The sequence below is a fragment of the Photobacterium sanctipauli genome (genome assembly GCF_003026495.1).
In the GTDB taxonomy this organism is placed as follows: domain Bacteria; phylum Pseudomonadota; class Gammaproteobacteria; order Enterobacterales; family Vibrionaceae; genus Photobacterium; species Photobacterium sanctipauli.
Genome location: NZ_PYMA01000013.1, coordinates 57,304 through 163,927 on the forward strand (window position 1 = coordinate 57,304; position 106,624 = coordinate 163,927).

86 protein-coding genes (1 of these 86 cut by a window edge) are annotated in these 106,624 nt (G+C 49.1%); 35 read left to right on the top strand and 51 right to left on the bottom strand.

Annotation, left to right across the window (positions count from 1 at the left end; genetic code table 11):
* On the bottom strand, positions 1-914 hold the 5' portion of the coding sequence (locus tag C9I98_RS18270) for an MFS transporter (protein ID WP_036821561.1). It extends 379 nt beyond the left edge of the window; 914 of the gene's 1,293 nt are visible here — the first part of the coding sequence; its start codon is at positions 912-914; its stop codon lies off the left edge, out of view.
* A 353-nt stretch (positions 915-1,267) separates the two neighbouring features.
* On the opposite strand from C9I98_RS18270, the gene C9I98_RS18275 reads away from it, so the two are divergent.
* Entirely contained in the window at positions 1,268-2,815 is a 1,548-nt protein-coding gene (locus C9I98_RS18275; protein WP_036821563.1) for a sodium:solute symporter family transporter, read from the top strand.
* A gap of 11 nt (positions 2,816-2,826) precedes the next feature.
* The gene (locus C9I98_RS18280) at positions 2,827-4,197 is read left to right on the top strand and encodes an L-serine ammonia-lyase (RefSeq protein WP_036821565.1); all 1,371 of its coding nucleotides are present in this window, start codon (positions 2,827-2,829) and stop codon (positions 4,195-4,197) included.
* Between the two features lie 361 nt (positions 4,198-4,558).
* Here C9I98_RS18280 and C9I98_RS18285 read toward each other — a convergent pair whose 3' ends face one another.
* From C9I98_RS18285 to C9I98_RS18310, 6 genes are all read right to left on the bottom strand, one after another.
* Positions 4,559-5,641, bottom strand: coding sequence for a porin (locus C9I98_RS18285; protein ID WP_036827086.1), 1,083 nt, complete (start codon positions 5,639-5,641; stop codon positions 4,559-4,561).
* Positions 5,642-5,966: 325 nt separating this feature from the next.
* Positions 5,967-7,937, bottom strand: a complete 1,971-nt coding sequence (locus C9I98_RS18290) for a chitinase (protein ID WP_036824044.1) — start codon at positions 7,935-7,937, stop codon at positions 5,967-5,969.
* 429 nt (positions 7,938-8,366) lie between these two features.
* A complete protein-coding gene (gene putP, locus C9I98_RS18295; RefSeq protein WP_036824046.1) occupies positions 8,367-9,863 on the bottom strand; it encodes a sodium/proline symporter PutP in 1,497 nt (498 codons plus the stop codon).
* Positions 9,864-9,986: 123 nt separating this feature from the next.
* The gene (locus C9I98_RS18300) at positions 9,987-10,679 is read right to left on the bottom strand and encodes an aldehyde dehydrogenase family protein (protein ID WP_245907184.1); all 693 of its coding nucleotides are present in this window, start codon (positions 10,677-10,679) and stop codon (positions 9,987-9,989) included.
* A gap of 28 nt (positions 10,680-10,707) precedes the next feature.
* Positions 10,708-13,845 carry a bifunctional proline dehydrogenase/L-glutamate gamma-semialdehyde dehydrogenase PutA gene (gene putA, locus C9I98_RS18305; protein WP_036821352.1) on the bottom strand — a complete coding sequence of 1,046 codons (3,138 nt, stop codon included), beginning with the start codon at positions 13,843-13,845 and terminating at the stop codon, positions 10,708-10,710.
* A gap of 415 nt (positions 13,846-14,260) precedes the next feature.
* A complete protein-coding gene (locus C9I98_RS18310; protein WP_036821355.1) occupies positions 14,261-15,046 on the bottom strand; it encodes an AraC family transcriptional regulator in 786 nt (261 codons plus the stop codon).
* A gap of 79 nt (positions 15,047-15,125) precedes the next feature.
* Between C9I98_RS18310 and C9I98_RS26570 the strand changes: the two genes are divergently transcribed.
* The 4 genes from C9I98_RS26570 (at position 15,126) to C9I98_RS18325 (ending at position 18,540) form a co-directional block, all read left to right on the top strand.
* On the top strand, positions 15,126-15,272 hold the full coding sequence (locus C9I98_RS26570; protein ID WP_158262697.1) for a hypothetical protein: 147 nt from the start codon (positions 15,126-15,128) through the stop codon (positions 15,270-15,272).
* Positions 15,273-15,697: 425 nt separating this feature from the next.
* Complete coding sequence (locus C9I98_RS18315) at positions 15,698-16,663, top strand: AEC family transporter (RefSeq protein WP_107272312.1); 966 nt, start codon at positions 15,698-15,700, stop codon at positions 16,661-16,663.
* Positions 16,664-17,509: 846 nt separating this feature from the next.
* Positions 17,510-18,220 carry a helix-turn-helix transcriptional regulator gene (locus tag C9I98_RS18320; RefSeq protein WP_036823318.1) on the top strand — a complete coding sequence of 237 codons (711 nt, stop codon included), beginning with the start codon at positions 17,510-17,512 and terminating at the stop codon, positions 18,218-18,220.
* A 149-nt stretch (positions 18,221-18,369) separates the two neighbouring features.
* Positions 18,370-18,540, top strand: a complete 171-nt coding sequence (locus C9I98_RS18325; RefSeq protein WP_036823321.1) for a hypothetical protein — start codon at positions 18,370-18,372, stop codon at positions 18,538-18,540.
* A gap of 70 nt (positions 18,541-18,610) precedes the next feature.
* On the opposite strand, the gene pdxH is transcribed toward C9I98_RS18325, so the two are convergent.
* Positions 18,611-19,252: a pyridoxamine 5'-phosphate oxidase gene (pdxH, locus tag C9I98_RS18330; protein WP_036823324.1), complete on the bottom strand. Its 642-nt coding sequence runs from the start codon at positions 19,250-19,252 to the stop codon at positions 18,611-18,613.
* 219 nt (positions 19,253-19,471) lie between these two features.
* On the opposite strand from pdxH, the gene C9I98_RS18335 reads away from it, so the two are divergent.
* The 3 genes from C9I98_RS18335 to C9I98_RS18345 all read left to right on the top strand — a co-directional run bounded on the left by C9I98_RS18335 (position 19,472) and on the right by C9I98_RS18345 (position 24,791).
* Positions 19,472-21,298, top strand: a complete 1,827-nt coding sequence (locus C9I98_RS18335) for a sensor histidine kinase (RefSeq protein WP_036823327.1) — start codon at positions 19,472-19,474, stop codon at positions 21,296-21,298.
* The gene (locus tag C9I98_RS18340) at positions 21,295-22,626 is read left to right on the top strand and encodes a sigma-54-dependent transcriptional regulator (protein ID WP_107272313.1); all 1,332 of its coding nucleotides are present in this window, start codon (positions 21,295-21,297) and stop codon (positions 22,624-22,626) included. The genes C9I98_RS18335 and C9I98_RS18340 overlap by 4 nt, the downstream gene beginning before the upstream one ends.
* A 224-nt stretch (positions 22,627-22,850) precedes the next feature.
* Entirely contained in the window at positions 22,851-24,791 is a 1,941-nt protein-coding gene (locus C9I98_RS18345) for an EAL domain-containing protein (RefSeq protein WP_245907185.1), read from the top strand.
* Positions 24,792-24,872: 81 nt separating this feature from the next.
* Here C9I98_RS18345 and C9I98_RS18350 read toward each other — a convergent pair whose 3' ends face one another.
* The 6 genes from C9I98_RS18350 to C9I98_RS18375 all read right to left on the bottom strand — a co-directional run bounded on the left by C9I98_RS18350 (position 24,873) and on the right by C9I98_RS18375 (position 32,768).
* Complete coding sequence (locus tag C9I98_RS18350; RefSeq protein WP_036821368.1) at positions 24,873-26,528, bottom strand: flagellar assembly protein A; 1,656 nt, start codon at positions 26,526-26,528, stop codon at positions 24,873-24,875.
* A 272-nt stretch (positions 26,529-26,800) separates the two neighbouring features.
* Positions 26,801-27,202, bottom strand: coding sequence for a hypothetical protein (locus C9I98_RS18355; protein ID WP_036821365.1), 402 nt, complete (start codon positions 27,200-27,202; stop codon positions 26,801-26,803).
* 395 nt (positions 27,203-27,597) lie between these two features.
* Positions 27,598-28,335: a phosphatase gene (locus tag C9I98_RS18360; RefSeq protein WP_036821362.1), complete on the bottom strand. Its 738-nt coding sequence runs from the start codon at positions 28,333-28,335 to the stop codon at positions 27,598-27,600.
* A gap of 16 nt (positions 28,336-28,351) precedes the next feature.
* On the bottom strand, positions 28,352-30,466 hold the full coding sequence (locus C9I98_RS18365; protein WP_107272314.1) for a tRNA(Met) cytidine acetyltransferase TmcA: 2,115 nt from the start codon (positions 30,464-30,466) through the stop codon (positions 28,352-28,354).
* 104 nt (positions 30,467-30,570) lie between these two features.
* Positions 30,571-31,545, bottom strand: a complete 975-nt coding sequence (locus C9I98_RS18370; protein ID WP_036817538.1) for a ParB/RepB/Spo0J family partition protein — start codon at positions 31,543-31,545, stop codon at positions 30,571-30,573.
* 8 nt (positions 31,546-31,553) lie between these two features.
* The gene (locus C9I98_RS18375) at positions 31,554-32,768 is read right to left on the bottom strand and encodes an AAA family ATPase (RefSeq protein ID WP_036817544.1); all 1,215 of its coding nucleotides are present in this window, start codon (positions 32,766-32,768) and stop codon (positions 31,554-31,556) included.
* Between the two features lie 249 nt (positions 32,769-33,017).
* On the opposite strand from C9I98_RS18375, the gene C9I98_RS18380 reads away from it, so the two are divergent.
* From C9I98_RS18380 to C9I98_RS18415, 7 genes are all read left to right on the top strand, one after another.
* Complete coding sequence (locus C9I98_RS18380; RefSeq protein WP_036817546.1) at positions 33,018-33,806, top strand: PA domain-containing protein; 789 nt, start codon at positions 33,018-33,020, stop codon at positions 33,804-33,806.
* A 6-nt stretch (positions 33,807-33,812) separates the two neighbouring features.
* On the top strand, positions 33,813-34,493 hold the full coding sequence (locus C9I98_RS18385) for a M28 family metallopeptidase (RefSeq protein ID WP_036817547.1): 681 nt from the start codon (positions 33,813-33,815) through the stop codon (positions 34,491-34,493).
* 1,305 nt (positions 34,494-35,798) lie between these two features.
* On the top strand, positions 35,799-37,784 hold the full coding sequence (locus C9I98_RS18395) for a replication initiator protein RctB domain-containing protein (RefSeq protein WP_107272331.1): 1,986 nt from the start codon (positions 35,799-35,801) through the stop codon (positions 37,782-37,784).
* A 170-nt stretch (positions 37,785-37,954) separates the two neighbouring features.
* Positions 37,955-40,246 carry a patatin-like phospholipase family protein gene (locus tag C9I98_RS18400; protein WP_036818462.1) on the top strand — a complete coding sequence of 764 codons (2,292 nt, stop codon included), beginning with the start codon at positions 37,955-37,957 and terminating at the stop codon, positions 40,244-40,246.
* Between the two features lie 404 nt (positions 40,247-40,650).
* Positions 40,651-41,718 carry an efflux RND transporter periplasmic adaptor subunit gene (locus tag C9I98_RS18405; RefSeq protein ID WP_245907186.1) on the top strand — a complete coding sequence of 356 codons (1,068 nt, stop codon included), beginning with the start codon at positions 40,651-40,653 and terminating at the stop codon, positions 41,716-41,718.
* A complete protein-coding gene (locus tag C9I98_RS18410) occupies positions 41,718-44,825 on the top strand; it encodes an efflux RND transporter permease subunit (RefSeq protein ID WP_107272315.1) in 3,108 nt (1,035 codons plus the stop codon). Before C9I98_RS18405 ends, C9I98_RS18410 begins: the two co-directional genes overlap by 1 nt.
* Before the next feature lie 147 nt (positions 44,826-44,972).
* Positions 44,973-45,317: a hypothetical protein gene (locus tag C9I98_RS18415; RefSeq protein ID WP_036832394.1), complete on the top strand. Its 345-nt coding sequence runs from the start codon at positions 44,973-44,975 to the stop codon at positions 45,315-45,317.
* Positions 45,318-45,490: 173 nt separating this feature from the next.
* Here the strand turns inward: C9I98_RS18415 and C9I98_RS18420 are convergent, their stop codons facing one another.
* From C9I98_RS18420 to C9I98_RS18430, 3 genes are read right to left on the bottom strand one after another with little or no spacing between them, the layout of a single operon-like run.
* Positions 45,491-46,051 carry a cytochrome c3 family protein gene (locus tag C9I98_RS18420; protein ID WP_036832390.1) on the bottom strand — a complete coding sequence of 187 codons (561 nt, stop codon included), beginning with the start codon at positions 46,049-46,051 and terminating at the stop codon, positions 45,491-45,493.
* A gap of 9 nt (positions 46,052-46,060) precedes the next feature.
* Positions 46,061-46,510 (bottom strand): cytochrome c3 family protein, encoded by a 450-nt coding sequence (locus C9I98_RS18425; protein ID WP_158262698.1) that lies wholly within the window; start codon positions 46,508-46,510, stop codon positions 46,061-46,063.
* A 4-nt stretch (positions 46,511-46,514) separates the two neighbouring features.
* Positions 46,515-48,110, bottom strand: a complete 1,596-nt coding sequence (locus C9I98_RS18430) for an FAD-dependent oxidoreductase (RefSeq protein ID WP_081879157.1) — start codon at positions 48,108-48,110, stop codon at positions 46,515-46,517.
* A gap of 189 nt (positions 48,111-48,299) precedes the next feature.
* On the opposite strand from C9I98_RS18430, the gene C9I98_RS18435 reads away from it, so the two are divergent.
* Both C9I98_RS18435 and C9I98_RS18440 read left to right on the top strand, forming a co-directional pair.
* On the top strand, positions 48,300-50,075 hold the full coding sequence (locus C9I98_RS18435) for a sensor histidine kinase (RefSeq protein WP_081879156.1): 1,776 nt from the start codon (positions 48,300-48,302) through the stop codon (positions 50,073-50,075).
* A gap of 2 nt (positions 50,076-50,077) precedes the next feature.
* Positions 50,078-50,701, top strand: a complete 624-nt coding sequence (locus C9I98_RS18440) for a response regulator transcription factor (protein WP_036832385.1) — start codon at positions 50,078-50,080, stop codon at positions 50,699-50,701.
* A gap of 157 nt (positions 50,702-50,858) precedes the next feature.
* On the opposite strand, the gene C9I98_RS18445 is transcribed toward C9I98_RS18440, so the two are convergent.
* From C9I98_RS18445 to C9I98_RS18455, 3 genes are read right to left on the bottom strand one after another with little or no spacing between them, the layout of a single operon-like run.
* Complete coding sequence (locus tag C9I98_RS18445; RefSeq protein WP_173424731.1) at positions 50,859-51,854, bottom strand: PfkB family carbohydrate kinase; 996 nt, start codon at positions 51,852-51,854, stop codon at positions 50,859-50,861.
* A gap of 9 nt (positions 51,855-51,863) precedes the next feature.
* The gene (locus tag C9I98_RS18450) at positions 51,864-53,261 is read right to left on the bottom strand and encodes a purine-cytosine permease family protein (RefSeq protein WP_036832382.1); all 1,398 of its coding nucleotides are present in this window, start codon (positions 53,259-53,261) and stop codon (positions 51,864-51,866) included.
* Complete coding sequence (locus C9I98_RS18455; protein ID WP_036832380.1) at positions 53,251-54,312, bottom strand: ADP-ribosylglycohydrolase family protein; 1,062 nt, start codon at positions 54,310-54,312, stop codon at positions 53,251-53,253. The genes C9I98_RS18450 and C9I98_RS18455 overlap by 11 nt, the downstream gene beginning before the upstream one ends.
* A gap of 171 nt (positions 54,313-54,483) precedes the next feature.
* On the opposite strand from C9I98_RS18455, the gene C9I98_RS18460 reads away from it, so the two are divergent.
* On the top strand, positions 54,484-55,227 hold the full coding sequence (locus C9I98_RS18460) for a GntR family transcriptional regulator (RefSeq protein ID WP_036832377.1): 744 nt from the start codon (positions 54,484-54,486) through the stop codon (positions 55,225-55,227).
* Positions 55,228-55,334: 107 nt separating this feature from the next.
* Here the strand turns inward: C9I98_RS18460 and C9I98_RS18465 are convergent, their stop codons facing one another.
* From C9I98_RS18465 to C9I98_RS18475, 3 genes are read right to left on the bottom strand one after another with little or no spacing between them, the layout of a single operon-like run.
* Positions 55,335-56,945, bottom strand: coding sequence for a BCCT family transporter (locus tag C9I98_RS18465; protein WP_081879155.1), 1,611 nt, complete (start codon positions 56,943-56,945; stop codon positions 55,335-55,337).
* 22 nt (positions 56,946-56,967) lie between these two features.
* Positions 56,968-58,092 carry a mandelate racemase/muconate lactonizing enzyme family protein gene (locus C9I98_RS18470; RefSeq protein WP_036832375.1) on the bottom strand — a complete coding sequence of 375 codons (1,125 nt, stop codon included), beginning with the start codon at positions 58,090-58,092 and terminating at the stop codon, positions 56,968-56,970.
* 10 nt (positions 58,093-58,102) lie between these two features.
* The gene (locus C9I98_RS18475) at positions 58,103-59,458 is read right to left on the bottom strand and encodes an FAD-dependent oxidoreductase (protein WP_036832373.1); all 1,356 of its coding nucleotides are present in this window, start codon (positions 59,456-59,458) and stop codon (positions 58,103-58,105) included.
* 142 nt (positions 59,459-59,600) lie between these two features.
* Between C9I98_RS18475 and C9I98_RS18480 the strand changes: the two genes are divergently transcribed.
* Positions 59,601-60,257, top strand: coding sequence for a GntR family transcriptional regulator (locus tag C9I98_RS18480; protein WP_036832370.1), 657 nt, complete (start codon positions 59,601-59,603; stop codon positions 60,255-60,257).
* A gap of 76 nt (positions 60,258-60,333) precedes the next feature.
* On the opposite strand, the gene C9I98_RS18485 is transcribed toward C9I98_RS18480, so the two are convergent.
* The 3 genes from C9I98_RS18485 to C9I98_RS18495 form a co-directional block, all read right to left on the bottom strand.
* Complete coding sequence (locus C9I98_RS18485) at positions 60,334-62,982, bottom strand: ExeM/NucH family extracellular endonuclease (protein ID WP_036832368.1); 2,649 nt, start codon at positions 62,980-62,982, stop codon at positions 60,334-60,336.
* A 396-nt stretch (positions 62,983-63,378) separates the two neighbouring features.
* Positions 63,379-63,942, bottom strand: a complete 564-nt coding sequence (locus tag C9I98_RS18490; protein WP_107272316.1) for a PEP-CTERM sorting domain-containing protein — start codon at positions 63,940-63,942, stop codon at positions 63,379-63,381.
* Between the two features lie 146 nt (positions 63,943-64,088).
* Positions 64,089-64,973, bottom strand: a complete 885-nt coding sequence (locus C9I98_RS18495; protein WP_036823340.1) for a LysR family transcriptional regulator — start codon at positions 64,971-64,973, stop codon at positions 64,089-64,091.
* 191 nt (positions 64,974-65,164) lie between these two features.
* On the opposite strand from C9I98_RS18495, the gene C9I98_RS18500 reads away from it, so the two are divergent.
* Positions 65,165-65,755, top strand: a complete 591-nt coding sequence (locus C9I98_RS18500) for an isochorismatase family protein (RefSeq protein ID WP_036823334.1) — start codon at positions 65,165-65,167, stop codon at positions 65,753-65,755.
* Between the two features lie 140 nt (positions 65,756-65,895).
* Here the strand turns inward: C9I98_RS18500 and C9I98_RS18505 are convergent, their stop codons facing one another.
* From C9I98_RS18505 to C9I98_RS18515, 3 genes are all read right to left on the bottom strand, one after another.
* Positions 65,896-66,195, bottom strand: a complete 300-nt coding sequence (locus tag C9I98_RS18505; protein WP_107272317.1) for a BrxR family helix-turn-helix transcriptional regulator — start codon at positions 66,193-66,195, stop codon at positions 65,896-65,898.
* A 278-nt stretch (positions 66,196-66,473) separates the two neighbouring features.
* Positions 66,474-69,212, bottom strand: coding sequence for an alpha-glucosidase (gene ygjK / locus C9I98_RS18510; RefSeq protein WP_036825686.1), 2,739 nt, complete (start codon positions 69,210-69,212; stop codon positions 66,474-66,476).
* A 123-nt stretch (positions 69,213-69,335) separates the two neighbouring features.
* The gene (locus C9I98_RS18515; RefSeq protein ID WP_107272318.1) at positions 69,336-70,580 is read right to left on the bottom strand and encodes a carbohydrate porin; all 1,245 of its coding nucleotides are present in this window, start codon (positions 70,578-70,580) and stop codon (positions 69,336-69,338) included.
* A 402-nt stretch (positions 70,581-70,982) separates the two neighbouring features.
* On the opposite strand from C9I98_RS18515, the gene C9I98_RS18520 reads away from it, so the two are divergent.
* Entirely contained in the window at positions 70,983-71,351 is a 369-nt protein-coding gene (locus C9I98_RS18520; RefSeq protein WP_107272333.1) for a hypothetical protein, read from the top strand.
* Between the two features lie 3 nt (positions 71,352-71,354).
* Positions 71,355-72,863, top strand: a complete 1,509-nt coding sequence (locus C9I98_RS18525; protein WP_107272319.1) for an SNIPE associated domain-containing protein — start codon at positions 71,355-71,357, stop codon at positions 72,861-72,863.
* Between the two features lie 111 nt (positions 72,864-72,974).
* On the opposite strand, the gene C9I98_RS18530 is transcribed toward C9I98_RS18525, so the two are convergent.
* Positions 72,975-73,508: a dihydrofolate reductase family protein gene (locus C9I98_RS18530; protein ID WP_036829586.1), complete on the bottom strand. Its 534-nt coding sequence runs from the start codon at positions 73,506-73,508 to the stop codon at positions 72,975-72,977.
* Between the two features lie 88 nt (positions 73,509-73,596).
* Here C9I98_RS18530 and C9I98_RS18535 point away from each other — a divergent pair, with 88 nt between their 5' ends.
* A complete protein-coding gene (locus C9I98_RS18535) occupies positions 73,597-74,160 on the top strand; it encodes a TetR/AcrR family transcriptional regulator (protein ID WP_107272320.1) in 564 nt (187 codons plus the stop codon).
* 7 nt (positions 74,161-74,167) lie between these two features.
* Here the strand turns inward: C9I98_RS18535 and C9I98_RS18540 are convergent, their stop codons facing one another.
* Positions 74,168-75,088, bottom strand: a complete 921-nt coding sequence (locus C9I98_RS18540) for a LysR substrate-binding domain-containing protein (protein WP_036821163.1) — start codon at positions 75,086-75,088, stop codon at positions 74,168-74,170.
* A 323-nt stretch (positions 75,089-75,411) separates the two neighbouring features.
* Between C9I98_RS18540 and xapA the strand changes: the two genes are divergently transcribed.
* Positions 75,412-76,236 (top strand): xanthosine phosphorylase, encoded by an 825-nt coding sequence (gene xapA / locus C9I98_RS18545; protein ID WP_036821159.1) that lies wholly within the window; start codon positions 75,412-75,414, stop codon positions 76,234-76,236.
* A gap of 15 nt (positions 76,237-76,251) precedes the next feature.
* Positions 76,252-77,145, top strand: a complete 894-nt coding sequence (locus tag C9I98_RS18550; protein WP_338049198.1) for a NupC/NupG family nucleoside CNT transporter — start codon at positions 76,252-76,254, stop codon at positions 77,143-77,145.
* 272 nt (positions 77,146-77,417) lie between these two features.
* On the opposite strand, the gene C9I98_RS18555 is transcribed toward C9I98_RS18550, so the two are convergent.
* A complete protein-coding gene (locus C9I98_RS18555; RefSeq protein ID WP_036827344.1) occupies positions 77,418-78,515 on the bottom strand; it encodes an ElyC/SanA/YdcF family protein in 1,098 nt (365 codons plus the stop codon).
* Between the two features lie 265 nt (positions 78,516-78,780).
* Between C9I98_RS18555 and C9I98_RS18560 the strand changes: the two genes are divergently transcribed.
* Positions 78,781-79,473 (top strand): glutathione S-transferase family protein, encoded by a 693-nt coding sequence (locus tag C9I98_RS18560; RefSeq protein ID WP_036827350.1) that lies wholly within the window; start codon positions 78,781-78,783, stop codon positions 79,471-79,473.
* A gap of 260 nt (positions 79,474-79,733) precedes the next feature.
* Here C9I98_RS18560 and C9I98_RS18565 read toward each other — a convergent pair whose 3' ends face one another.
* The 4 genes from C9I98_RS18565 to C9I98_RS18580 all read right to left on the bottom strand — a co-directional run bounded on the left by C9I98_RS18565 (position 79,734) and on the right by C9I98_RS18580 (position 83,537).
* Positions 79,734-80,852, bottom strand: coding sequence for a mandelate racemase/muconate lactonizing enzyme family protein (locus tag C9I98_RS18565; RefSeq protein ID WP_107272321.1), 1,119 nt, complete (start codon positions 80,850-80,852; stop codon positions 79,734-79,736).
* A gap of 176 nt (positions 80,853-81,028) precedes the next feature.
* A complete protein-coding gene (locus tag C9I98_RS18570) occupies positions 81,029-81,970 on the bottom strand; it encodes a DMT family transporter (protein WP_051901896.1) in 942 nt (313 codons plus the stop codon).
* Positions 81,971-82,032: 62 nt separating this feature from the next.
* Positions 82,033-83,208 (bottom strand): UxaA family hydrolase, encoded by a 1,176-nt coding sequence (locus C9I98_RS18575; RefSeq protein ID WP_036817588.1) that lies wholly within the window; start codon positions 83,206-83,208, stop codon positions 82,033-82,035.
* A complete protein-coding gene (locus C9I98_RS18580) occupies positions 83,205-83,537 on the bottom strand; it encodes a UxaA family hydrolase (RefSeq protein WP_036817590.1) in 333 nt (110 codons plus the stop codon). Before C9I98_RS18580 ends, C9I98_RS18575 begins: the two co-directional genes overlap by 4 nt.
* 203 nt (positions 83,538-83,740) lie before the next feature.
* Between C9I98_RS18580 and C9I98_RS18585 the strand changes: the two genes are divergently transcribed.
* The 3 genes from C9I98_RS18585 (at position 83,741) to C9I98_RS18595 (ending at position 86,399) form a co-directional block, all read left to right on the top strand.
* Positions 83,741-84,403 carry a GntR family transcriptional regulator gene (locus C9I98_RS18585; protein WP_036817591.1) on the top strand — a complete coding sequence of 221 codons (663 nt, stop codon included), beginning with the start codon at positions 83,741-83,743 and terminating at the stop codon, positions 84,401-84,403.
* 116 nt (positions 84,404-84,519) lie between these two features.
* The gene (locus tag C9I98_RS18590) at positions 84,520-85,455 is read left to right on the top strand and encodes an alpha/beta hydrolase (RefSeq protein ID WP_036817592.1); all 936 of its coding nucleotides are present in this window, start codon (positions 84,520-84,522) and stop codon (positions 85,453-85,455) included.
* A gap of 242 nt (positions 85,456-85,697) precedes the next feature.
* The gene (locus tag C9I98_RS18595; protein WP_051901897.1) at positions 85,698-86,399 is read left to right on the top strand and encodes an NAD(P)H-dependent oxidoreductase; all 702 of its coding nucleotides are present in this window, start codon (positions 85,698-85,700) and stop codon (positions 86,397-86,399) included.
* 131 nt (positions 86,400-86,530) lie between these two features.
* On the opposite strand, the gene C9I98_RS18600 is transcribed toward C9I98_RS18595, so the two are convergent.
* On the bottom strand, positions 86,531-87,412 hold the full coding sequence (locus C9I98_RS18600) for an NAD(P)-dependent oxidoreductase (RefSeq protein WP_036817594.1): 882 nt from the start codon (positions 87,410-87,412) through the stop codon (positions 86,531-86,533).
* Between the two features lie 549 nt (positions 87,413-87,961).
* On the opposite strand from C9I98_RS18600, the gene C9I98_RS18605 reads away from it, so the two are divergent.
* The gene (locus C9I98_RS18605) at positions 87,962-88,717 is read left to right on the top strand and encodes an SDR family NAD(P)-dependent oxidoreductase (RefSeq protein WP_036817597.1); all 756 of its coding nucleotides are present in this window, start codon (positions 87,962-87,964) and stop codon (positions 88,715-88,717) included.
* Between the two features lie 207 nt (positions 88,718-88,924).
* Here the strand turns inward: C9I98_RS18605 and C9I98_RS18610 are convergent, their stop codons facing one another.
* The 4 genes from C9I98_RS18610 to C9I98_RS18625 all read right to left on the bottom strand — a co-directional run bounded on the left by C9I98_RS18610 (position 88,925) and on the right by C9I98_RS18625 (position 91,948).
* Entirely contained in the window at positions 88,925-89,341 is a 417-nt protein-coding gene (locus tag C9I98_RS18610; RefSeq protein ID WP_036817599.1) for a MarR family winged helix-turn-helix transcriptional regulator, read from the bottom strand.
* Positions 89,329-90,252 carry a CDF family Co(II)/Ni(II) efflux transporter DmeF gene (gene dmeF, locus C9I98_RS18615; protein ID WP_036817601.1) on the bottom strand — a complete coding sequence of 308 codons (924 nt, stop codon included), beginning with the start codon at positions 90,250-90,252 and terminating at the stop codon, positions 89,329-89,331. The genes C9I98_RS18610 and dmeF overlap by 13 nt, the downstream gene beginning before the upstream one ends.
* Positions 90,253-90,481: 229 nt before the next feature.
* Positions 90,482-90,997: a MerR family transcriptional regulator gene (locus C9I98_RS18620; RefSeq protein WP_036817602.1), complete on the bottom strand. Its 516-nt coding sequence runs from the start codon at positions 90,995-90,997 to the stop codon at positions 90,482-90,484.
* A 12-nt stretch (positions 90,998-91,009) separates the two neighbouring features.
* Positions 91,010-91,948, bottom strand: coding sequence for a DMT family transporter (locus tag C9I98_RS18625; protein ID WP_036817603.1), 939 nt, complete (start codon positions 91,946-91,948; stop codon positions 91,010-91,012).
* Positions 91,949-92,143: 195 nt separating this feature from the next.
* Here C9I98_RS18625 and C9I98_RS18630 point away from each other — a divergent pair, with 195 nt between their 5' ends.
* Positions 92,144-92,602, top strand: coding sequence for an ecotin family protein (locus C9I98_RS18630; RefSeq protein ID WP_036817605.1), 459 nt, complete (start codon positions 92,144-92,146; stop codon positions 92,600-92,602).
* Between the two features lie 107 nt (positions 92,603-92,709).
* On the opposite strand, the gene ptcA is transcribed toward C9I98_RS18630, so the two are convergent.
* The 3 genes from ptcA to arcC all read right to left on the bottom strand — a co-directional run bounded on the left by ptcA (position 92,710) and on the right by arcC (position 95,677).
* Positions 92,710-93,756 carry a putrescine carbamoyltransferase gene (gene ptcA, locus C9I98_RS18635; protein WP_107272322.1) on the bottom strand — a complete coding sequence of 349 codons (1,047 nt, stop codon included), beginning with the start codon at positions 93,754-93,756 and terminating at the stop codon, positions 92,710-92,712.
* A 328-nt stretch (positions 93,757-94,084) separates the two neighbouring features.
* Positions 94,085-94,708: a TetR/AcrR family transcriptional regulator gene (locus C9I98_RS18640; protein ID WP_036828342.1), complete on the bottom strand. Its 624-nt coding sequence runs from the start codon at positions 94,706-94,708 to the stop codon at positions 94,085-94,087.
* A 54-nt stretch (positions 94,709-94,762) separates the two neighbouring features.
* Complete coding sequence (gene arcC / locus C9I98_RS18645; RefSeq protein WP_107272323.1) at positions 94,763-95,677, bottom strand: carbamate kinase; 915 nt, start codon at positions 95,675-95,677, stop codon at positions 94,763-94,765.
* Between the two features lie 279 nt (positions 95,678-95,956).
* Here arcC and C9I98_RS18650 point away from each other — a divergent pair, with 279 nt between their 5' ends.
* Together C9I98_RS18650 and aguA are read left to right on the top strand one after the other, a co-directional pair.
* The gene (locus tag C9I98_RS18650) at positions 95,957-97,375 is read left to right on the top strand and encodes an APC family permease (protein WP_036824468.1); all 1,419 of its coding nucleotides are present in this window, start codon (positions 95,957-95,959) and stop codon (positions 97,373-97,375) included.
* 29 nt (positions 97,376-97,404) lie between these two features.
* Positions 97,405-98,496, top strand: a complete 1,092-nt coding sequence (gene aguA / locus C9I98_RS18655) for an agmatine deiminase (RefSeq protein WP_036824465.1) — start codon at positions 97,405-97,407, stop codon at positions 98,494-98,496.
* A gap of 146 nt (positions 98,497-98,642) precedes the next feature.
* Here the strand turns inward: aguA and def are convergent, their stop codons facing one another.
* From def to C9I98_RS18685, 6 genes are all read right to left on the bottom strand, one after another.
* A complete protein-coding gene (gene def / locus C9I98_RS18660; RefSeq protein ID WP_107272324.1) occupies positions 98,643-99,164 on the bottom strand; it encodes a peptide deformylase in 522 nt (173 codons plus the stop codon).
* 99 nt (positions 99,165-99,263) lie between these two features.
* Positions 99,264-100,040 (bottom strand): AraC family transcriptional regulator, encoded by a 777-nt coding sequence (locus C9I98_RS18665; protein ID WP_107272325.1) that lies wholly within the window; start codon positions 100,038-100,040, stop codon positions 99,264-99,266.
* Between the two features lie 108 nt (positions 100,041-100,148).
* Positions 100,149-100,841: a ferredoxin reductase domain-containing protein gene (locus C9I98_RS18670; protein WP_036824621.1), complete on the bottom strand. Its 693-nt coding sequence runs from the start codon at positions 100,839-100,841 to the stop codon at positions 100,149-100,151.
* 13 nt (positions 100,842-100,854) lie between these two features.
* Positions 100,855-101,418: a cyclase family protein gene (locus tag C9I98_RS18675; protein WP_036824624.1), complete on the bottom strand. Its 564-nt coding sequence runs from the start codon at positions 101,416-101,418 to the stop codon at positions 100,855-100,857.
* 104 nt (positions 101,419-101,522) lie between these two features.
* Entirely contained in the window at positions 101,523-103,079 is a 1,557-nt protein-coding gene (locus C9I98_RS18680) for a DHA2 family efflux MFS transporter permease subunit (protein ID WP_036824627.1), read from the bottom strand.
* 40 nt (positions 103,080-103,119) lie between these two features.
* The gene (locus C9I98_RS18685) at positions 103,120-104,106 is read right to left on the bottom strand and encodes an HlyD family secretion protein (RefSeq protein WP_245907187.1); all 987 of its coding nucleotides are present in this window, start codon (positions 104,104-104,106) and stop codon (positions 103,120-103,122) included.
* 282 nt (positions 104,107-104,388) lie between these two features.
* Between C9I98_RS18685 and C9I98_RS18690 the strand changes: the two genes are divergently transcribed.
* Positions 104,389-105,294, top strand: a complete 906-nt coding sequence (locus C9I98_RS18690; protein ID WP_036830792.1) for a LysR family transcriptional regulator — start codon at positions 104,389-104,391, stop codon at positions 105,292-105,294.
* Positions 105,295-105,994: 700 nt separating this feature from the next.
* On the opposite strand, the gene C9I98_RS18695 is transcribed toward C9I98_RS18690, so the two are convergent.
* Positions 105,995-106,624: IS3 family transposase (locus C9I98_RS18695; RefSeq protein WP_107272334.1), on the bottom strand; the 630-nt coding region annotated here is incomplete at its 5' end.

A 106,624-nucleotide genomic window follows, 5' to 3' on the forward strand; every position in this document is an offset into this window, starting at 1 on the left:
AAGCCGAATGCGTTAACCTTGCGGCCCCACTTATCGGCAATCGCGCCCCATACCCAAGCACCCAAAAGGCTACCGAATGCAGAGATAGAAAAGATGATGCCCATGGTTTGGCCGTCGAACATACGTACTTCTTTTAGGTACGTGGTCACGAAACCGTTGAAGAACTGGAAGCCGTAGAAGTTCAAACCCGATAGCAGCAAACAGGTCAGAGTAATGCGCAGGTTGCGGCCACGGAACATCTCGCCCCAAGAGCCTTTCTTCGCTTCCACTTCTTTACCGCTGTCGTCTTTCGCGGCTTCTTCGCCGAATGCAATCACTTTCTTGTCACTAGGCAGGATGAATACCATCGCAGCCGCTGCCACTAGCGGTGGGATACCACCAACTAGCATCATGTTTTCCCAAGATGCATTCACGCTTGATAGGTATGCTGCATACGCACCCATCGCCATGACAGCCACAGAGAACATACTTGATGCAAAAGCCGTCAATTTACCGCGAACAGAGTCGGTAAACAGGCCGATCATCAATGACACCGCAACCGTAAAGTAGCCACCCAATGCAATACCAACGATGAATCGCATTGCAGCCCAGCCTTCGTAGCTGGTAAAGGTCATGTTAAGAATTGTCGCTGCACCGTTGATAGCGGTAATAGTGATCAGCACGTTTTTCTTACCAAAACGGCTGGCAAACCAGGCACAACTTAGGGCACCAATCAGTGCACCCAATGACTGCCAGGTGTAGAACTGAGCAGTGTGCGCCAGCGTAATGCTGTCATAGGCATCTACGATGTAAGGTCGGACGTAATCAATAACCACGAAGTTGTAACAGTAGAACACGTAACCAACCAAAATTGCCAAGTAGGCTGCTGCGCGTTGCACCATTGGAACTTCGTTCATGTGTTTCTTTGTTGTCATGAGCGAATAATCCTCTAAATTTATTTGTATCACCCTTGTTAACACCTTGGGTGACCGAAACAGTGTAGAGGACTATTTCCCCTCTCCTGTTTCTGGTGGCAGATATTACACATCTCCAAGGGGTAAAAACCGTGACACAAATCAATTTTACATGAATGCGCACCCAAAAACAGATTTAACGCGATCCCGATCACAATTAGTTCATTAATTGACCATTGTCGCACTTCAGCCAGAAATAATTGATCATGATCACGCAAACAGCCCGTTTTTTACGCATTTTATCGCTATTTATGTACTATTCAGCTCGAAAGTCACATCGGGGCTAGCCCTAAAAACAGAAGGTCAAACCAATTATGGTTGCGCATTCAAGCATTGCGGTCATGGTGATATACATTGCTTTCACCATATTTATCAGCTATTTAGTTAACAAGAAATCGTCAAACAGTGGCGATTTTTCGACTGGGGGAAAGCAATTCGGCTGGCTTACAGTGGGGATTTCGATTCTTGCTACCTATATTAGTGCTATGACCTTTGTTGGTATGCCGGGTTGGGTATATAACGATGGCATGAAAGCCATCGCGATCCACCTCAATTATCCGATAGTGATCTTCTTTGCGGTGGTGTTCTTTATCCCGGTTTTCTACAAACTGGGCCTCACCTCTATCTATGAATACCTTGAGCATCGCTTCGGCGTTGTGACAAGAACAATAAACTCTATTGTTTTCATAGTAGTACAGTGTATTTCGTCTGGCATTATCCTGTATGCGGTGTCACTCATCCTGGTACGCGTCCTGCCGATATCCATTGAAGAAGCCATTGTCTATATCAGTATATTCACAGCGGTTTATACCTTTGCCGGTGGTATCTCAACGGTCATCTGGACGGATGTTATGCAGTCGGCCTTTCTGCTAGTGGGTTGTGTGGCCATATTCGTAACAGCCCTGATTAGAATGCCAGAATTGGGTACGCTACCAGAATTGTCTGACAAACTAACCATGGCTAATTTGTCCATGAGCTTTGGCGATGACACCACCTTAATGGCCGGGCTCATCGCTGTCAGCTTCCTGCATTTGAGCGTTTACGGTTCAAACCAGTTGATCATCCAACGCACCTTGGCAACCAAATCAGTGGAAACCGCCCAGCGCTCCATGCTGGTATGTGGCTACGGCGCGTTCTTTATCTACCTGTTCTTTAGCATCATCGGCATTTTGCTGTTCCTTTTCTATGGCGGCGCACAGTTTGAAAACAGCAATAATGTCATTCTGGATTTCGTGTTCAACCACACCCATCCGGTCATTGTCGGCTTGGTGATGGCCTCACTGTCGGCAGCGGCAATGTCGACGCTGGATTCCTCCTACAACTCAATGGCAACGGTAGTGACATTTGATATCTACAAGCGCTTTTTCAAGAAAGAAGCGCCAAATCAGCACTATGAGAAAACCGCAAGGTTGCTCAGTATTGCCTGCGCCCTATTTGTCATTGTGCCGGCCATGCTTGCGGTATCTAATGAGAGCGTACTCAAAAGTATTGCCAGCCTAACGTCTATCTTTGTCGGGATCCGCCTCGGCTCATTCTTGCTGGGCCTATTTTCGCGCACCGCCAACGAGGCAGGCATTATTGCCGGTAGCATCACCAGTATCATCGCGATCCTGATTTGCTTTAACATCGATGTGGCTTGGCCTTGGTTTGCGCCAGCTGGCACCGTTGCCTTTGTTGCAACAGGCTTGCTAGTGAGCAAATTCAAAGGCAGCATCACCCCACAGCAACACGCATTTATCCAACAACAAAAAACACTCTACAGTGCACCAACCGTCAGCCAGTATATGCTTTTAGTATTCGCTGCAATTACGGTTGCCTCTTGCTTTTATCTGCCGACGCTTCTGGCGAACGTACTGAATTAAGGAAAATTACTATGTTGTCTATTTTTGATATCTACAAAGTGGGAGTTGGCCCGTCCAGCTCGCATACCAACGGACCCATGCTGGCCGGTTATGATTTTTGTCAGAAAGTAGCGGCGCAGATGGATAATATTACCCGGGTACAAGTTGACCTCTACGGCTCACTTTCACTAACGGGTAAGGGACACCATACTGACCGTGCAACCATTCTGGGCCTGATGAACAATAAACCAGACTGCATTGATATCACCAAGGCCAATCAGGCAATGGCCGAGGGAAACAAGGCAAAAACCCTCAAGCTCGCCGACAGCAAAACCATATCATTCGATACCGAGACCGATATGCTGTTTCACACCGAGAACCTACCGCTGCATGAAAATGGCATGACCATCAGTGCCTTTGACCAAGGCGGCAACCAACTGTTTATCGAAACCTACTATTCTATCGGTGGCGGATTCATTGCAACGGCAGACGAGCTTCAGCACGGCAAAGCCACCAGCGATGTGACTGTGCCGTTTCCATTCAACTCCGCCGAGGACATTTTGAACCTGGCAGATAGCAATGGCTTGAGTATTGGCGCAATGTTCCTGAAAAACGAGCTGGCGTTCCGCTCACAAGAACAGCTGGACTTCAAAGCGGACCAAATTTGGCAGGTGATGTCAGCCTGTATGCAGCGCGGCTTCCAAACCGAAGGGGTATTGGAAGGTGGCTTGCATGTGGTACGCCGTGCCCCTGCCCTGTTGAAGAAACTGGAAGCTAACAAGGACATCGACAACGACCCAATGACCATCATGGACTGGATCAACGTCTTTGCCTTTGCGGTCAGCGAGGAAAATGCGGCCGGCGGCCAAGTAGTTACTTCCCCAACCAATGGTGCGGCAGGGGTGATTCCGGCGGTATTGATGTACTACAACAAGTTCATCTGCGAGCTCACCCTGCCCCAGGTGAAAGACTTCCTCGCGGTATCAGCCGCTATCGGTATGCTTTACAAGATGAACGCCTCGATTTCCGGTGCCGAGGTCGGCTGCCAAGGTGAAATCGGCGTGTCTTCATCCATGGCGGCAGCGGGCCTGACGGCGATCCGCGGTGGTAGCAACGAGCAAATCTGCATGGCTGCCGAAATTGCGATGGAGCACTCGCTTGGCATGACGTGCGACCCTATCGGGGGCTTGGTGCAAATCCCTTGTATCGAGCGTAATGCCATGGGTGCGATGAAGGCCATCAATGCCTCACGCATGGCACTGAAGCGCAATAGCAAATCGCTAATATCGTTAGACAAGGTTATTGAGACCATGTACCAAACCGGTAAGGACATGAACAAGAAGTACCGCGAGACCTCGCTGGGCGGCTTGGCCATGATCCACCTTGCCCCGCCTTGTGAGTAAGGCGCAAATCATTCCCAACCCGGGCTACCATTCCAATCAAGGGCTGAGTTTCAGCCCTTTTTTGCATAAAAAAACCGCCATTACCTGAGGAGTAATGACGGTGCTCAAAACAAAACTGCAAAAATCAAATTGATTGGCATCTGTGCAGTAGCAAGTGTAGGAGTTAGGTGTACTTACAACCGCACCGACGCCAGGCATGTGTTATAATAATACAAATAAAATTAAAGACAAGAAAATTTACGTGATGGGCTCAAACTATTTTGATGCTGATACCAGCCCCATTAAATATATGGCCAGATTTTCACGCATTAAAAAGGCCAGCATTGCTGCTGGCCCAATAAGCTTTTGCTTTCGCTGAATCTTAGAATACGTAAGCGAAGTTGAAGCCACCACCGTTGTCAGTACGGCTAGACGTGCCGCTGAACTCGTTCAGCTCGTTACGCTTAGCTTCGAACGACAGGATAGTCTTCGGTGTGAACGCGTAAGACAGGCCCAGTGCGTACACTTGGCGATCGCCAGTTAGATCACCCTCACCGTCGAAATCAACGTGCGAAGCGTAAACGTATGGGCGGAAACCAGAGTCCATCGCGTAGTGTGCGTACACGTCTACTGCGTCAGCATCTGCCCATTCCATACGTGGACCGCCTTGTAGGCCCGCTTTGTGGATGTTCTCACCCTTGGTGTATACCGCTGCCACTTTCAGGCCGCCAGCCACGTATTGGCCGCCTAGGGTCAACGCCGTCTGCTTGTCGCCATCTTCTAGGCCATTAACACCTGCGATATTATCTACTTTCACCTTGTTCTCAAGGTAAGCCACACCCAGGCTCACGCCTGACTCAAGATCATAGCTTGCAGATGCCGCGTAGTTATAGTCACGCTTAACTTCTGAAGTTTCGCCATTACTTGTGAAACCGTAGTGCGCAGAGACATTCAAGCCGTTGTTGCTGTAGCGGTAAGCCACTAGGTTATCGCCACGGCCCGTGGCCGCGAAGCCACCGTCAGTACCTTCAGAATAGATAGGCGTTGCATCCGGATCGATGATGAGCAGGTTATCCATGTAACGCGCCACATCGTGGTATGCCGACCACTGCTTACCAAAACGCAGGCTGCCCATCTCTTCGTTGGCAACAGTGAAGTAACCTAGACGGTTACGGAAGTTATCACGGCCTGAAGTTGGGTTGTTCAGGAACTGGTCCCACTCTAGCTTAGCGTCTAGTGACCAACCATTTTGCAGCTGGCGCTCGAAGCCGATGTTCAGGATAGTACGGCTCGCAGAGAACACCTCATCCACATCATCTTCGCCCCAGATAGGCTGGAACGCATCAAGAACGAATACACCACCAACATCTAGCTTGTTTTGCTCGTCTTCATAAAGTGTGTATGCAGAGGCTTGACCAGCAAGTAAAGCAGCAGGAATCAACAGGGCTGATAATTTTAACTTCATTGATAACTTCTTCTAATGATAAGTTTGATAATAGTGCGTGATTGCCAGAATAAGGTATCAAACTTTTCACCAAAATGTAATAGCAAACTAGTACATTGTGTTATTTTGTCTTGAACTTATTCCTTTTGGGTAATACAACAATAAAGTCATTTAAAAACATAAAGATAATAAACAATAACAATCCTGACACGCAAAAACCCCGATAGATTAATCATCCAAAAAGACAGAAAGAAACAAAATTTTACATATTTGCTGTTCGGATAATAAAAACGCTCCGTAAACCAAAGTATACAGAGCGTTGAATTATTGAGCATTTAAGCAGCTGTTATAGCTTGATCCAAGCTTGTTCCCAAGCAGCCCCTTCTCCCGGCTTGTAGACCTCGGCAACCCCACACCATGCACTGTAAGGAAACTCCTTACACTCGTAGTTGTCTCCAAGGTTGGTCACCCGATCGCCTTCGACATACGTCTTTCCAAGCTCCCAAGCTGGGTACTCGTCGGTAGAAATAGGCTCCACCAAGATTGTGTGCGCCGCTGTCACCGGATCGTTCACGCTATCCGTCACATCGAGCCATACCGTTACCATGGTGTCGCTCTCAACTTCAGGGGCAACAAATGAAGCCGATAGGTTATCCTCAGCGACATTGAGCTCAATACCGTTCGAGGCACGCCAGTTGAAAGTAAATTCGGTATCATCCGGATCTTCGACTGTCGCGGTGATTGTGGCGACTTTCGTGGCCTTCACCGATTCAGGACCAGCCAGCTCGACGGTTGGCGGGAAGTTTTCAGGAATCACCTTGGCCGTGATTGTCATGGTATCAGACGCCGCTTCACCATCATCATCCACCACAGTCAACTTAAAGCCGTACCGGGTTTCTACATCCACCTTCGGCACGGTTACCGACGCTTTTTCTTTTTCGGCATCGCTGATATCAAGCGTATTTCCCTCTACCTGCAACCACTGGTAGCTCACAACCTCACCATAAGGGTCATGCGAGCCGCTACCATCAAGCGTGACAACTGTGTTGTCTGAATACAGGCTAATGTCTCCCCCCGCATCGGCTGTTGGCGGCACACCTTCAAGATCATTGATGATATTGACATCAAACTTGGCTTCGACGCATCGACGGTAATCACCTTCTACGAATGCCGACTGGGGGCCTTGGTAGGCGACAAGCTGGCACTTGTAGGTATCCCCAGTTGGAGTATCCGGATCCCAGCCCCAGTCTTCCTCCCAATACACATTAAGCGCACCTGCGCCACCGGCATCAAAAGACTTCATACCAGCACAGCCGAGCACTTCATCATCGGCAATGGGCACATCGAAGTAGCTGGCAAATTCGCGGTAGTACTTGATACGGTTTTGCGACTGCTCAATTTCAACCGATCCGCCACACTCGACCCCGCCGTTGATGATCATGGTGGTCACGCCAAAACCAGGCACTAGGCCCGATGCCAAGTCTTTATCGTTAGGCTGCCAGGTACCATCCAATACATGCAGCATGCTCGGCTTTGGCGGCTGGGGGAACAGGTAGAAGAACACCGCACTGGCCAAATTAAGCCAAGTATCAGCCACCAGCTCCGGCTCATTCAGTAGCTTTTCAACATTGCCGTAGATGGAGTGCGAGAACGGGCCATAGTTGTAGTTATAACTCAGCTGTTTACTGCCACGACCGAAATAACTCTTGTACGAGCCGTCTTCAAACGTACCACATGGGTAAGCTTCACCCTGCCATATGCCAGGATCACACTCTCCGTAACCACCAGCGGCATCTTCAGTCCACCCAACCTCCCGGACATGCACTAGGCCCTGGCGCCACTCTGGCACTGGATCATGGATGTTATGTCCCCCGGTTTCTTGGGTGAAGTGGGCAAACATAGTGGCCAAGGATTTTCGGCATATCGCTTCTGCATCGCGGTCATAGTCACCACAAAATGCCGGGTATTTGCCAATCCCTTTCAATAAGTTCAGGTAGGTATAGCTTTCATGACGCTGAACAAACAGGTAGTTCCAGTCTTCCTCGGAAACCAACGCCTCAACCCGCTTAACGTTTGCCGGGTTGTTGGGGTTACCGGCGGTAATCGCCTCCACTGTTTCATTATCCAGCGTCTTAACCGCCTCCATCACCAACGCCAACCCTTCCGGCTGCTCATCAATGATCGCCTGCTCATCAGCAAGCACTTGGCTCAACAACATATCGTAGCTCTCTGCATGCGCTGCGGAGCTAACCGCCGCACAAGCCAAAGCGCTGCTGATACAAGTGACCAACCATGTTCTAGTATGCCTTTTTGTCATAATGTCATTCGCTGTACCCTAACCGACGACAACATCGCCAATAAAGTACAGTGAAGCCTCCACAATTAATTACAAGACACGCTATCGTTCACCTAGCCAACTTACGGTGATTCTATTTCCACTATCAGATGCAGTCAGTGTTAGAAGTAAATATATGCTGCATTTCAATAAGATAGATCGTAGAGAGATAGCAATAACGCTTAATAAGCACATGAATTGTGTGGGAATATGGTAGGAATGGAACGCACTAATCTCGTCAAAAATCAAAATGTGGAATAAGCATCATATTACTTATAGGCATATTTACCCGTTGCATTCACCCTGCAACAAAAGAGCAAAGCCAAACATTCACCATGCTGATTTATGAGCATAAAAAAACGGCACCTATTGCTAGGTGCCGTTAATGTAAAAGCTAAATTGAACTAAAGATTACTTAAATTCAACCAGGTTTTTCTCGTAGCTATCGAACTGAGCTTCAACTTCTTTCGACGGACCGCCTGTCATCTTGCTAATTACCACAATGGCAATTGTTGCAAAGATAAAGCCTGGGACAATCTCGTACAGGTCAAAAATACCGCCGGTTAGCTGCTTCCAAATCACCACGGTCATTGCACCAATCACAATACCGGCCAGGGCACCGTTGCGGTTCATACCTTTCCAGAACAGGCTCAAGATCAAGGCAGGGCCGAATGCCGCACCAAAGCCAGCCCAAGCATAAGAAACCAGTCCAAGTACTGTGCTATCCGGGTTCATCGCCAGCATCAAGGCTACGACCGACAAACCAACCACCGCAAAGCGACCCACTTTCACGATCTCTTCCGATGATGCCTGCGGGCGGAATACCTGCTTGTAGAAGTCTTCAGCCAGCGCTGATGACGATACCAACAACTGGGAATCCGCCGTACTCATGATAGCCGCCAAGATAGCTGCCAATAGGATACCTGCAATCACCGGGTGGAAGAGCGAGTTTACCAACAGCATAAAGATACGCTCGCCATCATCTAGGTTGCCAGCCAGCTGGTTGTCCACAAACAGGATACCAACAAGACCAACAAGGACGGCACCAGCCATCGACAACGCGGTCCAACCCACAGCGATACGGCGTGCCGTACCGATATCGGCGTTGCTGCGTGTTGCCTTGAAACGGGCCAAGATGTGCGGCTGACCAAAGTAGCCCAGGCCCCAAGCCGCCAGCGAGATGATCGCCAGTGCCGATAGCGGCTGGCCTTTCACATCGTTGAACATTGTGAGCAACTCAGGATTCTTTGCGTTTAGCGCCGCTGTCAAATCGCCCACGCCGCCGTTCATAGCTGCAATAGGTACAATCAACAGTGCAGCCGACATGAGCAAGCCCTGTACTAGATCAGTCCAAGATACCGCGAGGAAACCACCAAATAGGGTATACGACACTACGCACACCGTACCGATGATCACCGCCATCGTATAATCAAGACCAAACACGGTTTCGAACAGCTTACCGCCCGCAACCAAACCCGAACTGGTATAGAAAAGGAAAAACAGCAGGATAAAGAATGCTGAGATAGTTTGGATCAGTTTAGATTTGTCGTCGAAACGACGAGCCAAAAACTCCGGCATGGTTAGCGCGTTGTCAGTGGTAATACTGTAAGTACGCAGGCGTTTGGCACAGATCAGCCAGTTTAACCATGTACCCACCAGCAGACCGCCGGCAAGCCATAGCGATTCAATACCCGCGGCATAGGCGTAGCCCGGCAAGCCAAGCAATAGCCAGCCACTCATGTCAGACGCACCCGCCGACAAGGCTGCTGGCCAAGGGCCTAGGGTACGGCCACCAAGAAAGTAATCTGCCGAGTTTGATGTACGTTTATACGCAATGTAGCCAATGGCCAGCATGCCGATCAGGTAAGCAATAAACGTGGCTGTGATAGCAAAGCTATTCTCTATCATTGTTGAGTTCCCTCACTAGGGCCCCTGTTCGTTGCAGGGGCTTTGGTTATATGCTGGATAGTCAGCATGACTGCTAGTCCTTCACGGGACACATCCTTGGCGTGTCCCGTATAGCAGCTTCGGTTAGTGTTCTTCACCACTCCCCAATTCAAGCAGGGTGGCATTACCACCAACCGCCGTGATATTGATCGTTCGCGTCCTTTCGGTCACAAAACGCAGTGAATATGTTGGACTGCCAATCACAGGCAGGCGAGCAAAATCAGTTTCACTGATCAGCTGTGCCAGTAACCCGTCACGAGCAGCAAGTTGGCGAGCTAACGCCTGCGTTGTCGATAGCTTGCCGGTATAAGCCACGCCAGCAACGGCTGGGTGGCTCACCAAATCGGCGAGCTGATCGTTATTGATGGCGGAAATCACCCCGCCAGCACAGCCGCTTTTCTCCAGCTGTGTAATCAGTTCCTTTGCTGACAGCACAAAGTCCGCCGGCAAACAAACAAAAATGGTGTTACCCGTCACCAATGCCGCCGCAATTTGGCCAACAACAGCCACTAGCGGCGCATCGCTATCTGCCGTGACCACAAACATGCCACGACCTGCGCTGTAAAGTTCGTTGGTTTCACCCGTTGGACCCGGCATCAGTTCTACTTTCGCCACGTGCTCCATTGCGTTGCGGCACTGAAACTCCACCATGGCACGGCATTCCGGCGACAGTTGATCAGTCCAGTGACGCAAAATGCGGACCCTTGCTTCATAGCCAAGGTTGTTCCAGCCTTCCCACGCCGCCGAGCTTGTGTTTACCAATGTATCAATCTTCATGATCACTCCTTATTTATCCCGACTGCGATTACGCTTTAACAACATCTTGGGTGAAACGGTACAGGTAGTGAGGACCACCCGCTTTTGGACCGGTACCCGATAGTCCCTGGCCGCCAAATGGCTGAACACCAACAACCGCACCCACCTGATCACGGTTGATGTAGCAGTTACCCACACGGGCACGGCGTTCAATGTGGCTATAGGTACGCTCGTTACGGCTATGGACACCTAGGGTCAAGCCGAAACCGGTGTTGTTGATCTGGTCGATAACCTGATCAAGCTCACTGGCCTTGAAGCGCACGATGTGCAGAACAGGACCGAAGTTTTCATTTTTAAGGACATCAATCGACGGAATTTCGAATGCCGTTGGCGCAACGAAATCACCAGCTTGGCAGCTTGCGTCCAGCTTAGCCTGCGCAACCAAAGACGCTTGGTTCTTCAACGACTGGATATGGGTAAGCAGCTTGTCTCGTGCAGCGGCATCGATAACAGGACCAACATCGGTGCTGTGTAGTTCAGGCCGGCCAACAGACAGCTCAGCCATCGCACCTTTGATCAAACCGACAATGCGGTCGGCAATGTCTTGTTGAACAAACAGTACGCGCAGTGCCGAACAACGCTGTCCCGCAGAGGCAAATGCCGAACGAACCACATCGCGTACAACCTGCTCAGGCAGTGCCGTACTGTCGACAATCATGGCATTTTGACCACCGGTCTCGGCAATAAACGGGACTGGCTCACAATCACGGGCAGCCAAATTACGGTTGATACGCTGTGCCGTTTCCGTTGAACCGGTAAACGCCACACCGGCGATACGCAAGTCCGAAGTCAATGGTGCACCGACTTCCTGACCGGTACCCGGTACGAACTGGATGGCGCCAGCAGGCACGCCAGCTTCAAGCATCATTTCAATCGCGCGGAAGGCAATTAGCGACGTCTGCTCGGCAGGCTTGGCAACCACGGTATTACCCGCAGCCAATGCAGCCGATACCTGGCCAAGGAAGATAGCCAATGGGAAGTTCCATGGGCTGATACACGCGAACACGCCACGGCCTTGGTAAGAAAGCTGCTGGGTAGTGCCGTCAAACGCGGTTAGCGTCTTTGGCTGAACGAATTCTGTTGCCGCCTGATCGGCATAGAAGCGACAGAAATCTACCGCTTCACGGATTTCGTCAATACTGTCTTGGATAGTCTTGCCCGCTTCACGGTGACATAGCGCAACCAGCTCACCGGTGTTCTCTTCCAGCAAGTCGGCCAAGCGCATTAGGCACTGGGCACGCTCGGTAGCCGGACGCTGCGACCATTCAGGGTAGGCTTGGGCAGCCACATCAATGGCTTCGACCACATTGTCGGCATTGGCAAACGCCACATTGCCCACGTTTTCATTGCGATCATAAGGCGCGGTTACCGCGTAAATCTTGCCTTCGGTTTCCGTGCGTACCTTGCCGTTAATAATAGGGCCCGCTTGCCATTGTGTGTCGGCAAAGGCTTTGACCGAGGCAGAGAACGGCGACCACTCAGATTCGATCTCGATGTTGATGCCTTGCGAGTTCAAGCGCTGCTCGCCGAAGATCTGCGGTGGCAACGGGATCAAGCCGTTGTGCAGGGTCGGGCGCGACTCCAGGGTATCGACAGGATGCTGGGTTAGGCTGTCAACCGGGCAGTTGGCATCAACCAAGCGGTGAACGAACGAGCTGTTAGCCCCGTTTTCCAGTAGGCGGCGTACCAAGTACGGCAGCAAGTCTTTGTGGCTGCCCACTGGCGCATAAATACGGACATTGGTTTGGTGCATTTCCATCACATGGTTGTATAGGGCATCACCCATACCATGCAAACGCTGGAATTCAAAGTTACGGCTATCGCCAGCCATGGCAACAATGGCTGATACCGTATGGGCGTTATGGCTGGCAAACTGCGGGTAAATCAACCCTTTCAAGTGGCCAGACAACAAGAAGCGGGCACACGCCAGGTAAGACGCATCCGTTGCTTCCTTGCGGGTAAACACCGGGTACGCCGCATAACCACTTTGTTGAGACAGCTTCAACTCGCTATCCCAGTACGCCCCTTTCACCAAGCGAAGCGGGATCACATCCCCTTGCTCTTTCGCCAATGCCGCCAACCAAGCCAGTACCGGCAGTGCACGCTTAGAGTAAGCCTGAACAACCAGGCCAAAGCGGCCCCAGCCCTTCACTTCCTCTGAGCGGTAAAGCTTTTCAAACAGCTTCAGCGACAGCTCAAGGCGATCGGCTTCTTCGGCATCGATAGTGATGCCCACGTTCAGCTCACGCGCACGCTTAAGTAGCGACAGCACCGAGGTGTACATTTCATCCAGTACACGGCCCTCGTTTGCCACGTCATAACGCGGGTGCAATGCCGACAGCTTGATAGAAACCGTTGGATCCGGCGAGCGAGTGTTACTGCCCTTATCGCTGCTATAGCTATCACGGCCAACGGCCTCAACAGCCATCACGTAATCTTTGAAGTACTTCTGCGCATCTTGTGCAGTCAGTGCCGCTTCACCCAGCATATCGAAAGAGTAGGTAAAGCCCTGATCGCGTTTCGACTTACCATTTTTCATTGCCTCGGCAATGGTACGACCCAACACGAACTGGTGGCCCATGATCTTCATGGCCTGGTTCATTGCCTGGCGGATCACCGGCTCAGACATCTTGTTAACGAGTCGGTTGATCACATGACTTGGTGCGCCGTCTTCTTTGGCATCCATAGTCACGACCTTGCCTGTTAGCATCAAGCCCCAAGTCGAGGCATTCACAAACAAGGAATCAGAATTCTTCAGATGAGACTTCCAATCCGCCACACTGAGCTTGTCGCGGATCAGGGCATCGGCTGTTGCGGCATCCGGAATACGCATCAGTGCCTCGGCAAGACACATCAACAAGATGCCTTCTTTGGTATCAAGGCTATATTCGAGAAGCAGGGCATCGATCATTTGAATGGCATTCTGATCGGCACGCACGCGCTCAATCAGGCTGGTCGCCTGCTCTGTGGTGTATTGACGTTCTTGTTCGGTCGGTTGCGCCATTGGAATAAGCTGCGTCAACCACTGCGACTCGTCGATAGCGTATAGCGGCGAAATCAATGACCAGATATCCGCTAGTGGACGCTCAATAAAACTTGGCTGAAGTACATCTGCCGCATTGAACATAGTGTTTCCCTCAATAATGAACCCGATCCAGTTGGCAGCAGAAAAGTTTGCGTGCTTCCCTCTCGCAGGTGAAATGTTACATCAGTGTTACTATTGAGGGGATCATATTTTCCACAGCTCGGATAGTCTTGCTATATTCTCCGATAATTTTTAGAAAAAGTCCGGTTTTTAACAAAAATAGAGTTAGATTTTTTTGAAAAACGCCAATTTGAGGCAATCACCCCATCACAAAGCAAAAACCTAACGTTAAAAATTGGCAACAAAACAACACAGAAATGGGAACGATGATCAAGGTTGATCTGAGGTGAGAGAAAGGCAGCAAGGAAGATCGTGATTTGAAGCAGGTAACAAAGAAGCGAGGATGATTACAGCTAACTAAAACCGGAGCAGCGCAATTAAAATCAATCGCTTAAATTTAAGTACTATCTTTACGATAACGCGCGGGTGGCTTGCCGTATAAGCGAGTGAAGGCTTGGGTGAAGCTGCTTTGGCTGGCAAAACCAGTGCTTTGCGCGACTTGGGCCACACTCAATTGCGACTCTTCAATCAATCCCTTGGCAAGTTCAAGGCGCTTTTTCAGTACATATTGATGCGGGGTGATCCCTGTTTGTTCTTTGAACAAATGATGGAACTGGCTCTCACCCAAGTAGGCGACTCCCGCTAACTGTGTTACCGATATTTTACGAGTAAGATGCTGATTGATGTACTGATCGATAGTATCCATGTTCAAGCGGTGGGACTGCTTTTCAACGCCCGAAGGCTTGAAATGGCGGTGCAGCACGCACATCAAGGTGTCGGTACACGCCCGGCTCAACAATAAATCATCAGGGTGGGCGGTCATTTCCGCAGTCAGCGCCTGGATCAGTGTCTGTGCTTGGCGATCCAAATGGAAATACCCCGACTGTTCAAACAGGCGTAGCATGTTCTCTGAACTGTAAACTGGCTGGAGCTGGTCAGTTGGCACGTTCAGCACCAGGATCTCGTTGTTGCCCACACCGGAGAAAGCATGTTCGGCATCGGCTGCAACCAAACAACCTTGGCCCGGACACACTAAATTACCCGCCCCTTCAATATCGAACTCGGTTTGGCCCGATAGGCCAATCACTACCTGGTTGTAGCCATGGTTATGATGATCCATGTGCTCAGGCAGCTTTACGATTTCTGAGGGTTTAAAAAGCGGGGCGCTTAGCTTGTCTTTCATGCTAAAGAACCAGAAAGGAATTCGGCTGATACATATAGCAATAATACCACATTGAATAACCACCGCCTACGGGACGAAAATGGCAGCAGCCCGCATAGTTTCTATCCCAACGGCTCCAAATTTCCAGAATCTAAACAAAATAAAAGCTAATAAATTCAGTGGAAAAATGATCAAGAACCTAACAATTACGGCCAGTGTCATTTCAATTGATATTGGTGGCTTTTAACTCATCTGAACACTCAAATAGCGTTGTCCAATGGCACTATCAAGATTTAGCATCGTAATCCACGGAGGGTAAAACCATCACTTAACCATTTAAAATCATAGGTTTAGTTACAAAGAATATTTAATTCCTGTGCTACCAACGCACTGAGCAATGATCAAGCCTTGATCATCTTTCCGCCCGCAACAATGATCAAGCCAAGGATCCTCCTTGATCATTGTTCCAATCAAAAAGACAACAACCGTTAGTTTGCCGCTCTTGATCATCGTTCCATAGCAACGTGTTTAGTATCACTTCGCTTCAACGCGCAATAATATTCTTTAACAATCAAACATTTAGAATTAAATAACTTTATTAGTCATACAATATAACTGCACCTAGATCGCAAATGTGATACAAATAGTATTCTTAATAAGGATATTGCATTTATGATCGAATTTCTTACCCAACTTCAATACTCGTTTTCTATCACTGGCCCAATTTTTCTAATGCTGGGCCTTGGCGTTTATCTTCGCCGTATCGGCATGATCAATGATGCGTTTATTGAAACGGGTTCGAAATTAGTTTTTAGCCTTACCCTGCCCGCGATGCTGTTTTTGAGTGTTGCCGGTGCCAACCTACAGCAGCTGACCAACCTACACCTGTTTGGCTTTGCCATCATTGCCAATATTCTGGTTTATGTCTTGTTCGAATGTATCTCACCGCTCTTGATCGGCAGTAAGTCAGACACAGGGGTGGTGGTGCAAGGTGCCTTTCGTGCCAATACCGGCATTATCGGCCTCGCGTATGTCAGCAATGCTTTCGGCCAAGATGGCCTGGTTGTCGGCTCGCTATATGTGGCAGTGATTACCGTGCTCTACAACATTTTGGCCGTGATCACGCTTACCCGCTCGAACCCAAGCCAGCAGGGAAGCAGTATCGGCTTTATGTACCTACTGCGCTCTATCATTAAAAACCCGCTGATCATCAGTATCATGCTGGCTATCCCGTTTTCTTTATTTCAAATTCCATTACCGCAGCTGATCACCGACTCCGGAAGCTACTTTGCCAATATGACCCTGCCGCTTGCCCTGCTGTGCACCGGCGCAAGCCTCGACTTCAACCAACTACGTCAGGACTCTAGAAAAGCCCGGATCTCCAGTATTGGCCGCTTAGTCATTGCCCCGCTGCTCATTACGGTATCTGGCTATTTACTCGGTTTCGAAAACCTCGAGCTTGGAATTATATTTTTGATGAGCGCGGCACCAACCGCGGCTGCAAGTTATGTGATGGCAAGGGCAATGGGGGCAAATGCAATTTTAGCGGCCAATGTTATTGCAATAACCACCCTAGGTTCGTTATTTACATCAAGCTTAGGCATTACTCTGCTAAAAACATTTCAAGTCGTTTCGTAGTGGTACTTATTTAAATTAATTAAATAATATTTTCGTTTTTGTTTAATCCGAAAGCCATATAAATATAATGGTTAATAACACATGATTTTTGAAATATATCGCTTTTCATGAACTTCACTTTAGATATTAACGCTTTATAGGTATTGTCGATAAACTATTAATATGGCTGAAAAAGTGCTTTCAAGCATATTAATACCCAATATATAGACAGTGAAAACGTTTTACATCAACTGCATGCATAGTTAGGCACCCTATATATAGGTTATGGCAATCAACCTATAAGTGTGATGTATATCTCATTCTTAACAAATACCATCGGCACAACTTTCGGCATTTATACTGAATAATCCTGCATAGCCAGCGAATATCTTAGCAATGTATCAACTTTGCTTTGGACAATAATTTCATGGGGTTAATTATGTTGCCTGCTTTGCCATATACCACCTTAGTGGCGCCAATCAGATTATCATACTAATGTCAATAGGTGATTCCCCCCCTTACTCTATTAATAAGGCTGGGTTATATTAAATCCCGTAAACAGAGAGCGGTGTTCAACCACTCTGTTTGCAGTATCCAACTTTGGATACATGCCAAACGGGCTTACTTTGATATACACCCTCATATCAAAGATATATGAGCCTGGTTGGATACCTCTTCTACACGTCGTACAGGATTGTGCTCTTCGGAGTCTAACTCTTGTCTTTGCCGACCTATATAGGTCGGCTTTTTTTTATCCTTTTTTACAATTATGTCCAAAAAACCGTCATCGTGATATTGCAACCTTATCGCTTTCATTTAGACTGCTAAATAATAAATAACCAAGCCAATCTACTTAGGCAAATAACAGTGAAAGATAAAGTCGACCCATCTTTATTACATATATTTAATCAACTGCCAGGATGCTGGGGATGTAAAGATAAGGATTCCGTCTTCGTTTATGCTAATGCCGAGTATGGCGAAATAATTGGTGTTGACCATCATTTAGATTGTATCGGCCGTACTGATTTTGATATGCCAAGCCCAACAGTAGAGTGTGCCGAGTCATTTCGAGATCAAGATAGCTTGGTAATGACATCTGGAAAACGATTAAGGGTACTTGATATTCACCCTTACTCCGACGGTAGCTGGCGTGCACATTTATTCACTAAGACGCCTTGGAAAAATGAAGAGAATGAAACAGTCGGAACCATCTTTTCCGGTGTAGAGCTCAAAGATACCGCCATTCTTGAAGTAGGACACTGGATTTGCCGAGCGGCAGGCATCAATCCTAAAGAGCAAGCTTCATTCAATCTCGACCTCCACCACCAAGCCATCAACCTCAATACCCGCGAATCAGAAGTTCTATTCCTGTTACTGTATGGCAAGAAACCGCAATACATCGCCAAGGTGCTGGGTGTCTCGGTAAAAACGGTCGAAAACTATGTCATCAGGCTCCGAGAAAAATTCAACGCCAGTTCTAAAAACGAACTGCTCGATCTGGCCCTCGATCTCGGTTTCGGCTCACACATTCCAGAAAGTATGCTCAATCGTCAACTATCTGTAATCCTTAAAGAATAAGCATATTGTGCTGTTCATGGAGTCTTAGTTTACGTTTTTGTAAGGCAAATACTGTTTTCAGATCAAATTTTGAGCGGATACCTCTCATTTATAATCCGCTCAGATTTGATTAGTCACCTCATCAAGGTGCATTTTTAACTGGAAACATTATGAAAGCATTTAGCATCACCTACGTTGTACACCCTTACTTCAACATTCCTTGTAAATACGAAATCCAAGCTGATAACGAAGTTGAGTCCATCGCAACGGCAGAGAAAGCGCTGAAAGTGCGCCACCCTGAAGGCATCAGCATTGTGACTAGCCACCAAATGGCAGCCTAAGGGCTTATACAAACAAAAATGCAGCCTCATTTAGGCTGCATTTTTTTCAATTCTTTGTCCGTCAGTTCGCTTAAGGAGCGAGTCGGTCCACACTCCACAACTCACCCTCACCTTCCCTGGTGAACAAGAAGCGATCGTGCAAACGGTTTTCACCGCCTTGCCAAAACTCGATTGACGATACCTTTACTCGGTAACCGCCCCAAAACGTTGGTAATGGTACTTCGCCTTGGGCAAATTTTTGCTTCAGCTCCATAAACTTGCCTTCCAACGCCTGGCGCGCACTCAAGCGGCTACTCTGCTTACTGGCCCAAGCCGCAATTTGGCTTTCTTTCGGACGTGATGAGAAATACTTCATCACTTCCAGCTTCGATAGCTTCTCGGCGGTACCGGTAATGTGAACTTGGCGCTCAATAGCATGCCACGGGAAATGCAGGCTGATCTTGCTGTTTGCTTCCAATTGGCCCGCCTTACGGCTACCAAGGTTGGTGTAAAACACAAAACCGTCTTTATCAAAATGCTTCAACAACACAATGCGCTGATATGGCTGTCCGCTCGCATCCACTGTCGCCACCGTCATTGCTGTCGGATCGGTGAGGTTGGCTTCAATCGCCTGCTTGAGCCACTTATCAAACAGGGCCTCTGGCTGCTCAGGTAAATCATGACGACGTAAACCACCGCGTGTGTAGTCGCGACGAATATCAGACAATTCCATTGTTAACTCCGCTTAAGTACTTATTACTTACACACAAATTGTGCGCTTTGTATTTTGGAAACACAAGTAATATACCCTTTAACGCGAGATACGGCCTAACTCTGTAACCAATCTCGATGTTTATCAGGCGGCAGTTTGTTACATTGTGGCTATATCAGCCATCAAAAATCTTCACCCTGATGTAACCTAGGTCTGAAGTAACCCGGGTATAGATACAACATGACGCATAAAAAAAAATTTCTCAGCCTTGTATTCCTTATCGGCGCGTTCTTTACCGCCCTCATTACCTATGTAACCTACCAGCAAGCCCAGCGCTATTTTATTGGTAGCCTAACCAACAGCGTCAACCAACTGGGTTCAAAGATTGATGCCCAGTTAACCCGCTACAGCCAGCTGCCCCAAGTACTTGCCAGCGATCCTCGCTTGCTGGTACCGCTGCTTGCCGCCGCTGATGAACGCTACCCGGTAGGTGAGCAATTTTTGTCAGTAAGTAAGTTACTCGAACAATGGAACGATACCCTCAATGCCGATACGATTTACCTGATAGATAGGCAAGGGACCACCTTGGCAGCGAGCAACTGGCAAAAACGGCGGTCATTTGTAGGACAAAATTACCACTACCGGCCCTATTTTCAGCAAGCACTTAATGGGCAACTCGGGCAATACTTTGCATTGGGTGCCAGCTCAGAAAAGCGCGGGTACTACTTTTCAGCGCCGGTGATCCTAAACGGACAAATCCTCGGTGTCCTGACCCTAAAAGTCGACCTGTCGCTGATCACTGACATTTGGCAGTATGACGGCATTGAGTACGTGATCAGCGACAGCGCCGGCATTGTTTTCTATAGCTCAGAGCCAAGTTGGCTATACCAAAGCTTGACCCAACTCGATGAACCAACCAAACAAGCCATTATTGACTCACGCCAGTATGGCAAAGCGCCATTAACCGCCCTGAGTCACTATCGTGACTTAGCCCAACTAGAGCAATCCCAGCAGCTGCAACTGAGTTGGCCATCAGCGGCAGGCAGTACCGATTTCATGCTAGCCAAACACAGTATGGCGAAAACCGGCTGGCAAATTTTTGGCTTCAGCCCAACCAGCAATAACCACCAGACGGTGTTGCAAGCCGCACTGATGTTTGTGACCATTTACAGCCTTCTGTGTATTGCGATCCACTCTTGGTGGCAAACATACCGCGCCCGAAAAGCCTTGGCTTCGTTAAACAGCAAACTTGAACGGACGGTAGCAAAGCGAACAGCCAACCTGCAAGACGCTAACCAGCAGCTAAAAATCACCCTGAGCCAATACGAGCACAGCCAAGCAGAGCTAAAACAAACCCAAACCGAATTAATGCAGGCGGCCAAGTTAGCCATGCTTGGCGAGTTATCAGCGAGTATCAACCACGAAATAAACCAACCGCTAGCGGCCATGCGCACCTATGCCGAGAACTCAAGAAAGCTACTAGAGAAAGAACGTTACCAGTCCGTCGCCAACAACATAGAAGAGATCATTCACCTCAATTCCTTGGTATCAGAAATTATCGCCCGTTTTAAGGTATTTGCCCGCAAGGGTAGCGAGCACAACAGCACCCGCTACACCTCGGTAAACCATGCCGTGCATTCGTCGCTGGGGCTAGTCCGAAATAGATTGCTAAAAGAAGGGATCACCTTGCGCATGCAAGACATCCCGGAGAATATTCACATCAACATCGATGCTATTCAGTTCGAGCAGGTGCTGGTCAATTTGTTCCAAAACAGTATCCATGCCCTTAACGGTATCAACGATCCACAAATCGGTATCGAGGTTGAACCAACCAGCAACCAAGTAAACTGCATGGTTTGGGATAACGGCGCGGGGATGACAGACGAGCAAATGGCCCAACTGTTTGACCCCTTCTACACCACGAAAGAAGAGGGGCTGGGCTTGGGGCTCACCATCTCCAAACGCATTATTGATGCCTATAAAGGCTCGCTTATCGTTGAAAAACACCACACTGGCGGGGCCAAGTTTACCCTGTCGCTACCTATGTCAAATAAGGAGGCATCATGAACTTACCGGTAATGTTTATTGATGATGAAAAATCGGTTCGTGATGCACTCGGGCAAACGCTCGAATTGGAAGACTATGACGTCAGCCTCTTCGCCAGTGCCAAACCCGCTCTGGATCTACTTACCCCATTGTATCAAGGGGTGATCATCTCAGACATCAATATGCCGGGGATAGACGGCCTGCAATTTCTCAAGCAGGCCATCGCCATCGATCCAGAACTCAGCATCATCATGCTAACGGGACACGGTGATATATCGATGGCTGTTGATGCCATGCGTATGGGAGCATACGACTTTCTTGAAAAGCCCTTTTCGACCGATACCCTGCTGGACGTTGTAAAAAGGGCCAGCGATAAACGCCAATTGGTATTAGAAAACCGCGAGCTGCGGCGCGAACTTGAAGTACAAAGTGCACCCGGGCCTCGTATTCTTGGCACTAGCCCGAGCATCAAACAACTACGCAGAATGCTCTCCCACCTCAACCAATCCGCCACCCCCTTGCTGATCCACGGTGAACCCGGCGTCGGAAAGTCATTGGTTGCCCGATTTAGCCACGATCACAGCCCACGCCAAGGACAGCCATTTATCACGGTAAATGCCGACACCAACAGCCCTCATCAACTTGGTTTAGATTTGTTTGGCAATGCCGAACAAGACGGTGCTGGATTGTTCGAGCAAGCACAAGGCGGCACGCTTTACATCAAACACCTCGACAAGCTGCCCGAAAGCCTACAGCAACCATTTCTTTCTCACTTAAACCGGTGCCAACACAGCACATCCAACGAATGCCCACACGCGTTTTTGAATGTTCGCGTTATAGCCTCATTAAGCGAGGACAAAAAGCAGCAGGGCTCAGACACCCCTTTCTATCAAGCTATCTACTTCCAACACAACTTTGTCAGCCTCGAATTGCCGCCACTGCGCCAGCGCAAGGAAGATATTTCGATTCTGTTCCATAATTTTCTTCGTGCTGACTGTAGCCGTTTTGGTATCGAACCCGCCTCGGTTTCACCAGAGCTAGAGCAGCAGTTACTCAATCATCGCTGGAACAACAACGTTCGCGAACTTCGCACCTTTGCTGAACGGTTTATTTTGATGGGGGAGCAAGCTTCGATTTTTTCTCCAAGCTCCATTCATACCAATCCAACCCAAGAGCCCGCAACATTGGCAGACAGGGTATCGCAATTTGAAAGCAAGCTATTGCGTGATGCCCTCAACCGCCATCAGGGCAGACTAAAAGACGTGCAGCAAGAGTTGGGGCTAGCGAGAAAAACCCTTTACGACAAAATGAAAAAGCACGGGATCGATAAAGACGAATTTAAGCAATGAAAATTCAATTTACACTCGCCGTAAAACCTCGGGAAAAAACCATGCGTCTGTAGATGCAAACCAGCGTTTATTGCACAAATTTTACGAAGTATCTTCCGGTTTCATCATGCGAAGCCGGATTGAACACCTACATCTTAAGGTTATTTGTTACTTTAACTTAATGAAAGAGCACTCTTTTATTGTGAGTTTTCTCTGTTATTCCTGATGATAATTGAGCATGACAAATGACAATCCTGAAGTTTACCATCAGTTGGATAGTTGGCTGTTTCTTAGCATTATGGGTCTCTACCACAGCTATTCACTTCTACCATGAACAACAAGTTATCACTCAACAAGCCGAGCTGACGTTTAAATCAGATAACCACACCACCCAAATGCTGCTTCGCCAAGCATTGGCAGGCTCAGCCCCATTCACCGGGCAAGTTATCAATCAAGCCTTGGAAGAAGTATTAACCGCCACTTCATTAACAGCAATTGAAGTGCAGGTAAATGACAGGCACTACCAACAACTCGCTAATGGCTCATACAGCTATCCCTCATGGCTTAATCAGCTGGTCGGGATACAATCCTACACAGCGACCCATGACTTAGCTCACGCAGGCAATCTGGGTATCAAAGTCATAACAGAACATGGCCCCGCTCAAAGCCTGCAGCAACTGTGGCATTCAACGCTGGGCTTTAGCGCTTCGTCATTACTTGCCATTATTTTCTTGAACACGATATCGGTCATTGCCCTGGTATCAAAGCATCGTCCCCTCTTGCTTATTGCCGACTATGCTAGCGAGGCAAAACGCAAGCAAAGCCGCTCGCCTTTACCGTTACCAGCAAGTGCCGACGTCAAGGCCATTGTAAAGCTGGTAAACCACCTCAACGCCCAACTCAACAACCTGTTTAAACAGCAGGCTAACGAGGCGGTGAAACTCAAAGAACAAGCTTATCGTGACAAAGTGTCAGGGCTAGGTAACCGCCAATACTTTATTAACCAGCTAAACTCATGGATTTCAACCAACCCTAGTGGCGGTGTGGCATTATTAAAAACCACCCTTATTGATGACACCTACCGCCAACACGGTTTCGATCAGGGCGACCAACTCGTCAAGCAAATCGCAGAAGAGCTCAACAGCAATATCATTCACAGTGAGATCAGCCTGGCAAGATTATCCTATGATGAGTTTGCGGTATTGGTACCTAATACCACAGCAAAAAAATTACAGGCCATTGGTGAAGGCATGCTCAATGTACTCAATACTATTCAAGCGCAAGCAGGGACTAGCTCTCCGGATTGCGCCCATATAGGATTGCTCATCACTGAAAAAGCCACATCAGCCAGCCACCTGCTCACCCAGCTCGATAACCTATTGGCACAAGCGGCACTGACACCAGAAACCCCTTTGGCATTTTCTCAAGAATCCAACGCAGCCATTGCTTTTGGTAAGCAACAATGGAAAGCCTTGCTCATCGAGGCTATCGATAATAATTTCTTCCGCTACCACGACCAGCCCGTAACCACAGAGCAAGGCACGGTTTATCATTACGAGGTCTTTTCTTCTATTCATAAAGGCAAGGATAAATTTTCTGCTCGCCAGTTTCTGGGGGCGATTGACGAGCTCGGTGCCGGGGTATTGTTTGATAGGGAAACCATTGCCAGCTCTATCAACCGCTTGAATGCCGACCATACCCTCGGCCCCTTAGCCATTAATATAACGACCAGCAGCGTTAATGACCCCGCATTTATTCGTTGGTTAACCACCACCATGGAACGCAATCAACGGCTCGCAGACCGTCTTTTCTTCGAAATACCGGAAGCCTGTTTCGTGCGCAGCCCTGACTCATGCAGCTTGTTATGCTCTGCTATCCGGTTTTACAAGTTCCGATTTGGCGTTGATAATTACGGTCGCTATTTTAAATCGCTTGACTACCTAACAGAGTTCCGCCCCGACTATGTCAAAATCGACTTTTCCTATACCCACCAACTTAATGACGAAGTTAAACAAGCCTTGCTCTCATCAATTTCGCGCACAGCACATAGCTTGAAAATCATGACCATTGCAACTAGGGTTGAAACCGAAACACAATTGGAGCGCCTTTCAGACCTGTTTGTGAGTGGCTTCCAGGGCTATATCGTAGAAAAGAAATGTAAACCGACGCTCAATTCTCTAGTGTAATGACTCGCTTTACGGGCTAACGTGAGAGGGCATTTGATTGAAATTTACAGTGTAAATTAGTGCTAAAATTTACACTGTAAATCATAATGGCTGGCATTGAATTTCACGATCGCGGATCTGGATTTTTGATGGCCCATGTTCTTGGTTAAGGGTCAGCTTCTCTTTTTCAAGCTGAATTTTAACCCCGCTATAAATTCGGTTTAGCGCAGTGACCGACACTAGCTCACGCAGCTCTTCATATTCCGCTTTTAAGGTTTCAAAATTATGCTGGGTTGCGATCAAGCTATCGCGATGATGCTGCGCAGTTTGCTTAAGCTTCTCTACCAACTCCGGAGGTCGCTTACTCTGAGGGATCTTGATTAGCTTAAGCTGAGCCTGCTTGAGCTGCTGGATACTGTCCTTTTCTTTGTCGTATTGATCAGCGGCTAGTTGAAGCTGCTCCAATAAATGGTGGTAGCGGCCAAAGGCAATAATGGTGGTGGGTACGCCGGCTAGCGCACCAATGTTCACAGCCCGCACGCTGTAGCCCGCTTCAATGTAGCCGCCACTTAAGGTACCGTGGCGTTTGAGCTGATCGGTCACCACGACTTCCCCTTGAGTGCGAATAACACAATGCAGCGCATGAAGAGAGAAGCTAACATCTTGTCCCGCCTCAATTTCAGCAAACTGGGCAAATTTACTCGTCACCTTGCCACCGGCTTCTAGATAACAAGCCAGCGGACTACCTTCCTGCTTACGGCCAATGACCCCTTTGATAATTGCAATGTCACCGCCAGCCTTTAGTTCAGCAAGCTCAACAAACCCTGTCACCGTAATATTGCCGGTCGCAGCCACCTTCATTCCCGGTGTGACATCACCGTTAATAATGACACTGCCATCGAATGAAATATGCCCGGTCGCGACATTCACTCCTTTTAAGGTCAAGGCATCATCAACTTGCATCCCCTTGGGCTTCATGACAGGAATGCCCGACTTTAACGCGAGCAAGATGTTTTCATCCTGCTCGCTGATTGCCGTCCCCTCGCCAACCTCAAACTCAGCAGGCTTTCCAGCCACCGCAGGTAGTTCTTTTCCTTCGACGGTAAAGCCCGGCGTGCCTGGCGTAGCGGGGATACGCCGCATAATTGCTTGGCCGGCCTTCACGGTTACCAATTCGCCCAAATCAAGCATATCAACCTTGCCGTCATCTAACGCTTGAGGGCGTAGGATACGGCTGCCAACGTCTTCGACCAAAGCCTCGAACCGGGTATCAGCACCATGCTCGGGCATCCGGCCAAAGGCGACAGGCACCGTGATTTTTTGCCCTGCAGAAAGTTGGCCAGAAAGGCGAATAATTTCCTGTAGTTGGTTCTTACGTATGCCTTTGACGATATGGTTATCTTTGAGCGCCTCAAGCAAGGCGGGGCCAGAAATGGCTTTACCGCCATAGGGGGCGGTAATGGTTAACGAGGCCTTCATCATGTCGGCCTCGGTCTTCACCAAGTAACTGGCATCACGACACTCGGCAACGATAATCGGTTTGATGTCTGTTGTAACGTCACCGTCGTCTGGAGTAGGCTGGTTAATAAAAGCTAGGGCAGAGTCGATAGCACTTTCGAAACGATAATAATTTTGCGCGCCTAGCTTCTCAATTTGGCTGATAAGCATATCGCGAGTAAGCGCTTCTCCCGCATAACGATCTGCTGAGAGAAAAATAGACTGCTTATCTTGTGACAACTGCAGAAACGACTCTGCCATATCGACTCCTTTCGATACCTCTAACTCATTCAATATTAACCCAAGTTATATTGAGGCAACTAATCTCCAACTCACACTTACCAATATCTATCATTCATAGTTATATTTGGGCAAGATTAAGCTAACTATCGTTGTGCAAATTAAGACGCAACACACAGATAAACAAATCTCGCCCAGCGCTATTGATAAGTATTCTATCTAAGGTAAGCCAAGATTTAATGACAGAGTACTCAAAAAATAGAATTTCAATAAATTCAATTACAAACAATTCGTTAATCAAGCACTAGCGCCTGCATCTGTTGCTCAGACAACCAGCTATTGGTCATGAAGCGGTAATGAAAATGCCCAGGTTTTTTCTTATTCGCTGATAAAGGGTCAAGCAACAGCCCTCCCTCCAACAAACCAAAAGGGTGGATCAAAAGCTGGCAGGAAGCATTCACCGTCAAACGCTGCTCAGACTCTAAGTAGAGGCAATGACGCTTCAAGCGGTTTACCGTCACTTTTATCCCAACTTCATGCATATCAATAAGCTGTCTTGCGAGCGGATTTTGGTAATATAACCGTCCCGCAATACCGCCTCGGCCAAGTGAAAACAGATCATCAGCCTGCAATGAATTAGCAAACCGCGCTCGCGACATTGAATGATCAAGCACTGGTGTTCTAACGATTGTCATTACCACTCCTTGTTAATCTTTATTATTGTATTTGTTCTATTTTTCACTGCCGTATGATTTTGCTGCTACCCACCAAAGGAGCCTAGTGACTAAGCGCTTGGAATGTTGCGAGCGACATGATCTAACTTTAGACAATGTGGCATTTATTTCCAAACCAACCTGCATCAGCCAACAAATAGAACGACATACCATATTTTTTTATGGCTGTGATTTACAGTGTAAATAGAACAGATAGAACGGTGAAATACGGCAAGATGATCCATGCCCACCTGAATAAGTCATTAATCTAAGCGCTAGGCAGGGAGATGGTTGATATCACCTATTAGTCACGAAGAAATAATAGGTGATTGCAGGGAGAGGTGATGGCTACGAAATGAGAATTTACACTGTAAATATCAAAGTGCAGAAAAGGTCTCGAGCGTGGTGCCTTTCGATTCAAGAAAAGAAATGAATTGTTTGGCGCTAGATGTAATCACCCGTTCTTCAGGGAAGTCAATCTTAGCTAGCAACGCCTCAACATGATCGAACCGACCAACGTCATAGGCAAAATGCGCATCCGATCCCGTCGTTAGTGATGCCCCTACATCTTTTGCTATGCGAGCGATTTGTTCACAGCGCGGTTGGCTACCAGCACGCGAGCCCGATAATGACGAGTTATTAATTTCAATCACAACATTTGCCTCGGCTGCTGCGGTGATCACTTGTTCAAACTCGAAATCAAAATTGGGGTTGCCAAGATGGCCTAGCGCATGAACCCAACCAGACGCAATCGTATTCAACAAGGTAGTGGTATGCGTTTGCTTATCAGCGGGTCGGTAAACAGGCTCATGGAAACTCGCCAACACCCAATCAAGTTGTTCTGTGATTTGAGGCTGTAGATCAATCTCACCATCAGGATTGATGATATTTGCTTCAACGCCGCGTAATATTCCGACGCCATGCAGGAAGCGAGGCAAGATGCGTTGATTGGCAAAATGCCAAAAATGGGGAGAGCCAGGCATTGAGGGCGCATGATCTGTTACACACATCAGTGACAAGCCTTTCTCGGCTGCCGCTGCTGCATTTTCAAGTAGCGTGCTATAAGCATGGCCACTTGAGATAGTGTGAGTATGCGTATCTACGACGAATTTCATCAACAGCTCCTTGTAATTAAATCTTTGAATACCCATCGCGCAGAAGTTGCTCGGCTTCTTTGCGCCCGGATAAATTAAATTCTTCCACGATAGCAGGCCAAGGTTTACGTTGGATGACCTTGGCAACGGCTAACGCCGACCAATCAGAACGATTATTGTCAGTTTGGATATCACCGCTTAACGCTGATATTAAAGCCGTGGTTAAGGCTGGCAATGCCAGCTCATACCCGAGCCCACCTCTGCAATACAACGCTAGCTGCTGGGCGACCAAATGCTGCGGTAGGCTCGCAGGGCAAACAAGATCTTTAACGACATATCGATATAAAGCCGTGAAGGACGATGCCGATAATCCCGAAAAGCACTCGCTCGCATTGAAGTGAAGGTTGGCCGCAAACAATTGGTCAGCATCACCCAGCCACTGCTGGCTTTGGGAAGTTAAAGCCAAGGTACACTGCAATGACTGGTAGCCACTTGCTGCATCTTTCTTTAATCCCAACCTGACAGGGCGGTAGCCCGCCTTATGCCAGAACTGCAATAGCTCAGGCACATATCCAAAACTGGTACCCAAATAGTCGAAATGGGCTTGGGCCCAAGTTGCGGTGTATTGAAGCAAAACTTGGCCAATGCCTTGTTGCTGTAATTCAGGGTGAACCGCTATTCGCATAATACGGCCACAACGTTGAACGGCACCTTGTGCCAGCCCCAAATGAGCAGCCATCGACTGTGCAAGCAAATGCCCTTTTATGCGTCGGGTGCCATGTTGAACCTGCTCGGCTAGTTTTTCGTCCAAGCCCCCCTCAGCCATCACCAAGCAACAACCAACCAAACTGCCTTGGTAGAAAGTGGCGATAACAGACAACTTGTCATCATCCAGCATGGCAACCAGATCGGCTGGTGACGTCTGGTAGTGGGCATTCACCAGAAGTCCAAACACCTGGGTTAGCAACAACTCGTCGGACAGCAACTCCTGCTTTTCAAGAGCGCGGCTTGTACAAGCTACAAGCTTTAATCGGTTGTGCGTTTCATTACCCTGTTCAGGGGGGCTAGCAGAATCAACCTCTGGCAAAGGCGCAGCAAATAACAGGGCTTGGAAAACCCAATTCTCAAGCGGATCGTCATTCGCCCAACGAACAGGCTCGGCTAGCTCAACACTGCGCCAGTGCGGCATTTTGGTATCGAGGATTTGTCGAAACTTAACGGCAAAGCCACGGCCGGTTCCTTCATAGCCATGCACCGTGCTTGAAAAAACAATACGGTTAAAACGATCCAACATTGCCGATAGCAACGGCGCCGGTATGGCAGCTGCCTCATCGACGATAACAAAATCGGCGTCGACCGCGCCGGATAAAAGCATGTCGGGGGAAACAAAATCAATCACGCCCAACCCAACCGCTAACTGGCGCTGACAGCTAAACGGCATATCAAACCGCTCGGCAACATGACGAAAAATTGTTTTGGCCGACTCAAACGATGGGGCCGTCACCGCGATTTTAATTTTGCGCGCTTGAAGTAGGCTGGCAGCAGCCAAGCCCATTGCTGCCGACTTACCACGCCCCCTATCGGCCGTGATCACAACAGGGCGTTTTCGGTGACCGGTAACGACACGCCGAACAGCCGCGATGGCATCCGACTGGCATTGGGTAACAGCACCAAACTCGTCACCCGCAAACATAGGTGACACAGCATTATCAACCAAAGGTAGCGGGGGCAACGCAGTATCGGGGGTGATTTGGACAACTTGCGGCAGGCTAAGTAAACGCCCCAATCGCTGCATGAACAAAGATGAGTGGCAGCAATCAATATTATCGGGGGCCAACAGCACCAGTATACCGCCTCCGACAACAGTACCAGACAATGCCCCTAATGCGTCAGCATCAAAACCGGCGTGCATATTATAAACGAGGCACTGGCACTCCTGTCCCAACTTCGTTTTGGCTTTTTTGAACGGTACAAAAGCTAAGGGCTCAATTGCAGTCCCCCCAGTAACAAGCGTATTGGGTAGCAAGTCGCTGAAGACGCGGGCAACCTCTTTGCCCCAAGACTCGTCACCCTTGGCAACCACCAGATAGCGAATGTTGGCGTCTACGGCTTGCTGGATAAGTTGGCGGGAAAATTGACTAAGCTGGCTCATGGTTTCACTCAAATTATACTTACGAAGGCATGATACCAATTTGCCCTAACTGATGGCGAAAAAAAACCACGCTGGCTAGCGTGGTTTTTAATATCAGGAATAGGTTACTTAAGGTAGTCAGCCAAGTAAGCCAAGATATCATCTGCCTGGCGCTCCGACAGTTTCTTTAGCTTGAGCTGCAACTTATCACCATCTCGGGTATATGAAATTTTACCTTTAACCAACTCTTGTGGCTTGGGTTTCTCAACCTCCACTTTTGGCTGTAAAACGTCACCCATTTCCTCAAGCTTGTTAGTCACTTCACGAGTAATACGGGTGATGCCGGTGGCGTTGATCGACTTCCACATCGCCTCATCGTTGCTGGCTAAATCCGCTACAAACTTTTGCTGTAGGTCCATCGGTAAGCCAAAGAACAAACGGTGCAGCTTAACAATGGTTGGGCGACCAAGCTCACCCACGCTTGGGTAGGCCATCAACACTTCCATTGGCAGCGCAGCAGCCTTCAATGCGCCACTGACCAACGCCTCACTGCACTGACAATATTTGGCCAGCTCTTTTTGATCTGCCACCTTGCCAGATTCAAGCAACATTTGCATCTCTTTGCCGCGTTCGAAAAGCGACAACGGTTTGTGGGCATTTGCCACATCGGACAAGAACTTGGCGTGCTCGCTGTTGATCCCCTTACCGACATAGATAAGGAAATCTTTCTCGGCCAAGATACACGACATACGACGACGGCTACCATCGAGCACTTCGATGTTGCCATCATCCAGCCAACGACCAACAGCGGGATATTGCTGGCCGCGATCTTTTAGGGTGGTAAGAATATCGGCCAGTGCATGCTCGTTCAGGAATGCCTGCTCACGGGCATTTTCTGCAAACACGCGAGTTTTACCTGCGACTTCGCCCGCTTTGATTTTTACCAGCTCGAATGCAACGGTATCTTCACCCGCCACCGCCAGCTCGATTACCGACGCCTTATCTTTGGCGGCAGTCTGTGCCTCTGCAGGGGTCGTGGCACGGCGCTTATCGGCCTTGCCAAACAGACGTGCATTAAGATCAGTAGTTTTAATTGCCATCTGCTAAATTACTCCCGGTTTAGGTTAGCCCAGTGGCTGTGCATTACGCGCTCAAGCTCCAGGCCAACTCGTTGTATTGCCTCTTGCGCCGTCGACAGGGTCTTCTTGCCCCCCTCAAACTCGGCAGCCGTTAAATCAAATACCGTACTATAGGTATCAGCACAGGTTTCAAAAGCACGGCTGCGCGGCACCGTTGCCATCATAACCTGCTCTCGCAGCAGGTAGTTCATCTCGGTAAGCACCGATACCTGCTTCTTGTTATCGTCTTCAAACATGGTTGGCATCAAGCGAATGAACTCAAGGCCATGCCAGTTCTCCGGGAACATTTCATATACCGTTGGCAAATGCTGGAAGAAGTTAACCGTTGACGCCCAGTCCAAACGCTTTGCCGCACAAGGGATAATCAAGGCGTTTGACGCGTACATCGCATTCCACACCAGTGGATCGATATGCGGGCCGGTATCGATCATGATAACGTCGAACTCGTCAGAAATCGGGTCGATAACTCGCTCTTTTAGCAAGCGAACAATATCGAGATCTTGGTTCACCGCCAGATCTTGCCAGGCATCGGCGTTGAACATCGCATCTTCAGGGAAGGCGGCGATGGTCTTCAGGTTAGGGTATTGGGTTGGCATTACCACGTTGCCCATCAAGAAATCCTTATCGATTTCCTGATCTTCAGGCACGTTTGCCAGCATCACGTCGACCGCCGAATAAATGGTTTCCTGCTCACCAACACTGATTTGCGGGTTAAGGAAAAGGCGTAGCGAGCCCTGTGGATCGAGGTCGATAAGACAAATACGGTAGCGCTTATCCAAATCCAATGCCAAGCAAGCCGCTAAATGAACAGCGGTCATCGACTTACCCGTACCGCCCTTTTGGTTCTGGACATTGACGATCCAAGGCTTGCGGCCCGCCCCCTCACGCTCGTGGAAAGCCGGCTTTTTCGCCGCGTCCATCAACTGGTGCGCTTCTTCCAGCGTGATTGAGTAGTGGTTTGCATTATTCTTGGTGAACTGGTGGCCAGTGGCCTCCATACGCGAAATAGCATCATCCAGTTTACGGCGTGTCAGCCCCGAACGCGTTTCCATCAGTGCCTTAGACATTGGAGGAAACAACTCCTCACGACGCTCTTCCAGCACGATTTCGATACGGTCAGCCTGGACCTGCTTGGTTTGCTCAGCAATATTGAGCAAGTTTTCTATCGTCTGTTCCCTATTCATTTTATATCTTCGCCATGAATTGTTTTGCCATAATTGTACAGCAAAAAAACACCAAAACAATAAAAAGCTGAACATATCGATTAATATTGAATCCACCACTAACCGCGTTAAATCAAGGTGTGATATTGCTCAAAAGATGAAACCGATCGAGCTCAAACAATGCAGATTTATCCTCGCATTTATGACCACAATCATAATAAAATCCTGCGTTCCACTTAATTTATGGCTAATTAATAACAGGATATTGTTATGAACCATTCAGAAAGCAGACGATTATTCCTTAAAGCCGTAGGGGCAGGTGTAGGGACAGCTGCAGTAGGCCTTCTATTTGCAGCCAACGCGCTAGATAGCAAGAACGCCAACTTCTTCTATCAGGAAAGCAATGCCTCTAAAGGCCATGAACTACTTAGCCAATTAACCGAGAAGTTCGAGCACCGTCTGTGCGGTTCGAAAAATGCCTTCGAAGCTGAGCAATTTTGCCATGATAAATTTACCGCCATGGGCTTTACTGATGTAAGGTTTGAGCCATTTGTGAAAGACGTCTGGAACCGGGGCCACTTGAGCAAGATGGACATCATTGCTAACAATGGCCAAAGCTATTCGGTCAACATGGTCGCTTTTGGTGGTTCACCATCCCCTGTCGACGTAAAAGCAGAAGTGGTCGACCTTGCCGATGCAATGGAAGAAGACTATCAAAGCATTGATGTTAAAGGAAAAATCGTCATCGGTAATATCGGCATGGACGACGGCTCCAAGGCACCGCACCGTTCGGTCAAAGTCGCGCTAGCGCTGAAAAAAGGCGCTGCCGGTATCATCCTTCACAACAATGTCAAACACAATACCCTGTTAACTGGCGGTGCTGGCCGCTACCTTCCAATACCTGCGGCCAGTGTAGGCTTCGAAGATGGCATGGACATCCGCAATAAGCTGAAAACCCAGAAGCTATACGCCCACATCCGTATGGATGGCAACCATTACGTTAACGCCACCCACCGCAACGTTGTTGCCGTATTGCCAGGCAGTGAGAAGCCGGAATAAATCATTGTGATCGGTGCCCACCTCGATACTTGGGATTTATCGCCGGGGGCAATCGATAATGGCGTCGGTGTTGCAACCGTCATGGATATTGCCCAGCATCTGGTATCATTACCCAAAAAACCCAAGCGTACTATCCACTTTATTCTATTTGCCGCGGAAGAACAGGGCTTGTTCGGCTCATTCCACAATGTGGATTTAATGGTAGAAAACAAGCAAATAGACAATATTAAGTATATGATTAACATAGATATGATGGCCAATGCCAAAGGATTTAACTCGGTTGGGCACAAGGGCACGGAGCAATTCATCGAGATGGTTGGCAAGCACATTGCCAGCTTGGACAGCACCTACCCAAATATCAACGAGCACAAGAAGTTCAACCCGGGCGTCGACCACAAACCCTATATGCTACAGGGGATCCCGGTCATCCTGCCGGTACAGGGAATGGACCCAAAAATGGTAAGGCCAACTTACCATACTGACCGTGACACCATGGATAAGGTAAAGCCGGAGTACTTGGAAAATAACTTCCGCCGTATTGGTGAGCTGATCACAATACTGGCCAATCTTGATTCAGTGCCTGCCGTAAAGATGGATGATGAACAAACCAAACAGTGGATGCTCAAGCACAACTTTAAAGAAGCATTAATGAGAACCAATAATTGGCGCTGGGAAGCAACCAGCTAATCTATTTAGCGAACGCCAATCAAAGCCGGATTTAACATCCGGCTTTTTTACATCTCATGAAAATATAAACATCATTGCACATAATAACAGCTTAAAGTCGTGGTAGATAACCAAGATTAACATTCAAATTTAAACTGTTACAGCGTCACTATTTTACAATGTAAATCAGGATTGGGGGCTAATTTACCGGAAGCGTGAAAAACTGAGCTAGTTTACGGACAATGTCATTTCAAATTAGATCATTCATAAAATAGCAAACAAAGCGAAAACAGCCTGAAAACTATTCAAACGTAAAATTTCAGCATGATCAACACAAACGAAGATCTTAGTCATGACAACGATCAGCCTGAAACTAGGCTTAATTGGAAAAAACAACGGAAAAGTGACGTATTGATCAAACAAACACTTGATCATCGTTCTGGATGGAAGCCCAAAATACGAAACGATGATCAAGGTTATTTGCAATGTAAATATGAAATGCAGATGGCTGGCCTAGATCACCCATTCAACGAAAAGATGATCAAGGCAATGATCATCTTTTCATTGCGATTTCAGCCTCCACCGGAAGCATGAACGCATACCGCAAAATTACGGTCGATGTAGGCTTGATAAGGCTTTAGCGACAATTAAACTGCATAAAACAGGCATAAATTCCCACCGAGGGCCGCTGAATCAAGGAAATTCAAATACACCAACCTCAACTTGATCATTGTTCCTTGCCGGACACATGAAATAGTTTGATTAATATACGGTAGGTGTCATTCTGAGTTCGGCGATAAAAGCACCAGATTCACCCATTACAACAGCATCATTGTAAAAAATAGGCTCAAAAAGACACATCATGATCATCGTTCTGGCTGAAATGGCAGGGATTCGGCCAAAAATCAGTAAGCAATAGCGATATAATCACGGTGCCAATGCCCTGCCTGTGGATAACTCTGTGATTAAATGGTGAATTGGCTATGATCATGCTTTCTTTGTGGTGATGATCATACTTTCGATAAATTGATGATCATGTTTCCAATCATCTATTGATCATTGTTTCGGAGTCCTTATGATCATTGTTCCTTACCCCCTTTGATCATTGTTCCAGATAGGCCATTCCAAATCTTGATATAAATGAGTAAGTTACGAACATTTCCACGCCCAGATCATAAGATCACTAAATCATATAGATCATAAAAATCAAAAAGATCAGTTAATAAAATCAATAACAAAAAGAGCTTTCTTTCTTGATCTTTTTCTATTAATCTTTCTTCGGAAAAATGATGCATCTACGGCAAATGACAAGTGAACTCAACGATCATGCCCAATAATAAACAAACAGAAAAAATATTGATCTCAGCACCACGATCACACAAGGATGGGCACTTATTTTCGATCCCCGACAGCTTGGTTGACTGGTTACCTCAATACCAGCACTTCAAAGGGGTGACAAAAAGTATCATTGAGTTGTTGAACTTAATCTCACTGCGCGGCCTTTCAAGCCAAGACGGTATGGTATCAACCACAGAGCTTGTCGAAGCCACAGAAGGGCAATTAACCCGCGCTGCTATCCAACAGCGCTTACGTGCTGCCGTCGGTATTGGTCTCTTCCAGCAACAACCTGTTCGCTTTGAAGAAGGTCTTGCCGGTAAAACCATGCTGCACCACTTCATCAACCCTGCCATGCTCATTTCCCAGCTAGGCACGGGCAGTCTCAACTCAGAGCAAAGCAAGGCAAAAGAAAAGCAAAAGCGCTCCAAGGCATTGGCACAAAACCATGTAAATCGCCAATTGCTTAATGAGTATGGCTTGGGAACACCGCCGACTATGCCTGATGAGGCCGATCAAATTGTTGTCTCGCCAACCAGCTGGGCTGGCATTATCGATCAGGCTTTGGCACCGCCAAGAACTAAGAAAAGCTATCAGAAATCCATGGTGGCGATCAGTGGCACCAAGGCAATTATTGAGACCCGGTCATCCAAGTCGATCATGACGGTCGATGATCTGATGACCTTGTTTGCCCTGTTCACGCTAACCGTGCAATACCACGATCACCATATTGCGGATTACGAGATCCAAACCCGCAGCATGACGAACAAAACCCCGGTGTATATCACCGATATCTTGGCGTTGCGCGGTAAGAAAGACAGCGGCCCTGCGCGGGACTCTATCCGCGAAAGTATTGATCGTATTGAATTTACTGACTTTCAGTTGCATGAACTGACAGGTCGGTGGATGAGCGAGAATATGCCGGAAGGCTTTAAGAGTGATCGTTTCCGTTTCTTGGCAAGGACGATCACCGCTTCTGAGGAAGCACCGAAGGAAGGGGATGACGGCGAGATCAGGATCAAGCCGAATTTGTATATTTTGGTTTGGGAGCCGTCGTTCTTCGATGAGCTACTGACCCGGGATTACTTCTTCCTGTTCCCGCCGGAGATCTTGCGCCAGCACACCTTGGTATTCCAGCTGTACACCTTCTTCAGGAGCAGGATGTCGCGCCGGGTCAATGACTCTATGTTGCTGAGCGAGTTGAACCAGAAGCTGGCACGCAATATCGAGTGGCGTCGCTTTTCAACCGACTTGATCCGTGAACTGCGCAAGCTTGCCGAGGGGAAACTGACGGATCATGTTTTTGCCGTGAACTTGTGGGGTTACCACCTGACGATCACGCCGCACGAAGAAGACAAGCGCTACTGCGATTACCAGATTGATATCAAGTGTGATGCCGATGAGGTGATCCGCTACTCGCGAGCGAAAACGATCAACGAAGGCAAGCGCTCAATGGCACCGACCATGCCAAACCCGCTGCGCAACGAGATCATGCCCAAGCAAGAGCTTGATCAGCTTTCCGAGATCATCGATGGTGAGTTCGAGCCGATCCAGCGCAAGGAGGGCCGCACCAAAGGTCGCTTGGGTCGCCGGGTGAAGCTGCGTAAGCATTTGGTTGAGATCAACGCGGACGAATTAACGATAACATTGTCAAAATATACCTCACCAGAAGCCCTACAACGCAGTATAACGGCGCTATCGGCAATGTCTGGTCATTCCGTTGCTGCTATCAACGATGAGTGCCAGGGGCTGTTAGAGAAGCTTGATTGGCTTCGCGTGGGTGGCGAGGTTGTGCCATACGAGACGTTGAGCAAAACTATCGAGCTGTACAATAGCCAGCAGGCGGAGCGCCATCTGTCGATTGAGCGTTTGATCTCCGGCCTCGCGGTTCGCCGCAAGGTTTGCAAATTGGTCTACGAAGGCCATATCAATGAGCAGGTGATGAACGCCCTGGACGACGTCGCCCAGGGGATTTAATTCCACCAGCCAAAGCAATTGACTAAGCTGCTCGGACGATGGTCCGAGCAGCTTTTTTTATGCGTTCTGTTTAAATACCTTTCGCATTTTGCTTAATTTTTTGTGGTTTTTTGCAGGGTTAGGTCTGTTATTATCATTGCTTACAGCCTGCTGAACCTAAGGGAATAGTCATGAAACGCCCAGCTTTGTGGCGCAAGATCACTTGTGTCATCGCCATCACGATACTGCCGATCACCACCATGAATGCGCGTGCAGAATCGTTGCCCACACCGGAAGAGCGGCCCACCATCGGTGTGGTATTGAGCGGCGGCGGGGCAAAGGGGGCGGCGCATATAGGTGTGCTTTCGGTACTGGAGGAATTTCGTATTCCCGTTGATGTGATCACCGGGACAAGCATGGGCGCCTATGTTGGCGGCATGTATGCGATGGGGTTGTCGGCGCAGGAAGTGCGTCGTCGTACCATGCTTGCCGACTGGCAAAGCGGATACACCGACAGGGTGGGGCGCAACGACCTGGTCCTCAGGCGTAAGAAGCAAAACGACAACTACCAAATCTACTCCGATCTAGGTATCAGCATCGAGGGGGAGTACCAGTCTAAACCCGGTGCCTTCCAGGGGCAGGGTATGGCAATTTTACTCGGCCAGTTGACCGATAACCTGCCAAACCTCGATAGCTTTGATGACTTGGCAATCCCCTACCGCTCGGTCGCAACAGACATTGTCGATGTTAAGCCGGCCGTATTGGATGCGGGCCACCTTGCCACCGCCATGCAAGCTTCGATGACGGTACCGGGGGCACTGCAGCCGGTACGGATCAATGATCAAGTATTGGTCGATGGAGGCGTGGTCAACAACATGCCGGTGGATGCCGCGCAGGCGCTGGGCGCTGAGGTGATCATTGCAGTTGATCTGCGCGATGCGCTGTTCGGCGAAGAGGATCTTAACAGCGCATTTAATATCTTGGGCCAGCTAACGACCTTCATGACCAACAGCAGTGCCGACCAGCAACGCGCCCTGATGGGGGAGGGGGACGTCTACCTGCAGCCTGATGTCTCTTTCATGCTGGCGCCGGACTTCGATAAGATGGAGCAAGCTTATGTCGCCGGGCGCAAAGTTGCGCTGGATGCATTGCCCCAGCTACTGCCCTACCAGGTGTCGGAGCAAGATTACCGTCAATACCTGCGTACCAAGCTTGATCGCCGCAGCCAGCTGATTGCCAGCTCGGCTTACTACATCGACCGGATCGAAATCGACAACAACACCCGCCGGCCAGACGAGGCTCTGCTGGCATTGTTGGATTTGGATATCGAAAGGGTGGTCAGCAACGATGAATTGGATGAAGCGGTAAAACGACTCAATAGCCAAGATATTTTCGAGCGGATCACCTATCAAATCGACCACCAGGGCGGCGAGAACGTGCTCAAGTTCGATGTGCGCGAGAAGAGCTGGGGGCCGGGCTACCTCAACCTCAAGTTTACCTTCGAAGATGACTTTGCCAACCGTTCGGACTTCTCGTTCGGCGCCCAGTATATCTATACCGATCTAACCGAAAAGGGCGGTGAGTGGCAGTTCGAGTGGTTGCTGGGGAGCTGGAAACAGGTGAATACCAGTTTTTATATCCCATTGGACTACAAGAAAGAATATTTTGCCTCGACAGGGATTGGCTGGAGCCGCGAAGTGCGCGAGTTCCAGCTTTCGCAGGAACAGGCTGAATTAGTCGACCGCCCGGTGGGCACCACGGTCGAAACCGAGTATGAGCAGTACCATGCCTTTGCCGAGCTGGGCTGGAACGTGAGGCCATGGAGTGCCCTTTCTCTGGGCTACCAGGTCGACACGGGTACGGTGAGCGAGCTCAATGACAGCAGCGGCCAGGATTATACTGCCCACGGGCCCTATATCGCCTATGCGTTCGATAACCTCGATAACTTCTATTTCCCGCGCCAAGGTTTCTTGCTGGATGCGGAAGTCGGGTTTGGCATGAGTGACAGTGAGCTTAACGGGGCGGAAAAAACCTCAAGCGAAAACCTGTTCTACAACGTGAACCTGATGAAGCCGTTTAGCCGCGGGGACCACACCATTACCGCTGTTGCCAAGGCATCCGGCTATGACTCCGATGATTTGCTGCCAATTTATGTGCAGGATCTCGGTGGCCTGTTCAATATGTCGGGTTACCACCGTTATGAGCTCAATGGCCGCTACCGGGTGTTTGGTGCCTTGGTTTATAGCTATCGCCTGCTGGAAAATGACTTCGGCGCGATCTCGGTGCCTGTCTATATTGGCGGCTCGTTGGAGCGCGGTAACGTATGGGATCAAAAATCCGATGTGAGCTGGGGCAGCAGTATGGGGGCGGCCAGTGTGTTTGTCGGGCTCGATACGCCGATAGGGCCTGCCTACTTTGCCTATGGCCAGGCGGAAGGTGGTCAGAGCTCATTTTACTTGACGCTAGGAAGTTCATTTAACTAATTGAAAATGGAACGGTTAGCACAATCAAGGCCGATGTCATACCTTTCTGACATAGCTCTGACAAAGCGATATTTTGTTTCTGCAAAATAGTACGTGGATATAACCTTTGTCCCTTTCGATGAGAGAGGCCGCTACTCCGCCAAGGATGACGGGTAATGGCCTTGTCACCCTCTCGAAATGCAATATATGAGTTTTCGCGAGCCATCGACCGGCTCGCATTTTTTTTTGCCTAAAATTCCTTACACCCTTTGTTCCCTCCCCCACCGTCAGACCCCCAACGATGGTATTGATATCTTGCCTGTCGAATAGCGCCTGATTTTGCTGGCTTTTCTATACTGAATTTATGGCGTTCATATTGCTCGCCTTAAAACAGTCAGGGAAGGTGTGTGCGTATCAGAGGGATAGTGATTTCAATAGTGATCCTTGCCAGTCTCGCGGTTGCGGTTTGGTTCAAGGAGCAGTCTCGCCACCAGCCATCGTCGGGACGCCCTCAGGGCACGGTGACTGTTGTGGTTGCCCCGGTAGAGCAGAAGCAAGTTCGCCAGCAAATCGAGGCGCTCGGCACGGTGCGATCGCGCGAGTCCATCATTCTCACAACCAAGGTCACCGAAAAAGTTGAACAGGTGCATTTTGCCGATGGCCAGCAGGTGCGGGCGGGTCAGCTATTGTTGACGCTTGAATCCGGTGAGCAGCAGGCCAAGGTTAGGGCGGCAGAGGCGAACCTGCGTGAGCAGCAGCGCGAATACAAGCGGATCGAAGGACTGGTTCGGCGCAATACCATTGCCAGCTCCGAGCTGGATAAGCTGTTTACCGATATTGAAGTGGCGAAGGCGATATTGGCGCAGAACCAAGCCGAACGCGATGCCCGTTTTATTCGTGCCCCCTTCTCGGGCCTATTAGGGTTTCGCCAGATCAGCACCGGTGCCTTGGTCACGCCGGGAACGGTGATCACCACCCTCGACGATATTGCCAAGGTAAAGCTGGATTTCTCGGTACCCGAGGTCTTTATCGGCCAGTTGAAGAAAGGCTCGTTGATTGAAGGCCAGGTTGCTGCCTTTGCTGGGCGTTCGTTTAACGGTGAGGTGACAGGCATTGATAGCCGGATCGACCCGCAAACCCGCTCGGTGGTGGTGCGGGCCGAAATTGATAACCCGGAGCAATTGCTCCGGCCGGGAATGCTCATTACCCTCCAATTAATTGTGGTGCAACGCCAAGGAATGGTGGTGCCCGAAGAAGCCTTGGTGCCTCGCCAGAAGATGAACTACCTGTTTGTGGTCAATGGTGACGGTGTGGTCGAACAGCGGGCTGTCACTCTCGGGATCCGGCGTCGGGGGGAAGTGGAAATCGTGACCGGCGTGCAGGCCGGTGAGCAGGTGATTATTCGGGGAACGCAGCGTGCCCGTCCCGGCCTGACAGTAGAAACCCGTACCGACGAGCGGTTTACCCACCTTGAGACCAAGGAGCCAAGCTAATGTGGCTATCTGATGTGTCCATCAAGCGGCCGGTGCTGGGCTCGGTGATCAGCCTGCTGCTCATTGTGTTTGGTTTGGTGGCACTGGAGCGACTGGCGTTGCGCGAGTATCCGGATATCGACCCGCCGGTGGTGACCGTGTCCACCAGCTACCGGGGGGCGTCGGCAGCCATTGTCGAATCGCGCATTACCCAATTGATCGAAGACAGGGTGGCTGGGCTGGAAGGGGTACGCAATATCAGTTCGAGAAGCCGGGACGGCCGCTCGAGTGTCACGCTGCAATTTTCGCTGAGCCGCGATATCGACGCGGCAGCCAATGATGTCAGGGACCGAATATCGGGGATCCTCAATAACCTGCCGGACGAAGCCGATCCGCCGGAAGTGCAGAAGGCGTCGGGCAGCTCCGAGGTGATCATGTGGCTCAATGTGGTATCCGATAGGATGGATACCTTGGCGTTGACCGATTACGCCCGCCGTTACTTGGTTGACCGGTTTTCGGTGATCGACGGCGTTGCCAATATCCGCCTGGGTGGCGGTAAGGCTTACGCGCTCAGGATATGGCTTGATAGGCAAAAGTTGGCGGCAAGGGGACTTACCGTTTCCGATGTGGAAGATGCCTTGCGAGACGACAATGTGGAATTGCCTGCCGGTTCGGTAGAGTCGCAACACCGCCAGTTCACGGTTCGGACCCTGCGAAGCTTTATACAGCCGGAAGATTTCGGCCAGCTGGTGGTCGGTACCGGCGAGTCGGGCTATTTGGTGAGGTTGCGCGATGTGGCGCGGGTCGAACTGGCTGCCGAGGAAGAGCGGATCACCTTTCGGGGCAACACCCAAGACATGATTGGCTTGGGGATCACCCGCCAGTCGACGGCCAATACCTTGGCGGTGGCCAATGCGGTGAATGCCTTGGTGGATCAACTCAACCCGACCTTGCCCGACGGAATGATGATCAAGCGATCGTATGATTCATCGGTGTTCATCCAAGCCTCGATCAACGAGGTCTACAAGACCTTGGCGATTGCCTTGTTGCTGGTGGTACTGGTGATTTACCTGTTCCTCGGCAGCGTGAGGGCGATGCTGATCCCGGCGTTGACCCTGCCAGTTTCGTTGATTGGTGCCTTCATCGTGCTTTACGCCTTGGGTTTTACCATTAACTTGCTGACCCTGCTGGCATTGATCCTGGCTATCGGCATTGTGGTGGATGATGCCATTGTGATGCTGGAAAACATCCACCGCCGGATCATGCTCGGCGAACCGCCGCTCAAGGCTGCCTTTTTGGGCGCCAAGCAAGTGAGCTTCGCCATCGTTGCCACTACTGTGGTGCTGGTGGCGGTGTTCTTGCCTATCGGTTTTCTGGAAGGGGATCTGGGTAAGCTATTTCGCGAGTTCTCGATTGCAATAAGCGCCGCGGTGGTGATTTCCTCCTTGGTGGCGCTGACGCTAAGCCCCATGCTGGCATCGAAACTGATGCACTCGAGCCACAAGGTGCCTTGGCTGGCGCAGAAGATAGGGGCTGGGCTTGCAGCGGTCACCAAGCAATACCAACAATGGTTGGCAATGCGCTTGAATAAGCCGTTGTGGGTGGCATCGGTACTGGCGCTTGCCTTGCTTGGCAGCAGCTGGCTGATCACGACCCTGCCTTCGGAGTTTGCGCCACGAGAAGATCGCGGGGCAATGTTTATCATCATCAATGGCCCGCAAGGGGCGAGCTATGAGTTCATGCAGCCGTATATGGATGAGGTCGAGCACCGCCTGATGCCCTTGGTGGAGTCCGGGGAAATCAAGCGGCTGTTGATCCGCGCCCCGAGGGGGTGGGGACGGGTGTCTAATTTTTCCAACGGGTTTGCCATTGTGGTGCTGGAAGACTGGTCGCAACGGCGCAGTGCCAATGCCATCATTGGCGATATCCACCGCCGGTTGGGCGACTTGTCGGGGATCACCGCCTTCCCCGTGATGCGCCAGCCATTTGGCCGCGGGGTCGGCAAGCCGGTGCAGTTCGTGTTGGGGGGCGGCAGCTATGAAGAGCTGGCCGAGTGGCGCGATATCATTTTGGCCGAGGCCGCAAACAACAAGGGGCTGACGGGGCTTGATCATGATTACAAGGAAACCGTCCCCCAGCTCCGGGTTGATATCGATAGGGACAGGGCGGGGGATCTTGGGGTCTCGCTCAAGGAAATAGGCCAAACGTTGGAGTCGATGCTTGGCTCGCGCCAAGTAACAACCTATCCGTGGCAGGGTGAAGAGTACGATGTGGTGATCGAAGGCCAACGCGAGCGGCTGAATTCGGCGGCAGACTTGGCTAGTTTGTATGTGCGCTCAAGCCAAGGCGACAGCTTAATACCGCTTTCCAGCCTGATTAGCATCGAAGACTATGCCGGGCCGCCGCAGCTCAACCGCTATAACCGGGTTCGCGCTATCACCCTCGAGGCCAATTTGACCGAGGGCTATACCCTGGGCGAGGCACTGGCCTACCTCAATGGATTGGTGCGCGACAACCTGCCGGCCGATGCGGTGATCAGCTACAAGGGGGCATCGCAGGACTACCAAGATTCGAGTTCCTCCTCCCTGTTCGTGTTTGCATTGGCCTTGCTGGTGGTGTTCTTGGTGCTCGCAGCCCAGTTTGAAAGCTATATCCACCCAATGGTGATCATGCTGACGGTGCCGCTGGCCACGGTTGGCGCCCTGTTCGGACTCTACTTCACCGATCAGAGCCTCAATATCTACTCGCAAATCGGCGGGATCATTTTGATTGGCCTGGCGGCGAAAAACGGCATCTTGATTGTCGAGTTTGCCAACCAGCTGCGTGATCAAGGGGTGGCGTTTGCCGAAGCCATCCTTACCGCCTCTGCCCAGCGCCTGCGTCCTATCTTGATGACGGCCATCACCACGGCTGCGGGGGCGGTACCGCTGATATTGGCCAGTGGTGCCGGTGCCGAAAGCCGGATGGTAATAGGCATTGTGGTACTTTGCGGGATCACGGTGGCAACCTTGTTTACCTTGGTGGTGGTACCGGTAATGTACTTTCAGCTAACCCGCCATACCAAGAGCCCCGAGCACGTTGCCCACCAATTGCAAGAGCAATTGGCCGAGCCGGACAACAAAAGCTAATACCAATACCTCAAACCAAATATTAATCCCAGCATTCAAGTAACACCGAAATAGTGTGCCGGGCAGAGTTAGACTGCGCCAAATCAACGACAGTGTCGGCTTTTTCCGCTACGCTCAGGGTAATTCAAACAATGGGTTAGATTTGAGATGAAAATTTCTATTGATGGCGGATCATTCAAAGTTGCCGTTGAAACTGAGTATGAAGGCTTGATTGCTGAGTCAACCGCGATTTTCCACGAGACCTTGAAGCAGGCGAAGTCGAATGACAAGGCCATTCTTCGCTTTTTGCAGATCATTCTTGAGCACCGCGACGAAGACGATGCCATTGGCTACGCGGCGATGGGGCTGCTGGGCTGGTACAACGAAGTGATCGACACTGTTGAAGACAAAGACATCGAGCTGAACCTGCCTAAAATCTTGCCTCACCTGATCAATCCGGCCGGTGACCTAACGGCCACCAGCGCCAACGAGGCGAGTACCTTCAAGCACTAACACTTGAGCAAGGCCAGCCTTTTGCCTTTCGCTACCAGCGCTAGTCGCGGAACAATGATCAAGGCATTCTGAGGCTGGAAATATAATAAGCACCCCATTGTGGGGTGCTTTAAATTACATTAGATATGAATGGGCGAGGGGACAGTTTTCATGACAGGATAAACTAGCAGTGTCTATTTGAACGTGTATTCTGGGTAATACTTGTTTAGCTCGCTTCTTAACATCCCGTTGTGGCCTACTGTCACATGACAGGAGACACAATTCAATGGTTCGTCACCTTGCTGGGTTTGGTTGTATTTTGCGTGCAACTCCAGTGATCTTGGGTTATCTGCCTCAGTTTTATTCAGCAAGTTTTGATGGCAGGACAAGCAGCCCGAATCATAGACAAAACGTTCTCTTTCATTTCTAAGACTTATCCAGTCTATTTTATCGGTATCAGTAAACACCTCTTTGAATACATCGTTAATACCGTGCGAGGTCTTTTTCACCATGTAGTTAACGATATTATCTTTAGGCAAGTGGCAATCAGCGCATTCCGCGACAAAGCCATGCTCATTTTTACCACCATGGACATCCAGTTTAAATGTATCGGCCATCGGCTTCATCGAATGACAGCTACCGCAAAATGCAGCATCGTTAGTGTTCTTGATGATCTCCGCCGATAGTAAAGATACCCCCAGCCCTAACATCCCGCCGACAATAATCAGTAAAATTGCAAATTTTAGCTTATTCATGACTTCCCTCTACGGTACCTGACCCATCCATGAATCTGTCTTATGACAGAATGAGCATAGATTTTGTGAAGGCTTATGTTCTGCATGACATTCGTAGCAGTCTAAATCTAATCTATCGTGCAGCGAGTTATGCGGGTTGGTGAGGTTTACATCCATAAACTGGGTACGGTCTGCAACCGCTTCCCGAGACTTGTGGCACTGAAGGCAGTCTTCCGTTTCTAATCGTTTGTATTCCCCTTCTTTGGCATTGTCATGGCAATTAGCACATTCTAGCTGTAGCGCTTTGTGGTGTGGTTTCAACTTAAAGGCACTCTTTGGAAATTTCTCTTGAGTTGAAAATGCCGTGACAAGCTCTTCGCTCGAGACTTGCTTATTTGCCTCGGCAAAACTATTTAAAGTGGCAAAAGCTAAGATGAGTGAGAGCAACGTGGTTAGTAAGCAGTAAAATGTATTTTGCATAATGCTAAGCCCACGGTTTTTCTTTAGCCACATTCTGACCAGCAACCATACCGAATATGCCGCAATCAAGTGATGAGCATGCCGTCAGGCGAATATAGCCAAAAGTGCCTGCAGCAGCTTCGCCACAGACGAATGCTCCTGTGATTGGTTCGGAGGTTACGATGTCAAGAGGTTGGGCATTGGCATTGATTAATGCTCCCCCCTGCGAATAGTTGTATCGGGGGTTAAGCTGCATAGCGTAATAAGGTGCTGTACTAATTGATGATGCTGCACCTAGTTTGCTTTTAGGCTTGCCGAATTGATCCTTATCTTGCTCCATATTTGTATTGTATTTATCAAGGGAAGCTTTTAATTTGCTGACATCCATCTTGAAATGCTCGGCAAGCTGCTCAAGAGTATCGAACTTCCACATATCCCCCCCAGTGCCATTTTTTCCGTCAAGGGAGAGTTGTAATCGTTGCTTGTCATGGTAGCTATCGATACCTTTCTGATCGTAAATCAGAACTACATTTTCATTATCAACCTTGGCGCGTTCACCCAGTATAGCCATCCCGATTGCTTGGCGATCATTGCTGTTGTATTCGTCAACAAAACGATCACAAGTACGCGGATTTATCAGTACACCCCACAAGATATCCTCTGTCGGGATCGCAAAAGCGAAACGGAAAAGGGTTAAGTGGACCGGTTTGAACCCTGCTTTGATCATGGGCTTGATTCCACTGGCTGTCGCACCCGGTTGGGTTGTTGCGGCAGCATTGTACATCACAGGAATCTCACCTGCGCGAAAGGCCTTATCTTGGTTGAACCCGCCTGTGCTCATGACTAGGCCGCGTTTGACTTTGTAATACTTGGTTTGACCTGTTTTATTGAAGCTTCGATCGTCGTTTAGGCTCATATCCTCGACATCACGATCAAACCAATAGCCCTCTCGAACCTTAACCCCAATAACGCGTCCATTCTCATTGCGCAAAATATCGGTGATCAGAACCTTTTTACGAATTTCGACGTTAGGTAGTTTTTTTTGGCAGAACGATAACAGTTCTTTGATAACACCTGTACCACCGTGGTATGGCCATACGGTGCGAGGGCGACTATGGCCACCCAGTTTTTTGATACCAGTCCCATTACCGACACTCATGTCATATTTAACACCGTGCTCTGTCAGGAAATTAAATAGGTTGAGGGTATTTTTAGCTAACACTTCTGTCAGCTCGGGGTGGTTGTAGCCTTTGGCCTCTTTTTCTATATCGGCATAGAGTCGCTCCCAGTTGTCGTCTGTCACTCCGATGTTCTTTTGCATCGGTGACCCAACGACCGCCATGTTTAGTCCTGAAATCAGTGACGATCCGCCAAGGCGAGACATCTTATCGGCAACAACTATTTTTAGCTGGGAGTTGGTTTCGGCCGCTGTGATAGCGGCTGTTAGACCTGACATCCCTGTTCCAACCACTAGAACATCCATTTCGTCATCCCACTGGATGTCATCAGCATTGGTTTGGGCAAATGCTTTGGAAGTCAGTCCCATGGCTGATAGGGGGGCTATAGTTGCAGCCCCTAACCCTATTTTTATGAGATTACGACGTGTATTTTTTGTAGGCATTTTTGTTGCTCCACATTCACAGTAAGTTGCTTGTTAGTTTAAGTTTTGGATGTGGAGTATTGTTCAGCGAGGAAAGGCCTACTTCTATAGTGGTAAACCGCATTTAATGAGCCGGATTGATCTAAAGCAAACGGTTAGTCTGTGTATGTGACACCCTACTGGTAATGTTGTTAATGCACCATTTGAGTTATGGCTAGTTTGAAAAGAACAAGACTTTTATTTTTGATGGGTATTGTGATGAGCTTTTGTTGTCATGCAGAGCAGAAGCTTGTAAAAATTGGGGTGCTCGCTTTTGATGGGCCAGCTTATACGCTGCAGCGGTGGCAGCCGACGATTGACTATCTTAACTCTGCCTTGCCCGATTACCATTTCGTTATTATCCCCACCGATATTCCAACAATGGAGCATCTCGTCAGGAATCAATTAGTTGATTTCACCTTAACTAACGGCATTCAGTTTTTACTGTATAAATATCGCTACCAAGCAGTAAAAATGCTTAATCTGAGTCCTTTTGATGGGGAGGCGAGTAATGCGATTGGCTCAGCGTTGATCGGGCGCATTGATGAGGCTGAAATTACCAACCTTAACTCATTGAGAAACCGGTTGATAGTTTCTGTCAGCGAAGATGCATTTGGTGGATTTAGAGTTATGGAGAGGGAGTTTTTGCTTGAAGGGGTTCGTAAATCAGATCTAAAAAACCTGGCCTTTATCGGTTATCCGCAACAGGACTTATTGGCTAAAGTTCTGAGCGGTGAAGCTGATTTCGCGATTGTACCGACTTGTTTATTAGAGGGCGAAGTTCGAGACGGAGTGATCCCTCCAAACAGCTTGAAAGTAATGCGTCGGCAATCCCCCTCTTTTTCATTCCCATGCGAAGTATCTAGTCAGTTATACCCTAATTGGACATTGGCAAGAATGAAGCATGTATCTGTAGATTACGCTAATCATATTGCGAGGATTTTGCTGTCTATTCCGCCTGAAAGCCAAATTACCGTCAAGGGTAAATACGGTGGTTGGTCGGTACCTGTTGATGATAGTGGCGTCTACCGCCTTATGGACGATATTGGTATTCGGCTTCAACCCTCATATTTCGTCAGGATGTGGGAAAAGTATCGCGGCTGGGTGCTCATTTTGGGGGGCTTGGTTTTATTGTTTATTGGTTATCATTTTCGCGTTAACTTTTTGGTACATATTCGCTCGTCCCAATTACGCGATGAAATCGAGAGCCACAAGGAGACGGCTAAACTGCTGGAAAAAGAGACGAATCAGTTATACAAAGCCCAACGGGTGTTGTTGAGTGGAGAGCTAGCTTCAGGCATAGCTCACGAGCTCAACCAGCCACTGATGTCGATCGGAATTTATGCAGCTGCTGGCAAGAAATGCGTAGCTAAAGGTAACCAAAACCCTCAGCAATTATTCGATATTTTTGACAAAATTGAGCAGCAAACTTTAAGCGCTGGTGATGTTATTCAGCGAATGCGTGATTTTACAAAAAGGCATAGTAATCAAAAGGAGTTAATTTCAATTGTAACTTTGCTGAACAATACTCTGCTTATTTTTAGGCATACTTTTAGTCGAAAAAATATTGAAGTCAGCTTGGATATCGAAGAAACCTCGGTCTATGTTGATCCAATTCTGATTCAACAGGTAGTTGTTAACTTGATTCAGAATAGCATCGACGCATTAAATAATTGCCACTGTGGTGAAAGAGCCATCTCCATAATGGCCAATTGTGATGAGCATTATTTGACTCTTGAGCTTGCAGACAATGGGAGTGGAATTTCAGACGAGCAGTTGAAGCAGTTATTTATGCCATTCCAAAGTAGCAAAAGATCTGGCTTAGGGCTGGGAATGGTTATTAGCAAAAGAATCATTGAGATGCATTCCGGTACAATTGAAGCGAGCCAGCAACAGCAAGGGACCCGCTTCTTGATTACCTTACCAAGGTGTTTCGATAAGGAGTAATAATGTCTTGCCCTGTATATTTAGTCGACGATGACATGGGGATAATTGACTCGGTTTCTTATTTGCTAAGTGGCGAGGGTATGGAGGTGCGGAGCTTTAGTAAAGCTGAGCAGTTTTTGAGTAACGTCAATAAGCAGCTGCCAGGGGTGGTTCTGTTAGATATCAATATGCCATTAATGGATGGCTTGGAATTACAAGAAGTACTCGTACAGACTGACAATTGTCTTGTCATCATTTTTCTTACCGGCCACGCCAATGTAGAAATAACCAAGCTTGCATTCAAGCGCGGGGCCACTGATCTGTTACAAAAGCCAGTTAAGGGAGAGGAGCTTTGTAAGGTTGTTGCTCAAGCCCAAGATCTTGCCATTAGTATTTATTCTGCAAAGCAAGCAGATACTGATTTGGAATCACGGATTGCACGGTTAACAGAAAGAGAAAAAAAGCTGATCCCATTGATTATACAAGGAAAGCCAAACAAGGTAATTGCTGACGAGCTATGCATTGCTCTCCGTACCACCGAAATACATCGTCATAATTTATTTAAAAAAATGGGGGTATCCTCGGGTATCCAGCTAGCTTTTGAAGGACAACGGATTCTTCGTATACTAAACCAGTTCAGCGAGTAAGAGAGCCTTATCATTGTCCATAGTCAACTGCGGCAATGACCTGTGGTTATCGCGAGTAAATAGTCACCAAGGTAAAAGCCAGCCCACCAAATGGTGGGCTGGCTTTTGTTTGTATTACTGATACAGGTATTGATATCAGCCTGGTGCGAGCCCTAAATCACGGGTGCTTTGCTTGGAACTGCCGCAGCTCATCAATACTTGGTGCGCCGTCGGAGCCGGGACGGCTAACCACAATGGCTGCCACCATGTTGCCTAGCGTGGTCGCCGTCTCAAGCGTCCAGCCTGCGGAGAGCCCTGCCAAGACACCCGCGCAGTGGCTGTCGCCAGCGGCAATGGTGTCTGCCACATCCACCTTGAAGGCGGGGATTGGCTGTGGCGCAAAACCCGGCTGGCAGATCTGGGCGCCATCCTTATCGAAGCGACATATCAGCGCAATGTTGTGCCGGGCAGAAAATGCCACCGCCTCTTCAATCCCACTCTCTGCTGGGTGATTGCCCTGGTTAATGCCTTGATCAATATTTTGGTTATTGACGCGCTGGTTTAGTAAGGCAAGCTCGTCCCTGTTCAAGGTCAGGATCGGCTGCTTGGCGAGCAGCTGTTTAATAAACTCTGCATCAATATCTGCCAGACGCGGCCCGAAATCGACGAACAAGCGGTACTCGTTTGGCAGGTTCAGCAACCATTGGCGCAGCGGTGCGCTTTGCTCGCTGACCAGCTCATAGCCCGAGACATACACCAAGGCTTGGGATGGCATCGGGATCTGCGCCAGCAGCTCGTCGCTCCAGTACTGCTCGCAACCGTCGACGGTGATAAAGGTACGCTCTTTGGTGGCATCGACCATGGCGATGCACCAACCGTTATCGTGATCGGGGTGCCTGAGCAGGATTGGCAGCCCCTCTTGTGCCATGGCTTTTTCAACCTCGCGGCCCCAGCTGCCATTGCCCACCGGAATCGCATTGATTGGTGCATTGCCCACCCTAGCGAGTGCCCTTGCCACATTGAAGGCACAACCACCGATGTGGCGTCCCAACTCTTGGGCGATTTCATCACCGCCGCTTTGCGGTAATCGGTCTAGGCCGAGCATGACATCGCCAAACGCGGCACCCACAACAATGACGGGTTGTTTGGCGGTGAGTGAGTTCAAATCAATCATAGGCTGTTCCTAACCACGCTTTAGGGTAATGCGGTAAAGCACCATGCTCACAATGAACGAGACGAATAGCCCCAGGCTTGAATCGGCAAAAATACCCACAGCAAACGGGCCATCGATGAAGCCGGTGTTACTGACCATCAGGCCAGATAGCGAGCCTGCAATCCAGCACCATAGTGTTGGCTTGATGGTACCCGTTTCACCGTATAGTTCATGTTGGGTATAACCCGCATGCTGGTGCTTGGTGTAGAAGTCGGTGATGAAGATCGCCGCCCATGCCGCCAAGAAGACGCCGCAGAACACCAAGAACGAGATGAACGGGCCAAGGAAGTCGCCAGAAACGAACAGCACATACAGGGCAACGCCAAGTACCAATACCGCATCCAATGCCACCGCGGTACGCTGCTTGAGCTTGATACCCATGCTAAGCAAGTTAAGGCTGGCTGAGTACAGGCTCAGTACCGCGATAGTCACGATACCGGCTGTCGCCGCTGCGAGGTATGGCACGGCCATCCATGATGGCAGCAAGCGGCCAATGGCAGAGATTGGGTTCTCGTGGGAAGCCAAGTCAGGGATCTGGGCCGTTAGCAAAATACCGGTTAGCATCAGCAGGATCAGCGGTAGCGCAGCACCACCGACTACGGAGGTGAAGATACCTTGCTTGCTCGACGATGGGCTTTGATCGCGGCTGTAATCGGCGCCGGCAATGGCCCAGCTGATCCCGGTTCCCGCAGCAATAATAGATACCGCCGGCAGGAAGCCGGTGATCCAGCTACCTGAAGGCAGGGCCATGATCGCATCCCAATCTGCGGTTGCCATCAGGTAGAGCACCACCAGGAAGGTCATCGCACCAAAGGTGCGGGTGATCCATTTTTGCATCAGCAGCACGGTGTTTTGGCCGAGCATACTAACCATTACGGTTAAGCCGCCGAAAAGCAACAGAGAAATCGCCGTGCTCAGTGTGCCCTCGGCAAAGCCCAATGCCGCAAACAGGGCGGCAAGGGTGAGGGTACCGGTAATGATATTGACCGCTTCCCAGCCCATCAGGTTGATCCAGCAGAACGCGGTTGGGGCAATGTTGCCCTTCTTGCCAAAGCTTGAACGCGACAGGGTTAGGGTGGTGGTGCGGCCTATTTTACCTGCGATACTCGAAACGCCCACCAAGGCAAAGGACGCCACGCCGACAATGGCGGCCAGGAGCGATTGGAAGAACGACAGGCCGAACGAGACGATGATTGCGCCATAGACAACACCCAGAATACCGATATTGGCGGCACACCAGACGAAGAACAGCTCCGCTGGTTTCTTGGTTTGCTGGCTTTGCGGGACTAAGCCAATACCGAGATCTTCGATGCTGGGATCGTTGCTTCCCACGGCTTGGTTGGTTGATAGGGTATCTTTATTGCTCATTATCTTGTCCTTCCTGTTGGATTCGGGCGAGGCGGAATGTCGCAAGTGTTTGGGCGTAAGGGGTAAAATCGATATTGTTTGCTTGGTTGATCAAATCAATGTGCTGGTCGGCGAAGGCATCAAGGCCGTGCAGGGCACCGCATATGGCCACGGCCATGGCGCCAATAGTATCAGTGTCGCCACCCAAGTTGGCAGCCAACTCGGCACAGCGAAGAGGCTGGGTGTCTGCCAGCTCAACCAGTGCGATGGCGGTTGGTACCGACTCGATAATGTCCATGCCGGCACCCACTTGCTCATACAAGTCGTTCAGTGCCGTCTTGGCATCTTGCGCGCTGGCTGACGCTTGAACCACGGCAAGGGCAAAGTTGATACGGTGGCCCAGTAGTGGACTGAAAGTGGACTCATGCTGGCGCTGGGTATCGTTGGCCAGCGGAATGACTTCCCCTTTGATTTGCTGCCAGCTTGCTCCTTCTAGGGCACGGCTGATAGCCCAGCTGATCACCACCGCGCCTGCGATAGCAATATCTGATTTGTGGGTCGGCAGGCAAGATAGCCTTACCCCTGAGACAAACTGGTCTTTATCGTGGGTTGGCAGCAAGCAACCCATGGGTGCCACGCGCATCGCCGAGCCATTGGTGACGCCGTTGGCTTCGATTTTCTCGAATGGCACCCCTTGGGTGATGGCGGTTAGCGCTGATTTCGATGTTGGGCCCAAGATATTTTTCTCGAATGCATCAATACGCTTGGCCCAGGCAATGATGTGCTTGGCGATGTTTTCGGGGATGATGTCCCCTTCATCTTCGATGATGGCATCCATCAGCGCTACGCATTGGCTGGTATCGTCGGTAAATTCGCCCGCCTCGAATTCATTGGCGGCAATGTTTTCTTCGGGTCCCGGTAGAAAATCGCTGATCCAACCAAAATAGGCGGTGACTTGGTTCTTGGTCCAAAGCTCAGACGGCATGCCCATGGCATCACCGATGGCTTGGCCGTAGAGGCAACCAAGGATTTTCTGTTCTAGCAGGGAAGACTGTGGCTGTGACGCTGGCATCGTGTATTTCACTCCAAGGGACGCTTAAATTTTGCACTTTACCCAATCATAATAAGTCCACTTTAAGTCCAGTTAAAATCCTTTTGTATGCCAATGTGATTTACCCCTCACTCTTTGATACTATGCCATTGGTTTTATTTTTGATTAAAGAACGCGTTTGGACGGTGGAAAGTGGAGCAGCAACTTCTTAGCCAAGTGAAAGACAAACTGGACTTTGATTCATCAGTCCCGCTATATATCCAGCTAAAACAAGGCATTGAACAAGCCATCGTCGATAAGCTGCTGGTTCACGGCAGCATGCTGCCATCGGAGCGCAAGCTCTCCTTGGCGCTTGGCGTGTCGCGGGTCACCGTGGTGAAGGCATTGGCGGAGTTGCTAGAGCAGGGCATGGTGGTGAAAAAGCAAGGCAAGGGCACCATGGTCAACCTGCCTATCCACTACAACTTGTCCGGCGGTGGCTTTTCCGCCCAGTTGCAACAGCAAGGGGCCGTTGCAAACCGTTGGTTGGTGAGGGAGCTGGTGGCGTGCAACGACGAGCTGGGCCTGCACTTGGCCACCGAAAGCGGTGAAACCATCGCCAAGATCAAGCGTGTCCGCCTTGCCGACGACGTGCCCGTTTCCATCGAGACCATGTACATTCCCGAGCAGTTCTTGCCGCGTCCGGATTTGCTGGAAGGCTCGCTGTACGCCTATTGGCGCGAGCAGGGCATCGAGCCCCACACCCAAGACTATTCGCTCAGTGTGTATGAGCCCACTGAAGAAGAAGCCAGAATGCTGGAGATCCCCCACGGCTTGCCGTTGATGAAAATTATCTTGAAGAGTGTCGATAAGGCGGGCAGGGTGCTGGAGTACGGCTCGGCGATATGCCGCAGCGACTACTATAAGTTTGACTTCAAGGTGCAGGTCGGTAATTAAGGTCTGTTGATCTTTTGAGCTAACCTTATGTTCCGCGAAACAAAAAGCCAGACATTCGATGTCTGGCTTTTGTTTATGTGTTGATTTAGCCGATGGCTAGGGATGCATTATGCGGTCTGCATTTCTAGCTTGCCGTCTTTGCCATCGCTCGCTTGGCTCTCTGGCTCACGGTCCAGCATATCGATCGAGTGCTGCTCGATCTTGCTTGGGTCAAGGTGGCCAAACTCGCTCTGGATATACTTCAGTGCCTTGATGGCCGTAACGGTAAAGATAGGTACCATCACCACGATGATCAGTACAGGGAACGACTTCAAGATGTTCAGATCAGCATTGATCAACAGGAAGATGATTGGCAGCACCGTTAGCAGCAGACACCAGAACAGGCGGAACAGCGGCGAAACGTTGGCATTTTCGTCCAGGCGCTTGGTGGCAATCCCCGCCAGCGAGTAAGACGTGCCGTCCAGTGTGGTTACGGTGAACAGTACCATAGTCACCAGGTAAACCGCGGTTAGGATCACCGGGATTGGGCTCTGGTTGAACACTTCGCGCACAAGCTCTGTCGGCTGGTTGGCATTGATTAGGCTAACACCGTCGATTGCCCCACTGTTGATGAAGTTCATGGTGTAAGTGCCGCACACACCAAAGATAACCGCACTACCCAGGGTACCCGCCCCCACAAGGATCAATACTACATCGCGTACGCGGTGGCCTTGCGAGATTTTGGTGATGAACACACCCACACCCGGTGAGTAGGAGATCCAGTTAGCTAGGAAGAAAACGGTCCAGTACTGCGGGAAAAGGGTGGTGCCAAACGGATCGGTATTGGTGCTCATACGAAGGTATTCGCTTAGCATGATACCCAGGCCATTGGTGGTGTTGTTCAAGATCAGCGCCGATGGGCCAATGATGAAGATCAGGCCAATGAAGCCGGCGCAGATGTAGATGGTTGCGCTACTTAGGCGCGCCATGCCTTTTTCGATACCGATGTAAGAGCTTAGCGAGAACACCACAGACAGGGCCAGGATAACGCCAATACCTAAGAACAAGTTGTCAGGGATCCCGGTCAGTGCACTTAGGTTAGAGGAAATCATCGGGATGCCAAGGCCAAGGGTCAGTGCCGTTGCTGCCAAGGTGGTGATGATGAACAGGAGATCGATGAGCTTCTGTACCCATACCGGAAGTCGGTCGTTGAACAGGCTGTTGACCACGCCGCTCAGGCTCATGCGACGGTTCTTCTTGAGGTAGAACACTATGCTGAACGGAATTGCAACGATCAGATAGCAGAACCAGCCAGCCGCGCCCCAGTGGAACATGTTGTAGGCTGAGGCATACTCCATGGCCAGTGCACGGTCGACGATGCCGAACTGCGGATCCATGAAGTAGTATGTGCTTTCGATGAAGCCCCAGTACATGGTACTGGCGCCCATACCGGCCGACAGTGCCATGGCAAACAGCTGGAATTTGCTGAATTTTGGCTTGTCGCCGCCAAGGCGGATGGCACCGTATTTTGAGAAAGCCAAGTAAAGCAGGATAGCCGTGGCAAGCAAGGTATACCACAAAAAGCCTGAGCCAAGGTTTATCACGGTAAAGTCGAGCATACTGCCCATGGTACTTTTTACCGATTCGGGGTAGAGCACTGCCAGCACCCCAAGAAGGAGTACGGCAGTGAAGCTGATAAAGGTCAGCTTCAAGTCGAGTTCAGAGGTTTTCAGTTTCATCTTCTAACGCCTTTAATTTTAATTATTCAAATGTATAGCTGGCGATTGAGGCGGCTTTTACTGCATCCCAATCCATTTCGATGCCTAATCCGTTGCCCTCTGGGGCATGCACAAACCCTTCCTTGTCTGTACGGATTTGAGTTTTCGAGGCCAGCTCGAAGCTTTCGTATGGGTAGAACTGTTCGAAGTACTTGCAGTTGTAGTGGGCCAGTGCCACATGCAGGTTGGCTGCCTGGGTGATGGTGTAGCCCATGCTCTGGATTTCAACATTCTTCGAGTGGCCTTCGGCAATCGCGAAGCACTTGTTCAGTGGAGTGATGCCGCCACACACTGTGGCGTCTTGGCGAACGTCAGACCAGAACTTGTTGCCGAGTGCATAGGTCACTTCCTGTAGGGTCAGCAGGCAGTTCCCGTGGCTCGATATTTCCAGATCGGTTTTGTCGACCAAGCGTTGGTAGGTGTTGTAGTCATAGTCTGAAACCGGGGCTTCCAGCCATTCCCAATCGTGCTTTTCAAGCAGCTTCGCCATGCGCATGGCTTCGTCCGGGGTATAGAAAGTGGCGGTATCAAGCATGAAGCGAATACCGGTATTGCCGTAGCGCGCTTGGATCGCGTTTACAAGCGCCACGTCTTTTTGGTACACGCAGTAGCAGTGAAGTTTGATGGCGGTGAAGCCGTGCTCGATGCAGTCGTCAACATAAGGGAAGTATTCTTCAACCGTGTCGAACATAGGGGTTGACGCGTAAGACAACATTTTGTGGCGGGCACCACCCAGCAGCATGTATAGCGGCATGTTGGCTTTCTTTGCCTTAATATCCCATGCTGCGATATCAATCGGTGACTTGGCCGGCAGGCCTCCCCAGGTACAGCGCGCTTGCAGCCAAGAATATAGCTCTTCGGTCATCAGCGGGTTCTTGCCAATCAGTCCCGGTACGATGGTGCGCATTGCTTCGATAATACAGCGGTCAAAATCGTTCTCGGTATAGCTGATTGTGGCGCCGACACCTTCGGTGCCGTCGTTACAAATAATGCGGACAATGTTGTTGGTGTAGAGCAGAGGCTCTTGGTTATCAGCCCAAGGGATCGGCGGTGCGTCACGGTCGGCTACGGCGTACAGTTCAACACGTTTGATTACGGTATCTTTCATTTTTAACTCCTTAAAGTGCACTGCCATTTTCAATCATGACGGCGCGGATCGCTTGGCTGTCCAGATCGCGGATACGCTTGTTCTCGTCAATGGCTTTCACCACGGCAACCCCAGCCGCATGGCCATACTCAAAACATTGCGCGGTGACGCGTGCCGAAGCCAGTGCTTCGTGCTCGGCGCTCAAACAGCGACCTGCCACAATAATATTTTCGCCCACCACAGGTATAAGTGTGCTGAATGGTACGTCGTAGTAATCATTTAGCAGCCAATGTAATTTAGGTTTGTCACCAGAATGAAGCTCGATTGGCCAAGGCGTGCGGCAGATCCCGTCTTGACGTTTGCGGCAGGTGACAACATCGTCATTGTTTAAGGTTTCGACGCCCACAATAGAGCGAGTTTGGCGGATCCCGACTTCGACACCGGTATCGACCACATAGGCATTTTCGCAGCCCGGAACAAAGTGGTTGAGGAAGCGGGCGTAATCGCGAACTTGGCGGCGGCCGAAGACTTCGGCTTCGGTAAAGTCGACCGGATCAATCACGTTCAGCATACGGCCGTCTTGGCCTGCGAGGCGGGTGGCGTTGACCATGAGCTCGCCATCGCGGGTGGTTGGGAAAATCCAGATCTTGTGGCGCGGCAGGTCGTAATCGCCCGAAGCGTTGGCCGCCAGGATGTTTTCCGTTACTTTCGGCGGGCAAATGGTGTCTTCACCGTAGTACTTAAGGTATTTGTCGAGATCAACACCGGCAATACGGAAGAACATGGTTGGGTTCTGGATACGGCCTTCGTCACCGAAGTAGTAGTCAAAGCCTGCGCGGGCGATACCGGCGGCATCACCGGAGGCATCAACAAACTGCTTGGCAAGTATAATGCTTTGGCCGGCATTGGATTCCAGCACCACGCCCTTGAATATGTCGCCCTCCATGATCACGCCTGTTACGGCGGTGTGGAGCAGGACATTCACGCCGGCCTCTTCCAGCATGTCGTCGGCCACTTCACGCCACATGAGCGGATCATGGGTAACGGTGTAGGTTTTGCCGTAGCGCTGCGGGCCGGTGACGCCGCCCTTGTCTTCCAGCGCCTGGCGGAATTTCTCGGTAAAGCCGAACACAACCTGCTCAGGCTCGGCGTCTTGATCGTCGCTTGCCATGTACATGCCGCAGATGGTGCCCGACAAACCAGCAACAGCAGCACCGCCACAAAAGCCATATTTCTCAATAAGCCAGGTATTTTTGCCCATGTTGCCGGCAGTAACTGCAGCAGCAACGCCCGCGGCGCCACCACCAATGACCAGCACATCGATCTCGGCAAGGATCGGAAGATCGGGTAGTTGATCGAAACGGTTGACGGATTGCCAATTCTTCATGGTTATCTCTCTGATGAACTGTTGATGTTCAACTGATATATCAGTTGTGTGTTTGTAATATATACCTTGTTTTTTGTGTGGTACAATCCGATGTAGGTTAAATGTGAGGTTGCTCACTACTGGAATTGGACGGAAGAAATCAATGACAGCAACAAAAGAAGCCATCAATAAAACCGAAATCGCCTATAACGAATTGGAAAAAAAGATAATTTTCCGAGAGCTAGAGCCAGGTACCATGGTGAGCGAAAAGCAGCTTGCCGAATCTCTGGATTTGGGGCGAACGCCGGTTCGAGAAGCATTACAGCGGTTATCTTACGAGCGTATGGTAGAAATCCACCCGCGCCGTGGCATTCAGATCCCGCTTATCTCTATCGAAAGCCAATTGAAAATTTTGGAAGTGCGTCGCGATATCGAAGCCTTGTGTGTTCGCTATGCGGCCTCAAGGGCATCAACGGAAGAAAAGCAGCGCATGCAGCAGCTGGCCGAGCAGCTTGAGGTGTGTGCCGAGCAAAAAGACGATGTGCAATATGCGGTGTTGCTCAAAAATATCCACCGCCTTTTGGTCAAAGCGGCCGATAACGAGTACCTGCAACTTGCCATGGCGCCATTGCAGGGGTTGTCGCGTCGTTTCTGGTTTGCGTTCAAAAATGAACATGCCGATCTGACCGAAGCCTCTTCTTTGCATGCGGCAGTGCTGCGCGCGGTGATCCACACCGATGCCGAAGAAGCGGTTGCGGCCTCCCATCGCCTCAACGACTATTTGACAGATTTTGCCTACCGCAGCATCAAGTCGCGTTAAGGGCTGATAAAGTCGAGATAAAATAGCCGGTCACTTCATTGCGAAGTGACCGGCTTGTTTTTAAGACAACGACTGCCTATCGGTGATGGCGTCGAAGTAGGGCGATGGCCGCCAGCGCGATGATGGCTGATAGAGGAATGCTGCCACCTGAGTCATCTTCACCCTCGGTTTTACCATCAAGCGAATGGTAGTCCACGGTGACGATGATTGGGTCATGATCCGAAGAAGAGTAGATATTGTCTGATTTTTCCAGATCGCCAGTATAGTCTTCGCTGTATTCAAACAAGTTACTCTCGGCTGCATTGATATGCCATGCTTCTACTGCTGTGACTTTGTCAGCCAGAGCCGGGTTTGCCAACGCGTAATCGAGGCTACCCAACTCACCTTCGTAGCTATAGCTGTAATCTTCTTTACCTTTTAGGTTGATCAAGCCGTAGCTTTGGGTAATGGCTTGGCCTTGTTGTTCATACACTTCGCCATTGAGCGTGGTGTGCGATGCGGTGTAAATCAGACCTTCGCGGCCGCTACCGTCAATCGAGGTTAGGGTCAGGATAGGGTCTTCCATACCATAAGAGTTCAAGTCACCCATCACTAGCACATCACCGTCGATGTCGTTAAGCGATTCTCCCAGTACCTTCGCGGCTGAGACTCGGAAGTTGTTACAACTGCCTTGGATGTCTTCCTCGCCTTCAGGCAATTGATCATCTTCCCAGCATGTTGAGCCTTTTGATTTGAAGTGGTTAACCACAACTGACAATGGCTCTTTTTCACCAGGCACGGTGAAGGTTTGTAGCATGGCGTGGCGCTGGAAAGCACTCTTCACTCCGTCGCCTTCTACTGGAGCATGTTGTTCAGGCATTTGGATTTGCTGGGCTTTGCCTTTTGCCTTCACCGCATCGGCACGGTAGATCAGGCCAACGGTAATGGCATCAGTACCAAAGTAACCAATATCTTCAAATCCAGGCTCCTCTTTAAAGAATAAGTCTGATTTTTCAACGTCCACATTTTGGTAGTGGGCTTTCTTATCGGCTTGTTTGTCGTTGATGGCATTTACTAGAGATTGCACGGCACTGTTGCTATCAAAGCCGTTGTTCTCTATTTCCATCAACGCGACGACATCAGCATCCATTGCAATAATGGCATTTACCAGTTTCTCTTGTTGCAATTCAAACTCTTCTAACGAGCCTGCGCCACGGTAACAATCGTCGTTGGGGCCGACTTCTGCTTCGGTGCACATTGGGTTAGGGTTGCCTGCTTCGGCGAAAGAGTTGAAGTAATTGAGCACGTTAAAACCGGCGACTTTCAGGCCCTGTTCGGTTTTTGTTGTTGGCTCGTCGACACGCTCGTTTTCCGGATCGCGAATAATATCACCGCTGCCAATGGTGTTCGTGACCACCAGGCGGTATTCGTCGTAGCTGTAACCCACCATGGCGGTAAGGCCGGTAAGTTGATCACCCATACGCAAATAGCCATCCACCGGGTTGAAGTTGTCAAACCATGGCAACTCACCGTCTTTGGCTTTGTAGTCAGACTCTACATAAACGCGGCTGACTGCATTGGCAGCAGCCAGATCCTGTGCTGCTTGGGTTTCAGCACCGTGCATGTGTGTTGGGTTATAAAGCGGCGACTCATTTGCCAGTACAAGGTTATTGCGTGATGCATCATAGTCATAACTGAAGTTACGTGTGATCACCAGCGGGCTATCGGCATCAAGTGCAACCTGCATGCCTTCATGGCGCTCTAGGGCGTCATGCAACGTCTCGCCTTCTTCTACACGCAATGGTACCGGTGCCAGTGCTTCATTTCCGGTGCTCAGTATGCGGTAAGCGCTATCGCTCACATCCAGTTGCGTGTTGCCGTAATACTCTTTAACCGTTGCTTCCAGGCAGATCTCTGTTCCCGGTTGGATAGTGTCCGGCGCCGCTTCACCTTCTAGGTAAACATAGATGCCATCTGAGGTTGCATTGTCTCCGTCACCAATTGGGTCTTGTAGGTAAAAACCTTTAAACAGGCTCTCGCCACGCATGGTGACTATGCCCGAGACAAAGTAGGTGTCATCGCTTTCAATTCCGTCTTCTGGCACCATTGGGCTTCTATCGCCATCACCCTGGATCTGGTAGATAGGCGTCAGGTTGTTGAAGTCGCACATGAAAGGCTTCGGTGGCGGGCTGGTATTGCCACAGGTCTCTAACCCACTACAGCCAAGGCCGTCGAAGGTATCTTTGCTATAGCTGGTCCACTGTTCATCGACATTGAACTCACTTTCCACATCCGTACGGCCATCGGTGATGTCAGGGTTCCTGCGAAGGGTTACATCGATTGCGTAGTCTTGGGTATCACCAAGCTGCCCCAAGCTGTCGATCAGGCTGTCATCTTGGAACAAAGCAACAGTGTCGTTGCCATTGAAAGTTAAGCTTCCGCTGAATTGATTGCCGATATCTTGAATTTCGCTGGCGGCATCGTCGTGGTGCAGCACATAGCTTTCCCCTGGAGCTAATTCGGCAGCATTTAGGGAAATTGTTTTTGTGAACTCTGTGCTTTCATTAAATGCCAACTGGATACTGTAATCAGCAAGGTTGATATTGGACTCAGAGAGATTGGTTAGCTCGATGGCTTTATTGTTACTCGAGCCTTCTACGTATTCGGTGATCAGTAGCTGAGAGGCTGCCGGTGCACTTAAAGTAAGTAGTGCTAGGCCGCTTGATAACCCTCTAACAAAGGACATGACAAACTCCGTTTATTTGAATTTGCGGAGAGGGTAGAAATGAATTGTGACAAATTTATTACAATAAGTTTTGTGAATATAAAGCGATATATATATAGATGCCGTGTTTCAAGTTTCTGATTTTATGATCAAGTTTATAAGTGCCATTTCCTTTTAGAGCTTGTTTGAGATAATTAATCATATGTCATCGATTACATTTCATTCTTTCTCTGAATGTTTTTGATAAAAATATACGAATAAGGTTTAAATTTATGAATGGATGTCTCAATTTATTTTTATTAAACGTGAATTGAAATTTTTAAAAGACGATGGAAATACTCATTTAGTTATAATGTTAATTAAAAAATAAAGAGCCTAATCAGTCAGGCTCTTTATTGTGAATAGATGAACGAGTATTTAGCGATTGCCTTTATGGCGTCGCCATGCGCCAAGACCCAATAAGCCAAGGATGCCAAACAATGATATCGATGATGGCTCTGGTACATATCGAGCGACGATAGTGTCCCCGTAAGCAAGGCCATTGTTGTCGGCAAAGCTCCACTTATTATCTACTCCATTGCCCCAATCGATGTGGTCGTAGCGGGAAGAAAACCACGGGGTGGCGACGGCGACATCGCCTTGAGGAAGTTGCCCTGCTAGGTTGGCAATGGTTGCCCCTGTTGCTTCGTCAAGGTTGTTTCCTGTTGCATAGTCGACGTTTGCGCCCGCAAAGACAAAGCTGGTGGCAGAAAGCCCAAGGGAATTAAACAGATCTTCGGTAATGACCTTCCAACCAAATTGGGATTGATAAGAAAGGTCGATGGGGGCGCAAGATGGGGATACCGCAGCACAAGGCGATGCCCATGCCACATCATAGTTTCCAATCGTGATATAAGCGTTTTCACTTACTTCGCTCATTAACACGGCAGATGAATTGGCTGAAAAGAAAAGACCGAAAGTAATAGCGATTAACTTGTGCATATCAATACTCCTTTATGAACAACATGCATGCTACACCTGATGCATATAGCGTGCCGATTGTTAAGATGTTGTTTTTAAATGGTATTGATGCTTATAGCTTCGCGATATGTAAAGAAAGCTGACAGTGATTGCTCTGGCCCATCGCCTTATTCGATCAATTTCTCGACGGCAAAATCAATAAAATGTCGTGCGGCACTTGGTAGCAAATGGTGGGACTGGTAGACGATGTACATGTTGCCTGCCTCAAATGTGTGCCCGGCTAATACTTGCTGCAAGTTCCCGCTGGCAAAGTACGGCGCGGCAAGCCCTTCGGGCAATCTGGCTATACCTACCCCCGTCAGTGCGGCATTGATGTGCAGGTGGGTATTGTCGGTAGCAAACCGCCCAGCGACCGGGTGATCCACTACGTCTTCACCATGGCTGAAAGCCCAGTACTGTTGTCCTTCCGATTGACGCCACAAGATACAGTTGTGTTTGCTCAGATCTTCTGGTGTTTCAGGCTCGCCAAACTGCTGGATATAGGCTTGGCTGGCACAATATACGATTCTCTTGGTCATGATTTTACGTGCCACCAAGGTCAAGCCTTGAAGGTGGCCTGAACGAAAAGCGACGTCCACACTGTTATCAATCATATCGACAATATTGTCGTTCACCATCAGGTCGACAGTGACTTTCGGATACTGCGCCAAAAACTCGTTGATGATCGGCTGCAAGAAGTAAGCGGAAAAGTCATACGGTGCTGCGAGACGAACGAGTCCTTGCGGCTCATTTTGGCTCTGTTGCAATGACTGGTGTGCCTTGTCCATGGCGTGCAAGAAGGTATGGCATTGCTGGTAGTAGGCTTCCCCGGCACTGGTCATCGATAACTTTCGCGTGCTCCTGTTAAGCAAACGCACACCCAGCGCCTCCTCAAGTTGCTGTACTTTGCGACTCACGGTGGTGGACGGCATGCCTAACTTTTTTCCGGCACCGACAAAGCTGCCAGCTTCGACAACGTAGACGAAAATTTTAACTTCATTTAGGTATATCATTTTATTGCTCATGAAAATGGGATAAATAAACTCAATTATACCATCTAATAAAGTAGTACTAATGTGAATACACTTTCTTCATACCCTGAGAGGGACGTTCAGCGATAGAAACAGCAAAGTGGCTGCTATTTGAAATCACTCAGGGAAGATCAAGTTTCTCGAACAAGTGATGCCACAGTGAGGAAAGTACTATGAAACACCAAACATTTACCGCAGAAAATACCGCTATGCTGCTAATTGACCATCAAGTAGGCACGATGGGGTGGGTACATTCTGTTGATTTGGATGAAGTAAAACGAAATACCATCGCATTGGCGCGAGCGGCGAAAGAGACGGGCATGCCGCTGATTTTGACATCAAGCCAAGAAGATAATGTGCAAGGGCCGCTGTTTGAAGAGCTTCAGCAAGCGGTGCCGGAAGCGTACGCCCAACGTATCCAGCGCGGTGGGATTGTTGATGCGATGAAAGATCCTAACTTTGCCGCCGCTGTTGAAGCTACCGGGCGCAAGAACCTGATCATTGCAGGGATCACAGCAGACGTTTGTGTGGTTTACCCTGCCATCACATCGGTACAGCAAGGTTACAATGTCCAGGTGGTTGTTGACGGTTCAGGCTCGCCAACCAAGATGGCGGATGACACAGCACTTCGTCGTATGGAATCAAATGGTGTGACTTTGACCTCGACCAACCAGCTGATCGCAGAGCTGGCGCAAGACTGGAGCACCGAAAACGGGCAGAAATTGATGCAAGTGCTGTTCGAGGAAGTGCTTTCCAAGCACTAGCAAATTCATTTCATAGCTATACCAATAACGAAGCCGCCGGGGGATTGGCGGCTTTGTATCGGTATCATTATATTATTTCTGGCATTATTAATAAGTGAAAAAAGTATTTAACCCTAAGTTTTACTTATCGGTTAAATTACCTAGTTTAGCCAAAGTAATTTCACGGAGTTAATAATGTTCGCTGCCTCATTACAGTCGGTATCCGTAGAAAGATACTTGGGAATAAACCCTTCTTCTGCAATCCACTTTAGCTCGTAATTGCTGTAGTGGATGGCATCGGGATTTTCTTCTCGGTACTCGGCAACAATTCTGGTTGTTTGCGTGCTACTTAGGTTGATGACCTTCTGGAAGTCATGCTTTAGCGAAATCCTACCTTTAAGCAATAGGTTAGCTTCCAGAAACTTATAGTAAATACGCCTTAGGTCATGTTTTTTAGCCAACGTTCTGTCCTTAGTGGGGAATGACAAATAACGTATCGTTGTTATATTTTTAACCTCGATTGTATGGCTTTTAATTAACTTATTCCTTAAAGCGATATTATTTCCACTATGAAATGTGAGGAATATAACAAATGGATACCTAACTAAAATAATAATTCATTTAAGTTGGCCAAGTATCCATATATAACAATATGCGTCCGTTATTATCACCGCGAGTTACATTCTTGGTATAAATAAAAGGGTGCGGGCACCCTTTTATTTTCAGTTATATGGTGCCTTTAATTGCCATAACGGAATTTATGTAGCATATAACTGTGGGCGGCTGCCCAACCAAAGTTGTTGGCGTTACCCGTCCCACCTGTTTCCGGGTTGTAGTTCTCCCATACCGGATCGGAAGTGCCGACTAGCCCTTTCGCATGCTTGAAGTAGGCATCAACAGCCTGCTTGGCTTCTGCGGTATAGCCGTAGTTATCCAGTGCACGCACGCCGAAGTAGAGGTAATCAATCCACACGCGGCCACGCCAGTAGATTTCAGGATCGTAAGACGGGTTGGAAGCCGCCGCGGTTGGGAATGGGATCACCAAATCGCCGCCAATCCAGAAGTCGTCAGGGTTTAGCAGGGTATGCTCAATCACTTCTTTGGCGTTTTCTTGGCTGGCCAAGTTTTGGAATAGCGGTGTCCAACCTTCGGTCGACTTGCCGCGGAAGCTCAACAATTCGCGTACGTAGCAGCCATTGTCTTGCATATCAACAGTAAACCCTTCGGTGTGGTTTTCTGGGATGATATCTTTGCACGTTTCGTATTTGGTGAACTTGCGATCGTAGAACATCTTGGTATCGGGATCGAAGAACTCATCGTTGATAATGGCTTTCAATTTCTCTGCATCGGCGCGGAACGCATCGGCCTCTGCATGTTTGCCAAGCTCGTCTGCCATCTGGGCCAAGTAGATCTTCTCGCCAGTCAGGAAGCTGTTGATATCGATGGACTCTTGGTTCGAGGAATAGCCAATTAGGCCGTGCTCGCCATCGTCATGGTTTTCATAGATGTCCATCACCCAGTCTTTCTCGGCGCGGTAGAGCTTGGCCATATTTGGCTCCGAGGTATCGGCGTAAACCCAGCGGCCATTCTCTTCTTTGAGCGTGTTATCAAACTGTTGGGTGTCTTTTGCGTATTGACCAAGGTGGTCGTAGTCCTGATTACCTTTTTCATTGGCGTCATTAAGGTTGTAGATAAAGCCAAAGCGAGCGGCATCATCCTGGCCTGATTCCCAAGTGACGGCTGTTTTCACCGGGACATCGATATTCACCCATTGGCTGTAGCTCAAGGTACGATCGTTGCCGTCTTCGTCCTTGCCCTGGAAATCGCCCGCTATGCGGTTGGCGAAATTACGGTACTCTTCAATGCCGGCCAGTTCGATGTAATCGGCATCCGCATCTGGCTTAATCGAGAAAATCATTTCCTGATCGGCATTGTTGTGGGTATTGACGTCGCCGTCGGCCTTTCCTTTCGATAGCAAGCCGTCGCGCATGGCACCATATTCAACCAAGCCGTTGCCGTCATGGTCGCGGTTGATGTACCACCACTGGTGGTATTTCACTAATTTCGGGTACAAGTCGGTCAGCCACGTCTTGGCGATGTCTTCCTTACCCTGCGCTTTTAACTGGGTATACACTTCCCATACCGACCAAGAGGCCAAGCTCGGTTTGGTGTTGCGCTCAATCCAGTTGCCCGAGTCGCCGCCGTCGTATTCTGGTGAGCGGCTATAGGCGATAACGTCCTGCAGCGTTCCTTCGTCAAATGGGCGGTTTTGCCATTGCAGCGCATCGGCATCGGGGCCGATTTGCCAATCAAAGTGGGTGTTGATCCCCGCCATTGCCACTTCCGGGTTGAAGTGGGCCATGGCATAGGCGATTTTCCATGTATCCCAAGGCCAGATCATGTTGAACCAAGGAGCGGTTGGTGATGGGGTCAAACCTGCGCCCGTGATTTCGCCAGCGGCAGAGCGCCAGTTCCCGGTCAGGTTGTCCATTAGCTTGACGGCCATACGGCGGACATCTTCTGGCGCATTCGGCTCAACGCCCAGCTTGACGGTTTCCTCCCAGCGCTCGATAGATGCGGCAAAAGCCGGATCAGGGTTGGCAAGGTGCTGGTCGATAAGCGGTTGTTCTTTCACGAGCTCGCTGTTGTCATGCACATAGGAGATAGTCTGGACAATTTCGTGGCTTTCGCCTTTGGCCAGCTGCGGGTTATTGGCCATCATGGCGATGTAGCCATTGGTGACGCACAGCAGCTCCACATCGTCAGCCCAGCTGATGATGTATTTTGACTCGCCACCAAACATCGCATCCCATGTGTCGCGGAAACGGCTGAAATCGACGGCCACCACATTGTGTTCATCATCAAGCAATACGGAGGTATCAAGTAGGTTGCTGTGGCTGTCTTGGTTCTCGTCTACCCGTTGCTCGCCCTTCCAAATATCAAGCAGGGTGCCGCCCCAAGACAGGTCGAGTTTAAGATCGTCGATGTTGCTCTTGATGGTGGTTTTTATCACAGCGGTACGGTTGGTGGCATAGCGAAGTTCGGCCTCAAGCACGAAATCGCCCATGTCGATGGTTTGGATCAGGGCGCCGGGAATATGGAACAGCTCGGCGTCACCGCTACCCAGATCGTAACCGGCGATATTCAGGCGCTGGAAGTTCTCGGAAAGGTAAACGAGGTACTCTTCGGCAATAATCGCGCCGCCAGTAAACGAGCCGTAGTTCTCTGGGCTCTCGGGAAGGTGGAAACCGTGCCACGCCCCCATATCGAAGAAAGTATTGAACTTGCGATTACCATGTTCTTCACGGTCAATCCATGCCTTCGGATCGCCAAAGCGGTCAATGGTGTTTTGGTATTGCATCGCTATTTTTGCTTCCGGCAGTTGTTTGTCAGTCACTGAGGACGAACTGTCACTGCCACACCCCACAAGCAAGGCTGTACTGATCGCGACGGCAAGGATTTGTTTTTTCATAGTCATAGTTTCTACCATTTAATGTGAATTTTCGTGTTATTGCTTTTGTTGCAAACCAACGCGATTACGTGGGGGTATAGGCCGTAACTGCATTGATTTCGTTACTGAATAAAAAACATTTGGATCAATTTATTGCGTTATACCGCGCGGTGCATACCACCACGCTTCAAATTGCACACCGGCGCGGAACTCGTTGTCGATATCCACGTCTTCAGCGGCATCGCCGCCGAATGCACCGCCGTAAACGCGGATAGACGGACGCGACATCAGGCTCGATTCTGGCGACCATTCCTGGGCCACAATCGCCTTGTACAGGTTGGTGCTCTTGCCGTCGCGATCTTCGTCGGCATAGCCCAGTTCAAGCAAGGTGGTGTTGGTTTCGTTCCAGTGGTAGGCAGGACGGGTCACCAAGCTGATGATACTGGAGTCGTCGGCGTCCTTGCGATCGGCGTTGGCATAGACAATCGAGTAGCCCACTTCGATATTCGGGTTCACATCGGCCACACCGAAGTAGATCAGGCGGTAGGCGCTGTCGATGTCGCCATCGGTCACGTTCTCGTTGATCTTGTTGGTCACGGTGCCGTTGCTGTAAGCCATGTGGCCCATCGAGCCATCGGAATACTGGGCAACCAGCTTGTTGTAACCGTTCTCGCCACCGAAGAAGCCGTTGGCGCTATAGGCGGCAGTCAGGAAGTAGCCATTGCCCTCGATGTCGAGCAGCTGGTCTTGCTCATCGGTTGGATCGGAAGCCCCGATCACCGCGGCGAACTCCAAGCCGATGTTCATTGCATAGCGCAGATCGATCTTGTTGTACTGCACATCGGTGGTGTTCGTTACATCGCCATCAATGGCCACCACCGCATCTTCGTTGAGTAATGCTGCGCTTAGCAGGCCATCGCCAAGCGGGATGTATTCAACCCCGACACCGTATCCGCTGTTGTTGAGGTAGTAGAAGTCGAGCCAGTGGATGTCATGACGCTGGTAGTAGCGCTTACCGGCCCAGAAAATTTCCTCGCCGCCCAGCATCACGCCCTTGGCCTGCACGTTGAACTGGCGCAGCTTGGTCTCGAAATCTTGCTCGTCGTTAAGCTGGGGATCCATCCCGCCCGCAAGCATGATTTGCACCTTCCAGTCCTCAGCGACTTCTTTGTTGAAGTCCAGCTCTAAAAAGGTGTCGTTCTCGGCACCCAAACGGCCCGTGGCATGGTTAAGGCTGGTATTGCCAAGCTCAGGGCGCGCTGGTTGCTCACCGCCATCTTGCGAGAAAGACAATCCGGCACGGCCATAGCCGTTAAAGGTAAAAGTATCGTCTGCCACGACAGGCAAGCTCATGCTGGCAGCCATGGTCATCACTGCTAAGTGCTTAAGTTTCATTATTTTTATTTCCTAATTGTGAGTGGGGAAGTTGTTTCGGGGGATTGTGTTTAAAAAAGGAAAGTAAAAATTTAGTAAAGGTCACATTTTATTTTCACCCCTGCCCAAAATGGGCAGCGACTGCATATTTCATGGGGTTGGGATCACAAATAGCTTTATTTTTTCGTGAAATTGAAAAAGTTTGGTGTGAGGTGGGATTAATGAAAGGTTTATAGGATTAAAGCTATTCATATAAATTATATATTTATTGGTTGATTTTAAATAATGTGGTGCTATGGATTTGTGTTTCTTATTTATATACTAAATAAAAGGCATCGTTACAGGTGGAACTAATTAATTTATGTCAAAAATATAATTCCTTTTTCATGATAATGTTGAATAAAAGGTTTTATGGAGGCAATAGTGGCTAGACGAGGAAGTGGTTTAAGAACAGCGATAAAAATTGTAAAAGCAATAGATAGAGCTAATAAACAAGCTGCACGTGATGCAGAACGAAGACGTAAAGCAATTGAAAGGGAAGAAGCTAAAGCTTTTCGTGAGCAGCAAAAAAAAATAAGACAAAAGGAGCGAGAGGAAGCAAAAGCATTACGCGAGTATCAGCGATTATTGAAAGAGCAGGATAGAGAGGCGAAAAGAGCTGAGAAAAACCGTATTATAGAAGAAAAACAAGAGTTTAAAAATTCGTTGAATGATGCTCAAGGAGAGTACCTTGATAGATGTAGCGAACGTTCAGAGTTAAGAAAACAATACATAAAGCAAATGCTAAGGTAGGTCATGGATACTAATCTTCTTTTAATATTAACTGTTTGCTTTTTGGTTGCAGTTATTCTTACTTATACTCTTACAATGAGAGTTATGAATAAAAAAATAAATAAATATAATACTATTGAGGAGGCTTTGAAGAATTCAGGTAAAGAAAATAAAAAAATAGAATATAAAATAAAAGAATCATTAGCTGAATTGGATGAAGTAACTAAAAATATAAATAATAAAAATTCTGAGTATGCGACTATAAAGAGATTGTCTGAAGATGCTAATAGTTACTTATCTAAACTTGATAAAGATACTAAAGCCTTACAAGAGCTAAAAAGTAATGAAAATAAGTTAATTGAAAATATTAACAACTACGAAGGCGAAATTCTAGCGTTGAAATCTAAAATTATTGAAACTAACTCCACTTTAGATGAAAATAAGGCTAAGTTAAAGGATATAATTGGGCAATTGGATTTATACTCAAGGTTAGATGAGTATACATCATGTGGACATTTTGAGGTTCCTCAATATCTGTATGAGACTTCAGCAAGGTTTGCTGAAGAGATCAAAGATGTTCGACAGCAACAGAAGGATATGATTAGAGAAAAGGTGGCTGTAATTTATCCAGAAACTACAATCATATCTAATAATAAGTCTTATAATAAGAAAATTTTAGATGCTCAAGTTAAGCTAATGCTGACCGCGTTTAATACAGAATGTGACTTTTTGATAGGTAAAATATCCCCTAGCAGCTTTGGTCGTACATTAGAGAGAATAGAAAAGTTAGCAAATAATATTGAAAAGCTATCTGCGACTTTTGAGTGTGGTTTTAATATAGATTATATCGATTTAAAGTTTGAAGAGTGTAAACTTCAATTTCAATATACTTTAAAAAAACAAGAAGAAGCTGCTGAGCAGAAGTTGATTAAAGAGCAAATAAGAGAAGAGCAACGGGCTATTAAAGAATATGAAAAGGCGATAGCTGAAGCAGAGAAAGAAGAAAAACTATATCGTCAAATGCTTGATAAAGCTCGAGAAGAGCTTTCTATGGCTACCGATGCAGATCGATTAGCTATGGAACAAAAGATTGCGAGCTTAGAGCTGCAACTTAAAGATGCAGAAGCTAAAGAAGAACGTGCAAAAAGTATGGCAGAACAGACAAGGAAAGGTCATGTTTATGTTATTAGTAATATCGGTTCTTTTGGAGAAGATGTCTATAAGATTGGCTTAACAAGACGTTTAGAACCAATGGATCGTGTAAAAGAGCTTGGTGATGCTAGTGTTCCTTTCCCATTTGATGTTCATGCTATGATTTATGTTGATGATGCGCCATCGCTTGAAGCAGCCCTTCACCGAGAGTTTCATGCTCAGCGTGTTAACTCTGTAAATTTACGAAAAGAGTTTTTTGAGGTTGATTTAGAATCAATCCGGGAAGCTGTTGAGAAAATTGCAGGTGTTGATGCTGAGTTTAAAATGACAGCTTTGGCTGAAGATTATTATGAAAGCTTAAGATTACAAGAGGTTGCATAAATCTATTTATATTTGACTAACTTTAAAAGATTAAAGAAGTAGTCAAAACCGCTTCAAACCAACCTCCCACACAATGAATAATCAGGGAGGTTGGTTGGAGTGATTATTACATTACCTCACCCGCACATACGTATTTTTCACAATCTTATCTGCCAAAACTTCGCTTTTTTTTAGTTTGAAGTTAAGCGGTGCTGCCAAGTCGCCAAATAGTGGTAAGCCGCCGCCCAGCAGTACTGGAATGGTGGTGATAACCATCTCGTCGATCAGATCGTCTTTCAGGAAGTTCTGCACCGTCACCCCGCCGTCGATGTAGAGGTTGTTGAAGCCCTTGCTGTTCAGGTCGGCCACGATGTCTTTCAGCGGGCCTTTTACCAGCGTGATTTTGTCTTCATAGCCCTCAGGGACGCTGGTCATGGTATTGCTCATGACGAATACCGGTTTCGGGTAAGGCCAGTCGCAATCAAAGCTGCGCACCATATCGAAGGTGTTGCGGCCCATCACGAGTGCATCAATCCGGTCGATAAAGTCAGCAAAGCCGAAGTCGCTGCCGTCTGGGTTTGGCACACTGTGCAGCCAGTCTAGTCCTTCGTTCTTATCGGCAATGTAACCATCTAGGCTGGTGGCGATATAAACAATGTTCGACATATTGCGTCCTCTCGGTTGGCTTGTGGGTCATTTTCAATTAAAATATTCTACAGTGTAGAAATTAAGTTTAGTTTAAAGAGATCTGCCAATGAACGTCAAGGAAAAAAAACGTGGTCGTCCCAAGGGGCAGAGTAGCCAGCTGAGCAGCGAGGCGATCACCACTTGTGCTAAAGCCCTGATGAAACAAGAGGGAAAAGTCCCGAGCATCCGTAAATTGGCCGCCAGTCTTGAGGTGGATGCGATGGCGATTTATTACTATTTCGCCAACAAAAACGCCTTGCTTGAAGCGGTGACGGTGTCTTTGGTGGGTGAAATATACCGCCCAGAGAAGGATGCGCCGTGGCAGCAGGAGCTGAGCAAGCTTTGCGAGAGCTACTTGCAACTGCTGGCGCAATACCCCGGTTTGTTGGAGACCATGCTGGCGATGACATCCCACGGTCCTGCCGAGGTGTTTATGGAGCGATTCGATTTGGCGACCGCCGCATTGCAGCTCAATGATGAATTGCGTGAGAACGCCCTTTCGATGCTGGCAGATTATCTTCACGGCTATGCACTGGCGCTGCATTGCCAATCGGGGGATTCACTTAACACGGATTTGCTGGCAGGGCCGTTGGGCTTTTACATGAAGGCGTTGCAGCAGATGGCTGAGTAGCAGATTCTTAATCCCAAACTTTTTCTGAGTCATTGCACATCTCGACAAAGGACTGTGCAATTGGGGAAATAGATCGATGGTCATAGATAAGGCATAGACTGGCAGGAAGCTTTTCTCGAAGCGCAATAAAGCGAATGTTTTTCCAGCGGTGGGAGGCGAAGCTAGATGGCACGACAGTTATCGTCTGTGAGCTGGCGACGTACGCCATCAATGTGTTGGGTTCGACAAACTCATTGTCGATGGATGGTATGAATCCCGCTTGCAAGCAGGCATCTATGATCATCTCTGCTGACGCCGAGTTCCTTCTTGCCATAAAGCTGAAATTATTATCCTTGAGTTCATCTATTGCAATTCGCTTGCGTTCTTTCAGTGGGTGCTTATCGGAAACTGCGACTAGAAATTCCTCCTCTGTTATTTTGAGCGAGTTTAGAGGGTAGATATTGAGGGCGTCAGCAAAACGGCAGAGCCCAATGTCGATTTTTAGGTCTGCGAGTTGCTGCTTTTGGGTTTCGGGACAGAGTTCGATGATTTCCACTTGGGAGTTGGGGTAGATAGTACGGAACTCGGTAAGCATTGAGCCAAACCCAGCCCAGAAGGCAGAACTGACAATACCGATTCTCAACGTATTATTCTGATGCCGGCCTATTTTTTGTACTTTGCTGATTGAACGATCGAGGGCCCTGAAAATTTGTTCGCATTCTACCTGAAGCGCTTCTCCTGCGGCGGTGAGCTGGACATTTCGGGAATTGCGCGTAAATAGGGCCACATCCATAATTGATTCCAGTTCTTTGATCTGGCTGCTTAAGGGCGAGGGGGTGACATTCAAATGCTCGGCCGCCTTGCCAAAGTGCCCCGTTTCAGCAACTTCAGAGAAATACTTAAGCATTCTTAATGTCACGCGGTCGACGGCAATATTTTTCGTATCCATCAAGGCTTCCCTCCAGCACTTTCTGCGATATAGCTCAAATTCTGAATATATATTGATAAATTAAGCCGCTATGCTCCCTCGTCTATTTATGCAAAAGATCACATTGAAAAGTAGCTCTTTTATTTAAAAACGTGATTCCTCAGCAAAGAACCCTTTCTAGCTGCAGATATCTCATGACTATCTTGTTGATATGACTATTCCTGGTACGCCAAAAAATCAGAAATTGTTTCGATAATCCGCATGGTCATTCGGCTTTTACTCACCATAAATGTTTACCACTCAGTAGCATATCGATGTGTTTTAAATAAGTGATAGGTATAGCAATGACATATGATCCTGTATTAAGCGCTCTGAATACCATTAGAGAGAAAAAGCCAAACTTTGCACCCAAGGCGGCATTTATTCTTGGCTCTGGTTTAGGCGTCATCGCCGATGAGCTCACCGATAAAATAACGATACCCTACGAAGAATTGGACGGTTTTCCTGTCAGTACGGTACAGGGACACTCAGGGGAGTTGGTGTTGGGAACGATGAATGGTGTGGATGTGGTCTGCATGAAAGGCAGGGGGCATTATTATGAGCACCAATCGATGAAAGTTATGACGACGCCTGTTAGAACATTCAAAAAGTTGGGGTGCGAATTCTTGCTAGTCACTAATGCGGCTGGCTCACTTCGCCCCGAGCGAATCGAAGTAGGTTCCCTGGTGGTATTTAACGATCATATCAACACTATGCCGGAATCTCCGATGACCGGGGCTAATGACGATGAGTATGGTCCGCGTTTTTTCAGCTTAGCAAATGCCTATGATAAAGCACTGCGGTATGAGCTTTTGGAGGTGGCAGAGAAAAATCGAATCCACGTAAATCAAGGCGTGTTCGTTTCATATACAGGCCCTAATTTCGAAACGGCAGCAGAAATTAGAATGATGAGAGTGATTGGCGGTGATGTGGTAGGCATGTCAGTTGTTCCCGAAGTCATTTCTGCGGCACATTGTGGGCTACCTGTTCTTGCTGTCTGTGCGATCACCAACATGGCCGAGGGGCTAGGGGGTGTTGAACTCTCCCATGACCAAACACTCAAGTGCGCGAAACTGGCTGAAGAAGACTTTATTAAGCTAATCAACGTTTTTATCGCTAATCATTTTTGATCTTCTGGAGGCGTTATGTTTGCGATAGGCTTTTTAGGGATTGGGGCACTCTTAGGGATTGGTATTGCGGCCTCGACCAACCGTAAGGCCATCAAGGTCCGTACCGTGGGGATGGCCTTCTTGCTGCAATTGGCTATCGGTGCCTTGGTACTATATGTGCCATGGGGGCGTTCAGCGTTGGAAAGTATGTCCCACGGTGTCCATGCGGTGCTTGACAGTGGTAAGGCTGGCATCCAATTTTTATTTGGTAACCTAGTTAACTTTTCCGTGGACGGGATTGGCTTTGTTTTTGCTCTGAACGTCCTGCCTCTCGTTGTTTTTTTCTCGGCTCTCATCGCCGTTTTGTACTACCTGGGTATCATGCAGTTTATTATTCGCATGATTGGCGGGGCTATGGCGAAAGTGCTTGGCACTTCTAAGGCTGAGTCCATGTCGGCCGTATCTAATGTCTTTGTTGGCCAAAGCGAAGCCCCGTTGGTTGTTAAGCCCTATATGGATAAAATGAGTGATTCCGAGTTCTTTGCTGTTATGTGCGGCGGGATGGCATCGGTGTCTGGCACGGTGCTGGCGGGTTATGCCATGATGGGGGTTGATATGCAGTACTTATTAGCCGCTTCCTTTATGGCTGCGCCTGGTGGGGTACTGTTTGCCAAATTAATTATTCCTGAAACCACAACCCCGAGTTATACCATAGACAAGTCAACCAGCTTTGCCGAAAAGCGCCCTGAGAACCTACTTGCCGCAGCTGGTGAAGGGGCGGCGTCTGGGGTGAAGCTGGCAGCAGCAATTGGCGCAATGTTGATTGCGATGATTGGCCTAGTCGCGTTAGTGAATACTATTCTCGGCGGTATTGGTTCGTATGTTGGTGTGGCAAGTATCCTGTTATACCAGTATCCCAGCTGTGATTGATTTCACAGCTCGCAGAATGAGGGATCAAAAAGTAACCAAAACGTGATCTTTAAATGTGAAATTGCTGAATTTATGAAATTTTAAACAAGATTATTTTTTACTTATTGGGTTTGGATCTGCTTTTGTTCTTTTGTAGATTGATATGCCTATGACTTTATAGGTGGCTATGTTCATAGGTGAAAGTGAGATCTGGGTAGATTGGTTTGGGGGGGATCTGGGGGCACAAACAAAAAAGCAGCCCAAAGTGGGCTGCTTTTCAATGGGGTTAAGTATTAACGCTGCTCTAGCGGGTAAGAGCGGTAGCTCCACATACCGTAGGTGCGCAGTGCATCGCGGTAGATGCCCAGTAGCTCGCCATCGGTAGGGACTTTTAACTCTTCCAGTGGCTTATCAACGGCTGAAACGGTATCGAAGGTGATCCCTTTCGGACCGGTTTGCCAGCTGGCGATCTCAAACAGGGTTTGGCCGCGGCGTACGTGGCTTGCCGAGCTGATCAGCGTGGCGTGCTCGATGCCGTGGCGTGCCAGGGCATAGCTGCTGTAAAGGGCATTTTCGACAGTGCTACGGGCATAGTTGTCTTCGATGATACGATCGCGGTCGATACCTTTTTCAACCAGCCAGTCGGCCATCAGCTTGCCTTCGGTCTTGTGGTTCTTCGGCACGCCGCCGGTCAGTACGATCAGCGAATCTGGCGATTGTTTGGCCATTGCCAAGGTCATTTCCAAACGCTCAATCAGGATCTCGTGCATGCTGCCGTCTGGGTTTAGCGCATAGCCAAGGGTGATGATTGCCGTATTGCCGGTGTACTCTTTGTCTTGCTTGTCTTTTAGCGGTGTCGCGACAACACGGTTTACGGTGTCGAAGATACGCTGAATATCATCGGCGCGGCCGGCATTCAGATCTTTTAGCGTCATCATGTGCTTGGTTGATTCCGCTTGGTTGCCCTTGAAGTGTTGCCATACGGCGAGGTAAGCATGGGCATCCACATCTTGCGGAGCCACTTCAAGCACTTGCTCGAACAGCTCGATAGCGCGGTCGACATTCTTGTTGTAGATCTGGGCGTTGGCCGCCGAAATCAGCAAGTCGGTACGATACGGCTCAAGCTGGTAGGCTTCCAATAGGCGATTGGTTACCACTTCCATGTTGCTTGGCATTTTGGCCGTAAAGCCGGCATGGGAAATACGGGCCGGCGACTTGAATGCCGTTACCGCATCCGCCAGTAGCTGATCGACAACTTGGCGCTTGGAGGTAAATTGGCTGTATTCCGCCGAGGCTTGGATGCTCTGTTGCGGTGCTGCGTCTGCTAGCAGGGAAGTGGAGGTTAAGCTAAGTAGGCCGCCGAGGGTAAGGGCGATAATTGTTTTTTTCATATTGGTAGACCGTCGTATAGGATCACAATTCATCTGTACTATAAATAAATCACCAATATATTTTTGTGAGCTAACATTCGATTTTTTATGCTTATTTATAAGTACTTAGATTACTTGTTAGCTTGCTCCCATTCTCCAAGCGCATAGTTCGAGCCGATTATCTCGGCTGACTTTTCGTTTTATTTTCGTCTTTCCTAACCCACTGCCGTCTTATAGGTACAAAACGCATTGAATGGCGTTATTCGATAAAGATAAGGCGATAGTGATGATCAAGATTGTTAGCTTCAAAATTTGTCCGTTTGTCCAACGTGTCACCGCGCGCTTAGCGGCGCAGAATATCCCGTATGAGATTGAGTACATCAGTCTTAAAGACAAGCCGCAGTGGTTTTTGGATATTTCACCCAATGGTCAGGTCCCTTTGCTGATCACAGAATCGGGCACGGCCTTGTTCGAATCGGATGCGATCATTGAGTACCTTGACGAGGTATACCCAATGTTGGAATCGGACGTGACACCGGAGCAACGTGCCCTTGATCGCGCTTGGAGCTACCTAGGTTCCAAACATTATTTGGTGCAGTGCAGCACCATGCGCAGTGCAGATGAAGCAACGCTAACCGAGCGTCGCGAGAAGTTGGCGAAAGCCTTTGCCAAGGCAGAAGCGGCACTGGGCGACGGGCCTTTCTTCAAGGGTGAGGCGCTAAGCAATGTTGATATTGCATGGCTACCTTTGCTGCACCGCGCGGCCATCATTAAGGCGCACACTTGCCAAGACTTGCTGGAAGGTTTTCCGAAAGTGCAGCAGTGGCAAGCCGCCATGATGGCAACGGGGCTTGCCGAAAAATCGGTCGCAGAAGATTTCGAGGAAGCCTTCACTGGTTTCTACCTCTCGGAGCAAACCTACCTAGGGCAGAACAAGTGCTGCGATGATGCCAAGGCATGCGAAGTCGGCTGTTGCTAAGTCATGCTGGTGGTGGGGCTAGGTGGCTGGAAATAAAGGCATGCCTTTTTATGGTGTGGAATAGTCATCGCTAGCCCCGAACCGGTTCTTCCCCTTGTTCGCTGTTGGTCATGGGATTGAGGTTGCTGACAATAAGGGGAAGTTAGATGGGGTTAGTTCGAAGGTATTGGGTATTGAAGGGGATTGATGGATTCCCCTCCCTAGAATAAGGGGAGGGGGTCCAAGACTATGTCCGGTTTTTACATTGGTGCATAAGCTGCTTAGTCGATGCGGTACTTGGCAATGATTTCTTCGTCCAGCTCGATACCCAAGCCCGGCGCATCAGAGACTGTCACATAACCGTTGTCGAACTGAAGCTGGTTCTTCACCAACGAGGTGAACAGCGGGCTGGTGCTCTGGGAGAACTCCATCAAGGTGCCGTGCTCGCAAGCAGCCAGGAAGTGGACCGATGCCGCCAGCAAAATACCGGTGCTGAAGCCGTGCGGGATCAGCTGGGTACCGTGTAGCTGCGCCATGTCGTAGATCTTCTTCATTTCGGTGATACCACCACAGCGGGTGATATCAGGCTGCACGATATCGGCGTTTGACTTGGTAATAAACTCTTGGAACTCGTAGCGGGTAGTCAGTGATTCACCGCCTGCGATTTTCTGCGAAACCTGCTGGGTTAGCTTGTTGTAGCTGTTTAGGCTATCGGCCAGTACCGGCTCTTCAATCCAGTTCAGGTTAAATGCTTCCAGGCGTTTTGCCATCATTGCCGAGTGGCCACAAGTGTGCCATTTCGACGCAAGGTCGATTTGGACTTCCACTTCCGGGCCAACCGCTTCGCGTACTGCCTTAACGATTTGGTAGTCGGTTTCCGGATCGTCACCGAATACGCCACCGCCGAACTTGATGCTGGTAAAGCCTTGGTCGATCAATGCTTTGGCAATACCGCGGTTGTCTTCAGGGTTGTCTGCCGGAATGAAGGTACCGTAGCAGCGGATGTTGTCGCGGTATTTACCGCCAAGCAGGGTGTGAACAGGCACACCGTAGAACTGGCCGGCAATGTCCCACAGCGCGATATCAATGGCACTGATAGCGTGGATACCCGCGCCGCGACGGCCCATGTAGTTTGAAGCCCAGTACATTTTGTTCCACAGGCGCTCGATTTCCAGTGGGTTTTCACCAATGAGCAAGCGTTTTAGGCCGTTGCAGTAGAAGTTGGTTTGCGGCGCTTCGATACACGCCTTCACCATTGCCGGGCTGGTGTCCGACTCACCAATCCCCACGATGCCCTTGTCGGTGTGGACTTTAACCACCACCGCATCTTCGCCCCATTCACAATCGGCATCTAGTGCAGGTACACGTAGGGTGATCACTTCAATATCAGTAATTTTCATTGTTCATTTTTCCTAGCAATATTGGGTTTATTTCTGTTTGGTTTTTAATTCAGCATAAAACAGCGGCAGCACTTCGCCCTCCCGGCTTGCTGGCAAGCGGGCAATAAACATAAAATTGTGGAGCGTTTATTTTGTCGGTGAAGCCACTGTTGGTTAAGGTTGTTGGCTAAAGAGGCTTAGGCCGCTTCTTTTTCCGGTGACGAGGCCAGCCCAAGCTTGCGCTTGATGACGTTGATGTCCATGTCGAACAAGATCAGTGCACCGATAACCAGTACCAAACCAATGATTTTCTGCATGGTGACGGCTTCATCCAATAGGAAGATAGACAGAACGAACGCCGATAGCGGGATCAGGTTTTGCACCATGTTGGCACGGGTAACACCGGTCAGTACCAGCGACTTGAAGTACATCACGTACGCCAAGCCAGAGCACACCAAACCCAGCATCAGTACGCTGAACAGGTTCATGCCGCTTGCGAATACGATGCTCATTTCAGTTAGATCCGAGCCTTTGAACGCAGCAAGGATAACCAGCGAGATGGTTGCAAACAGGAACTGGTAAAGCATGGTTGATAGGCCGTCGTAGCGGTCGGCAAAGTTCTTGTTGATAAAGCAAGAAACGATGAAGCCCATCACACCGATAACCATGTACATATGGCCGATGTTAAGGCCGGAGTATTGGTTGGTTGGATCGAACGCAATGAAGAAGGCGCCCACGAAGCTGATCATAACCGCAATGGTTTGGATAAGCGTTGGCAACTTGCGGTACAGCGGGATAGATACCAGCACGGTGAAGATAGGGATCATACCGTTGATAACACCCACTTCCGATGCCGAAATGTAGTTCAATGCCAGTAGCGAGGTATAGAAGAACATCGCCTGGGCGGCAATGCCCGAGATCGCCATTAGCGGGATGTCTTTCACCTGCAGCCATTTGCGGTCTTTGGTGAAAAAGAAGAACACAATTCCCAAGCCGAGGGTGGCCAGGCTGTAGCGGGCAATAGCAAATACCACAGGGTCGATTTTACCTGCCAGTACGCCAGAAAATGGGAACGAGGCGCCCCACATGATGGCGCACATAATCGCGAGGACTAGGCCAGTTTTTTCTTGTTTGTTCATGTCTGATCTCCGCCGCACAGTTTAGTGATGTGCGGCTAAAAAATGAATAGGGTGGTTGTTATTTACTCAGGGTAGATGTTCAGTACGCGTTCCAGTCGCTGGTCTTTTTGGTAAAGCGAGGCGTACGCAAAGCCAACACCTTCGATGTTGGTTAGGCCACCATTGGCGACATAGTTGATTTTCTTGACGATTTCGTTCGATACGTTGTCGATGGTATCTGTCGCCTTCATGATGCCGCAGGCATTGATGTCCATGTCTTCGGTGATCAGGTGTTCGTTGCCCGATACGCGGATCACCGGGGTGATGGCGTTGTTAAAGCCTGCGCCGCCTGAGGTCCATAAGATCATGTGCGCGCCCAGAGAGGCGAAGTGCATCGCCGCCGAACCACACAGGTGGGTGGTTTCGGTAAGGTAGAAGCCCGGCTTGGTTGGCTTCTCGCGGTGGAGGTGGTTGATACGCAGCACGTCTTGGATCGCACGGGTACAGGTTTTGTGCATCGCGCCGTGGGATTTCTCGTCAATCGTGGTCAGGCCGCCAACGCTGTTGCCGATCGACATGGTTTCAACCTCGGTGCCCTCTACGTGCCAGCGGTGCTCTTCTTCTTCAATCAGCTTGCAGATCTTGTCAGCGACGTCGGTGCTGACCGCACGCTCGCGCAGGATATCTTCACAGCCAATCAGCTCGATAAGCTCGCCCGCCATGCAGGTAGCGCCCATATCGACCATCTTGTCGACGGCGGCACCCACACTAGGGTTGGAGGCAATGCCAGAGCTGGTATCTGAGCCGCCGCATTTCACGCCGATCACCAACTCGGAAACCGGAACATCAACACACTCGATGCTGTTGGCATGGCCTTCAAGCTCTTTGCCCAGCGCGATCCCCTCGTTGATGGTGGTGCGGGTTCCTTTTGACTTGATCACCGTCATCGAGTGGGCCGGCAGGCCGGTTTCGCGGATCGGTGCTGCCACCAATTCGGGATCAATCGAGCCGCAGCCCATGGCGATCACCAATACGCCAGCCACGTTCGGGTTGATCCCGGTGTGGATCATGGTGTCGATCATCTCTTCGTTGCCGCCCAGCATACAGGTGTTGTAGTTGGTGACGACGATCGAGCCCTTCACTTCGTTGCTGATATTGCGGGCGATCCCTTCGCAACATTCGTCAACCGCGATGATCAGGATGTGGTTGCGGATACCGAACGAGCCGTTTGGGCGCGGATAACCTTTGAATGTGCTCATTGTTCAATCTCCATTTCTTTGATGATCAGCTCGATGATGTTGTCTGGAATATCTAGGCGGATGCTGCGCACGTTCTGGACGTGAACCAGCTGGCCAAGCTCGATATCGCAGATCGCCTTGCCGATGGTGAAACCCGACTTCAGTACCTCTTGGCCATTTTCGATGTGGCACATGGCCACCTTGTTACCAAAAGGGATGTTCTGCAGTGCGGTGACCGTTGCAATGGTCTGGTTTTCTGTGGAGATGATTTCTACCTCTTCGCCCTTGCGCAAATTTCCCAAAAGCGTCGCCACGTTGTCAGCTTCGGAAAGCTGGATCGCTTTAATCATTTTTCGATCTCTTGTATATTGTCGGACAATCGACATTTATACAAACGTCGGCGACGAAAGAATTGATGTGGGTCAAGATCTGAGGAGGTAATTGCGGCGGATTAATGCAAACTGTGACGAAGGATAGATATTTAGTTGTTTGCGGTCGGTTGATCATCGTAAGATTGTTCGACAGAAACCCCATGTGAAAACAAGTAAACAGAATGAAGTTCAATAAGCAGAGCCTCGAAGAGCAAGTGACCGATTATCTCCGTGAAAAAATCATTAGCGGCGAGATTGGACAAGGCGAAAAAATCATCGAAAGCACCATGGCTAAAGAGCTCGACCTGTCGCGCAGCACCATCAGAATGGCGCTTAACTCGTTGTCACATGAAGGCTTGGTGGTGTCGAAACCCTATGCCGGTTGGCATGTGATTTCCCTTAACGAAGATGACTTGTGGGAGTTGTATAACCTGCGGGTTGCATTGGAAAGCCAATCCGCTGCCATGGCGGCCGAAAAAGCCAGCGATGAAGACAAGCAAGAGCTGCAAACTATTTTGGATGACTACCTGAAATTGTGTGAGCAGAGCCCTGCCGACTTGCAGGCAATCACCGAAGCTGACTTCATCCTTCATAACAAGATTGTTGAGGCGAGCAACAGCAAGCGGATGGAGAAAATCTATAGCCAGATTGCTAACCAGCTGAAAACCTACCTTTGCATGACCCACTACGACTACGATATGTCGCAAAGTGGTTTGAGCCACAAGCCGATTGTCGATGCGATTATTAACGGCGAGCCGGAAATCGCCCGTGCTGAAGCCAAGGCCAATATCACTTCGTTTACCGATTTGTGCGCCTTGTTGAAAAATGGCAAGGAAGGGGCGTAAATCGCATAAGGGCATAGCATAGTAAGGGGCACACCGACATGGCGTTGCCCCTTTTATTTTGGCTATTGAGTTTTAGTAAGTTGCCATACCGTGAGCGTCGCATTAAGGAGGATGCCATGCGCCAAGTAAGTCCAAAACTACAACCCTGGTTGAACACCTTTAATGAGCAAGTGGCCCTATTGGTTGAAGATGGCTTCAAGCCTACCGCGACCAATGCGCGTGAGGGACTGGCCAATTTAACCCAGGGACTGGTCACCGATATCCCTGCGGTCGCCTGGGTGCAGGATGATCTGGTACTCAGCGACGAGTATGACGTGCCGGTGCGCATTTACCACCCGGCACCTGCGCAGAGTTTGCCGGTGTTGGTGTTTTACCATGGCGGCGGTCATATAGCGGGCAGTATCACTGTGTATGATCCTATCTGCCGTAAATTGGCAAATGCCACCCAGCATATTGTGGTCTCGGTGGACTACCGCTTGGCGCCAGAATGTCCGTACCCTGCCGGGGTTAATGATGCTTGTAACGTGGTGAAGCATATTTGGCAGACCCTTGATAGTCGCAAGCTGAACTACTTGCCTCGGTTGTCTATCGCAGGCGATTCCGGTGGGGGCGCGCTGGTGGCCACGGTGAGCCAGAAAGCCCAGTTTGATGATGCGATAACCCTAGCTAAGCAAGTGCTGGTGTACCCAAGCCTTGATTACACCATGGCCTCGGAGTCGATGGTGCTCAATGGTACAGGCTACCTAGTGCAGAAAAGTAAAATTGCTTGGTATTTCGACAATTACTTCCAAAATGATGAAGACCGCACACTCGTTTCCCCCTTATATGGTGACTTTACGCCGCAGCTTCCCGAGACTTTGCTGCTAACGGCGGAGTTCTGCCCGCTGCGGGATGAGGGGATGAATTATTGCAAGCAAGCCAAGGCTGCCGGTGCCGTGGTTAAGCATATCCACTTTCCCGATATGATCCATGCCTTTTTGAATATGGAAGATTTGGTCAAAGAAGAGTGCGATAAGGTATATCGTTATATTGCCGAATTTCTTCAACAATAAGAAAGGCATATTCATTATTGCTTTTATTGTTAGCCCTCCAAAGATCAAACCTCCTAGCCTGAATAGGGTGCCGTCACGATTGCTAGTGTGGCGGCTCATTTACTGCTGAACCTAAAGCTGGCATTGGTAGAGGTGCCCAATTATGGAAAATAGTGTCCATAATGATTGGTGATTTTTGCCATTTATCTTGTACCATGAATACTGCATTCTTGCCCCATCAAATCAAGACAGGGTCAACGACAGTGAAAGATCAAAATCAAAGCCAAGCTATTCAGAACCAAATTATTGATGCTTTCGAGCTACGCCACGCGACCAAAGTATTCAATCCTGATGCGAAGATCAGCGAAGATGAATTCAACACTATTTTGGAAGCCGCGCGTTTGTCACCAAGTTCGTTTGGTTTTGAACCTTGGCAAATCATGGTTGTGCAATCACCAGAGAAACGCGAACTTTTCCGCGAGTTCACTTGGGGTGCGAACGGGGCATTCAATGGCACGGCTGGCCAGCTGGGTACCGCAAGCCACTTTGTGATCCTGCTGGCGCACACGGATGCGACCATGAAGCACAATTCTGACTACCAGCAGACCTTCATGAAGGAAGTGAAGCAGCTGCCGGAAGATGTGATTGGCTTTATCAACCAAGCATTCCAGAAGTTCCAAGAACACGACTTCAAAATCGAAGGTGAGCAGATCACCGAATGGTCGGCACGCCAGTCTTACATTGCCATGGGCAATATGATGACTGCCGCCGCCCTGATGGGTATCGACTCTTGCCCAATCGAAGGCTTTGAGATCGACAAGACCATGGCGGTACTGCAAGAGCACTTTGGTGTTGATCCGAAAAACTACAAGCCTGCGGCGATGGTAGCCTTTGGCTACCGTGCCGACGAGCCACCTTTTGCCAAAACCCGTCGCGAGATGGCGCAAGTGGTGTCTTGGCACTAATTGTTAGGTTACTTGCAGGTAAAAACGGGTAAATAAAAAGGCGCCACCCCATGGGGTGGCGCCTTTGTTAGTTTTCATTTCTACTGAAGTACTGTGCCTTTAAGCCACTTTACCCAATAGAGCTGCTCGAATTACTTCTTAAGGTTAGTGAAGTAGTCGAAGATAACTGGTACGTCGTTGTTGCCCATACCTGCATCAACAGCAGCTTGTAGGCTAGTAGAAGTACCTTCAGCGATAAGAGACTTGGTGCCTAGCTCTTCACATAGCGCCAGGAAGTAGCCTAGGTCTTTGTTTGCGTTAGCCACAGAGAAGCCTAGTTTTTCTTCGCCGTCTACCGCGTAGAACTTACAGAACTGCATGAACGGAGAGTTAGAAGGACCCGCTGACATGATGTCGAATAGTTGCTGACCGTCAACGCCGGCTAGCTTAGCAACTGCGAATGCCTGAGACATAGTGGCAACCGTTGTCATACCCATGAAGTTGTTCACAAGCTTAGTCACGTGGCCTGAACCTAGTGCGCCTAGGTGGAATACGTTCTCGCCTTGCTCGTCAAGCACTGGTTTCACTTTGTTGAACGTGTCGATGTCGCCAGCGGCCATGATGTTTAGTAGACCGTCTTTAGCGTGAGCTGGAGTACGGCCAAGCGGTGCGTCGATCATACCTGCGCCAATCTCTGCAAGGTCAGCACCGATCTTCTTAGTAGAAGCTGGGATAGAAGTACCGAAGTCGATTAGCGTTTTGCCTTCAGACATACCCGCTAGAATACCAGTTTCGCCGTAAACCACTTTCTCAACAACTTCAGATGTTGTTAGGCAAAGCATCACGATGTCACTTTTCTCAGCTAGTTCTTTACCAGAAGCCGCTTCAGACGCATTGCCACGAGCTAGAACGGCTGCTACTGCATCTTTGTTAAGATCCATTACGTTAACTTCGTAACCACGGTTTTGAAGATTCTCAACCATGTTGCCGCCCATAAGGCCAAGACCGATGAAACCAATTACAGGTTTAGTCATTTCAGACTCCTAATAAAATACTATTGTATGACTATATGGCTTATAGAATATACGCCTCCCAGTATTAAAGCAATCTTAGAATACGAGGAAATATTCTCCAGTGTTGCGTTTTTTGATCTGCGTCCACTATAACTATTTGATCTTTATGGATGCGACGGGGCTGGTTAGCAGGCAAGAAATTGTAACCAATGATGTGCCTATTCCCTGCTTTCCGATAGCAGGGGTATGGGATAGCATGATTCAGCAGTAGGAAATGGACGTACTGAGAAGCCGTGCTTTTTTCATCATTAGCGAGAAGCGGCAGCTTTCGTTTAGTACCAGAACATCGCCAGGCCTATAACCCAACACGGCATGATGCCGCCCTAAGTTATTGTAAATAAACAGAATAAACAACTGCCCTGTAATGTGTCTTTAGCCGTCAATTCAAATTTACCTTTCTTGTCATACAATAATACCGTATAGTTAGTGGCGAAGGTGCTACTAACGTGAATGGTTAACTGTGTTAACCCCTATGGCACAACCTTTAACTAACTCATAGAGAACATCAAAATGTCTAAAAAAATTGCATTTATCTCTGGCGCAACGGGTGGTATCGGTTTCCAAGTTGCTAAACGTCTTGGTGAAGATGGCTATACTGTGGTTCTTAACGGTATCGAAGCAGATAAAGGCGCAAGCTGCGTTGCTGTGCTTAAAGAAGCTGGCATCGATGCTGAATACCGTGGTTTTGACGTTACTGACGAGCATGCTGTTACTGAAAACATCAACGCGATCGGTGAAAAATACGGTCATATCGATGTGGTCGTGAACAATGCGGGTGGCCTAGGTGGCCGTAGTCCAATCGAAGGCATGGAAACCGAGTTCTTCCGCAAGGTAATGGCACTTAACCTAGATAGCGCTTTCTTCGTATCACGCGCTGCTATCCCATTCCTTAAAAAATCTGACAACGCGTTTATCATCAACTTCACATCTAATGCGGCTTGGAACGCAGGTGGCCCGGGTGCTGGTATCTACGGTACATCAAAAGCGGCTGTACATACTCTAACGCGCGCATTGGCTAAAGAATTGGCACCTGCTAGCATCCGTGTTAACGCGGTATCGCCTGGTACAATCGACACCCCGTTCCATGCGCAAATCAAAGCAACGAAGCCAGAAGTCTTCGCTTCATGGGCAGACAGCATCATGCTTGGTCGTCTTGGCCAGCCAGAAGAAGTGGCGTCTGCAATCTCCTTCCTAGTGAGCAAAGACGCATCGTTCATCACCGCTGAAACACTGCAAATTGGCGGTGGTCAGGCGCTAGGTATTTAATACTAGATATTTAATAATCAGGTACTTAAGACCAGTACTTAAGAGCAGCCACTGGGCGGCTTACTTTAATGCAAATGCTAAGCTGACATAGCCGGTGCTGAAAAACTAAAAACGCGGCAACGACTCGATGAATCGTTGCCGCGTTTTGTTATTCGTCCTTGGCTCTTAGGTTCTGGTTTCTCGAATATTGTTTATTCAAGCGGGAAACTAAAACTCGCGGTTCATCTCCCCAAGGCATTGAAGCAGTACTTCGGCTTGCTCGGGGCTGATGTTTCTGGTCAGGTCTTTGACCAGCTCGAGGTGCAGCTGGTTGTGCTGCTGGTGGATAGCTTGGCCTGCTTCGGTCAGTTCAACCACAATGGCCCGCCTGTCTTCCGAGTGAGGACGGCGAACAATCAAACCAGCCTTGACGAGCTTTTCGACTTGTACGGTCAGGGTGCCTGTGGTGATCCCCAGTTTTTCTGCCAGCTCTTTCATCCTTAAAGCACCATGGCTCCCCAGCACCTCGATGGTGTGGGTTTGGGCAAGGGAGTAGCCTGTTTCTTTTACTACAGATTGCTCCCATGAAGACATCTTGTCGTAGAACTCGGTCAGAGTCTGGTTCAATTTTTCTAGGTTTTGCATAAGGCCGTAGGATGAACTTCAAGAGTAAGGTGACAAATCTTATCAAACTTAGCGAGCAATTGTTTATATTCAGCTAGGCTTTTGTCGCTATGCGACTCGATAGTAATCGCTGCTGAGTAATGGTGGCCGCTAATTTTCCAGATATGCAGATCTTTCACTGTGGCAAACGGAGCCAGGGCTTCGACAACCTGTTGGCGATATTGCTGATCGATATTTTCATCCAATAACACCGGACTGGTCTGTTTCATCAGGCTCAGTGTCCATTTACCTATCACTAAAGCGCCCACCATACCCATCAGGGCATCGAGCCAATGCCACCCATAGAACTTACCAAATAGTAACGCGACGATAGCCAGCAGTGATGTCAGGGTGTCGGCAAGTACATGTAGGTAAGCCGCTCGCAAGTTGTGGTCATGGTGGTGTTCCCCGTGCGAGTGGCTGTGTGAGTGATCATGCGAATGATCATGGTGGTGATCCTGGAGCAGGAACATGCTGGCGACATTCACCGTTAACCCGATGATGGCGACAAAGATAGCTTCATTGAACTGGATGGCTTGAGGGTTGAAGAGGCGATGGATTGATTCGCCAAACATGACTAAGGCAACAATACCAAGGGCGATGGCGCTGGTGTAACCACCCAGCACGCTGACTTTGCCCGTGCCGAAAGAAAACCTGTCGTTATCGGCGTTCTTTTTGGCATAGCGGTAAGCGAAAAGGGTAATACAAAAGGCGGCAGCATGGGTACCCATATGCCAGCCATCCGCGAGTAGTGCCATCGAGCCGTATACCGTGCCCGCAACAATCTCGACCACCATAGTAACGAGGGTAAGCAAGAGGACATAGAAAGTCCGCTTTTCACCGCGATGATTGTGGGCGGTGAACTCATGTTTGTGTGCTGCTGAAAACTGCAAAACGCGACCTATTTAGTTTGATTGTCAAGATATTTGAATGCCAATTTAGTTTGATTGTCAAACATTGTCAATGTTGTTTGATGGTCAAACTAAATATTATAGGGTAGCTACCCTAAGCTTAAATCTGTCGTGGCGATGGGTGTCGAATAAAAAACGCCTGGCTGAGAACAGCCAGGCGCAGGACGTTTTAGGAGGAAGGCAAAGCTATTACAAAAGCTGTGACAAAAAGCTATGACAATTGGCGTATCCGCTCGATTTCATCAGTATCAATACCGAGCGATTCGAGAAATTGCTGGTGGGCTTGTGGCTCCATCTTCTCGAACTGGATGTGCCAGTTCGTCATGTCTTCTTCGCTCATGCCCGAGGCGGCGAGCAAGGCAGTCCACTTTTCTTTCGTCAGCATCCCCGATGTCAGCAATGATGGCTGGTTGAGTGTAGCCACGATGGCGCTTTGCTGCTTGCGCAACCGCTGTATTTCGCTCTCCAATGCATTGAACTGATCAGTCAGCAATTGCTGCTGGCTTTGCTCGCACTGGCTATCTAGCAGCGGGGCAATGTCTTCAACCGGAATACCAAATGAGCGGTAGGACAAGATGCTTTCCAGCCGCTTGATTTCCTTGTCGCCGTAATAACGGTAGCCATTGTCTGCCCGTTGGGCGGGTTGCAATAGGCCTGCTCGTTCATAGTAGAGCACCGTGGTACGCGAAACGTTGCAGTGTTTGGCCAGTGCAGTGACGGTCAGCATGGTAAAGGCCCCTTAGTTATCGGCGCGAGCATTGGGTCTTATTGCCTTGTATAGGTATGGGATCGCGACACTGGAAATCAGTACGGCAGCCCCCAAAAAGGCAATGGAATTCGGTATTTCCGCAAACAGCAGATAGCCAAGTGCGATTGAGTAAAGAATACTGATGTATTCAACATTGGCAATGACATTTGCCTCTCCCCATTTGTATGCCGACACCCCGAACCACTGGGCAACTGACGAGATAGCCCCGACCAAAATCAGCAGGCACAGCTCATTGAATGTTGGCCATTGCCAGCTATAAAGGCTTGGGATCAGGGCAAGCAGCCCTACAAAGATGGCTTGATAGGCTAACAGGGTAATTCTAGGCTCGGTTTGCGCGACTTTCCTAACGCACACCACCGCCGTGGCAGCCCCCAGCGCGCCAAGGGCACCGAGCACAATATAGAAAAACGAGGCATCGGCAAAGTTGGGCTGCACTATCAGCATCACGCCAAGAAAGCCGACCAAGATGGTAAACCAGCGTGAAGCCGACACCGCTTCTGACAAACACATTCTTGATATCAAGGCGACAAACAGTACCTGCAAGAAGCCAATTGCCTTGGCGTCGGCGAGCGGGATATTACTGACCGTCACAAAGCCGAGGTACAAGGCGAAGAAGGCGCCGGTGATCCGAAGCAGGTGCAGTTTGACCTTCTTGGGCTTTAGCAGAACGGGAATATTGGCCTTGATGGCAGGCATCAGGATCGCGAGGAAGACGACCTGGCGAAACAGCAAGATCTGGAAAGTGTCGATGGTGCTGCTTAGCATTCGGACCAGCACCCCGACCACTACAAATAGCCCGGTTGAAACCAAGGCAAGCAAAATGCCCTTAAGGTAATTAGGTATGGCATCAAACATCGCCATGACAGGTTGGAAGGTGGTTTTGAAACTAGAAAGAGTAGAGTGTGACATAGTTGCTCTCCGTTGGTACGGCGAACATTATCAACCCTACACTTGTAGACGGGTCAATTTGGTGATTCTGGTCATATGTATTTGTGCCCCAGGTATAGCAGGCCGATGTTTATTTTATTGGGATATGCTAACCATTCATGTTTGCTCACTCGCTATCATTGCTGATTTACATCCGTTCTTTAGGAAATTAATACAATGAATAAGACCAAGGTATTGTTGGTTACAGGAGCATGCTTGCTTGCCGGGTGTGAGGCAACGGTAGATTCGGTAGAAAGGCCGTCGGCAAAGATGTTTCCAGAGATTGAGGGCCAAAAACGCCACGTATTTTACGTTGATCCTGTATCAAATGAGCAAGACAAGCGTGTTGAGATTATTGCAGGCAAACAAATGCTGGTGGATTGTAATCAGGTAATGCTATCTGGCCAAGTTGTTGAGCATAACCTTAAAGGCTGGGGCTACCGTTATTACCAAGTCGAGGGGTATACCGGACGCGGTGGGCAAACATTGATGGCTTGCCCCGAGAATTCAGAACAAGAAAAGTTCATTAAGCTAAATAGCAAAGATCTCTACCGCTACAACAGCAAGTTGCCAATAGTTGTATATGCTCCAGAGGAGTTGGAGGTGAGCTTCCGTATTTGGTCCGCTGAAAGCTAACTGGATTGTTGAAGGCTTAGAGCTTCAGCTTTGCGAAGGTGCCTAAAATAAAAAGATGCTGGCAGTTAGCCAGCATCTTAAGCCAGAGGAGGGGGAGCCCGGGAAAGTTATAGGGTACCCAAGAAATCCTCTATTTTTTGTTTGTGCTGGGCGGCTGTTGCCTTGCTCGGTTGCTGGATGTGTTTGTGAGTGAAGTAAACCAACAATGCCATTTGAGCGGTTAGGCGGTTTTCTGCTTCATCGAAAATCAATGAGCGCGGGGACTCCATCACTTCACGGGTACATTCGCGTTGGTCATTGGCAGGTAGGCAGTGCATGAACATGGCTTGCGGGCCAGCTTTGTCCATCATGTCTTGGGTGACCACATACTCAGGGATAAAGGTTGATAGACGGATTTCTTTTTCGTCTTCTTGGCCAAACCAGTAGAAGCTATCGGCAACAATGATATCGCAGCCTGCCACTTCATCGGTGTTGTCGGTGATAACCAGCTTCCCGCCCGACATCTCGCAGTTGTCCAATGCGATGTCTACCCACTTCTGCGGTGCTTTAAAGCGCTCTGGGCAGATGTGCTTGAACGTCATGCCGAACTTGGTACACGCAAACATTAGCGATGAAGCAACGTTGGTGGCATCGCCCACGAAGGCCACGGTGAGGTCGCCTAGCGATTTGCCTTCAGGTAAGTGCTCGACCATGGTGAACAAGTCGGCCATGATTTGGGTTGGGTGTAGCCAATCACACAGGCCGTTAATCACAGGCACGCTAGCTTGCTCCGCAAGGCCTGCCACGGTGCTGTGGTCGTCAACGCGAGCCATGATCACGTCCACCATGCGAGAAAGTACCCGGCCAGTATCTTCTAGTGATTCCTTGGCGCCTAGGTGGATATCTTTCGGTGATAGGAATAAAGCGTGGCCGCCCAGCATGGTCGCTGCTGTTTCGAACGAGACGCGGGTGCGGGTTGAAGGCTGTTCGAAGATCATTGCCACCGATTTGCCTTTGAATAGCTGTGGCAGGGCGTTGTCACGGCGAGCTTGCTTTAGCATTGCCATTAATTCAAGAATGTCACTTAGCTCTTTTTTGGTGTAGTCCTGAGTTTTAAGGAAATGACGAAGACCTTCTTTGTTTAAGTTGGTTGCACTTGAAGATGGCATTTTCATAATGGATTCCTTTTATATATTTAGTAGCAGAGCAATCAATTAGAGAGATATTTATCTGAGGGAGAGGTTAATTCTTATCCCCCTTTGGATGGCTCTATTATTACTAGCGCCGGGGATGAATTCTTAAACTAGAATCACTAATCGGTTCATGCTAAATAAATGCCTGTTGCTTCCTGATTAATGTCACAAACGAGATAACGTGAAGAGAATATTTTTCGATATTTGATTCTGGTATTAAATATTAGGCATACTTTTGAAGTAATAAATAAAAAGCCCGAACCAAGTAGGTACGGGCTTTAAATTCAATGCAAAGCAAGTCATAGCCAAACTAATTTAAGAGAGTCTCACTATTTATCCTGTGCAAGTTCTTCGGTAGGTAAGTGCCTAGATAAGCTTCGGTTAATACTATTGCCTCCCTTGCCATCTCTGGTGGAATATCGCCATTTTCGCGGTAATTCATTGAATACACCTTATCGGCGACTTGAAGTGCAATGGCAAAGATGTTGACGTCTTTGGGGAGCTCGGGCAGGACAAAATAGCGCCGGTATATTGCCTCTACATGCTCGGCCAACAAGAGGTCGTTTTGGGCATCGGCATGGCGAATGGACGTGTAGGTGTGTTGACCTAGTAATATGCGTTGGACAAGGGGGTTACTGCGGTAATAATCGATGAACCCCTGCTCTATCATCCGGTTGATATCGCTCCAGTGGTGAATGGCCTCGGGCTTTACTGCGTTGTCGAGCACTTGGGTGAAGTCAGCAAAAATGTCTTTCATCAGCTCATAGAGCAGCGCTTCGATATTGGGGTAGTGGTGGTAAACCGTTGAAGCCGCAATGGCGGCTTCTTTGGCGACATCGTAGATTGAAATCGAATTAATATCCCGTTGGGCAACCAGCTGGGTGATTGCTGTGTGTATCCGTTCCAACCGTTGCTCTGTCGATTCTCGCTTCATGCTGGTTCCTTGCTTCGCTCTATTTTGCTTATCATCATGCCATCAGCATTGGGCTTAAGGGTGGATATGGGTGCCGGACTGTTTGGCCATAATGGCCTGGGCTTTATCTAACGATCCGATATGGCCAACCCCGTTGGTCGACTTGGCAAACGCGCAGCAAGCATCCACTTTTGGCTGCATTGAACCGGCAGCAAAGGCGTATTGCTGGATTTGGTCCACGGTCACGTCATACAAAGGCTGCTCGTTGGGCGTCCCCCAATCGACGCAGACAAAATCACCATCGGTGAGAATCAAGTAGTGCTCGGCACCAAGCTGCTGTGCCAGCACGGCGGCAGAGAGATCTTTATCGATAACGGCTTCAACGCCTTTGTATCCCTCTGCGGTATCAATCACGGGGCACCCTCCGCCCCCACAGCATATTACCGTATGATCGGCAGCCAATAATGTGCGGATACTATCAAGCTCGACAATTTTCTGTGGCAGCGGTGATGGCACCACGCGGCGCCAGTATTCGCCATCGGCCTTGATAGACCAGCCAAATTCGGCGGCTTTGTCATCGGCGGTTTGCTTGTCATAAACCGGGCCGATGAACTTATTCGGTGAGGCAAAAGCCGGGTCATTGGCGTCAACTTCTACTTGGGTGAGCACCGTGCTGACCTTGTGGCCAGGTAAGTTTTGCTTAAGCCCTTGGGCTATCATATAGCCAATCATGCCTTGGGTTTCGGCACCCAACACATCAAGTGGGTAGGGCGGCGCATCGGTATAGGCGAATTTTTGCAAAGCTAATAATCCTACCTGCGGCCCATTGCCATGGACGATAACCACGCGGTGATCCTCACTCAGTTTTGCCAATGCAGCAGTGGCAACGGCAATATTCTTCTGCTGGTTTTCGAAACTCATTAATTCGCCGCGCTGTAATAGGGCATTGCCACCAACGGCGACGACGATAATAGGCTTGTTATTTTCCATTGTGGTTATCCTGTCTCGTTAATATGTGTTGTGGCTAGGTTGGTTAAAAATTTAGCGCTTATTTTCACTTAGTAGGCTTGATCAGAATCAATTTTCGCGATTAAGCCTGCTTGGGGCATAAATTATGGTTTTTCTGTCACGCCTTGGCGTGAATAAAGCGCCATTCCATCGATAAGTGATTCTAATAACGAAAGCCGCTGTCTTGCTTTGGTTAGATAATAAGCACGAAACAGTTTCGCCATAGAAAATAAACCAAATAGTTAGACACGGAGAAGAATTATGGACACGCAAGTATCCAAAGGAAAAATGGGGGTTACAAGCTTAGCGTTATTTAGCTTATGTGCCGTCATTGTTGTCGACACATTAACGGCATCGGCATCAATTGGCGTAAGCTCAATTGGCTGGTGGTTAGTTACTTTAGTGGTTTTTGTTATTCCTTATGGGCTAATTACTTCTGAACTAGGTACGACTTATCCGGGTGATGGTGGTATTTATGATTGGGTAAAAAAAGCATTCGGCTATAAATGGGCGGTAAGAACCACTTGGTTTTACTGGATCAACGTCGGGCTTTGGATGCCTGCGGTATACATTATGTTTGCCGGTATGTTTGCGGAACTGTTTTTCCCGGGCTTGTCGCTGTTCTGGCAAATTGCAATTTGTATCGCGCTGACTTGGCTGACCATTTGGATTTGTAATGTCTCGGTTGATGTCGGGGTATGGGTAACCAATATCGGTGCGATACTGAAGGTCACGGTGATCACCGTGCTGGGCGTCGGTGGTTTTGTCTATGCGGCCAAAAACGGGGTGGCCAACGAGTTTTCCCTATCAGCTATGATGCCGAGCCTAGACACTGGCGTCGCGTTCTTGCCTGCCTTGGTGTTCAACCTAATGGGTTTTGAGCTGGTCGCGACCATGACCAAGGAAATGAAAGACGTGCGTGATATGCCTAAGTCTATTTTCCTCGCGGCGATTATTACAGCTTTCTTGTATGTGTTTGGTACTGTTGGTATTTTGATGGCACTTCCGATGCAGGATATCGGCTTGGTGGCGGGGATCATCGATACCTTGCGTAAGCTGTTTGGCACCGGGCCATTTGGCCAAATGATGGTGTATGTGATTGGCACCATGGCATTGCTGACCTTTATCGGCAACATGGTGACTTGGACCATGGGTGCCAGCCGAGCGGCGGCAGAAGCTGCTGGTGAAGGCGAGTTGCCAGACGCTGTTGCCAAGATGTCCGAGAAATACGATACCCCGGTGGGCGCGAACAATATCACAGGTATGCTTTCCACCGTGGTTATCCTTGCTTATGCCGTGTTTGCCCAAACCAGCGATGAGCTGTTCTGGTCGGTATTTGCCTTCTCTAGCTGTATTTTCTTGCTGCCATACCTCTTTATGTTCCCGTCTTACCTCAAGCTGCGCCTTGCAGATGGCGAACGCGAGCGTCCTTTCCGTGTGCCTGGTGGTATGGGGGTGCAGTGGGCACTGAGCATTATCTGCTTCCTAACCATTGTCCAAGCTGTGGTGCTGTTTATCTTCCCTGACTTGCTAACGCTATCGGTGAATTGGGTGTACAGCGCGCCGGTATTTATTGGGGTGCTACTCACTGTTGGCGCGGGTGAATACCTGTTGATGTTGGCGGTGAAGAAAAAAGCGCAGCAAGAGCAGCAAGCCAATTTTCATGAACATACGGCTTAACCAAAAACTAAAACAAAAAGGATTGAACGATGACTAAGCAACTAGATACCACCCCACGTCAAGATGGTTTCAGAATGCCTGGCGAACATGAGCCCCATGCTGGCGTCTGGATGGCATGGCCGGAGCGTACTGATAACTGGCGCTATGGCGGTAAACCAGCCCAATCGACCTTTGTCGACGTGGCGAAGGCGATTGCCAAAACCACGCCGGTAACCATGGTGGTGAGTGCTGGCCAGTTCGAAAATGCTCGCACCCTGCTGCCGAGCAATATTCAGTTATTGGAAATGAGTACCGATGACTCATGGATGCGTGATATTGGCCCAACTTATGTGGTGAATGGTGAAGGCGAACGCCGTGGTGTCGATTGGCATTTCAATGCTTGGGGCGGGCTGGTCGATGGATTGTATTTCCCATGGGACAAAGATGATGCCGTGGCGCGCAAGGTGTGCGAAACCTTGGGTGATAATAGCTACCGGGCGCCGATTGTGTTGGAAGGCGGATCTATCCATGTTGATGGTGAAGGGACGCTCTACACCACCGAGGAGTGTCTGCTCCACCCAAGCCGTAATCCAGACTTAAACCGTGAAGCAATCGAGGATGTGTTGAAGGATTACCTATCGGTCGAAAAAGTCATATGGATCCCGCAAGGGCTCTATAACGATGAAACCAATGGCCATGTCGATAACTTGATCCATGTGATCCGTCCGGGTGAGGTCGCGCTGACGTGGTGTGAGGATCCGGTTGATCCGCAGTATGCCATCTCGCGTCAGGCGCTGGATGTACTTGAAACCCAAACCGATGCCAAGGGGCGTCAGATCAAGGTACGTAAGCTGCCAATGCCAGGCCCATTGTTTATCACCGAAGATGAAGCTGGCGGGGTGGATGCCTCGGAAGGCATGGAGCGGGTGGCGGGTGAAAGGCTAGCGGGTTCGTATGCCAACTACCTCATTTCAAATCAGCATATTATCTACCCATTGCTTGATGAAAAACATGATGATGCCGTGGCCCAGTTGTTGGCACAGTGGTATCCGGGTTATGAGGTAACGGGAGTTGATGCCCGTGAAATTCTGCTCGGCGGCGGGAATATCCACTGTATTACCCAGCAGATCCCAGCGGTTTAGCGTCAAAGCCCTATTTTTTTAATTTAGAAAGACAAAGCCCCTCGCCCCTAGATTGTTTTTGATCAGGTGTGGCGAGGGGCTTTTTAGATCGCTATTCACTGGGAGTAGTGTTGATTATTCCGTCGAGATCGCCAGTATTCAGGGGTCTAGCTGGCCATGATTTTTTGAAATTCTGCTTCGGTGACATAGTCTTTTGAATCGGCCCTATCAAGGAAAACGATGCCGTTGAGGTGGTCGAGCTCGTGTTGGAATATACGGGCGATAAACCCCTCCATTCTGGTGCTAACCACTTCGCCGTCAAGGGTGTGGTAACGCACATCGATGTGGGTTGAGCGGCTGACCTTGGCGCGCATACCGGGAATGCTTAGGCAGCCTTCCCAATCTTTTTCTGTTTCTTCGCTCTGCCAGGTTATTTCAGGGTTGAGCATGAGGGTGGGTGCCATCATTGGGGCGTTGGGGTAGCGAGGGTTCGGCCTTGAGGCGACGATGAAAGCGCGGACAGACTCGCTCACCTGCGGTGCCGCAATGCCCACACCGTTGTGTTCCAGCATGATTTTTTCTAGCTCGGCGAAAAACGGTGCATAGTCGTTATATTGGCTCGGGGTCAATGTCTCGGCCTGCTGGCGCAATATTGGGTTGCCAAGCTGGGCAATGGTTAGAGCGTCCATGGTTCACTTCCTCAATCGTTTGATAGGGTAAGTGTTACTTAAATTATTGAGAAAGTGAATGTCATTTGCCGCTAATTATTGGGCTCAAGGTATTTGCCGCTAATTATTGGGCTCAAGGTATTTGCCCGGTGTTGCCCCGGTGTGCTGGCGGAAGAAGGCGATAAAGGCGCTGTCACTGGAAAAGGCAAGCTGGGAAGCAATGTCAGCCACACTGGCGCCCTCGGATAACAGCTTTATCGCGATAAATAGCCGCCATTGCTGCCGCCATGATTGATAGGGCATGCCCGCCTCGCGATTGAAAATGCGGGAGATGGTTTTCTCGCTCGCACCGACTTGGGAGGCGACGTCCTTTAATGGCGGGGGGAGTACGCTCTCATCGATGATCCCGGCAAGCCATTTATGTAATCTGCGGTCTTGGGGAAAGGGCAGGGTCATCGGCACCTGCTGGGCGCTTTGTATCTCCTCGATAAACAAGGCAAGGGTATTGGTTTGCTCCTGCTTGGGTTTGTCCCATGGCCAAAAGGCCATTCGCTCAATCAGCTCGCGCAGCAGCGGGTTGATGGTAAAAATAGTGACCTTGTCGGGCAGGGAGTGGCAAAGCGTGCTGTCGAAATAAAGCGAGCGATAAGCGACAACATTGCTCATTTTGGCGTAGTGGTTTACCCCGGCGGGTATCCATGCCGCCCGCGTGGGGGGCAAAATAGATTTGGCCCCTTGTAGTGAAATTGTCATGCAGCCCGAAGCGGCGAACAGTAACTGCCCTTTCTGGTGGTTGTGCATACCTGAGTCGTGGGCGCCAATGGTCGCGGCAATGCCGACAACATCGTTGTCGATGCTGTCGGCATTGAATGGGGTTGAACCGTCGATAACCGCCATGTTTTGTCTCTATATTGTTGTCTATATGCTGTTGTTTATATTTTGATGCTTAGGCTCTAACTATTAATTTAGGATATCACTTGGGTGCTTTGAGCGGTATTACACTGCTCAAAGCGCATCAGAATAAATGCAAAGCGCTTGGTGCTTGGACTTTAGCGTTGCAAAAGCGGTTTGTACCATCTCGTAGCGTCCGCAAATATAGGTCGTAGGCAGGGACATGAAATCACACTCTTGCTCGACAATATCCATTAACCTGCCTTGGCGGAAGGGGGACAAGCCGGAGGCCACTTCTACTATTGGTATATAGCGAAACCCTGCATGTTTCTTGGTCAGCTCCATAAGATAATGATGCTCATATAGGTCTTCCTCGCTGAAGGCCCCCCAGTAGAGGCTCACATTGCAACTGGGGGAGTGCTTCAATATTGCTAGGAGCAAGCTACGGGTGTAGGTGTAACCCGAGCCCCCGGCAATAAGCACTGTGCTTTCGGTTGGGGGGCGCAACCAAGCATGGCCTGCCGCAACATCTATGTTGATGCTTTCCCCTTGTTCAAAGCACTGGCGTAGCCAGCTGGCTTGCTCAGCGAGCTTGCTCTGTGGCGAAATACCACCAAGGTGAATTTCGAAAAGATTATTCTCCGTTGGTGCGCACGCGATGGAAAACGGAAGCTTGTCGCCATCACCGAATTCAACCATTACATATTGCCCGGCGAGAAATGTGAATGCCTGCTCAGCCTTCAATACCACGCGTAATGTTTTCGTGTTGAGGTGAGTCAGGGCGACTATCTTGCAGTTTATCGGCATTGCCTTTCCTCCGCTATTGCTTGTGGCTAATGGCCACAACGTCGCAGCGCTTGCCTGTGGTGGCCGAGCTTGCATCGAAGCTAATCGCCAGTTCGCAAAGGTGCTCGAGCATGTCGCGGGTTAGGCAGACATTTTCAATCACAAAGCAGTGGTGGTGCTCGCAGCGCTGGTCGAAGGCGATGTGCTCATCGCCATGGGCGCCGATACCATAGCTATCGATGACGATAAATTTAGGCTTAGCCGCCAAAATAGCATCGAGTACCTCGCTATCAAGGTAGGTTGCCAGCGCACCGTAGCCTGGGGTGCCATAGCCATTTTCCTCTAGGTTGCCGGTATAAAGCACCAAGGATTTATCCTTTAATTCCAGCGCTTTCACTTGTTCGATAGTCGGCATGCCCTTCGAGCAATCGATGATCTGGACTGGGGTTCGATAGTCTGTGTGCGCTGGCACCTTGGTGTAACAGTCAATATGAGTGCCGATATGCCCGAGGGCATTGACGGAATCAGACTGACGCTTTGCCCATTGGTAGGCAGGGTGCTCTGGGCTAATGTCTAAACTAATGTTTTTCTCGTACATGTTTTTTCTCCTCAGCATTTGATGGGGAGAATTTTACGTTTTAGCATGGTGGTCTATTACAAGTATTAAGACATTAAACATCAAAATAGGGACATAAATACCGCCTAGTCGCGCATAGTGAGAATAATGACAGCGGCGAAGGCTAGGAACCCGGTCATCATCAGGAAGACATCGTTATAGGCCATAATGGCTGCGTCGCGCTGCATCGTGGCGGTCAAACTGGCTTGTGCCTGCAACATTGCGGTGCTGGCATCGCTGCCCGATTGGATAAAGAACTGGCTCTGCTGCAACAGCTGTTGCCATGCATCGGTGCTGACACTTGGCAACGACTCCTTGATGTGGGCAAAGTGTTCACGGGTTTTGTTATCCAGCAAGGTGGCGATAATTGCAATACTAAAGGCACCGCCGAGGTTGCGCATGACGTTGGTGAGTGTCGAGGCATCGGGAGTGTCATGCTTGCTGATGTTTTTCATCGCAACCAAAGACAACGGCACCATGATAAAAGGACTGCCGATGGCACGCAGTAGCATGGACAGGATCAGCTGTTGGCCGCCGAAATCCACTGACATATGCGTGTTGACATAGCAGCTGAGGCCAAACATGGTAAAGCCAAAAGTCACCAGGTACTTGGGCTTGATGATGTTGGTCAGCTTGGGCACCAAAGGGAAAATCAACAATTGCGGAAAGCCCATCCACATCAGTACCTCGCCAATCTCCATCGCGTTATATTGCTGGATTTGGGTCAGGTATAAGGGTAAGACATAGATGGAGCCAAGCAGCGCCATGCCCAAGATTAAGTAGGCTAGGCAAGACATGGCAAACTGTCCGTTCTTCAACAACCGCAAGTTAACCAAGGGTTTTTTATGCTGCAACTCGTTGATCACAAAGTACACCAGGCTTACCCCGGATATGATCGCCAATGTGACGATAAACGATGAGCTGAACCACTCTTCGCGATTCCCTTCTTCTAGCACCACCTCCAAGCAGCCTAAACCTAGGGCCATGGTGACAATGCCTAACCAGTCGGCTTTGAGCAGTGTTGGCAGGTTAAGAGGTTCATCGTCTAGGCCATAGCGGATCATCGCAATCAGCAAGATAGCTGGCGGGATATTGATATAGAAAATGTAGTGCCACGATAAGTTTTCTGTTAGCCAGCCGCCGAATGTAGGCCCTATCGATGGGGCAAAGGTGGCAGTAATACCAAACAGCGCCATTCCGACGGCCCGCTTTTGCAGGGGGAGAAGTTGTACAACCAATGAGAAGGCGAGCGGGATCAACGCCCCGCCGCTAAACCCTTGCAGTGCACGGAAGACAATCATGGATGTCATGTTCCATGATAGCGAGCAAAGCAGTGATGAAAGCGTAAATACAGTGGTGGTCCAAGTAAGGTATCGCCTTTTGCCCAAGGCTCTTGATAGCCAACCGCTCAATGGAATAGCAATCATCTCGGCGACGAGGTAAGAGGTGGAAATCCATGAGCTCTCGTCCAAGGTTGCAGAGAGCGCACCTTGGATATCTTTCAGGGATGAGTTGGTGATCTGGATATCCAGGATTGCCATGAAGGCGCCGATCAGGCCGCCAAATAACGCAATCCAATGGCGGCGTGGTACGGTAGGTTCTTCAACGTTCGGAGTTATGTTCGAATCTATGCTCGAATCCATGTTTGAATCTATGGGTTGGATGGCAGTATTGCTCATGGGATCAGCCTCGGGTATCGACAGTGGCAACGACAGATAACCCAGGGATCAGGCGGCCTGCCAATGCTTCCGGTGCTTTGACGGTAATTTTCACTGGCACGCGCTGAACAATCTTGGTGAAGTTACCCGTGGCGTTTTCCGGTGGCAGCAAAGCGAATTTTGCCCCTGTCGCCGGCGAGAAGCTATCCACCACCCCTTCAAGTGTTTGACCCGGGAAAGCATCCAGCTCGACATCAACTTTTTGCCCTTGGTGAATACCGCTGAGCTGGGTTTCTTTGAAGTTGGCTTCAATCCATACATCCGAGGTTGGCACCAAGCTCATTAGCGGCATGCCAGGTTGAACGTATAGGCCAACCCGTAGGCTGCGTTTGCCGACAATGCCATCCACCGGCGCGTAAATCTTGGTGTAGCTCAGGTTCAGATCTGCTTGCTCAAGTTGTGCTTGGGCTTCGGTTACCGATGCCTCTGCTTGAATAATTTGGCTGGCAATCACAGCCAATTGGTCAATCGCGGCTTGCTGGCTTGCCTTCGCTTCATCCAGTTGGGCCTTGGTGACTTTTTGATGCGAAATCATGCTGTCTAGCTCGTCTTGCGATGAGTAGTTGCGCTTGAGTAGGCTGCGGGTGCGCGATACCTGTTGCTGGGCTCGCTCAAACTCGGCTTGTGCCGAGGCGATTTGGCTATCGGCTTGGCGAATCTTAGTTTGCTGTAATTGTTGCTGGGCTTTGAGGTTTTCGATGGTCGCTTGGCTGACGGCAAGCTGGGCTTTGGCTTGGTCATCGGCGGCAATGAAATCGCGGTCATCAATTTTTGCCAACAAGTCGCCCGCCTTTACATGCTGGTTGTCCTCGACAAATGACTCGGTGATATACCCGGCAACCTTGGGGCTGATATTGGTGATGTCTCCTTGCAGGTAGGCATTCTCAGTCGATTCGAAATATTGGCCGTAGCCAAACCAGTAGCCACCGCCAGCGAGTCCTAACGAAAGCATGATCAAGGTAGCGATTAACGGTGCTTTCTTCTTATTTTTTGGCTTGGTTTGTGCCGTGGCTGTTGCTGTTGCTGGTGTTGGCGTGTGTGCCTGCTGGGTATCGGTCGCGGCTGACTGGGTTTGCTGGGCCATATTACTCTCTTCTACTTATAGGAATGCGTCTGGGAACTTGGAATTTGAAAAGTGTTGCAAAGTGTAAATGAAAAAGATTGGGTGATAGGATAGGAAAAAGAGGAAACACTGTTGCAAAATTCTTACCAATCGAAGAGTGAGTGGGCTGGTATGGACTTGAACTCAATAGCGATATTTTCACAAGTTGTTGATTGTGGAAGCTTTACTCAAGCTGCTGAAATTCTTGATATGACAAAGTCGACGGTGAGCCGAAAAGTGGCCGAGTTGGAGCAAAGCTTAGGTGTGCGCTTGATCACGCGCTCGACACGGAGTTTGGTGCTCACACCGGAGGGGGAATCTTTCTACCAGTCTTGTTGCCAGATGCTAGAAATCATGGAGCAGGCAGAGCTGGAGGTCACTGCAAACCAAGACCTAGTGCGAGGGCGACTGAGCGTTGCCATGCCTGTGGAGTTGGGGCAGCAAGTGCTGGGGGAGTATATCAATGACTTTCTCAAGCTATACCCGGATGTCACTATTCATCTTGAGCTAACGAACCGCGAGGTGGATATCATCGGTGAAGGTGTCGACTTATATGCCCAAGTGGGCGAGATGGACGACTCTACGTTGGTTTCTCGCCACCTCGCCCAGTCGAGCCGGGTGTTGGTCGCCAGCCCCGATTACCTTGATCAGTTTGGAATGATTCACCAGCCATCTGATCTCAAACCGCCTCACCATCAGGTCAAGATACAGAACAAGGCGGTTAAGTTACCCAGTTGGCATCTGATGCAGTCTGGCGATGCGGTGAGCATTGACCTGCCTTACCGGCTCAGGGTAAACACCATCAGTATGTCGCTGGCGGCTTGCTTGGATGGGCTTGGTATCGCTGTGTTACCCGAGTTTATTTGTCGCGAACATTTCGCCACCGGCCGTTTGGTGCGCTTGCTACCTGACTGGGAAATGCCGTTGGTACCGGTGAGTTTGGTGTACCCCCAGCGCAAGCTGATCCCGAAACGGCTCCGGTTGTTGGTTGATTATCTTGTAGAAAGGTTTGCACAAAGAGCCGCAGGTTTGGAGTAGTACTGCTTGTGATTGGAGCAATATTTACATTGTAAATTAGAGGTATTGGATTGATACATAGATGTATTTCAAAACCCAATAACTTAACCGTTTAAATATCTGGAAGAAGTGAGGGGAAATCTTGGCAAAGCAAGATGGCGTGCCCCTTCTCTTAAGGACTGATAGACTCAGAGAAGGGGCTACACAGTTCAATCAACTGTCTGCATTGTTCATCAATCTGTGCAAGACGTCATAATATATTGTTTGTTGGTATGCACAATGGCAAATCAAGACATCTTATATATTCCAATGCTAAATAAAAACTTAACTCAGTTTGCTATTATGCCTCATACACCTGCATGACTGCATCGAAACTGGTGTGTGGCCCCTTTTTATATTTCTTGTCTGCTTGAGCGATATATGAAAGGGGCCTCTAATAACTAGAAAGCAAACCTCTAAAGACATGGAGTCGCCGTAACTTAATTGTTGCGGCTTTTTTTTAATCCCCACAAACGACTGCAATTGGGCAGTAAAACTTATGTATATTCATTATCGACTTTAGCATGTTGATATTTTAAATATACAAGCTTGCAATTGAGAACTCCGATAAAACGTGTAAATTACATATTTGTATTGGGAGTACTTTTCTTCGATATTTACTCTATGATACAGCCCCCTTTTTACCTACCTTTGATCTGTCAAAAGGGGGCAACTGAAGTGGTCAACTGAAATTGGCCACGGTTTTAGAGTCATTCCAAAATAATCGTTCTGACTCATTTGGCGTCAGGCCACCGTTATATTGATGTGGCCTGATCTCGCTGTAATATCCTGTGGTGTACTGTGTGATTGAACGTTGTGCCTGGGCAAAACTCTCATACCCGATTGATGGTACCCATTCTGTCTTTAAGCTTCGGAAGAATCGCTCCATCGGACTATTATCCCAGCAATTTCCTCGTCGGCTCATGCTTTGCTCAATCTGATATCGCCAGAGTAGTTGCCGAAATTTCAGGCTAGTGTAATGCGAGCCTTGATCGCTATGGAACATAACATTTTTCGGTTTTCCTCTTGCCTCAAAAGCCATTGATAGGGCTTTGCTCGTTAAGTTGGTATCCGGCGATAGCGACATTGCCCAACCAACAGGTTTTCTTGCAAAGAGATCGAGAACTACGGCTAAATAAGCCCAGCGCGTTCCAACCCAAATATAGGTGACATCACCGCACCATGCTTGGTTCGGCTCCGTCACGGCGAACTGTCGGTCTAACTTATTCGCGACTTCAACATGTTCTTGAGTCACTTTCTTGTAGGCATGCTTAGGCAACTGACAGCTCACTAAACCTAGCTTTTTCATGAG

Bases quoted from the DNA above. Each gene is read 5' to 3' on its own strand.
- C9I98_RS18350 (WP_036821368.1), bottom strand. From the start codon at position 26,528: ATGGCAGAGTCGTTTCTGCAGTTGTCACAAGATAAGCAGTCTATTTTT.
- pdxH (WP_036823324.1), bottom strand. From the start codon at position 19,252: ATGGAATTGTCTGATATTCGTCGCGACTACACACGCGGTGGTTTACGT.
- C9I98_RS18565 (WP_107272321.1), bottom strand. From the start codon at position 80,852: ATGAAAATTACTGATATTGAAGTGATCACCCTACGTGTACCTGCACTA.
- C9I98_RS18315 (WP_107272312.1), top strand. From the start codon at position 15,698: ATGATCGAATTTCTTACCCAACTTCAATACTCGTTTTCTATCACTGGC.
- C9I98_RS18475 (WP_036832373.1), bottom strand. From the start codon at position 59,458: ATGAAGAATTGGCAATCCGTCAACCGTTTCGATCAACTACCCGATCTT.
- C9I98_RS18590 (WP_036817592.1), top strand. From the start codon at position 84,520: ATGCGCCAAGTAAGTCCAAAACTACAACCCTGGTTGAACACCTTTAAT.
- C9I98_RS18650 (WP_036824468.1), top strand. From the start codon at position 95,957: ATGGACACGCAAGTATCCAAAGGAAAAATGGGGGTTACAAGCTTAGCG.
- C9I98_RS18280 (WP_036821565.1), top strand. From the start codon at position 2,827: ATGTTGTCTATTTTTGATATCTACAAAGTGGGAGTTGGCCCGTCCAGC.
- C9I98_RS18620 (WP_036817602.1), bottom strand. From the start codon at position 90,997: ATGCTGACCGTCACTGCACTGGCCAAACACTGCAACGTTTCGCGTACC.
- C9I98_RS18495 (WP_036823340.1), bottom strand. From the start codon at position 64,973: ATGATATACCTAAATGAAGTTAAAATTTTCGTCTACGTTGTCGAAGCT.
- C9I98_RS18430 (WP_081879157.1), bottom strand. From the start codon at position 48,110: ATGCCTACAAAAAATACACGTCGTAATCTCATAAAAATAGGGTTAGGG.
- C9I98_RS18500 (WP_036823334.1), top strand. From the start codon at position 65,165: ATGAAACACCAAACATTTACCGCAGAAAATACCGCTATGCTGCTAATT.
- C9I98_RS18360 (WP_036821362.1), bottom strand. From the start codon at position 28,335: ATGAAATTCGTCGTAGATACGCATACTCACACTATCTCAAGTGGCCAT.
- C9I98_RS18485 (WP_036832368.1), bottom strand. From the start codon at position 62,982: ATGTCCTTTGTTAGAGGGTTATCAAGCGGCCTAGCACTACTTACTTTA.
- C9I98_RS26570 (WP_158262697.1), top strand. From the start codon at position 15,126: ATGGCAGCAGCCCGCATAGTTTCTATCCCAACGGCTCCAAATTTCCAG.
- C9I98_RS18325 (WP_036823321.1), top strand. From the start codon at position 18,370: ATGAAAGCATTTAGCATCACCTACGTTGTACACCCTTACTTCAACATT.
- C9I98_RS18535 (WP_107272320.1), top strand. From the start codon at position 73,597: ATGAACGTCAAGGAAAAAAAACGTGGTCGTCCCAAGGGGCAGAGTAGC.
- C9I98_RS18380 (WP_036817546.1), top strand. From the start codon at position 33,018: ATGAACCATTCAGAAAGCAGACGATTATTCCTTAAAGCCGTAGGGGCA.
- arcC (WP_107272323.1), bottom strand. From the start codon at position 95,677: ATGGAAAATAACAAGCCTATTATCGTCGTCGCCGTTGGTGGCAATGCC.
- C9I98_RS18690 (WP_036830792.1), top strand. From the start codon at position 104,389: ATGGACTTGAACTCAATAGCGATATTTTCACAAGTTGTTGATTGTGGA.
- C9I98_RS18400 (WP_036818462.1), top strand. From the start codon at position 37,955: ATGAAACGCCCAGCTTTGTGGCGCAAGATCACTTGTGTCATCGCCATC.
- C9I98_RS18580 (WP_036817590.1), bottom strand. From the start codon at position 83,537: ATGATTAAAGCGATCCAGCTTTCCGAAGCTGACAACGTGGCGACGCTT.
- C9I98_RS18275 (WP_036821563.1), top strand. From the start codon at position 1,268: ATGGTTGCGCATTCAAGCATTGCGGTCATGGTGATATACATTGCTTTC.
- C9I98_RS18440 (WP_036832385.1), top strand. From the start codon at position 50,078: ATGTCTTGCCCTGTATATTTAGTCGACGATGACATGGGGATAATTGAC.
- C9I98_RS18375 (WP_036817544.1), bottom strand. From the start codon at position 32,768: ATGAATAGGGAACAGACGATAGAAAACTTGCTCAATATTGCTGAGCAA.
- C9I98_RS18610 (WP_036817599.1), bottom strand. From the start codon at position 89,341: ATGCAAAACCTAGAAAAATTGAACCAGACTCTGACCGAGTTCTACGAC.
- C9I98_RS18525 (WP_107272319.1), top strand. From the start codon at position 71,355: ATGGATACTAATCTTCTTTTAATATTAACTGTTTGCTTTTTGGTTGCA.
- C9I98_RS18570 (WP_051901896.1), bottom strand. From the start codon at position 81,970: ATGAACAAACAAGAAAAAACTGGCCTAGTCCTCGCGATTATGTGCGCC.
- C9I98_RS18540 (WP_036821163.1), bottom strand. From the start codon at position 75,088: ATGGATACGAAAAATATTGCCGTCGACCGCGTGACATTAAGAATGCTT.
- C9I98_RS18470 (WP_036832375.1), bottom strand. From the start codon at position 58,092: ATGAAAGATACCGTAATCAAACGTGTTGAACTGTACGCCGTAGCCGAC.
- C9I98_RS18285 (WP_036827086.1), bottom strand. From the start codon at position 5,641: ATGAAGTTAAAATTATCAGCCCTGTTGATTCCTGCTGCTTTACTTGCT.
- C9I98_RS18395 (WP_107272331.1), top strand. From the start codon at position 35,799: ATGCCCAATAATAAACAAACAGAAAAAATATTGATCTCAGCACCACGA.
- C9I98_RS18345 (WP_245907185.1), top strand. From the start codon at position 22,851: ATGACAATCCTGAAGTTTACCATCAGTTGGATAGTTGGCTGTTTCTTA.
- C9I98_RS18585 (WP_036817591.1), top strand. From the start codon at position 83,741: ATGAAGTTCAATAAGCAGAGCCTCGAAGAGCAAGTGACCGATTATCTC.
- C9I98_RS18410 (WP_107272315.1), top strand. From the start codon at position 41,718: ATGTGGCTATCTGATGTGTCCATCAAGCGGCCGGTGCTGGGCTCGGTG.
- C9I98_RS18555 (WP_036827344.1), bottom strand. From the start codon at position 78,515: ATGAAAAAAACAATTATCGCCCTTACCCTCGGCGGCCTACTTAGCTTA.
- C9I98_RS18490 (WP_107272316.1), bottom strand. From the start codon at position 63,942: ATGCACAAGTTAATCGCTATTACTTTCGGTCTTTTCTTTTCAGCCAAT.
- xapA (WP_036821159.1), top strand. From the start codon at position 75,412: ATGACATATGATCCTGTATTAAGCGCTCTGAATACCATTAGAGAGAAA.
- C9I98_RS18670 (WP_036824621.1), bottom strand. From the start codon at position 100,841: ATGCCGATAAACTGCAAGATAGTCGCCCTGACTCACCTCAACACGAAA.
- C9I98_RS18370 (WP_036817538.1), bottom strand. From the start codon at position 31,545: ATGGCAATTAAAACTACTGATCTTAATGCACGTCTGTTTGGCAAGGCC.
- C9I98_RS18445 (WP_173424731.1), bottom strand. From the start codon at position 51,854: ATGATTGATTTGAACTCACTCACCGCCAAACAACCCGTCATTGTTGTG.
- ygjK (WP_036825686.1), bottom strand. From the start codon at position 69,212: ATGACTATGAAAAAACAAATCCTTGCCGTCGCGATCAGTACAGCCTTG.
- def (WP_107272324.1), bottom strand. From the start codon at position 99,164: ATGGACGCTCTAACCATTGCCCAGCTTGGCAACCCAATATTGCGCCAG.
- C9I98_RS18455 (WP_036832380.1), bottom strand. From the start codon at position 54,312: ATGCCAGCGTCACAGCCACAGTCTTCCCTGCTAGAACAGAAAATCCTT.
- C9I98_RS18560 (WP_036827350.1), top strand. From the start codon at position 78,781: ATGATCAAGATTGTTAGCTTCAAAATTTGTCCGTTTGTCCAACGTGTC.
- C9I98_RS18680 (WP_036824627.1), bottom strand. From the start codon at position 103,079: ATGGATTCGAGCATAGATTCGAACATAACTCCGAACGTTGAAGAACCT.
- C9I98_RS18600 (WP_036817594.1), bottom strand. From the start codon at position 87,412: ATGACTAAACCTGTAATTGGTTTCATCGGTCTTGGCCTTATGGGCGGC.
- C9I98_RS18550 (WP_338049198.1), top strand. From the start codon at position 76,252: ATGTTTGCGATAGGCTTTTTAGGGATTGGGGCACTCTTAGGGATTGGT.
- C9I98_RS18300 (WP_245907184.1), bottom strand. From the start codon at position 10,679: ATGAAGATTGATACATTGGTAAACACAAGCTCGGCGGCGTGGGAAGGC.
- C9I98_RS18685 (WP_245907187.1), bottom strand. From the start codon at position 104,106: ATGCTTTCGTTAGGACTCGCTGGCGGTGGCTACTGGTTTGGCTACGGC.
- C9I98_RS18465 (WP_081879155.1), bottom strand. From the start codon at position 56,945: ATGAAACTGAAAACCTCTGAACTCGACTTGAAGCTGACCTTTATCAGC.
- C9I98_RS18340 (WP_107272313.1), top strand. From the start codon at position 21,295: ATGAACTTACCGGTAATGTTTATTGATGATGAAAAATCGGTTCGTGAT.
- C9I98_RS18630 (WP_036817605.1), top strand. From the start codon at position 92,144: ATGAATAAGACCAAGGTATTGTTGGTTACAGGAGCATGCTTGCTTGCC.
- C9I98_RS18530 (WP_036829586.1), bottom strand. From the start codon at position 73,508: ATGTCGAACATTGTTTATATCGCCACCAGCCTAGATGGTTACATTGCC.
- ptcA (WP_107272322.1), bottom strand. From the start codon at position 93,756: ATGAAAATGCCATCTTCAAGTGCAACCAACTTAAACAAAGAAGGTCTT.
- C9I98_RS18515 (WP_107272318.1), bottom strand. From the start codon at position 70,580: ATGAAACTTAAGCACTTAGCAGTGATGACCATGGCTGCCAGCATGAGC.
- C9I98_RS18665 (WP_107272325.1), bottom strand. From the start codon at position 100,040: ATGGCGGTTATCGACGGTTCAACCCCATTCAATGCCGACAGCATCGAC.
- C9I98_RS18290 (WP_036824044.1), bottom strand. From the start codon at position 7,937: ATGACAAAAAGGCATACTAGAACATGGTTGGTCACTTGTATCAGCAGC.
- C9I98_RS18415 (WP_036832394.1), top strand. From the start codon at position 44,973: ATGAAAATTTCTATTGATGGCGGATCATTCAAAGTTGCCGTTGAAACT.
- putA (WP_036821352.1), bottom strand. From the start codon at position 13,845: ATGTTCAATGCGGCAGATGTACTTCAGCCAAGTTTTATTGAGCGTCCA.
- aguA (WP_036824465.1), top strand. From the start codon at position 97,405: ATGACTAAGCAACTAGATACCACCCCACGTCAAGATGGTTTCAGAATG.
- C9I98_RS18625 (WP_036817603.1), bottom strand. From the start codon at position 91,948: ATGTCACACTCTACTCTTTCTAGTTTCAAAACCACCTTCCAACCTGTC.
- C9I98_RS18420 (WP_036832390.1), bottom strand. From the start codon at position 46,051: ATGAATAAGCTAAAATTTGCAATTTTACTGATTATTGTCGGCGGGATG.
- C9I98_RS18365 (WP_107272314.1), bottom strand. From the start codon at position 30,466: ATGAGCCAGCTTAGTCAATTTTCCCGCCAACTTATCCAGCAAGCCGTA.
- C9I98_RS18310 (WP_036821355.1), bottom strand. From the start codon at position 15,046: ATGAAAGACAAGCTAAGCGCCCCGCTTTTTAAACCCTCAGAAATCGTA.
- C9I98_RS18450 (WP_036832382.1), bottom strand. From the start codon at position 53,261: ATGAGCAATAAAGATACCCTATCAACCAACCAAGCCGTGGGAAGCAAC.
- putP (WP_036824046.1), bottom strand. From the start codon at position 9,863: ATGATAGAGAATAGCTTTGCTATCACAGCCACGTTTATTGCTTACCTG.
- C9I98_RS18575 (WP_036817588.1), bottom strand. From the start codon at position 83,208: ATGAGCACATTCAAAGGTTATCCGCGCCCAAACGGCTCGTTCGGTATC.
- C9I98_RS18605 (WP_036817597.1), top strand. From the start codon at position 87,962: ATGTCTAAAAAAATTGCATTTATCTCTGGCGCAACGGGTGGTATCGGT.
- C9I98_RS18480 (WP_036832370.1), top strand. From the start codon at position 59,601: ATGACAGCAACAAAAGAAGCCATCAATAAAACCGAAATCGCCTATAAC.
- C9I98_RS18355 (WP_036821365.1), bottom strand. From the start codon at position 27,202: ATGACAATCGTTAGAACACCAGTGCTTGATCATTCAATGTCGCGAGCG.
- C9I98_RS18335 (WP_036823327.1), top strand. From the start codon at position 19,472: ATGACGCATAAAAAAAAATTTCTCAGCCTTGTATTCCTTATCGGCGCG.
- C9I98_RS18425 (WP_158262698.1), bottom strand. From the start codon at position 46,510: ATGCAAAATACATTTTACTGCTTACTAACCACGTTGCTCTCACTCATC.
- C9I98_RS18640 (WP_036828342.1), bottom strand. From the start codon at position 94,708: ATGAAGCGAGAATCGACAGAGCAACGGTTGGAACGGATACACACAGCA.
- C9I98_RS18675 (WP_036824624.1), bottom strand. From the start codon at position 101,418: ATGTACGAGAAAAACATTAGTTTAGACATTAGCCCAGAGCACCCTGCC.
- C9I98_RS18435 (WP_081879156.1), top strand. From the start codon at position 48,300: ATGGCTAGTTTGAAAAGAACAAGACTTTTATTTTTGATGGGTATTGTG.